The following is a 112,211-nucleotide window of genomic DNA, read 5'->3' as shown; positions in this document are numbered from 1 at the left end:
GGGATGGACGCACAGGTATCGTCGTACCAGCGACGGCCATTGTCGCGGACGCCACCGGTGAACTCAGCGTCATGGTGTTCTCTCCGGTCGGAGCGGATGACGGCACCGTCCGCCGTGTTCCGGTGACCATTGAACCCACGCAGACCGGCGATGTGCGGGTACTGACGGGCTTGTCCGATGGTGACGAAGTTGTTGTTGCCGGTGGCGCGGTACTGACAGACGGTCAGCCCGTGCGTCGGTTCACCGGCTTCGCGAACTGAGGTGCTGACAGATGAACATCGCTCGTGCTTCGATTGATCGACCGCTTTACACATGGCTGATCATCCTCATTGCCCTGTTTGGGGGCATCTGGGGGTTCATGTCGCTTGGCCGGTTGGAAGACCCGGCCTTCACGATCAAAAACGCGGTTATCGCCACGCAATACCCTGGTGCCACAGCGGAACAGGTGGCGCTGGAAGTATCTGAGCCGCTGGAATCCGCGATCCAGCAGATGGGTGAGGTGGACGTTATCACCTCGGTCAACCAGCCGGGGCAATCTCTGATCGAGGTCGAGATCAAGTCGACTTACGACGGCACTGAACTGCCCGCCATCTGGACCCGCCTGCGGGCCAAAGTGCGCGACGCAGCACGCGGCTTGCCGTCGGGCGTCAGCCAACCTTACGTGAATGACGGTTTTGGCGATGTGTTTGGTCTGTTCTATGCCGTAACCGCCGAAGGGTTCTCGGATGCCGAAAAGCACGAATTGGCCACCTTCCTGCGACGGGAGTTGCTGACCGTTGATGGTGTGGCGGATGTCGAGGCTCAGGGCCTGCCGAATGAAGCAATCTTTGTGGAGCCTGATCTGGCGATTTCGGTGAACCAGAATGTACCGCTGCAGGCGATCAACGAAGCCATCGCCAACGCGGATTCGGTGAATTCCTCGGGATCTTTGCGCTCGGAAAACGAACGCACCACCATCTTGACCGCCGAAGGGTCTGACAGTGTGTCGGCCATTGCGGGCCTGTCCGTCGGCTCGCAAGGGCAGGTGATCAACCTGTTCGACATGTCCAACGTCTATCGCGCCCGTCAGAACGATCCGGATATCATGATCCGCTACAACGGGACCGAGGCGTTCACCCTTGGCATCGCGGGCCTGGCCACGGAAAACATCGTCGAAGTCGGCAAACGGGCCGACGCCAAATTCGCGGAACTGGACGCGAATATCCCCTTCGGTGTGGAAATTCTGCCGATCTACCAGCAACATGTGGTGGTCGAGCAGGCCTCGAACGATTTCCTTGTGAACCTTGCCATGTCAGTGGCCATCGTGGTCGCCGTGCTGGGTATCTTCATGGGTTGGCGCGCAGCTATAGTCGTGGGCTCGACCCTGTTGTTGACCGTGGTTGGCACGCTCTTGTTCATGTCGCTGTTCTCGATCGAGATGGAGCGAATATCGCTGGGCGCCCTGATCATCGCTATGGGGATGCTTGTAGACAACGCCATCGTGGTGGCCGAAGGGATGCAGATCTCCATGTTGCGCGGCAAGTCCTCGCGCGATGCCGCCGAAGATGTGGCATCGAAAACCCAGATCCCGCTGTTGGGGGCCACTGTAATCGGTATCATGGCCTTTGCCGGCATTGGCCTCAGCCCCGATGCGACGGGTGAGTTTCTGTTCTCACTGTTTGCGGTGATCGGTATCTCGCTGTTGCTCAGCTGGATACTGGCCATAACTGCTACGCCGCTGTTGGGGCACTACTTCTTCAAGCAGGGCAAAGAAGGTGAGATCGACGCTTACGGAGGCATCCTGTTCCGTATCTATGGTGCAATTCTGCATTTTGCGCTCCGCTTCCGCTGGTTGGTTGTTATCGGCCTCGTTGGTGTAACAGTGGTGTGTTACGCCGGGTTCGGGCTGATGAAACAGCAGTTCTTCCCGAACTCGAACACGCCGCTGTTCTTCGTGCATTACAAGCTGCCTCAGGGCACACCGATTGCGCGTACGGCGCAGGATATGGCGGTGTTCGAGAACTGGCTGGCCGACCGCGATGACGTGGTTTCGGTCACAACCTTCGTGGGGCAGGGCGCTACCCGATTCATGCTGACCTACTCGGCGGAAAAACCGAACCCGAGCTATGGGCACATGATCATCCGCACAGAAAACCTGGATGACATTCCGGCCTTGCAGGCGGATCTGGAAGCGTTTGGATCTGTTCAGTTCCCCGAAGGTGAGTTTGGCACCAAGCGTCTGGTCTTCGGACCCGGTGGCGGTGACCCGATCCAGGCCCGGTTCTCGGGCAGTGATCCGGTGGTGCTGCGTCAGCTTGCCGACGAGGCCGTGCAGCGCATGGCTGCGGCATCGCCCAACGCGCTGCTCGTCCACCACGACTGGCGCGAGCAGGAGTTGGCGGTGCAGCCGATCTATGCCACCGAACGGGCGCAGACTGCAGGTGTAACGCGCGAGGATATTGCCGCCACGCTGCAGTTCTCGACCGACGGCATCACGGGGGGGGTGTTCCGGGAACGTGATCGTCTGATCCCGATCATCCTGCGCCGACCGGTGGACGGAGATTATTCAATCGTCGATCAGGTGGTGTACTCGGACCAGTCTGAGAAATTTGTACCAATCGAACAGATGGTTGACGGGTTCGAGTACAAGTCGCTCAATACGCTGGTGCACCGTCGTGACCGTGTTTTGACCATCACCGTCGGTGCGGACATTCCGCCTGACCTGACGGCAGCACAGGTTCATGCCGAAGTGCGGGACGCCATCGAGGCCATCGCGCTGCCCCCCGGGTACAAGATGGAGTGGGGCGGTGAGTTCGAAAACTCACGCGATGCGCAGGAAAGCCTGGGCAAGCAATTGCCGCTGAGCCTGCTGATCATGGTTCTGATCTCGGTCCTGCTGTTCAACGCAATCCGTCAGCCGATCATCATCTGGCTACTGGTGCCGATGTCGGTCAACGGCGTGGTCATTGGCTTGCTGGGAACTGGTCTGCCGTTCACCTTCACCGCGCTTCTGGGTCTGCTCAGCCTGTCCGGCATGTTGATAAAAAACGGCATCGTTCTGGTGGAGGAGATCGACCTTGTTCGCGCCACAGGAAAACCCCTGCGTGAGTCCATCGTCGAAGCCTCAGTCTCCCGTTTGCGCCCTGTTATGCTGGCGGCCATCACGACCATTCTGGGTATGGCACCGCTGTTGACGGATGCGTTCTTTGTCTCGATGGCGGTGACGATCATGGGCGGTCTGGCGTTTGCAACCGTTCTGACCATGGTCGCCGCGCCGGTGTTCTACCTGCTTTTCTTCAAGCGGGACGAAAGACGCGAGGCGCTGACCACCTGAAAACAAGCTTAGGCCGGGTCTGTTTGAAAGGCCGGGCCCGGTGAGGTCAAATCAATGGAACAAACGGCACATCACATGCAGCCAGAACGGTGAAAGTTGTGAGAACCAGAAATACCCGCATTGATTCATACTCCTTGTGCCTGAAAAAAATGCGCGCCCGTTGATGGTAGGTCAACGGGCGCGCATCTGTTTGTTCGTCAATGAGCCAATTGTGGCTCAGGCGGGTTACCCCTGCAGCGACTTCACCTCGACATCCTCTTCGGCCTGCGCCTTGATCGCCAGCGCAGCAGCGTGGCTTGCAGCGGCGGTGGTGTAGTACGGGATCTTGTCATAAAGCGCGATGGACCGGATGGCCTTGCTGTCCTCAACCGCCTGCGCGCCCTCGGTGGTGTTCATCAGCAGTTGGACCTGCCCGTCTTTCAGCATGTCGACCACGTCAGGGCGACCCTCATAGACCTTGTTGACCACGTCGCAGGGCACACCCTGTTCCGCCAGCCAGCTTTGCGTGCCGCGGGTGGCGACCAGCGTGAAGCCCTGCTCGACCAGAACTTGTGCGGCCTCAAGCATCGCTGCGCCTTTGTCGGCATCCTTGATCGAGATAAAGGCACGGCCCGAGGACGGCAGGACCATACCTGCGCCCATCTGTGCCTTGAGGAAGGCGCGCGGGAAGTCGCGGTCCCAACCCATGACCTCACCGGTCGAGCGCATTTCCGGGCCCAGGATCGTGTCAACGCCGGGGAAGCGCGCGAAGGGCAGAACGGCCTCTTTCACCGAGAACCACGGCATATCGGGATCGGCCAGCGTCATCTGATCAGCGATCTTGGTATCGTCCACGGTTTTGTAGGGCGGGCGTTGCGGGAAGTTGGCCAGCTTTTCGCCTGCCATGACGCGCGCGGCGATAGACGCAATCGCACTGTCGGTCGCCTTGGCCACGAATGGCACGGTGCGCGAGGCGCGCGGGTTCACTTCGATCAGATAAATCTCATCGTCCTTGATCGCGAACTGGACGTTCATCAAACCGACAACGTTCAATGCCTTTGCCAGTTTGAACGTCTGATCCTTGATCTGCGCGAGGATCTCTTTCGACAAGGAATAGGGTGGCAGCGAACAGGCCGAGTCGCCCGAGTGCACACCGGCCTCTTCGATATGTTGCATGATGCCTGCGACATGAACGTCGGTGCCATCGCACAGCGCATCAACGTCCAGCTCAACCGCGCCAGCAAGATAGCTGTCCAGCAGAACAGGGCTGTCGCCCGAGACCACAACGGCCTCGTTGATGTAGCGTCTCAGCTGATCCATATCGCGAACGATTTCCATCGCGCGGCCACCCAGAACGTAAGAGGGGCGGATCACCAGCGGGAAGCCGATGTCTTCGGCGATTTCAAGTGCTTGCTCGTCGGTGGAGGCGATGCCGTTATTGGGCTGCTTCAAGCCCAAATCGTTGACCAGCGCCTGAAACCGTTCACGGTCTTCAGCCAGGTCGATGGCGTCCGGGGTGGTGCCCAGGATCGGGATACCTTCGGCCTCAAGCGCATTGGCCAGTTTCAGCGGGGTCTGGCCGCCGAACTGAACGATGACCCCGTGCAGCGTGCCGTTTTCCTGTTCTTTCGTTAGGATTTCCATCACGTGTTCGAAAGTCAAAGGCTCGAAATACAGACGATCCGAGGTGTCATAGTCGGTCGACACGGTCTCGGGGTTGCAGTTGATCATGATGGTCTCATAGCCCGCTTCGGTCAGCGCGAAACAGGCGTGACAACAGCAATAGTCGAACTCGATCCCCTGACCGATCCGGTTGGGACCACCGCCCAGAATGACGACCTTTTTCCGGTCGCTCGGACGTGCTTCGCATTCGACCTCGCCCATCATCGGGGCTTCGTAGGTCGAGTACATATAGGGCGTCTGCGCCTCAAATTCGGCGGCGCAGGTGTCGATGCGTTTGAAGACGGCGGTGACGCCCAGATTGCGGCGGGCCCGGCGGACATTGTCCTCATCTCGGCCCGTCAGATTGCCCAGACGCGCATCGGTGAAACCCAGCATTTTTAGTCTGCGGATACCGTGCTCGGTGACGGGTAGCCCGTCTTTGCGAACCTGACGCTCGGCTTCAATGATCTCGCGGATACGGGCCAGGAACCAGGGGTCGAATTTGGTGACTCCGAAGATTTCGTCATCGGTCAGACCATGACGCATAGCTTGCGCAATGGTACGCAGACGGTCCGGCGTTTGCTGGCTGATCGCCTTGATGACGGCAGCTTTATCGTCGGCCTCATCCCAGAGACCCACGTTCAAGCCTGGGATTTCGATCTCATCAAAGCCGGTCAGGCCCGATTCCATCGAAGCCAGCGCCTTTTGCATCGATTCGTGGATCGTGCGGCCGATGGACATGGCTTCGCCCACCGATTTCATCGCGGTGGTCAGGTAGGGTTCCGAGCCGGGAAATTTCTCGAATGCGAATTTCGGGATTTTGGTTACGACATAGTCGATGGTCGGTTCAAACGACGCAGGTGTGACTTTGGTGATGTCGTTGTCCAGCTCATCCAGCGTGTAGCCAACCGCCAGTTTTGCGGCGATCTTGGCAATCGGGAAACCTGTTGCCTTGGAGGCCAGCGCCGAAGAGCGTGACACACGCGGGTTCATCTCGATCACGACCATGCGGCCATCGTCGGGGTTGATCGCCCATTGTACGTTCGACCCACCGGTCTCGACACCGATCTCGCGCAAAACAGCAATCGAGCCGTTGCGCATGATCTGGTATTCCTTGTCGGTCAGCGTCAGGGCAGGGGCCACGGTGATCGAGTCACCCGTGTGAACGCCCATCGGATCGATGTTTTCAATCGAACAAACGATGATGGCGTTGTCGGCAGTGTCGCGCACCACCTCCATCTCGTATTCCTTCCAGCCCAGCAAGCTTTCATCGACGAGGATCTGGTTCACCGGCGATGCATCCATACCTGAACGGCAGAAGTGGATATAGTCTTCACGGTTATAAGCCACGCCGCCGCCGGTACCGCCAAGGGTAAAGGCAGGGCGGATGATGGCCGGCAAGCCGATCTCTTCCAGCTCATCCAAAGCGATCTGTACACCCGCGTCCAAATCCGCGCTGCCGTTTGGTTTGCGTGGTGCGGTCACGATGGTGGCCTTGGGATTTTCCAGCCCCAGACGATCCATCGCCTCGCGGAACAGTTTGCGGTCTTCGGCCATCTCGATGGCGTCGCGCTTGGCGCCGATCATCTCGACACCGAACTTGTCCAGCACACCCATTTCTTCCAGTGCGAGCGACGTGTTCAGGCCGGTCTGACCACCCATGGTGGGCAGCAGGGCGTCAGGGCGTTCTTTCTCGATGATCTTGGCGACCACTTCGGGCGTGATCGGCTCGATATAAGTGGCATCCGCCAGACCGGGATCGGTCATGATCGTCGCCGGATTCGAATTCACCAGAATGACCCGGTAGCCTTCCTCGCGCAGCGCCTTGCAGGCCTGAGCGCCGGAATAGTCGAATTCGCAGGCCTGACCGATAACAATGGGGCCCGCCCCGATGATCATGATCGACTGGATGTCGGTTCTTCTCGGCATGGCCTGGTTCCTTTGATTGTCAGCGAGTCAGGGCACCGCCCAAGCGCCCAAATTGTCCTGCGTTATAGGGACCGCGCGAAAAGGTGCAAGAGGGATCGGAAACAGGGGCGAAATTGCCGCTTTCCCCTCTTTCACTTGGTGGAGTATTCTCTATACGGCCCCTCACGGCAATTGAGGATGCAAGTGCGTATTCGTTTCGATCAGGGACCGGCCGGGCGTGGAACCCGGTTCCAGCGTCCGTCCCAGATTATCCGCGCGGATGTCGCGGAAGAGGTTCCCCAGGCTCTGGCGGCGCTGGATGAGGCGCGCGCGGATGGTGCCTGGCTGGCAGGGTACGCCAGTTACGAGCTTGGTTATGCGCTGGAGCCCCGGCTGCTGAACCTGTTGCCCAACGATCGTCGCCTGCCTTTGCTGTGCTTTGGTGCTTACGACGCGCCGGATCGTGTTACCCTGCCGACCGCCGCCGGTGAAGTTAGCGAATTTCAACCTCGTTGGGATGAAGAGTGCTATACACAGGCGTTTCAGGCTGTGCACGACGCCATCGGCGCGGGCGACATCTATCAGGCCAACTTAACCTTCCCGATTGACCTGACGGTTTCGGGCGACAGCGAAACACTCTATGCCGCGTTGGCTGCGGGGCAACCAGTGGGCCATGGTGCATTGGTGCAGCAAGATGGGTTACCGGATCTGCTTAGCCGCTCACCCGAGCTGTTTTTCCGCACGGATGAGAGCGGAAAGATCGAAACGCGCCCGATGAAGGGCACCCAGCCACGCAGCGACGACCCGGAAGAGGACGATTGGCGTCGGGCTTTCCTGTCCACGGACGAAAAGAACCGGGCAGAGAACCTGATGATCGTTGACCTGCTGCGCAATGATATCAGCCGCGTCGCGTTGCCTGGGTCGGTTCATGTTCCCGAGCTGTTTCGGGTCGAAACCTATGCCACTGTGCATCAGATGGTCTCGCTGGTCCGGGCGCAATTGCATAAATGCGTCGGGCTGGGTGAGATTCTGACGGCGCTGTTCCCCTGTGGGTCGATCACCGGTGCGCCTAAGATTCGTGCAATTGAGATTCTGGCCGAGCTGGAGCCGTGGGCGCGTGACATCTATTGCGGCACCATTGGCTGGGCTGCGCCTGACGGTCGGTCCGAATTCAATGTGGCCATCCGCACCTTGATGCTTGAAGACGATCACGCCACTCTGAACGTAGGCGGTGGAGTCGTCTGGGACAGCACCGCCCCGTCAGAATATGAGGAGGCGCTATGGAAAGCCCGCTTCGCCCGCCAGCTGAGCCTGATTTCCGTCTGATCGAAACGCTGGCTTTCCGGCCTGAGCGGGGGTTCATTCGGCAGGACCGTCATCTGGCGCGTATGGCCCGCACGGCAGGGGTCGTTGATATTCCGTTTAACCCGGATCAAGCGACTGCTGTGCTGAATGAAGCTGTCGGCGATACCCCGTTACGTTGCCGCCTGACACTGGACGCATCTGGTGTGTTTGATCTGACGACTGGTGTTCTGGCTGCCAATCCATCAATCTGGCGCGTCGCTTTGTCCGATCAGCGTCTGGCTTCGAATGACCTGTGGTTGCATCACAAGACAACCCAACGATCACTCTATGACTCTGCGCGCGCAGGGTTGCCCGAAGGTGTCGATGAGCTGTTGTTCCTGAATGAGCTTGGCGAATTGTGCGAAGGCACCATATCAAACGTGTTTTTGGAAATGTCCGATGGTCGAGTTCTGACACCCGCCCTGTCCAGCGGGCTGTTGCCGGGGATACTGCGTGAAGAACTGCTGGATAAAGAAACAGTTACAGAAGCCGTACTGACCTTGACCGATCTCAAAAACGCGCAAATTGTACATATGGGCAATTCATTGCGCGGGCTGATCCGGGTGGAGCTGATAGACACGTGACCAAAGACAGCACGATGATCGGACCGCTGGTTGCACTGCCACGGCTGAGGCTGGAATTTGGCCTTTTCTATGTTGGCCTGCCTTTGCTGATCGCCGTTCTTTTCCCACCCAACTGGATGTTCCCGGCGCTGTTTGCCTTGACTGGGCTGGGTATAGTGTTGTTGCACCGGACACCAGGCTTTCAGTGGGCTGAACTGCGTTATGACTGGGCCAACTGGTCGCTGCGTGAGGTGGCACTTTTTGCCGCCATCATGACCGTCTTCTGCGTGGGGTTGATACACGTTACGCGTCCGGATGCCGCGTTTTTCTTGGTAATACACCGCCCCGAGATGCTGGCGTTCATCTGGGTCGGCTATCCATTGCTGTCTGCCCTGCCGCAAGAGCTGCTGTTCCGCCCTCTGTTCTTCCGCCGCTATCACGCGATCCTTCCTAACGGACGCGCGGCCTATCTGTTAAATGCCGCAGTATTTTCGTTCGCCCACCTGATGTACTGGAGCTGGATCGTCGCACTGATGACCTTCGCGGGCGGGCTATTGTTCACGTGGGCGTATCGACAGCGCGGCTCGTTCTTCTATGCGGTGCTGTTGCACGCAATTGCGGGCAATATCATCTTTGCGGTGGGGCTGGGTGTCTATTTCTACTCAGGCAATGTGCAAAGGCCGTTTTGACGGCGCGACCTGCCTTGACTTTCCGGGCTTGACGGGGTGTATCGGCGCGACGAATTCTGCGCCCGAAGGGATATGATCCATGCACGCCTACCGCAGCCACACCTGCGCCGCTCTGACCGCCGCCAATGTTGGTGAAACCGTCCGCCTGTCCGGTTGGGTGCATCGGGTTCGCGATCACGGTGGCGTGCTGTTCATCGACCTGCGCGACCATTTTGGTGTGACGCAGGTTCTGTGCGACGGCGACAGCGCGGCTTTTGCCGAGTTGGAAAAAGTCCGGTCCGAATGGTGCATTCGCATCGACGGCACCGTCAAAGCGCGTGACCCGGAACTGGTGAACGCAAAGCTGCCCACCGGCGAGATCGAAGTTTACGTGCGTGAACTGGAAGTGCTGGGTGCTGCCGACGAACTGCCGCTGATGGTGTTCGGCGATCAGGAATACCCTGAAGAAACCCGCCTGCGCTATCGCTACCTGGACCTGCGCCGCGAAGCGATGCAGCAGAACATGACCCTGCGCTCGGACGTTGTGTCCTCGATGCGCAAACGTATGTGGGATCAGGGTTTCCGCGAATATCAAACGCCGATCATCACTGCGTCCTCGCCCGAAGGTGCACGCGATTTCCTGGTGCCCTCGCGCCTGCATCCGGGCAAGTTCTACGCGCTGCCTCAGGCCCCTCAGCAGTTCAAACAGCTGATCATGGTGTCGGGCTTCGACAAGTATTTCCAGATTGCGCCATGCTTTCGCGACGAAGACCCGCGTGCCGACCGTTCGCCCACCGATTTCTACCAGCTTGACCTCGAGATGTCCTTTGTCGAGCAGCAGGACGTGTTCGACACGATCCAGCCTGTTCTGACCGGCGTGTTTGAAGAGTTCGGTGGAGGCCGCAAGGTCGATCAGGACTGGCCGCAAATTTCCTACAAGGACGCGGCCCTGTGGTATGGCAGCGACAAGCCCGACCTGCGGAACCCTATCAAAATGCAAGTGGTCTCTGACCACTTCCGCGGGTCTGGCTTTGCGATTTTCGCAAAGCTGTTGGAGCCGGACGGCACCGAAATCCGCGCCATCCCAGCGCCGACCGGTGGCAGCCGCAAGTTCTGTGACCGCATGAACGCCTTTGTCCAGAAAGAGGGTCTGCCCGGCATGGGCTATATCTTCTGGCGCGATCAGGGCGAAGGGATGGAGGCCGCTGGCCCGTTGGCCAAGAACATCGGCCCCGAGCGCACCGAAGCGATCCGTCAGCAACTGGGTCTGGGTGTCGGCGATGCGGCGTTCTTCCTGGGTGGTAAGCCGAAAGCCTTTGAAAAGGTTGCAGGTAAAGCGCGCGACGTGATCGGTGAAGAACTGAACCTGACCGAGAAAGACCGCTTTGCCTTTGCCTGGATCGTGGACTTCCCGATCTACGAGCAGGACGAAGAAACCGGCGCGATCGATTTTGAGCACAACCCGTTCTCGATGCCGCAGGGCGGTATGGAAGCGCTGCAAGGTAACCCGCTGGACGTGCGCGGATACCAGTACGATTTGGCCTGTAACGGGTACGAGTTGGTTTCGGGCGCGATCCGGAACCACAAGCCGGAAATCATGCTGAAAGCCTTTGAACTGGCAGGCTATGGCGAGGATGAAGTCAAATCCCGCTTTGGCGCTCTGTTCAACGCCTTCCACTATGGCGCTCCCCCGCACGGTGGGTGTGCGGCGGGCATTGACCGGATCGTGATGTTGCTGGCGGATGAGGCCAATATTCGCGAAGTGATGATGTTCCCGATGAACCAGCGCGCCGAAGATCTGATGATGGATGCACCCTCTGATCCGACCTCGGATCAGTTGATGGAGCTTGGTCTGCGCATCATTCCTCAGGACTAATGTAAAACCGCCCGGAAAATGCGGGCGGTTTTCATATGGCGATAGGAAACGTTCCGCGTATCAGTCCAGTGGGTTTTCCAGTTGATCTCGATTGACCCGAATGCTGCGCGCTGTTTGTCGCGTCTGGCGATAAGCCCAAAGGCACAGAAGCGTTGAGGTAATGAAATAGGCCGTGACCATTTTCAGATAGCCTCCCGCTGTTCCAGACGAGTCTGAACCATCCCGGCGACTTGCGCCGCCTGCATCGTAAAGGGCGCACCGTTTGCACGGGACCAAGCGAGCTTGCGCGCAGCTTCCGCAAGGGCGTTGTCTCCTGCCTCGCGTGCAACGCCCTGCAGGAACTGGGCGGCATAATCCAGTGTGCGATGATCGTTGGGTCCGGTCAGAACGTCGGCTATATGGGCCATGTCGTCCTGATAGGCCATCGGATCAGGCTCGATGACCTCATCCCGGATCGCATATAGCCCGCTTGGTCGGCGATCTTCGGGCAGACGTTCCAGAATGGATTTCTGAAAATAGGACATTGATTTTAGCGGCTTGGCCAAAAATCCATCCGCTCCGGCAGCTAGTGCCTGATTTTCGTTGGCATCATCGCCTGACAGGCCCATGATGACGCTGACACGGGGCGTTGTTTCAGCCAGTTCGGCGATCAGGTCGGCCCCGGACCCATCTGGCAGGCCCATATCGATCAGTATGACAGAGGGGCGATAGATCTGCAGGTGCCGTCGGGCCGATTTCAGACAATCCGCGCGGCGAATACGTGCGCCGCTGTGCAGGCACATCAGGCGGATCGCGTCGCAAGCGTAACGGCTGTCTTCGACAACCAGAATGGTCTGACCCAACAAGGGCCGCGTCGCGGTGGGCGTGACGGTGGTGGTGGTAAGTAGACCCGAATCGTCCATGGCAGCTCTCCTATCCAGCAGATGCCTCACGCTAGGAACTTCTGGCTAACACGACGTTAACGCGCGATTTGGCGCACTTGTCCTTTGACGGATCAGCCCCCATAACCCATGCAACGCAGGACAGCAGGAGAGAGACATGATTGGACGTCTGAACCACGTCGCCATTGCCGTGCCGGATCTTGAAGCCGCCTCAGCGCAATATCGCAATGCGCTGGGCGCCAAGGTCGGCGCACCGCAGGATGAGCCGGATCACGGCGTCACAGTTGTGTTCATCGAATTGCCCAATACCAAGATCGAGCTTCTGTATCCGCTGGGTCATGACAGCCCGATCAACGGATTCCTGGAAAAGAACCCCTCGGGCGGCATTCATCATGTGTGTTACGAGGTCGAGGACATCATCGCTGCTCGGGATCATCTGAAGGAAACCGGTGCCCGCGTTCTGGGCTCGGGCGAGCCCAAGATCGGGGCGCATGGAAAGCCGGTTTTGTTCCTGCATCCCAAAGACTTCAACGGCTGCCTGGTCGAGCTGGAGCAGGTGTAATCCCCCAACCCCGGAGGGGCTGAAATGACCATTACTGCCGCACTGGTATTGTTTGCCGTCATCTGGTTCATGACGCTGCTTGTGGTGCTGCCCATCCGCATCAAGACCCAGGGTGATCTGGGTGAGATCGTTCCGGGCACGCATGCGGGCGCGCCGGAAGTGCATCACATGAAAAAAAAGATGTGGATCACCACCGGCATTTCCGTGGTTCTGTGGGCGATCATTGCCGGGATCATTCTTTCGGGCGTGATCTCGGTGCGGGATTTCGACTGGCTGAACCAGTTGGAGCAAAGGTAAACCTTTTCAGGCGTTTTGGTCTGACAGGGCGTGATAGATATGGGTGAACGTGGCGGCCCCGATGATTGGGATCACCAGGTTCACCAGCGGCACCGAAAGTGGAATGGCCATCAATGTGCCCGCCACCCAGATCGTTGTCGAATGTTTGGAGCGTAGTTTACGAGCCCCGTCGCGCCCAATCCTACGCATCGCTGCAAGGGTGAAGTATTCCCGCCCCAGCAAGAATCCGTTCATCGCCCAGAAGATGAAAGGCGCAAGCGGGGTGAAAATCGCATAGAGGATCAGCGCCAGCAGGTTTGCGACAATCAGAACGCCAAGAAAGCTGAGGCCGTCCATTAGCGCCTCTGAGACCGGGATACGCCGTGCGGGCGGCAAAGCTGAAAAATGCTTGTCCTCAACCGCCTGTGCAACCTCGTCCAGAAAGATCGAGGTGATGGCCGATGCGACCGGCACCATCAGAAAAACGGGCAGGATCAGGACCAGTACGATCCCGGAATAGTTCAGAACGTCGTTCAGCCAGGGTACGGCACCGATGAAGGGCAGAGATATCTCACTGCCCGACAACCAGTTGATCAGCCAGATCGCCCCCGCACAAGCAACAATCAAAAGTAGGATCGTCAATCCCACACCGCGCAGCAAAACGGCGCGAAACTTAGGGTCTCCGGTCTGGCCAAGTGCGCTGAAAAAGGCGTTCAGGATGATCATTCCGTGACCCATTCCGTCAAGGCCGCCACGTCGGGTCGCGGGCGTTCCGGCGGGGCTGTTCCTTCGGTTGCGATGTGAATCAACCCAGCCACACGTTCGTTTTCTGCAAGTCCAAATGCGTCGACGCAGAAGTCGCGATCATGTGTTTGCCAGCCTGACAGCCAATTCGCGCCCCAGCCCGCTGCCAGCGCCGCGTTCAGGAGAGCCAGGCAGACCGCGCCTGCGGAATAGGTTTGTTCAATGGCAGGAATTTTATCGGACGGTTTTTGCACTTCGATGACTGCTACCGCCAGATGCCCCAAATCGAATTGGCTTCGCGCTTTGGCGATGTCTTCCGGGCTTTTTCCCAGCTTGTGCCCGCAGGCCTCCGTCAGGGTCGCCAGACGTGGCATGGAACCTTTTTCCAGAACGATAAAGCGCCAAGGCTCAAGTTTACCGTGATCGGGGCTGCGCGCGGCAGCGGTGAGCAAGGGCAGCAATTCGTCCCGTGTCGGGGCCGGTGCGATCAGTGTCTTGGCGGGCCGGGACCGGCGCAATTGCAAAAACTCCAGAGCGGCGGGGCTTTTCAGGGACATATGTTAACTTCCTTTACATCACGACTCTGTATCTTGGTCGGCAACTTGCCTGTTTCAAGTGTGTGCCGATGCATTGCGTGGATCATTTTCATTCCGACGCCTGTCATGCAAGACTTTGAAGAAAAAGGGGTGACAATGGTGAAATCCAAACTGCGCGACTTGCCCGACCTCAGCGCGCTGGCACAGGCCGGGGCTACACTGAACGTAAAGGTGACGCCCAAGGCGGCACGGGATCGGGTGATCTGTGAAGAAGATCAGATCAGGGTGTTCGTGACCGCCCCGCCCGAGAACGGCAAAGCCAATCAGGCGGTTCTGGTGTTGCTTGCCAAGTGCCTTGGTATTGCCCCCTCGACGCTAACTCTGAGACAGGGGCAGACCGCGCGGAACAAGGTCTTTGTCTATGACCCCTGAGGTCCGGTTTCGCGTATCTGATAAACGCCCTCGGGCAGGTCCAGCGCGGCGGCCAGATCGCGCACCTGTTCCGGTGACAGGGTGATCTTCTGAACTTGTTCAGTGCGCGGGTCCAATTGCTCAAGGGTAACGCATTCAGCGAAATTGTTGATCACAACGTCTTCCTGCAAAGGCTTTTCGCCTTCGTCCACAAGTGTAATGACCGTCGAGTCGAATTCATGCTCAATCGAAAACATAGGACCACAGTGCAAGCCACGGTGACGCAATGCAAGCCGTTCCTTGCCAGGTGTGATGTGGTCTCTCCGGATGGGGCGTACTATGTTGAAATGGCGGACCGATTGGCCCAAAGGATGCGACATGCGCAGATGCTTTATTTTACTGTTGTCCCTGTTGCTGGCGGCCTGTGCGCAGGATACGCTGCGGGTGCAAACATCCGAAGATTGGGTTAGGGATGAGCCAGGTTCTGGTCCTGAGATTCAGACCTTTCAGCAGGTTAGTCAGGCCATCGGAGCCGAGGCACGCAAGCAATGTCTGAAACAACCTGGACGCAAGAATTGTGAGTTCAGGGTTCTTGTCGATCTGAATCCGCGCGCCCAGGCCAACGCGTTTCAAACACTGGATGAGAACGGGCAGCCGGTGATCATTTTCACGCGGTCGATGATCCGATCTGCTCAGAACGCCGATGAGCTTGCCTTTGTCATGGGGCATGAAGCGGCGCATCACGTTTTGGGGCATATCGCCCGGCAAAGCGAGAACGCCAGCGCCAGCGCAGCAGAGTTTGGTAGACGAGAGCAGTTGCGCGGCGGTGATGCGGCCGCCATAGAAGAGGCGCAAAAGCTGGGGGCCAAGGTTGGTGTTCAAGCTTACCTGAAGGATTTTGAGCTGGAGGCAGACCAGTTGGGAACGATCATAACATACGATGCGGGATACAATCCTCTGGTTGGAGCGAAGTTCTTTGAACGGATCCCGGACCCCGGCGACAAGTTTCTGGGAACTCACCCGCCAAATGCGCAGCGCGTTCAGATTGTGATCAAAACGGCGGCACAGTTGGGCCTGACACAATGACCGGTCTTGTGCGTTTGGGGGTGATCCTGACGGATCGAGGCTCGAAATATGCGGTGTCCGGGGCCACCGTAGCGTCACGAACCGAGATTGATGCCGTGCTGGATGACCTGAAATCGGACAAAAGCTATGCCAAAGCGACCCACAACACCTGGGCCGCAAATTTGCCGACCGGCGCGTTGAAGGCCGATGACGGGGAAAGTGGGGCAGGCATGGTGATCCTGCGCATGATCGAAAGGGCGGGGTTGCAGAACCACGTGATCATTGTCACCCGCTGGTATGGCGGCAAAAAACTGGGTGGGGACCGGTTTCGCAGGGTTCAGGACGCCACCCGCGCTTATCTCGATCACATCGGTGTCGCATCTTGACCTGTGTCAATGTTTGAAGATGCAGATTCGCTACCCTTTTGACAAAGCGCGAAAGGAAAGGAACCGACATGCCCACTCGAGAGACCTTGCGGCTCCACGCCGGTTTGGTGGACGACATGGCCAGAAAGCTGGACATCGATCTTGAAGAAGCTGCCATTGGCGGCTCGGTTTCCGTGGACCAGATATCCGAGGCGGTTTTGCGATGCACGGATTGTCCGAACCCCGAGCATTGTCAGGCTCTGCTGAGTCAAACAACCGCCGTACAGGGGGCACCGGAATATTGCCGGAACCAGGAATTACTCCATAAACTTATGCCATGAATTGAAAGTATGCCATGCCACAACTGGGCAATATCATGACCCATCTGCGTCTGGTGCTGCGCATGGGTCAGGCCACCGGAACCGATTTGGCGGTGGCATATCGCAAGGGGCATCTGAACCACGAAGAATGGGCCGAGTTCGTGCAGCAATGTCGCGGTTGTGCGTGGGCTCATGACTGTCCGGAATGGCTGGAACAGCGTGATCAGATCGAACAGGCACCAAGTACCTGCCCGAACACAGAGCGATTCGCTGCTCTCAAGGCCCAGCAATTGGAGCAAGCGTGATGGCACAGATCGCGTTGGGCGAGATTGAACAGCATTTCTGGCTGACACGCTCTGTCTCGCGTTGCATGGGTATTTCCCTGACCGAGGCGATGGCAGAGGGCCGCCTGTCACCCGAAGGTTACGCCGAATTGGTCACGCGTTGTCGCGCCTCGAACTGCGAAGGGCAGTGTGCCTTGTGGCTGGCAAATCAGAAGACGTTGGCCGACAAAGCCCCGGAATTCTGCGCAAATGCCGAGACCTTGAATGGGTTGAGAACCTGATCACAGCTTGTTGTGACTGCCGTCGCATAAAGGTTGCTTGGCGCTGTGTTTGCATCCACAAAAAAAGACCTTTTTGCTGGTGTCAGCGGTGTATTTCAACGGCTCAAACCCGCTGCCTTTGTGGGATCCGTCACAAAACGGTTGCCGCGAAGACTTTCCACATGAGCACCAAAAATAGGTTTTCCCTTCGATAACCTCGACCGGAATCGGTGATTTCTGGGCAATGTTTGGCGTGTCTGACATATGGCTTCTCCGTCTTTGGCTGATGTCGAGACCACAGTTTAGATCAAAGCCGCCAAAAGAGTAGCTTTGAGGCTGCATAGGTCAGCCTTTCCCGCCCGAACTGGCATGGATTCGCCCTGAGTCACGAAGACGTGACCGATTCAGTTGCCAGATCGAAGTTCAGCCCGTATTCTGGTTATGGCCCCGAAAAGCTGGGCAATATCAGAAAAGTAATAGAGGATTGACGGACATGAAACTGAAACTCGCTGCCGTTGGCGCATTTGCTCTGATCCTGACTGCTTGCGCGCAGCAGGAAGAACCGACACCTGTTTATGTACAGCCCAGCTATGACAAAGCCGGCACACCCAGTTGCCCAGGCGGATATCAACTTGCCACAACCGAGGCTGGCCAGACGGTCTGTGACCCGATTACTCAATAAGCCTTTAGCAGGCGGTCCATGACCGGACCGCCTGCACATTGTTCGATGGACAGCCGCCTTTGAGGCGGCTTTCTATTTGTACCAAACGCACATCGTTCGGCGGTTCAGTATTTTTTGAAGCCGTATTTGTGCTTATACCTGAACGATTTGAACTTGTGCCGTTTGATCTGCCTGTAAGGCACATGTCCGATCACGCGCCGTTTCGGTGCGTGAAAGCGATGTGTATTGGGATGCTTTTTGTGGTGCACCTGCGGGCGTTCGACATGTGCCTTGGATTTTGGCGCAAGATAATATCGCTTGATCTTGAGGTGGCCGGTACTCTGAAAGCTGAAATTTTTGCCACTGACCGCGATCCAGCCGGTGGGGCCGCCCGGTGCAGTTTGCGCGGAAGAGGGCGTTGCAAGACATAACGCGGCGATCAGGAACACCACGCCGTTCAGGACAAGTTTGACGTATCGAGACATGAAACCCTCCGTAGGTGGCTTTCAGTCTAAGATCGGGTCTTTTTGTGGGTTCGACCAATAAACTTGCTTCACGCTTTGCCCATCTGCGGTGAAACGGGTGGGCGGAATAGCCTTAAGCGAGCTTGCCCCAAAGATCGTATTCTCCGGCTTCGTCCACCTCAACCGTGACGATATCTCCGGGATTAAGGGCTTCGAAACCTTCATCAATGAACAGGTTGCCGTCAATCTCGGGCGCGTCTGCCTTGGTGCGGCAGGTGGCGGCCTCGTCATCGACCTCATCCACGATCACCTGCAGGGTCTGGCCGACCTTGGCCGCCAGTTTGGCCTCGGAAATCGCCTGCGCCTTTTCCATGAAACGTTCCCAGCGCTCTTGCTTGACTTCGGCCGGGACGTGATCGGGCAGGTCGTTCGACCGCGCGCCGTCCACATTTTCGTACTGAAAGCAGCCGACGCGATCGAGCCGTGCTTCGTCCATCCAGTCCAGCAGGGTCTGGAATTCAGCTTCGGTCTCGCCGGGATAGCCGACGATAAAGGTCGATCGCAGGGTGATGTCCGGGCAGATGTCGCGCCAGGCCTGGATTTCATCCAGCGTTTTGGCCGCAGCAGCCGGCCGGGCCATACGTTTCAGAACGTCCGGGTGGGCGTGTTGGAAGGGGATATCCAGGTAAGGCAGCACATTGCACCCGGCATCGGCCATCAGCGGGATCAACTCGCGCACATGCGGGTAGGGGTAGACGTAGTGTAGGCGTATCCAGGCCTCCAGCTGCCCCAGTTCTCGTGCCAGATCGGTGATATGGCTCCGCACGTCGCGGTCTTTCCACGGGTTCACATCATATTTCCGGTCCAGCCCATAGGCCGAGGTGTCCTGCGAGATCACCAGCAGCTCACGCACGCCGTTATCGACCAGCTTTTCCGCCTCGCGCAGAACGGCGTGGGCCGGGCGGCTGGCCAGTTTACCACGCATATCGGGGATGATGCAGAACTTACATTTATGATTACAGCCTTCCGAGATCTTCAGATAGCTATAGTGGCGCGGGGTCAACTGCACGCTGCTGGCTGGCAGCAGATCGACAAACGGATCGGGCGCGGGGGGGACCGCGACATGCACCGCATCCAATACTTGCTCGTATTGATGCGGTCCGGTGACGGCCATGATGCGGGGATGATGTTCCCGGATGTAATCCGGTTCCGCTCCCAGACATCCTGTGACGATGACCTTGCCATTTTCAACCAGCGCCTCTCCGATCGCGTCCAGCGATTCCGCCTTGGCGCTATCCAGAAATCCGCAAGTGTTCACAATGACGGCATCAGCCCCGGCATAATCGGGTGAAATGCCGTATCCTTCGGCGCGAAGTCGGGTCAGGATGCGTTCGCTGTCAACCAACGCCTTTGGGCAACCCAGCGACACCATGCCGATGGTCGGCTGGTTGGAATGGGGCGTCTCGGTGATCCGGGCGGCAGGCGCCAGGTCGGGGCGGAGGTTTGGCGGGTTCGTCGTCATGCGCGGCATATAGTGGGGAACGCTTCCCCTTGCAAATGTGACGTGTGATTTGAATGATCATGGCAAAGATAAGCCAAAAGGCGGAGAGCAGATCATGAAGTGGGTGATGCGTATCCTGTTTGTTGTTGTGGCGGTGGTCGGGCTGGTCATCGGTGCGCTGCTGCTGATGCCCGGGGACAAACTGGGCGCGATCCTGGCAGAGCAGGTAAAGGCGCAAACCGGGCGTGATCTGACGTTGAGCGGTGACGTGCGCCTGTCCTTCTGGCCTGTGCTGGGTATGGAAACTGGTCCGGTGCGGTTCGGAAACGCCAGCTGGGCTGGACCCGAGCCGATGCTGAGCGCCGACAGCCTTGCCGTAGGCGTAGACGCCGCCGCGTTGTGGAACGGCGATCTGAGGATCAAACGCGTATTTGCAGACAACCCTGTCCTGCGGTTAGAGCAATCAGAGGGTCGCGTTAATTGGGAACTTGGCGCACCGGCGACTACACCGGTTGCTGGCACGGCTGGGGGCGTTGCGCCTGCTGAGCCAGCAGGTGAGGTCACCCTGGACCAACTGGAGTTGACCGACGCGCGGCTGATTTACGTAGAGAACGGTGTGACGCAGATGGATTTCTCTGGTGTGACAGTGTCTGCAAGTTGGCCCCAGGTCGCAGCCCCCATGATCATGCAGGCCACCATGGCGGTGCCCGGAGGAGCCGTCGAAGTGGATCTGAAAATTCCGGACCTTCCCGCCTTTTCCAATGGGGATGTGACCGCATTGGAACTGGCTTTGACTGCGCCGGGGGGCGAGATTGGTTTTGACGGTCGAGTTAATCTGGCCGGTGAAATGGACGGAACCACCAAGGTTGTGGCGCGGAACAGTGAGAAGATGTTCGGCGCTCTTGGTCAGACCGGTGTGCACATCCCGCCGGGGCTGGGTGCCGAGGCCAATATCGCTGCGCATATGACCTATACCAAGGATGGCCGGATTTCCTTGCGGGATATGACCGCGCAACTGGATGACAACCGATTCGTGGGAGAGGCGGATATCACTATCTCGGATCCGCCACAGATCGTGGCGCGACTGGATGCGGGTGATCTGGATCTTTCGCGGATTTCTGAAACAGAGCCTACCCAGGGCGATGCGTCGCCGCCAAGTGCACCGGCAGCGGACGGGTGGTCGCAAGAATCAATTGATGCATCCGCTTTGGCACTGGCGAACGGCAAAATCCGTTTGACGGCAAACTCGATCGCCGTTCCGGACATGACATTTGGCAAAAGTGATCTGACACTGTCGCTGGATCGATCACGCGCGGTGCTGGAAATGCACCCGGCCACGTTGTTTGCGGGTCAGCTGAGCGGGCAGGTGATTGCCAACAATCGCAACGGTCTGTCCGTGGGCGGCAACATCAAAGCTAATGGGATGGATCTGAAACAGGCGCTGACCACACTGGCCGGGGTTGAACGTCTGTCGGGCACGGCTGCGGGAAGTTTGGAGTTTCTGGGCGTTGGCCAGTCTGAGGATCAGATCATGCGCTCCCTCAGCGGCAAGGGAAATCTGGATGTCGGGACAGGTGTAATATCCGGTTTTGATCTGGACCGCCTGATGGGGCAGGGGGCCGGATCGGGCGGAACAACCGTTTTCAACAGTCTGACGGGAAGCTTCACCATGGATCAGGGTGTCTTGACAAACAACGATCTGCTCATGTCGCTGAAGAGCTACCGCGCTGATGGGGCGGGCAAGGTTGGGCTGGGCGCACGGGATATTGACTACATTTTCACACCCGTGGCGCTTCGGGCCAATTCCGGACAGGGCATTTCGGTGCCGGTACGCATCGTTGGTCCGTGGAGCAACCCGTCGATCAAGCCAGACCTGACCAAGGTCATCGAGGCGGCGGCAGATGTGAAGGTCAAGGAGCTGGAAGACGACGCCAAGCAGAAGGTCTTTGAGAAGGTCGGGAATGAATTGGATACGACCATCACCGACAGCGATCAGATCGAAGATGCGCTGAAGAACAAGCTTGAAGAAGAGGCAAAGAAAGGTCTGCTCAAGCTGTTTGGCGGCGATTGAGCAACCGATGGGCTTGGGGCGTGGAGATGCCCCAAGCCATTATCTTCAGATGGTCTGGTCGTAGTCGCCAACGCCGGGCTCGGTCCGGATAACGGCGTCGATATCGGCAAAGATCGCGCGCATCTCAGCCTCGCTTTCGCTGCTTTCACAGACAACCACCAGATTGGGGGTGTTGGACGAGGCCCGTACCAGCCCCCAACTGCCATTGTCCAGAATGACGCGTGCGCCGTTCACGGTGACAACCTCTTTGATCGAACGGCCTGCGAGGGACTCGCCCGCCTCACCTTTGGCAACCAGCTTGTCGACCAGACGCTTGAGGATATCGTATTTCTCGGTATCCGCGGCATAGGGTGACATGGTGGGGGTCGACCAGGTCTTGGGCAGCGCCTTGCGCAGGTCCGACATGCTCTGACCCGCGTTGCGGTCCATCAGCTTGCAGATCTCGACCGCCACGCGCATACCGCAGTCATATCCGCGCCCGACCGGCTCGGCCAAGAAATAGTGGCCTGACTTTTCGAACCCGGCCAGCGCGTCGATTTCCTTGACCCGCCGTTTCATGTGGCTGTGGCCAGTTTTCCAGTAATCCACCTTGACGCCCAAAGCCTGCAATTCTGGGTCGCTGGCAAACAAACCGGTGGATTTCACATCCGCGACAAAGGTCGATCCGGGGTACAGCTTGGCCAGATCGCGGGCCATGATCACGCCCACCTTGTCGGCGAAAATCTCTTCACCTTCGTCATCGACAACACCGCAGCGGTCGCCGTCCCCGTCAAACCCCAGCGCCATATCGGCGCCGCTGGATTTCACCGTGGCGGCCATGTCGTGCAACATCTCCAACGCTTCGGGGTTAGGGTTGTAATTGGGGAAGGTATAGTCCAGCCGATTGTGGCTGGGCACGACTTCGACCCCGATCCGCTCGAAAATCTCGGGCGCAAAGGCCGAGGCAGTACCATTGCCAGTGGCACAGACCACTTTCAGCGGGCGGGACATTTTGAAGTCGCCCACCAGGTCGTCGATATAGGCTTCCTTCACGCCTTCAACGAACTCATACGAGCCGCCCTCATGGGGCTGCCCTTCGCCGTTCAAAACGATGTCACGCAGTTCCGACATTTCGTCCGGGCCATGAGTCAAAGGACGGTCAAAGCCCATTTTTACACCGGTCCAGCCGTTGGGGTTGTGGCTGGCAGTGACCATGGCCACGGCGGGCACGTCCAGATGAAACTGCGCGAAATAGGCCATGGGGCTCAGCGCGGGACCAATATCTTTCACGCGGATACCGGCCTGCATCAGACCAAGGATCAGCGCGTTTTTGATTGCCAGCGAGTAATCGCGATAGTCATTGCCAACGGCGATCACGGGCTCGATCCCTCGCCTGCGCATCTGGGTGCCCAGCCCCAGGCCCAGTGCGGTCATTCCGGGCAAGTTGATCTCTTCAGGGTACTTCCAGCGAGCGTCATATTCGCGAAACCCGGTGGGTTTGATCATCGCGTCGCGCAGAAAGCTCCAGGTGTTTGGGGTCACCTCGGGGAGGGGTTTGGTCATAACGGGTCTCAATCTTTAGATCTGAATAGGATTCGCTTTGGCCAGCGCATCAAAGCGCATCAATGTGTTAACGAGTTGGGGCATCTGGTCCAACGGGATCATGTTGGGACCGTCCGAAGGCGCGGTGTCAGGGTCCTGATGCGTTTCAATGAAAACAGCGCCAATACCCAGCGAAACGGCCGCTCGGGCCATAACAGGCGCAAACTCACGTTGTCCACCGGACGAGCCACCTTTGCCACCGGGTTGCTGTACCGAATGTGTTGCATCCATGACCACAGGATAGCCGGTCTTTGCCATCTGGGGCAGGCCACGCATGTCAGCCACCAAGGTGTTATACCCAAACGAGGTGCCGCGTTCGGTCAGCAGGATGTTCTGGTTTCCGGTGCTTTCGACCTTGTCGACAATATTCGTCATCTCCCAAGGAGCAAGAAACTGGCCTTTCTTGACGTTAACGGCCTTACCGCTTTCCCCCGCAGCCAGCAACATGTCGGTCTGACGGCACAGAAACGCTGGGATCTGCAGTACATCCACAGCCTCGGCCGCGATGGCGCATTGTGCCTCGGTGTGAACATCAGTCAGAACCGGAATACCCATCGTCTTGCGGATATCATCCAGTACCTGCAAACCCGCGTCGATTCCCATGCCGCGCTTGCCAGACAGCGAGGTCCGGTTGGCCTTGTCATAAGACGCCTTGAACACATACTGCGCACCAGCCGCATCGCAGGCTTCTTTCATTTTTCCCGCAATCATTTGCGCATGGTCTGCCGTTTCCAGCTGGCAAGGGCCGGCAATGATGGTCAGCGGAAGGTCGTTGCCGACTGTAAGGTCGGAGATTTTTACATGTTTCATGGTTTTATGAGGATACCTGTTCACGAAGGACCGACGCAGTAAGCGAGATCATGAGGTAGATACCAGCAAACAACAGGAATGCCAAAATCGTATTTTCGAACTTGCGCGGATAGCTGGGTTCCTGACTGGGAATGGGGTTCACCGAGACGGTCAGATATCGCACCTGCCGGTTCGCTTCAGATCGGGTGGCTTCCATTTGCTGCATTGCGGTTTGAAGCATCATGTCACGCGTCGTCAGATCAGCCTGAGCAATCTGTATTCGCACGCTCAAGCGGGCCAGCGAGTTTTCGCCGTCTGAGGCATCCTGCATTTCGGCATTCAGCTCCTCCAGCACTTTTTCCAGCCGGGCGATGTCGGCCTGAACACCATCAACTTTGGCTTTGTTCGGACGCAGATTGTCCAGCAGGGCCGCAAGCTCAAGCTCCTTGTCCTGAACCAGCACCTCGATCTCGTTGATTCGGCTTCGCAAACTGGCGATCACGTTTTCCGGGTCCAGCACCGCGCCCTGAAGCTGAAGCTCAATCAGTTCTTCCTGCGCCTCTTTGCGTGCTTCCTGCGCGGCCTCAAAACTTTCCAATGCATCGCGCATCTGATCTTCGCGCTTCTTGCCGGACAGGGCATTCACCCGGTTCTCGGAGTAAGAGATCAAACGTTCTGAGAACTCGGTTGCGGTTTGCGCATCTGGGGCGGCGACCTCCATCCGGATGACCCCTTCTGTTGGATCATAGCCGATGGTGATCATACGTTTGAACAGCTTATAGGCGTCTTCCAGTGTTGCATCAGGTGCCAGTCTCTGGATCGGATCGATCCAGTCTTGTTTGAAGACCTCTGAAAACCCGGCATCGCGGTCCAGCAGCAACAACGCTTCTTTCGATTCCAGGAAAGACTGAACCGAAATGGAATCCTGAGTGGTCGCAAATTGTGTCCCGGCCAGCAAGCCACCGACACTGCCCGGCCCGCCATCTGCCTGCAGGATCAAAAACTCAGAATCGCTGGCATACATCGGGGTGGCGATGCGGTAGAAATAGAACCCCACGACAAAGGTCGGCAGAAAGACAAAAACGGCCAGACGGGCAAACAAGGCAAACAGTTTGCGCTGACGTCTGCGCGCAATGTCTTTCTGGATTTCCCCAATCTCTAGGTTGCGCCGTTCAGCGGGGCTGAGCTCGGGGCCCGGCAGATTGGTTTTCTTAGAACCCACGGCCTGCGGTAGTTTGATGCTGACCTTGTCGTTGGGGCCCTTGTCGTCGCTTTGAGCCGAGGGTTTGGCCGCAGCGATGTCCAGAAGATTTGTGCGCTGGAACGGGTCGATGCCTTTCTTGCGCAGCAGCCGTACGGCATCATAATCCGAGGTCGCAGCCAGCCCATGTTTCTGCGCCAGCCGTCGCGCGATGCGCAATTGCCGTCCTGTCAGGCCCTCGCGTTTGATGTCGTCCAGCTGCTTGCCGGGCTGCGCCTCATCCACGGGGGCTTGTCCCTGCGTTGCGTTGCGAATGCGCGAAATTGCATCGGCCCGCGCCTCGGCCGAACCCTCGGCCTGGTTGTTGCGGCGCCAGCTGTACTTTCTAACCTTGGGTTTCGTAGTCATATAGCTGCTTAGCCTCTTCCAAGGAGTCAAACATGTACAATTGCCCGTCCAGCAAAACGGCGGCTTGCTGAGCGAATTTCTCCAACACAGTCGGGCTGTGCGATACGATGACCAGCGTTGTGGTCCGTAATCTTTCTTTCAGGATGGACCCGGCCTTTTCGTTGAACTCGACATCCGTTGTCGCCGGCATCCCTTCGTCGATCAGATACATGTCGAAATCCAGCGCCAGCATCAAAGAAAATGTGAACCGGGATCGCATCCCCGAGGAATAGGTCGCAAGCGGCTGATCAAAATACTCGCCCAACCCGCAGAGCCATTTGCAATAGGCTTCGATATAATCCGGGTCCATTCCGTAAATCTTGGCGATGTAGCGCGCGTTCTCAAGCGCTGACAGTTTTCCCGACACGCCACCGGTGAACCCCATCGGAAAAGACACACGACACTCGCGGCGGATCACGCCTTCGTCGGCTTTTTCCAGGCCGGCCATCATGTTGATAAGTGTGGTTTTTCCGGTGCCGTTTGGGGCCAGAACCCCCAGCGATGTACCCAGCTCGACCCGGAACGAGACCTGATCCAGAATCACCTTGCGGCGCGTTCCGGTCCAGAAGGACTTGCTGACATTGTCGAACTCTAACATTCGGGGCCTGCTGCTCGTGTTCCGTGGTGTTGCCGTTCTTTCAGACGGCCTGAAAGAGTTATTTTTACCGATCCATGTTGGCTACATTATGTCGAATTATGAAACAAATGATCAATGCGTTGCGGTAAAACCTGTGACAACCTGATTGGCGGTGTGACCCTTGGACCTTATGTTCCCCATTGTGACACTTGGGCCATAAGAGGTTTTGAAATCCGGTGAACAGTCTTGCCGACGAAATTCGCACCTGTCGCCTCTGTGCTGACAGGTTCGCGCAAACCGAAACGGCGCATGAACCACGCCCGGTCGTCTGGTTTCGTGCTGGCACGCCCATTTTGATCGCAGGGCAGGCTCCGGGCGCGCGGGTGCACGAGTCGGGGCGGCCCTTTACCGACCCGTCAGGCGACAGGCTTCGGCACTGGTTGGGGATTGATGACACGATCTTTTATGATCGCGATCGCGTGTCGATTGTACCCATGGCGTTCTGCTTTCCCGGATATGATGCTCGCAACGCTGACCTTCCGCCGCCCGCCTTGTGCCGAAAGACCTGGCATGATCGCGTGATGCAGGATTTGGGTCAGGTGCCACTGACCGTGCTGGTCGGAGGTCACGCACATAAATACCACCTTGGCGCGCGTGGTTCTGTAACGAACACCGTGCAAAGCTGGCAGGACCATGCGCCGCGGGTCTTTGCCTTGCCTCATCCGTCCTGGCGCAATACGGCATGGTTGAAGAAAAACCCGTGGTTCGAAGCTGAACTGCTGCCGGTTTTGCGTGCGCGGGTCCAAGAGGTGCTGAATGACTGAAACCACAGCGTTGGACACAGCGCATGCCGCGATGCAGGCGGATCCGCAGAGTGATGCTGCCCGGCTGCGTTTCTTCGAACGGCTTGCCGACAGCGAACTGTTTCTGATGCTGACCGAAGAAGCGCGGGGCGAGAATATCTCGCCCGAACTGTTCGACGTGGCCGACGGGCGCTTTGTGCTGGTCTTCGACCGAGAAGAGCGGCTGGCGCAGTTTGCCGGACGGCCCGTGCCTTACGTCGCGCTTTCGGGGCGGGTTCTTTCAGGGATGCTGGCTGGCCAGGGGATTGGGCTGGGCCTGAATCTGGAAACGGCGCCATCTTCGATGCTGGTGCCAGCAGAGGCTTTGGGTTGGTTGGCTGAAACGCTGCAACACAGTCCGCAAGAGGTCGAGGAAAAGCTGGCTGAATTCATGCCACCCTCCGGCTTGCCCGATAACTTGCTGACCGCTTTGGATGCCAAACTGGCAACTGCAGGCGGTTTGGCCCGCGCAGCCTATTTGGTTGCTACCAAGTCAGAGGCTGGCGCGCAGGGGCATTTGTTGGGATTTGTTGATGTGATTGACGGGGCCGAGGCCGCTCTGGCCAAGGCCGCGTCCGAGGCGCTTACCTTTTCCGGGATTGAGGCGGGCGCGATGGATGTTGGTTTCTTCACCGCCAATGAGACCGCCGCCGCGCTGCTGGCCAAGGTGGGTCTTCGGTTCGACCTTCCCAAGCCGCAAGCGGTTGAGCCAGTACGGGAAGTCCCCGGCAGCAACCCGGACAATCCGCCAATTCTGAAGTAACCGACAAAACGCAAACACGCGGCGCAAGCTGCACCGCGTGTAGTTCGGCGAGGGCTGTGATTATTCTGCAGCCGCTTCCAATTTGTCCTGCGTGCGGGTTTCGAAATCGCTGGCGTCATGGCGCTCGTGAAGCTGCGTGTGCGGTTCGCCAAACGCGCGGTTGACCATACGACCACGCTGAACCGCTGGACGGGCGTCAATCTCCTTGGCCCAACGCATGACGTTCTTGTACGATTCAACGTCCAGGAACTCGGCAGCGCTGTAGAGGCGACCCAGAACCAACTGGCCATACCACGGCCAGATCGCCATATCGGCAATCGTATACTCGTCGCCTGCGATGAAGGTTTTATCCGCCAGTTCCTGATCCAGAACGTCCAGCTGTCTCTTGGCCTCCATCGCGAAGCGGTTGATCGGGTATTCCCATTTCTCGGGTGCATAGGCGTAGAAATGGCCGAACCCGCCGCCCAGGTAGGGCGCGCTGCCCATCTGCCAGAACACCCAGTTCATCACTTCGGTTCGCTCCGGACCGGATTCGGGCAGGAACGCGCCAAACTTTTCGGCCAGATGGAACAGGATCGAGGCGCTTTCAAAGACACGAACAGGTTCTTCACCCGACCGATCCAAAAGAGCGGGGATTTTTGAATTCGGGTTGGCACCAACAAAGCCCGAGCCAAACTGATCGCCCTCACCGATGTTGATCAGCCAGGCGTTGTATTCCGCTTCTTCATGGCCCAGCGCCAACAGCTCTTCCAGCATCACGGTGACTTTTACACCGTTGGGTGTTGCCAACGAATACAGCTGAAAGGGATGACGCCCGGTTGGCAGGTCCTTGTCATGGGTGGCCCCTGCGATTGGACGATTGATGTTGGCGAATTGTCCGCCACTTTCACTGTCCCAGGTCCAGACCGTTGGAGGGGTGTATGGGGATTGGTCGCTCATCTCTTGCCTTTCTTCCCTAATTTGCGGGGCCGTGCCCACGGCTGCCTTACAGCTAATGTTGCAGTCTGCAGAGTCCAACCCAGTCTATCCGGCTAATTTTGTAATAATCCACGAGCAATCTCTCACGTTTTCTCGTGCGGGGTCACAGCGCCGTTAGGTGGACTACGAACTGGGCGGGAATCGCATATTGTCGTCTCAGACCAGCCAATACGGCGTCACCGAGACAGTTGACACGAAAAGGATAGATCACATGAAACGCTTCGCAATGACCTTCGCCGCGGCCATGTTCTTGGCCATTCCGGCCTTTGCCGGCCCACAATATGTTGACGGCACTGGCTTTGCCGTCTCGGGCTATGACGTTGTCGCCTATCGCAATCTGGAACAGGTGCCTGTTGGCCAGTCGCAGCCGGAAGGCGTGCGGGGCAAAGCCGACATCACCGCGGAATACAACGGTTCAACCTGGGCTTTCGCGACCGAGGAAAACCGCGACAAATTCCTAGAAAACCCGGCCTATTATGCACCGCAATATGATGGGCACTGCGCTTATGGTGTGTCGCGCGGTGGTAAAGTTCCGGCAAACCCAAACCTGTGGCGGATTGTGGACGACAAGCTGTATCTGAACATCACCGATGTGGTTGTCGGGTTCTTCGAAGAAGACATCCCAGGCAACCTCAATCTCGCTGAAGGCAACTGGCCGGGTATCGAGCCCACGGATGCCTCGACCAGCGTGATCCCGAAATTTACTTCGGAAGGTCCGGTTTCCAACTGATCCGGTACCGAAAGATCAAAGCCCGGCTTGTTTAAGCCGGGCTTTTGCGGTTAGCCAGCAAGCCAGAACTGATCCCGAATATCCTGATCTGCGTCAAATCTGATCCGTACACTCTTGGCCCCGGGAAACTTGCGTTCACGGATGGTATCGGGAATAACCACTTCTCCGGCGCCGGTATCCTTGGACTGAAAGCTCAGAATCTCCGCCTCGGTATGCCGCGTACCGCTCAGGACCGTAGTGGGCAGGGCCACGCGATTTGCCCCGTGGTGGACCGGCGTGGTGACAAAATAGGTCAAATGCCGCCCGTAACAGCCCACTGCATCGGGAACATGATCCGAGACACGCTCTTCAGGTATGTCGCACGCATCTGCTGCGCTATGCATATGCGATAGTACCTGATCGGGACTTAGCATTGCCTTGCAGGCGGCGATATCTTCTTGCGGCAGTTCAATGATCCGCTTTTTCAAACGCGGGCGGCGTGGCTGGGGCGGACCAGCGTTGCAGCCGCCTTTTTTTACCGATCCCTCCTTGCGCAGGAAATCATAAGCGGCCTTTGCGCGGGAAAACCCTGAACTGTCACCATCCCTGTGATCGGGATGCGAATGAAAGGCAATCTGCCGCCAGGCCTCTCTGATTTCGCTGGAACTGGCAGACGGGGATAATCCCAAATCTGCAAGGGCATCGCTGCGTGCCCGCACTTTATCAACAGGTTCCATACTCAATACACTCGTTACAAACTACACGTTCTCAGTGTCGCCAAGGTCATAGTTTTGTCAAATTCCCCAGCCGGTTTGCGTGGGTGCTGACAACAATCGCAACGAGGAGATTCAATTGTCCCGTAAAGCTGTGAATTCGCGAATGCGAGTGTGAAACAGTTCACACAATATGGGGCGAAAATTGCCCCAGGTTGAACGTAACCTAAAAGAATCGTTTGGATTTTTTTGCGTCAGGCGACGTTTTCCAATTCAACACTCGGAGTGACGCCAAGCGCGAAACACACATCGCGTGTCAGTTCCGGGCGGTTCAAAGTGTAGAAATGCAGCTTGTCCACGCCGCCTTCGATCAGGTCTGAACATAGTTCGGTGCAGATCGCGGTTGCCAGCAGATCCTCGCGCTCGTCGCGCACTGCCTTTTCGAATGCCTGCTCGACCCACACAGGAATATGGGTACCGCAGCGCTTGGCGAAATTGCGAGCCCCCGCCCAGTTTTCGATCGGCAGGATGCCGGGCACAATTGGCTTGTCGATGCCAGCTTTGGCACAGGCGTCACGGAAACGGAAGAAGGTGTCGGCTTCGAAGAAAAACTGCGTCAGAGCTTCATCTGCGCCCGCATCAAGCTTGGCTTTCAGCCAGTCGACATCAGCAGCCATATCTGCGGCTTCAGGATGCGTGTCGGGATAAGCGCCGACACGGATGCTGAACATCTCGGTTTCGGCCAAGGCTTCGATCAGTTCAACCGAATTGGCAAACCCGTTGGGGTGGGGCGCGAATGTGTCCTGACCCTTTGGCGGGTCACCGCGCAAGGCGACGATGTCCTGTACACCGGCGCGTGCGAATGTATCCGCTATCTCAAGCGTTTCCTGTCGCGAAGCATCGACACAAGTCAGATGTGCAGCCACGTTCAACCCCGACGACTTATGCAGGGTCGCAACCGCGTCGCGTGTCAGTTCGCGCGTTGTACCGCCAGCGCCATAGGTGACCGAGACGAAGCGAGGGTCCAGCGGGGCCAAGGTCTGAACCGTGTCCCAAAGACGGAATGAGGCTTCCAGGGTTTTGGGTGGAAAGAACTCGAATGAAATTTCAGGTTTGGACATTGCAGCCTCGCTGGATCATCTGAGCCACTTGTGCCATGTCAGGCAATGTGAGACAAACTCATATTATTCAACAACAACATGAATGGTGTTCGAAATGCACATTGAATTCCGGCATCTGCGCACCATCAAGGCGATCCATGAATGCGGTGGACTGGCGCGTGCTGCGGACCAGTTGAATATCACCCAGTCCGCATTAAGCCATCAGATCAAGGGTTTGGAGGATCAGGCCGGGGTCGAGCTGTTTCTGCGCCGTTCCAAACCCATGAAACTGTCAGCCGCAGGGTTTCGATTGCTTCGATTGGCGGAACAGATCCTGCCGCAGGTCGAGGCAGCTCAACACGAATTTTCATCGCTGCGGGACGGGCGCACGGGGCGGATGCATATTGCGATCGAATGCCACGCCTGTTTCGAATGGTTGTTCCCCGTGCTCGAGTCCTTCAGAAAATCCTGGGGTGATGTTGATGTGGATATCCGCCCCGGCCTGGCCTTCGACGCCCTTCCGGCCTTGCAAAAGGAAGAGGTTGATCTGGTGGTCTCGTCCGACCCCGAAGACCTGCCGGGCGTCGAATTTGTTGAGTTGTTCGACTATAACGCTGTCTTTGTGGCGGCCTCGACCCATCCGCTGGCCAAGAATGAATTTATCGAGGCCGAGGATTTTCGGGGTCAAACCCTGATCACCTATCCGGTAGAGCGCACGCGTCTGGATGTGTTCAGCCAGTTGCTGATCCCCGCACGGGTTGAGCCTGCCACGATCCGGCAAGTGGAACTGACCGCAGTAATATTGCTGCTGGTGGCGTCAAACCGTGGGATCTCGGTCTTGCCGGATTGGGTCGTGCGCGAGGTCAAATACAACTCGGACTACGTCACCCGACCCCTGACGAAAGAGGGCATCACACGGCGCCTGTACGCTGCAGTCCGGTCTGAGGATCTGGAGAAACCCTATGTGCAGGAACTGGTGAAACTGGCCCGGGACGAAGCGCGCACGCTGCAATCCCAGTAACGGCGTTTGCGGCGGGTCCGTTATGCGTATCATTCCTCTTGGCAAGGACGCATTGCGGCAGTATACGCGCGGTTTGACCGGACAGGAGCCCTTTGACAATGGTTGGCAGTGCAAATCTCAACATCATGATCAAGGCCGCGCGCAAAGCGGGGCGTTCATTGGTCAAGGATTTCCGTGAAGTCGAGAATTTGCAGGTGTCGATGAAAGGCGCGGGCGACTTTGTCTCGAAAGCCGATATCGCCGCCGAAGCCATTCTGAAGGAAGAACTGCTGGGCGCGCGCCCGACCTATGGCTGGCTGGCCGAAGAAGGCGGCACGATTGACGGCGAAGACCCGACCCGCCGCTGGATTGTCGACCCGCTGGATGGTACCACCAATTTTCTGCATGGCCTGCCGCACTGGGCAATCTCCATCGCGCTGGAACATAAGGGCAAGATCGTTGCCGGTGTGATCTATGACGCTGCCAAGGACGAGATGTTCTTTGCCGAAAAAGGCGAAGGCGCATGGATGAACGATATGCGTATTCGCGCGTCAGGCCGTCACCGTATGATTGAATCGATCTTTGCGACTGGTCTGCCTTTTGGTGGGCGTTCGGACCTGCCCGCAACTCTGCAGGATCTGGCGCGTTTGATGCCTGCCTGCGCCGGTGTGCGCCGTTGGGGTGCTGCAGCGCTGGACATGGCGTATGTCGCCGCAGGCCGTTACGAAGGCTTCTGGGAACGTCGCCTCAACGCATGGGATCTGGCGGCCGGTATTATCATCGTCAAAGAAGCAGGCGGATTCGTGCAGGCACTGAACCCTGAAGGCAGTGTGCTGGAGGACGGTGAAGTGATCTGTTCGAACGAACCGATCTTTGATCAGTTCGCCAAGGTGATCCGGGCCTGACCCCCTTTTAACTTATCGACGCGGAACACGCGGTATGCGTGACTGTGACAGCTTGTACTTTGCTTCGGGGTGGGGCGGATGCCCATGGTTGCGGTCCCAGAACTGCACCCCTCCGCGCCGCAGCCATAGTGGTATGCACAGGATCAAGCCCATGGCAAACCCTCCGGTATGGGCCCAATAGGCGATGCCGCCTTCGTCCGGGTTGCTGGTGACGCTGCCAAAGAACTGTATTGCCAGCCAGACCCCCAGCATGATGAAAGCCGGAATGGTGAAGACCCTGAAATAGACGATCAGGATCAGCAGAATATCCACCCGTGCTTTTGGGAACAGCAGCAGATAGCCGCCCATCACGCCCGCAATCGCGCCCGAGGCCCCAACGGTCGGGACCTGAGAGGCCGGCCCGGTGATGATGTGAATGAGGCCCGCACCGATCCCGGCTGCCAGATAGAACAGCAGGAAGGGCAGGTGGCCCATCTCGTCTTCCAGATTGTCGCCGAAGATCCATAGAAACAGCATATTCCCGGCCAGATGCATCCAGCCGCCGTGCAGGAACATGGACGTCACCAAGGTTTCCAGTCCAAACCCGTCGCTGACCCGCGCCGGGATGATGGCGTAGTCGAAAAACAGCCTGCTGATCCTTGGCCCATCGTCCATGATACCAACATAGCTGAGGAAGATCAGGATGTTGGCGGCCAGCAGCGCGTAGACAACATAAGGCGTGCGCCCCGAAGGGTTATGGTCTCGGATCGGAAACATGGTGTGACGCTGGGCTTTTGCGCGCCCGGCGTCAAGGCAAGCTTATGCCGCACCTCCCAACAATGCAGCGTTTCCGCCCGCTGCGGTCGTGTCGACACAGACATGACGCTCGCCCAGAACGCGGGCGCGGTCGGGTTTGCCGGGGATCAGGGGCAGAATCGGGCCGTCGCGGCGCGCCAGATGCTGCTCGATCTGCCGGGCAGTTTGGTCATCTCCCCACCACAAAACGCCCGAGATACCGGTCAGGTTCTCTAACCGGTGCAGGTCAAGCATACCGGTCGCCTGAATGGCGATGCCACCCAGCGCCTGAACGGCTTCAGCCTGCGCCTGTGCGGCGATCTCTCCGGGTCCCATGCACAGCAATGGTGGGCGGGGGTATTCGCTCAAGCGGTTCGATTCCCCAGTAGGACCGGGCAATGACTGGGTTTTGACCGGCGCTGGTTGCCCTTGTGGCGCGGGCAGGTCAGCCACAGCGCTCCAAGTATCCGCCGTACTTTGACGGTCCGGCGCGCAGAACCGGGCCATGTAGTTCGGCCCACCCGCTTTGGGGCCGGTGCCCGACAACCCTTCACCACCAAAGGGCTGAGAGCCAACGATAGCTCCGATCTGGTTGCGGTTTACATAGATGTTGCCCGCATGGATCGCCTCGGTCACATGCTGCACGCGGTCGTCGATGCGGGTGTGCAGGCCAAAGGTAAGGCCGTATCCGGTAGCATTGATATCGTCGATGATTTTGTCGATCTCCTGCGCCTTGAACCGGGCCACGTGCAGTACGGGGCCGAAGATCTCGCGCTCCAGTGCGGCAATGCCAGAAACCTCGATCAGAGTGGGCGCTACAAAGATCCCTTCGGGCGGCAGCGGAAGCTCTTTCAGAACCCGTCCCTCGCCGCGCGCCTTGGCCACATGGTCTGCGATGCCTTGGCGGGCCTGTTCGTCGATCACCGGGCCGCAATCGGTTGAGATCAACCAGGGGTCTCCGATGCTCAGCGCGTCCATCGCCCCTTTGAGCATGGTCAGAACATCGTCGGCGATATCCTCCTGCAGGTACAGGCACCGCAGGGCTGAGCATCGCTGGCCCGCCGATTGGAAGGCGCTTTCAATGACCGACTGTACCGCCTGTTCAGGCAAGGCCGTGCTGTCGACGATCATGGCGTTCAGACCTCCGGTTTCTGCGATCAGAGGTGTTCCGGGACGCATAGATCCAGCCATCGCCGAACAGATCTTGAGCGCAGTGGCTGTCGACCCAGTAAAGGCCACGCCCGAGACGCGCTCATCCGACGTCAGAGCTGCGCCCACGGCAGGCCCACCCGGCAGCAGTTGCAGCGCATCTCGCGGTACGCCCGCCTCATGCATCAGCTGAATCGCGCGATGCGCAATCAAAGGCGTCTGAGGCGCAGGCTTGGCCAGAACCGCGTTTCCAGTGGCCAGCGCGGCCGAGATCTGCCCCGAGAAAATCGCCAGAGGGAAGTTCCAAGGGCTGATGCAGGTGAAAATTCCAGCAGGATTGGCCGCAGGAATGTTGGCCGCGTAATAGCGCAGGAAATCTACCGCTTCGCGAAGTTCGGAAACCGCATCCGGCAGCGATTTCCCGGCCTCGCGTGCCAGAAGGGCAAACAGTTCGCCATAATGCGCTTCATATAGATCGGCGGCGGCGTTCAGAACGCGCGCACGCTCAGCAGCGGGTGCGTCCCAGGGGTTGGCCGAGGCCAGGGCAAGCTCTGCATCTGCCGCGCTGGCCGACGCAACGGCACCGGGCCTGTCCTGCGGGTTGGCCGGATTTGTGACAGGTTCTTCGGCTTCGGGTTTGGCCTTGTCAGCCAATAGGGGTTGAGCAAACCAATGCTGCGCCCGGAACCCATCCCGCGCCGCCTCGATCTGATCCAGAGTGGGCGTGTGGTGCAGATCGAACCCTTTGGAATTGGGACGTTCGGGTTGAAACAGCTCGGGCCCTGTCGGCAGCGCGGGTGGAGGTGTCTGCACAGTGACAAACGGATCGGCTGCAACCTCTTCCGGGGGCACGTTTTCATCGACGATCTGGTTGACGAAGGACGAATTCGCCCCGTTTTCCAGAAGGCGTCGCACCAGATAGGCCAGTAGATCGCGATGCGCCCCAACCGGTGCGTAGATTCGGCAGCGGGTATTTTGTTTGTCCATCACAATCTGATGCAGGGTCTCGCCCATGCCATGCAGACGCTGGAACTCGTAGGGCTGATCCTCGGCCATATGCAGGATGGCACTGACCGTGTGGGCGTTATGGGTGGCAAATTGCGGATAAATTCGGTCTGTCATGTTCAGCAACTTGCGTGCATTGGCGATGTACGAGACATCGGTCGCTGCTTTGTGGGTGAAGACCGGAAACCCATCCACCCCCTCGACTTGCGCGCGTTTGATCTCGGTGTCCCAATAGGCACCCTTGACTAGTCGCACCATCAGCTTGCGATCGTGACGTTCGGCCATGCCATACAGCGTATCCAGAACCAGCCCGGCGCGCGGGCCGTAAGCCTGAACCACGATACCGAATCCGTGCCATCCGGCGAGGGCCGGATCAGACATCACCGCCTCGATCACCTGTAGCGACAGCGACAGGCGATCTGCTTCTTCGGCGTCGACATTCAGGCCCATTCCGGCGGCCTTGGCAAGCAGCGCCAGCGCACGCAGCCGTGGAACCAATTCGTCCATGACCCGCTGTTCCTGGGCCAGTTCATAGCGAGGATGCAGGGCCGACAGTTTTACCGAGATACCGGGATTGGCGCGGATATCGTCATGGGTGCAGGCCTCGGCAATGGCCGAAATGGCGCGCGAATAGGACAGGTGGTACCGCGCAGCATCTGCGTCTGTCCGGGCCGCTTCTCCCAGCATGTCGTAGGAATAGGTATAGCCCTTTTCCTCCATCCCGCGGGCACGCTCCATAGCGGAGTGAATGGTTTCACCCAGAACGAATTGGCGCCCCATCTCTTTCATCGCGCGGGCTACGGCGGTGCGGATCACCGGCTCGCCCAGCCGTTTGATGGCGCCGCGCAACGCTCCGACCGGAGACGCCTTGCCTTCGTCCAGTACTTTACCAGTCAGCATCAGCGCCCAAGTGGACGCGTTCACAAGGGATGACGAAGATTGCCCCAAGTGCTTGCCCCAGTCTGAAGGTGCGATCTTATCTTCGATCAACGCGTCGATTGTGTCGGCATCCGGCACCCGCAGCAGCGCTTCGGCCAGACACATCAGGGCGATGCCTTCGTCGGTGGACAGGCCGTATTCGGCCAGAAACACCTCCATCAACCCTGGTGAGGTGCTGGAACGGATGTCGCGCACCAGCTGCGCTGCCGCAGAGCTGATGGCGCTGCGATCTGCATCCGTCAGGTTCGCCTGAGTGATCAGGGTGTCAAGGACAGCCGACTGAACGGCATAGGTTGGGGTATCGATGAGTGTGCGCAGGCTGTGTGACATGGGTCCTCCGGTCTTTGTGGTAATATAGGGGCGAAAAATCGGGACAACGGACCAAGTTTTGTATAATGGAAGGTCATTGTTCTCAAATTTCCGTATGGAGCGACGCAAATGAACTTTCCTGATCTGGATCGGTTCGATCGGTCGATTCTGAGGGTTCTGGCCGAAGATGGCCGTATCTCGGTCGCAGATCTTGCCCGCGAGATTGGTTTGTCGAAATCTCCGACGCAAGCACGGCTGAAGCGTTTAGAGGCAAATGGTGTGATCAAAGGCTATCGGGCGATGCTGGACCCGATCCGTTTGGGGTTGGACCATGTGGCTTTTGTCGAGGTCCGTCTGACCGACACCCGTGAAAAAGCCTTGGCCGAGTTCAATGCCGCCGTGTGCAAGATCGCTGAGGTGGAACAGGCACATATGATCGCTTCGAACTTTGACTATCTTCTGAAGGTGCGCACCGCCACCATGTCGGAATATCGCCGGGTTCTGGCTGAAAAGGTCTCTGCGATGCCGCATGTGGCCAGCACGTCCACCTTTGTGGCGATGGAGGCGGTGAAAGAAACGGGGATGGTCGGGACCATAACTGAAGCCGGGTGAGGGGTTTGAACCTGACTTGAAGATGTCAGGGTGCGGCTGCCCAGCTGGCAAAATTAGCGCGCAATTGATAACCGACCAGTAACGGCATTGGACGGTACAGTTCCGCCTTTTTGTCTTTTACCGAGACAAAATCCGACGCTTTTCGGCCATGGCTTCGCGGCGGCGTTGCTCGATCCCGAGTCTGAATGATTCCTCGACAAAATCGATATGGTCGGTGGCTGCTTTTTCGGCACGCGCTTCGTCGCCGTCGATCACGGCGCGACCCAATTCAAGATGCTGTTGCAACAGCTTTTCCCCGGTACCGTCAATCGTGCGCAAAAAATCGCGATTGTAGAACACTCCCTTGCGGGTCAATTCGTAGATCGACGCCATCATATGTATCAGTGTTGCGTTCTGGCTGGCATCGACGATCGCAGAATGCAGTGCAAAGTCTGCCTCTTGCGAGGCCCTGGCGTCTTGCTCCTGCCACGCACGCTCGTTTTCGTCGAGGATTTCCGAGATTCTCTCTTTATCGGCCTTGGTGGCGCGATGCGCGGCAAGGCGGGCTGCAAACCCTTCCTGTTCGCGGCGATATTCCAAGTAATCGAAAAAAGCAGGCTCGTGGCGTTCATATAGCGCAAGAAGTGCGGGCATCATGGCCTGTCCGGTCAGGGCCGCAACGAATGTGCCTTCGCCATGTTGTGTTGTAACCAGACCGCGTTCTTCCAGAACCTGAAGGGCTTCACGCAGCTTTGGGCGCGATACGCGTAACATCTCGGCCAGGTCGCGTTCCGAGGGCAGTTTCCGACCCTGTTTCAGGATGCCTGAAGCGATCAGGTCTTCAACTTGCGCAACCACCGCTTCGGACAGCGATTCGTGTCCAACAGGTTCAAATATCGCCGTGGTGCTCATGATCTGATGCCCTGTGTGATGCTCGAAACTCAATTTAACTGGTAAATAAACATAACCATTTTGGTCGTAAATTCAAGCTTCCGAACATGTGCTCGCAGAACTCCTCAGGTGTCTGGTTGTGAACAAAAATTATGCGACACGCTGCCTAAATATACGAATTTTGTCGATCGCAGTTCCTTCAATCAAGCTCCCTACTTTCATCCGCGGCTATCTACAGTGGTAAATAAAGTTGTTGACTGGAAATTAATGGTAAAGTTAGTTTACCACCGGAGCGGCGCTGGAAGAGCCTGCGCCAATGATCGGGGCAAAGTCCCGACCTACCCTGGAGGAGATTTCATGAAGAAGACCCTGACGAGCCTGGCCGTGGCCGCCAGCTTTCTGGCTGCACCTGCGGTTGCCGCTGACAAACTGCTGCTGAAAACACCGATTGCCTTTTCGACCGAACTGCCGGGCCTGGGTTCGCCGATCCCACGCGTGGCTGATCAGTTGGAACTGATGTCGGGCGGAACGCTCAAGATGAAAGTGTACGAGCCGGGCAAACTGGTTCCGCCGTTCGAGATATTGGACGCAGTGTCCACCGGCAAGATCAACTCAGGCTACACCACCGCAGGCTATTGGGCGGGTAAAATCCCGGCTGCGCCTCTGTTTTCGGCCGTGCCCTTTGGCCCCGAGGCGGGTGAATACATGGCGTGGCTCTACTATGGCAACGGCATGACCCTGTATCAGGAAATGTATGATCAGGCCGGTTTCAACGTCAAAGTTCTGCCTTGCGCCATCATCGCACCGGAAACCTCGGGCTGGTTCGCGTCCGAGATCAACTCGCCCGAAGACCTGAACGGCCTGAAAATGCGCTTCTTCGGTCTGGGTGGTAAAGTGATGCAGAAACTGGGCGTGGCGACTTCTCTGCTGCCGGGTGGCGAGATTTTCCCTGCGCTGGAAAAAGGCGCGATCGACGCGACCGAATTCTCGATGCCCGCGATCGACGCGCGTCTGGGCTTCCACAAGCTGGTCAAGTTCAACTACTTCCCTGGCTGGCACCAGCAGGCGACCGTTTTCGAGCTGCTGATCAACAAGGACGTCTGGAACGAAACCAGCGATAAGCACAAGGCGATCATCGAAACTGCCTGTAAGGCATCGATGGCAGACAGCTTTGCCGAAGGTGAAGCGATTCAGCACGCGGCCTTGATCGACAATGTTGAAAACAACGGTGTCACCATCAAACAGTGGTCGCCCGAAATGCTGGATACTTTCCGCGCGACCTGGGACGAGGTCGCTGCTGAAGAAGCCGCAAACGATGCCTTCTTTGCGCAAGTTCTGGCAGATATGAACGAGTTCCGTGACGGTTACAGTCTCTGGAAGACCAACGCCTTCCTCCCTCGTCAGTAAGCTCTTTCTCACTGACGATACCGGGGCGGCCCAATCCGCCGCTCCGGTTCTTATTTCTGAACTTCGGACTTTCTAACCTTTCACTGCCCGCGCTCCGGGCTGCTGAGCGAGGAATGACCATGGCCACCCAAAACAACCTCAACGATCCGGTCGAAGCCTATGAGGGCATCCTGGAACACCCGGAAACCGACCGCCAGAAAATCGCCGTTGCAATCGACACCGGGGTCAAGACGGTAGGTCATGTGGTCATGTGGGCGAACATCCTGCTGATGGCTGCGATCTTCAGCCAGGTTTCGCTACGCTACCTGTTCAGCCAGAACTATCCCAAGCTGGACGAGGTTCAGTGGCATTTCTACGGCATCGTCACGATGATCGGCATTTCCTATGCCTTGATCACTGACAGCCATGTCCGCGTGGACGTCCTGCATATGCAGTTGTCGCGCCGCGCGCAGCGGATCATCGAGGTGATCGGCATTCTGACCCTGCTGACCCCATTCATCTATCTGATGATCGATCAAGGCTACGACTATTTTTACGAAAGTTTCCGCGTCAACGAACGTTCTGATAGCCCCACCGGCCTGCCTGCGCGCTGGGCCTTCAAGGCGGTCATTCCGATCAGTTTTATTCTTCTGGCGCTGGCCGCGCTGGCGCGGTTGATCCACGACGGCCATGCTCTGCTCTACGGACCGGCCTCGGAACGTGAAGGCGCACCGCTGCGCCGTGTCCTGCTGGTGTTGGCCGTGTTTGCTGCGGTTTGTGTTGGCCTGACCTTCCTTGTCGAAACGACCGAGGAAAAGCTGGTCATCGCAATGTTCCTGACCTTCATCGCGCTGCTCTTCACCGGATACCCGGTGGCCTGGGTGCTGGCCGGTGTCGGTGTCGCGTATTGCGGTCTTGCCTATCTGTTCGACAATGATCTGATGCTTTGGACGGGGCTTGAAAGCACTTTTACCGGGCTTGATTACCTGACGCTGGGCGCGGTTGTGAACCGGGTCTATGCGACCATGTCGAACGCGGTTCTTGTGGCCTTGCCAATGTTCATCTTCATGGGGCTGATGCTGGACGAATCCGGTGTGGCCGAGCGTTTGATGTCCTCGATGCAGCGCCTGTTCGGTACGGTGCGCGGTGGTCTGGCGATCACGGTGACTCTGATCGGTATCATTCTGGCGGCCTCTACAGGCATCATCGGTGCATCCGTCGTGCTGTTGGGTGTGCTGTCACTGCCCACGATGATGCAGCAGAAGTATCAGCCGACGCTGGCTGCGGGTGTGGTTTCTGCCTCGGGGACGCTGGGCATCCTGATCCCGCCCTCAATCATGCTGGTGATCATGGCTGACCAGATGGCCCTGTCGGTGGGCGACCTGTTCATGGCCGCTGTCTTCCCCGGTGTCATCATCGGTGGCCTGTACCTGACCTATATCTTCATTCTCGCGCTAGTGAAACGTGACGCGGCCCCGGTTCCTGAAGGTGCGAAAGCTCCCGACTGGGCTGCAGTAAAGGACGTTTTGATTGCCGTTATTCCGACGCTGATGCTGATCCTTGCCGTGCTGGGGTCGATCTTCGCCGGTCTGACCACACCGACCGAAGCCTCAGGCATTGGTGCGCTGGGGGCGACGCTGCTGGCGCTAGGATACCGTAAGCTGACCTTTGCAAAGCTGTGGAACGTGCTGGTGTCGACCTTCAACACCACCGCCTACATCTTTGCGATCTTCCTTGGCGCAACCGTCTTTTCTTACGTCCTGCGCGAACTTGGCGGAGACGAACTGATCGAGCATGTGGTGCAATCCACCGGGTTCGGGGCCAACGGCACGATCCTGTTCATCCTGTTCATCGTCTTCCTGCTGGGCTTTGTGCTGGATTGGATCGAGATCACGCTGATCGTTCTGCCCCTGATGCGCCCGATCGTAAACGGGCTGGGCATCGACATCCCCGGATTTGGCGTTCTGGATGAGCCAGCACTGGTGTGGTTCGTGATCCTGGTTGCTGTGACGCTGCAAACCAGCTTCCTGACGCCGCCTGTGGGCTTTGCATTGTTCTATCTCAAAGGTGTCTGCCCGCCAGAGATTAAACTGACGCATATCTACAAGGGCATTATCCCCTTTGTCCTGCTGCAATTGACCGGTCTGGCGCTGGTTTTCCTGTGGCCGACCCTCGCCACCTGGCTTCCGTCGGTCGCCTACTAAAGAGTTCATCCGATGCGTCTGAGCCAATGTCATAACTTCCACGACTTCCGGCGGCTGGCCAAGCAGCGGCTGCCGGGGCCAATCTTTAACTACATCGACGGTGGCGCGGATGATGAGGTGACGTATCGGGAAAACACCAACGCATTTGACCGCTGTGACCTGCTTCCGTCAGTTCTGCGTGGGGTTTCGGACGTGGATATGTCCGTCACGGTCATGGGGCAAAAGCTGGATATGCCCGTCTATTGCTCACCCACCGCCTTGCAACGTCTGTTCCACCATCAGGGAGAGCGCGCGGTTGCGTCAGCGGCGGAGAAATACGGGACGATGTTCGGTGTCTCTTCTTTGGGCACCGTGTCGCTGGAGGAATTGCGCCAGAAACACAAGAACCCGCAAGTCTACCAGTTCTACTTCCACAAGGATCGCGGGTTGAACACCGCCATGATGCAACGCGCCAAAGAGGCGGGGGTCGAAGTCATGATGCTGACTGTCGACAGTATTACCGGTGGTAACCGCGAGCGTGATCTGCGCACCGGGTTTTCGATCCCGTTCCGGCTGACGCTGGGCGGCATGATCCAGTTTGCAATCAAGCCGATGTGGGGGATCAATTATGTTAGCCACGAAAAGTTCCGCCTGCCACAGCTGGAAGAACATGTGGATATGGGCGGTGGGGCAAGCTCGATTGGTGGTTACTTTACCGACATGCTCGATCCATCGATGAACTGGGATGATGTGGCGCAGATGGTACGCGACTGGGACGGTCAGTTTTGCCTGAAGGGGGTAATGACCGTCGAAGATGCCAAACGCGCCGCCGAGATCGGTTGCACTGGTATCATTCTGTCGAACCACGGTGGCCGTCAGCTTGACGGGTCGCGCACACCGTTTGATCAACTGGCCGAGATCGTAGATGCCGTTGGTGACAAGCTGGATGTGCTGATGGACAGTGGCATCCAGCGCGGAACTCATGTGCTGAAAGCGCTGTCAATTGGGGCCAAAGCCGTGGGCGTCGGGCGGCACTACCTGTATCCGCTGGCTGCGGCAGGGCAGGCGGGGGTCGAACGTTCCCTTGGTCTGATGCGCGCCGAGATCGAACGCAACATGAAACTGATGGGCGTCACCTGCGTCGACCAACTGAGCCGGGACAATATCCGTTTTCGCAACGCCTGAACCCGAATTGGGGGCCGAGATGACCAATGACGAATTGATCAAGCACTTCCGCTCCATCGTCGGTTTGCACCACGTCCTGACCGGTGAGCGCGCGACCGAGCGGTTTCGGCGTGGGTTCCGTTCGGGCGAGGGCGAGGCGCTTTGTGTCATTCAGCCGGGTTCTCTGTTGGAGCAGTGGAAAGTGCTGCAAGCTTGCGTGGCCGCAGACAAGATCGTCATCATGCAAGCTGCCAATACCGGCCTGACCGAAGGGTCGACCCCGTCGGGCAGCTATGACCGCGATGTGGTACTGATCAATACTCGGCGGATGGACACACTGATCCCTCTGAACGATGGTGAGCAAATCGTCAGCTTTCCGGGTGCAACCTTGTTTGCGCTGGAAAAACTGCTGGCCCCAATGGGCCGCGAGCCGCATTCGGTGATCGGATCATCCTGCATCGGTGCGTCGATTGTAGGCGGGGTTTGCAATAACTCGGGCGGGTCGCTGGTGGAACGTGGCCCGGTCTATACTGAACTGTCCGTTCACGCCCGGATCTCTGAGCAGGGCGAGCTGGAACTGGTCAACCATCTGGGCATTGATCTGGGCGACACGCCCGAGGAAATCCTGGCAAGCCTCGACGCCGGGACCTTCGACCGCAACCCTGGGGCCACGAACAAACGCGCCTCGGCCAGCGATTACGCGCAGATCGTGCGCGAAGTGGATGCGGAAACACCGGCCCGCTTCAACGCGGACAAGGCCAAGCTGTTCGAATCTGCGGGTTCGGCGGGCAAGCTGGCGGTCTTTGCTGTGCGCCTTGATACCTTTCGAAAAAACGAGGCCGAAAGGGTGTTCTATATCGGGACAAACGACCCGGACGATCTGGCGGCTTTGCGCCGCCACATCCTGTCCAGGTTCAAATCACTGCCCATCTCGGCCGAATACATGCAGCGCGAAGTGTTCGACATCACCGCGAAATACGGCAAGGACACGGTTGTGATGATCGACAAACTCGGTACGGATCGCTTGCCGTTTTTCTTCGCGATGAAAGGCGCGGTTGATGCGCGGCTTCGACGCATCCCGTTTCTCGGCAATTTTACTGACCGGTTCATGCAGATGGCCGTGGCGCTTTGGCCGCGTGTTCTGCCGAGGCGGATGGTCGAATTCCGCGACAAGTATGAACACCACCTGATCCTGAAAATGAAAGATGACGGTATAGCGGAGGCTGCCGCTTGGTTGCCTGACTTCCTGAAAGACCGTGACGCGCGTTTCTTTGAATGCGATGCCCGCGAAGCCAAGATTGCTGGCTTGCACCGTTTCGCAGCTGCCGGAGCCGCCGTGCGTTACATGGCGCTGCATAACTCGGACGTAGAAGACATTATTGCGTTGGATGTCGCGCTGCGCCGTAATGATCTCGACTGGTTGGAAAAGCTTCCGCCCGAGATCGAGAACCAGCTGGTGCACAAACTCTATTACGGACACTTCATGTGCCACGTCATGCATCAGGACTATGTCGTCAAAAAGGGTGCTGATCCCAAGGCGTTGAAGGCGGCGATGCTGAGGCTGTTTGACGAACGGGGGGCGGAATACCCGGCTGAACATAATGTGGGCCATCTGTACAAAGCCAAGCCTGATCTGGCGGCGCATTACAAGTGCTGTGACCCGACCAATTCGTTCAACCCCGGCATTGGGAAAATGTCGAAGACGAAGTACTACCAGTGAGCGATATTCACGCGGTACGCTGACGTTTGTGAAAAGCATCCAACAAGCTGTTCCCGTTGTCGAAAAACGCCCCTTCACCAACCAGATCGGTTACGCCGTATCGATCCAGCTCGGTCTTAACATTCGGCTCTATAAGTGTAAAAACCAGACGAATGTCGTTTTCCTTCAAGAACCCGGCCATGCTGCGCAGGGCGTATCCGGCGGTAAAATCGATCTCATCGATGGCCGACGCATCAATGCAAAACCATTCAGGTTTGCTGTCCGAGCCTTGCACAACGGCCGTGACCTCATCCGTGAAACGCAGCACATTTGCGTAATACATGCCGTGTGAGAACCGATAGATCACAAGGCCGGGTTCAAATTGATTTGGCTCGGCCAAGTCTTTCGAATGCCAACCTCCGCTTTCAGTTTTAACTATCACTGCGTTCTTCGGGCGATACCCCCGGCGGGTGTGGTCGATCAAAGAGAAGACAACGGCAAAGATTATGCCCTGTTCAACGCCCACCAGAACAACCACGGCTGCTGTTGCGGTGGCCACCCAGAACTCGGACCGGGCTTGTTTGTAGATCGTGGCCAGACCACGTAGATCGATCAGTTTCAAGCCGATCAGGAAGACGATGGCCGAAAGGGCGGCTGTGGGCAGATAGGCAAGCGGTTTGGTAAGAAACAGGATCACCACGAGGACAATGGCCACCGTGGTCAGTTGTGCCATCTGACTGCGGCCACCGGCGCTGGCGACCATTTCGGTTTTGGTAGGGCTGCCATTGACCACAAATGTGCCGGTGAATGCCGCGCCGAAATTGGCAAGGCCCAGCCCGATCAGGTCTGTGTTCTCGCTGAACTTCTCGTCATATCGGGCTGCGTAAGCCCGCGAGGTCGCGGCGCTCTGTGCCAGAATGACCACGAATATGGACAGCGCCGTGGGCAGGAGTTGCTTGAACAGGTTCCAACTCCAATTCACGTCCGGGAGCGAGAGTGCGGGCAGGCCACTGGGAACTGCCCCCAACAGGGCAATGCCGACCGTTTCGAAAGAAAAGGCCCAGCTGCACAGGATCACCCCTACAATTGCGAACAGGGGGCCGGGGATTTTTCGCGACAGCATTGTACAGGCGACAACAACGCCGAGCACGGCGGCGGAGACAAACACAGTCGGCCAGCTGATTTGAGCCATGTTCAGATATACGTCGTTCAATCGCGCAAGCGTTCCGTGACCGCTGGACTCGATCCCCATCAAGTCGGGTATTTCGCCTGTGGCGACCTGTATGCCAACGCCGGTCAGGAATCCGACCAGTACAGTTCGCGACAGGAAGTCGGCCAGAAACCCAAGCCCGATGATGCGTGCACCGATCAAAAGTACGGCCGCCATCAGCGCCAGCAGGGACGCCAAAGCCAGATATTCCGACGAGCCCGAGACCGCCATGCCCGCCAGCGCCGAGGCCGTGATGGCTGCGGTTGCCGAATCGGCCCCGACCACCAGATGCCGGGATGATCCGAACAGGGCGAACAGGGCCATGGGAATCAGGATCGTATAGAGCCCCGTAATGACCGGTGTGCCCGCGATTTTGGTGTAGCCCATGACCTCGGGTATCGCGAGGCAGGCAAATGTCAGCCCGGCAAGCATCTCGGTTGGAAGACGCGACCGGTCAAATGGCAGCACGCCCTGCAGCACCGGCAATGGCGATGATTGGGGATTTCTGCCCGGGTTTTCCATGGGTTATCTTTTACCCGTTTTGTTATGCGTTGCGATTTTGCTTATCAAAAGAGCGTCGGGGCAAAAATTAAGCAAGGCATGATGGGTAAATCGCGAGGTTCATGCGGTCGTTTTCGAAAGTTTTTCCGGGAAATTTACGCGACTACGGGAAACCCCCAATTTCGCGCGGGGCCTATCAGGGGTAAACATGACTTACCGTACTTACCACACAAACACACGGTAATTACTTTCCCCGATGAGGGGCTGGTCATACCCCCTCGACCGGCCCCTCTTAACTTTTTGGGTTGAGAGAATCTGCACATCGAAACCGCGCCAAAATGCGAAAAGGTACTTCTGTTCGCCGTTAATCTTTGACCAATTCAGCCACTAGGGTCGGCAGATTTTGTGATGCGTCATAGGCCGCAGTGTGTGGGATTTCTTCGACAGATGTCTTTCGGTACCCTTCCGTGAACAACAGAAACGGGATGTGTGCACGCTGTGCGGTTTCAGCGTCAACTTCGCTGTCACCGACAAACAGGCGTGGCCCAGAAAACGGGAGCGCATCGAAGCTTGCAAACAGATGCCTGGGGTCCGGCTTCCGGGTCGGCAGGCTGTCGCCTCCAAGCACCGCATCGAAATGCCGGGACAAGTTCAACGCCTCAAGCACGTGCCGCGCTGGCGCTTCGGGCTTGTTGGTACAGACGCCCAGAACACACCCCATTTGTCGTAGAGCATCCAGCGCTTCGGGGATGCCGGGGTAGGGAATGGTCGTTTCACTGGCGGCGGCATTGTAATGCTTCAGCGTCAACTGTGTCAGTTCCGAATGGCGATCCAGCGGTAGTTCGCAATGGTGGATCATGCGCTCGACCAGTTTGGGTAGGCCATTGCCAACGAATCCCTTAATGACGTCATGCGGCAGTGGATCGCGCCCAACGTCGTCCAGCGTGCGGTTGGCCGCTGCGGCCAGATCGCCCAAGCTGTCCACCAGCGTTCCGTCCAGATCAAAAACAACTGCTGCGGTCATATTTTGCACGCCTTTCAATGTTCAGCCCAAGACCTAACGTGCCTTGTTTTGGGGCGCAATCTCTTGTGTTGAAACGACACTTGACAAATCTTACTAAAATAATCAGATTAAGCGTCAGGAACAGAAAGCCAGCCCTCTCGGGGTCAGCCAGATCACATGAAACGCGATAGATATGGCGCCACGCCGAAACGCTCTGGAGATGTCCCGATGAACGTACAGAACCCGACTCCAACCCAAGGTTATGCTGTCTCGATGCTTCCCGCGCATAAGGCCGAGGAGCTGACCAAGGGTGGCAACCTGGCCCATATCGAACTGGGCGACCAGCTATATACCCTGCGCATCACTCGCGCAGGAAAACTGATCCTGACGAAATGAGCGCGCCTTCCATGCGGGGCGGCGCAGCGGTTGGCCGCCTTGCCGACCTCGACCCTATCGAAGCGGGCGCGGTGATGTACCTGCGGATGTGGAGCGAGGGTGAGGGCGGTCGGACCGATGCAGCCAGTGATTTCCAGATCGCTTTGGGTGCAGATAGCGGAGAGGCCGCGATGTTGACGCTGGACCGATTGTGTTCCCTATGCGCGGCCTATGGTCGTCGCCCCCTGATCCGCCATGGGCTGAAATGCGCGTGCCTGGGTGCGGATGAGAATTGCTTTGCCCAGATGATCGCCGCCGCGTCCGAAGGTGCGCGTGAAGACGCGATGATGATGGCATCTCTGATCGTACGCCCGGATTTTGCGCCTGCGCTTGCCTCGTTATCAGAAGAGCTGGGCCTTGCTCTCAGGCGCATGACTGTTGCGTTCAGGATCCCGACAACCGGTCACCATACCACCTCGGCCGTTCTCCACTGATCCCCGGTGCAGAACGGCTTAACCCCGGCATCGCGCCGGGGTTTATTTGTTTAGCAACATCCGCATCCTGCATGGTGATGATCATGATCGCAAACCGGGGCAGGGGCGTAATCGCCCACCTCTGACAAAACGTCCCGCAGAGCCCACAAGATCATGTCCACATCCTCGGCCTCGATGGTTAGCGGCGGGCGGATTTTCAGGATGTTGTCCTTCGGTCCTTCACTGCCGATCAGAATGCGATGATCGCGCATCCGGTTTTTGACATAGCTGCAAATCTCTGTGCCTTCAGTCCCATCTGGGTTGATCAGTTCCACACCAAGGAACAGTCCCATACCCCGCACATCGCCGACACAATCGAAATCGGCTTCGATCTGGCGCAGCCCGGTCATCAGGCGCTCACCCATTCGGGCGGCATTGTCCTGCAACCCTTCGTCGTCAACGATATCCAGCACCTCTTTGCCAATCCGGCAGGACAGGGTTGATCCGCCAAAGGTCGAAAAGAACTCGATCCCGTTGTTGAAGCTGTCGGCAATTTTCTTGGTTGTCACCAGCACGCCCAAGGGGTGCCCGTTGCCGATGGGTTTGCCCATGACCACGATATCGGGCAGCGCGCCCTGATGTTCAAAGCCAAAGTAGCACTCGCCCAGACGTCCAAGGCCTGTCTGCACCTCGTCGGCAATGCATACGCCGCCGGCAGCGCGGATTTTTTCATAGACCGCAGGCAGATAACCCTTTGGCGGAATGATCTGGCCACCGACCGACGGGAAGGTTTCCGCGATGAACCCGGCCACACCTTGTCCTCGGTCCAGCAAGGCCGCAATCGCAGGATCCACAAGATCGGCAAACTTCTGCGCCCGGTCCGCATCGTCGCGCTTGAACGACCCGCGGTAGTCATCCGCAACCTCGACCAGCTCAACCCAGTCGGCTTTGCCGATGCCACCGGGTTTGTTGAACTTGTAGGCCGAAATGGCCACCGCCGCGTTGGTATTGCCATGATAACCATGATCCGGCGTCACGATCCCTTTTGCACCGGTATGGGCGCGGGCCAATCGCAGAGCCAGCTCGTTGGCCTCAGTGCCTGAGTTGACAAAGAAGCAAACCTCGAAGTGATCCGGCAGTTTGGACAGGATCTTGTCGGCAAATTCCGTTTGAGCCGGGTGCAGATAACGGGTGTTCGAGTTCATCCGCCTCAGCTGATCCGCCGCCACGGCCTGAATGCGCGGATGCGCATGGCCGACATGGGGGACGTTGTTATAGGCGTCCAGATAGGGGCGGCCCCATTCGTCGAACAGATGATGCTTCCACCCACGCACCAGCATGACCGGATCGTCATAGGTCAGCGACAGGTTGCCGCCAAAGTGATCGCGGCGCCCCTGCAGGATCACCTGCTTGTCGGTGGGTTGATAGAACACCTTGTCATCCGGCAAGTTCAGCAATGCCGCCGGGTTCGGGCAGACCGCGTTCCACAGCTCCATTTCGTCGGGATCGCCGACACCGGGCCAGTCCGCCTCCATGCCATCGGTGGTCAAAGCCAGTTGGAAATGCACATGCGGCGCCCATCCGCCATTCTGGCTGGCATCGCCTAGCCGGGCAAACGCTGCCCCTTGCGCAACCGGGTCGCCGGGTTTCAGCCGCTCACAGAATTCCGGGTCCAGATGGCCATAGAGTGTATAGAACGGATCGCCTTCGGGCGTTTCGTGGTGCAGGATGATCACACCACCGTAGTCGAGGTGGTTGTCCCGGTTCTCGACCACTTCAACCCGCCCGCTCATCGGCGCGTGCAGCACCGTTCCGGCGGGCGCAAACACATCCACCGCCAAATGCACCGTTCGCCGGTCCGAGGCTTTCCTCGGCCCCTTGCGGAACCCCGGCTCGGCATAGATCAGGCGGGGCTCGTTATAGTAACCCAGCCACAGACCCTCGCCGTATTCCTCGCCCACCCGTGCGGCCTCGGCCAAAGGCATGTGGAACGGATTCTGAGGCCAGACGCAGTTTTCAACGGACAGCGATCCCATGGGCACATCGCTCAGATCCTGACTAAACATGTCGGCAAAATGACCCCGGTGATCCTGCAGATAGGTGTGGATGCGTTCAGCCCCATCGACGACAGGCAAGCCACAGGCCGCCCGCAACCGCGCCGACATCAGCCCGCCATTGACCGAGGCGTCTTCAAGGAAACGCCACGCCGGAGCCTGAGAAATGGTCACGTAAGGATCATCCGGGTTCTCGGCCGCCATCAGGGTCGAGTTGACGACCGATACCGCAAGTCGCATCCTCAGCAACGGCCAGATCAGGTCAACTTCACTCGTGCTTAGCCGGTTGGCCGCGTGAAAGCCCTTTACCAGCGCGGCCAGCGCCAGTTCCGGTTTGGGATGGTCCAACACGATGTAAGCCCCGGCAATTGCCAGATCGCAGACGCGCGGCGCCGCGCACATGTCGCCCAAATCAATCAGGCCCGAGATCCGCCGACGCTCGCCCAATTCCCCTTCGACCAGAATGTTATAGTCATTGGCGTCGTTGTGGATGGCCTGTTTCGTCAGATCCCCCAGCATCCCCGAGATCGCTGAGAACCCTGCGAAAATCTCGTTCAACAAAGCCCGCCGGGTAGGGTCTGAAATGATATCCAGCTTGTCCGCAATCCAATCGGCCTGCGTCAGATCCCACTTGAAACCGGTCCGGTGCAATCCTTCGTGCTCGAACCCTTCCAAGGCCCGATCGGTCGCCCCGAGAACGCGCCCCAGCTTCAGGATCAGCTCTTCGGACTTCGGCGCAGTCTTCGCGTAACACTGCCCCGGCAGGCATTCCAATAGCCACACCAGTCGGGACTGCCCCTCAGAATCCGTAATCTCCGGCAGCATTGTGCCGTTCAAATCGGGGAACACCTTGGGAAATGGCAAACCCGGCGCTTCTGACGCGACATGGGCAAGCGCCTGTATCTGCAAATCCACCAGATCCGCCTCGCAGCCCGCCCGCATGACTTTCAGCACATAGTCCTGACCATTGGTGGCCTGTACCAGAAAGTTCAGGTCATATTCACCATCCAGCCGCGTCAACCTTGCGTCCAGTCCCCAGTGCTGACGCAGCGCATCCGCCCAGAACTTCACCAATTCGCTCATGTCGTTCTCCGTCCCGCTACACCCGGGATTCTTTAGTCCAATGCGCGCAGCCGTTTGAACAGCGACGACGTATCCCACCGCCCACCGCCAAGTTTCTGCACATCTTTGTAAAACTGATCGACCAGCGCGGTCACGGGCAGTGAGGCACCATTGACGTTGGCCGCATCCATGCAAATACCCAGATCCTTGCGCATCCAATCCACGGCAAACCCATAGTCAAAATGATCGTCCAGCATCGTCTCGTGGCGGTTCACCATCTGCCAGCTTCCGGCCGCGCCCTGGCTGATCACCTCAACAACTGCACGTCCGTCCAATCCCGCTTTCTCGGCAAAATGCAATGCCTCGCTGAGGGCCTGAACCAAACCGGCTATGGCGATCTGGTTACACATCTTGGTCAACTGGCCCGCTCCGCTGTCACCAATGCGGCGACAAATCTTCGAATAGACCTCCATCAACGGCTCAGCCGCATCATAGGCGGCCTGATCTCCGCCGCACATTATGGACAGAACCCCGTTTTCAGCCCCAGCCTGACCGCCCGAGATCGGGGCGTCGACAAAGGCGATCCCCTGCGCGGCTCCGGCCTCGTAAAGCTCTCGCGTGACGTCTGCCGAGACTGTTGTGTGATCGACGAAGATGGCCCCGTCGGACATGCCCTGAAACGCACCGTCCTCGGCTGAGCAGATCATGCGCAGATCGTCGTCATTTCCCACGCAGGCCATTACGAGTTCCGCGCCTTTGACCGCATCTTTCGGAGTCGCCCCCATGGCCCCACCATGCTGCGCCACCCAGGCTTCGGCCTTGGCGGTTGTGCGGTTGTAGACGGTGACGTCATGACCTGCGGCCTGCAGATGTCCGGCCATGGGATAGCCCATGACACCAAGGCCAAGGAACGCGACTTTTGCCATTTTGTGATCCTCTCCGCTGTTCGGTCGGCACGTGTGACCGAATTGTCTGGCGAAGACAAAGCAAAGCTGCACGCAAAGGGCAACCCCGTGTCAGCTTTTCCCGCCCAAATCCTGCAGGATCGGGCAATCGGGCCGGTCGTCTCCGGCGCAGGCGTCGACCAGGTGGCTTAGCGTATCACGCATGGCTTTCAGATCGGCGATCTTGGCCTCGATCTGCGCCAGATGATCCCGCGCCACCCGTTTCACATCAGCGCTGGCGCGGGTTTCATCCTCGTAAAGGGCCATTAGGGTCCGGCAGTCCTCGATGGTAAAGCCAAGCGCACGGGCGCGGCCCAGAAAGTTCAGCTTGTGCACGTCCTGATCGCGAAACCGGCGATAGCCGTTGTCATCGCGCATCGGTTTGATCAGGTTAATGTCCTCATAATACCGGATCGTCTTGGCGGGCAGGCCGGTGCGGGCAGCGACATCTCCGATATTCATGCGTGCACCTCCTTGGTGGCTGTGGCTGCGGTTTCCGGCACGCTGGCGCGAACGCGACGCAAACGCAGCGCATTCGAGACCACAAACACGCTGGACAACGCCATCGCGCCCGCCGCCAGCGCCGGGGACAGAAGATGACCGCCGAACGGGTAGAGGGCACCAGCAGCGACCGGGATCAAGAGAACGTTATAGCCAAAGGCCCATCCCAGGTTTTGCCGGATGTTCCGCATTGTCCGACGGCTGATTTCGGTTGCATTGGCAACGCCGCGCAGATCACCGGACATCAGCACAACGTCGGCCGTTTCGATAGCCACATCCGTACCCGTACCGATTGCGATGCCGATATCTGCAGATGCCAGCGCCGGAGCATCGTTGATACCGTCACCAACAAAAGCCAGTGTTCCGAATTGATCCCGCAAGGTCGTGATCGCATCTACCTTACCATCGGGCATTACTTCGGCGGTGACGTGATCTATCCCCAGCCGGTCGGCCAAAGCCTGCGCCGTGCGCGCGTTGTCTCCGGTGACCATGGCTACGGTCAGCCCCATCTGGTGAAGCCGTTCCAGCGCCTCTTCGGTGCCGGGCTTGATCGGGTCCGACACAGATAACGCAGCTGCGGCCCGCCCATCGAGGGCGACGAACAACGGCGTTGCCCCTTCGGCGGCGCGGGTCTCAGCCTCTTCCACTAAGGATCCAAGTTCGATCCCCTGTTGCTGCATCAGCCGACGCGACCCGATCAACACATCCCGTCCTTCAACCTGTCCTTGCACGCCAAGGCCGGTAAGCGACCGCACATCCGAAGCCTCTGGCAGAGTCGCGGGGCCGGCTCGGGTGATGGCCGATGCAATCGGGTGCTCCGATCGTGCCTCAAGCGCGGCGGCGAGTCGTACAACCTCATCCCGGTCAAAGCCATTCGCCGTGGTTACGCTGTCCAGTTCCGGACGGCCGAGGGTCAGAGTTCCGGTTTTATCCATCGCGATGACACGCGCCTGCTGAAGCTGTTGCAGAGCATCGCCTTTGCGGAACAGAACCCCCAACTCCGCTGCGCGTCCGGTGCCCACCATGATAGACGTGGGCGTGGCTAGTCCCATCGCGCAGGGGCAAGCGATGATCAGCACCGAAACACCTGCGACCAATGCCAGCGGTAGGGCGGGACTGGGACCGAAGATCAGCCAGATTGCGACAGTGATCACAGCAACAAGGATCACCGCAGGGACAAAGCGATAGGTGATCTGATCCACCAGACCCTGAATAGGCAGCTTGGCCCCCTGTGCCTGCTGCACCATGCGGATGACCTGCGCCAGCACCGTGTCGCCACCCACGCGCGTGGCACGTACCCGCAAGGCACCAGTGCCGTTCACAGTGCCCCCAACAACAGGCGCACCCGGAGATTTGCCGACAGGCACCGGTTCACCCGTGATCATGCTTTCATCGACGTAAGATGTGCCCTCAAGCACCTCGGCATCCACCGGCACACGTTCGCCGGGACGGATGTGCAAGATATCTTCGACAGTGATTTCGGCAATCGGGCGGTCCTGTATCTGACCGTCAACTTCGACACGTGCGGTTTTGGGCTGCAGACCTACCAGCTTCCGGATCGCCGCCCCGGTTTTGCCTTTGGCGCGTGCCTCCATCAACCGGCCCAACAAGATAAGGACCACGATCACGGCAGCGGCCTCGAAATAAACATTGGCTGTACCTTGCGGCAGCAAGCCTGGGGCGAATGTTGCCACTACGGAATAGAGGTACGCCGCCCCGGTCCCAAGCGCGACCAGCGCGTTCATATCTGGCGTGCCTTGCAGCAGGGATGGGATACCCTTGCGGTAAAACACACGGCCAGGCCCGATCAGCAGGGCTGAGGTCAGGACAAATTGTATAAGCTGGCTGGATTGCGCGCCGATGGTTGCGTGCACCCAGTGATGGAAGGCGGGGATCATATGCCCGCCCATCTCAAGAATGAAGACTGGCAGGGCGAGAACGGCCGCCAGTATCGTGGTACGGGTCAGTCTTTGAATTTCGTCCTCTTCGCGGTTTTCAGGTTCTGAAACGTCTTGAATCCGCGCGGGATATCCAATTTCGGTTATCTCCTGAGCCAGTAACTCTGGCGTTGTTGCACCCGTTGCATAGGTCACCGTGGCAGTCCGGGTTGCCAGATTGGCCCGTGCGTCGATGACACCGGGACTGGAGGTCAGCGCACGTTCGATCTTGGCTACGCAGGACGCACAGGTCATACCGTCGATGCTCAGATCGGCCTGACTGGTCTCAGCCGGATAACCTGCCGCATCAAGCGCTTCGGTCAAGGCCGACGCCGGTCCGTCAAAAACCACTTGCGCGGTTTTGGTTGCGAAATTGACTGAGGCATCTTCAACCCCCGACACGTCCCGAAGGGCCGCTTCGACACGACCGACACAGGACGCGCAGCCCATGCCGGTAACTTTAAGTTCTGTAAGTATCTCTTGCGCCATGCGACTCATCCCGCAGGTTTCTTTGCCCTCCAAATGGGGGTTCCAGTGACGGGAAGGTCAAGGGTTTATGGCAATTTTCTATTTGTCGGACCGGCGCATGTTTCGCTCCATCATACGCTGATAGAGGCGCGGCGACAGGCGATTCAGCCACCATGATATACGCGCCACACGGCCAACCGGTATCATGGGCTGCGATTTGTCCAACCCGCGCAGGATCGTTTCAGCGGCTGCATCAGGGCTCATCTCGTCCAATCCGTCCTTTGCCGATCCGGGTCGCGCAGTGCCATCCGCCTGTTCTTGCGCGTTGCCGGGGTTGGTGGCCACAAAAGACGGCGCTGCAATCTGAACCTGAACGCCATGAGGTGCCTCTTCGGAGCGGAGCGACTTGAAAAACCCTTCAAGCGCGTGTTTCGAGGCAGCATATGCCGTCCGGTGATAAAGCGGTGCGAACCCGGCCACGGACGAGATCGCCAAGTGTATCCCTTTTGATGCGCGGACCGGTTGCAATAACGCACGGGCCATTTCAACGGCTGCGAAATAGTTGATGTCGAACACCATTCGGTGACTGGCGGCGTCAGACTGATCAAACCCTCGAATTTGCGTAACCCCGGCGTTGTAGATGACCAGATTTATGCTGTCGCTGAATCTGACGGCCTTTTGCGTTGCACTGGCAAGCTGTTCGGGATCTGTCAGATCGCAGGCGATTGGCAGCTGGGTCGGTCCGGAGTCCAGGCCCGAAACATCAAGATCCAGCAACACCACCCGCCAACCGCGGACTTGCAAAGCGCGGCTCAGGGCTTGCCCCAAACCACCCGCCCCGCCTGATATGACAGCGGTTTTCATAGTCCGGCCTGCATTTGCCAAAGCGCGAACACCTCGGCGCTGGTTTTTTCGGGTGTGTAGCCGAATTCTGATTTGAGGGCTGAGTTGTCCAGAACCGGCCGATATTGCAGGAACCGCACTTGTTCCGGCCCATAGCGTGACAGGCCCAGCGGACGGGCGGCGGCCAAAGCCGCTTTTAGTGCCCAGGCGGGCAGACACAGAACCGGCTTCCCCATGGCGCGGGCCAGATCGGTGACACCCATCGCGCCGTCGCCGGCGACGTTGAAGATACCCGGTGGCCCGTCCGTGGCAGCGCGCCGCAGTATACGTGCCAAGTCGTGCGTCCAGATAAACACAAAAGGACTTTCGCTGCCGGTCACCGCCAGCAGTCGAGGTTTGTGAAACAGGGCGGTGATCTGGTTTTCGGTTCCAGCCCCCAGAACCGTTCCTACGCGCAGAACGACCTGTTCAAGATCAGGGGCAGCTCTACGGGCTTCGGCCAGCGTTTCCTCGACCTGTCGTTTGTGATCTGAATAGGGGAATTCGGGATTGCCCCGCAGCGGGTCACTCTCGCGCAGCGGAACACGGTTGTCCGCGTGATACCCATAAGCAGCACCGGACGATGTGACCACCAACCGGCGCACCCCGTTGGCGATGGCCGCGTTCACCACCTTGCGGGTCCCTTCGACGTCAACAGCGTGTGCTGCCGCGCGTCCCATTTTGGACGGGGGCGTCACGATAGAAGCCAGATGCACGATGACATCCGGCTTCACCTTGGTAATCACGCGAGCAGGCGCGTCACTTGTAACGTCCATGGGCAGAAAGGCGATGTGTTCCGGCAGTGTCTCCGGGCGTTTGAGGTCAGTGGCAAAGACCTCATGTCCCTCAAGTTCGGGCAACAGTGCTTGCCCGACCATACCGGCGGCGCCTGTGATCAGAATACGGGTCATCGCGCGGCCTCGGTTCGGGCCATGACCGACGCCAGGGCAATGCCCGAGATCGCGTGCCAGATGCCCCAGAACGCGGCAACAACGGCCATGCCGCCCAGCCCATGGAAGAAGGCGAAGATCAAGACCAACCCAAGCCCTGAGTTCTGAATGCCAGTCTCGATGGTGATCGCGCGACGGTCGAAGGGGGACAGTCGGGTCAGAGTGGCCACGACCCAACCGCCCCCCAGCGCCAAGGCGTTGTGAAGGACCACAAGCCCAGCAACAGCCCCGGCAAAACTGAGGAAGAACCCCCAGTTGGCGGCCAGGGCAAGCAGGATGAAGGCGGCAAAGATACCCATCGACAGGTATTGCAGCGGCCCGCGCAGGCGGGCGGTCAGGGCGGGTCGACGCTGATTCAGTGTGATGCCCAGAACCAGCGGCAGGATCAGCATCAGGCCAACGAGAATGGCGATTTGCACAGGGTCGATTTGTATCTGCTGCAGGATCGCGCGGGTCGGCGGATACAGCCCACCCCAAAGCGCGATATTGAAGGGCGTCATGAAAATCGCTCCGATGGTGGCGAATGCGGTCATCGACACGGACAGCGCCGCATTGCCGCCGGCCCGATGCGTGATGAAGTTCGAGATATTTCCGCCCGGGCAAGCCGCCACGAGGATCAGCCCCAGCGCAATAGACGCACGCGGTTCCGTGACCCATACCAGCGCAAAGGTCAGCGCAGGCAGAACGACGAATTGAGACAGCAGCCCGACAATCACCGGTTTCGGCGCGCGTCTCAGACGATCAAAATCCCGTGGCGTCAGATCGATCGCGATTGAAAGCATCACAATCGCCAGGATCGCGTTTAACAGGGTCAGCGACGCTGGGCTAAAATTCAGCGTGATCTCGTCGATACCACTCATGCGGCGGCTTTCCGCAGCCGTTCAATCCAGCCAGTGACAGCCTTTCTGTAGGTGGCCTTGTCGACGTAATAGGCCATGCGGGGCAGGTCGATATAGTTCATGCCTCCGGTGGCGCGCTTGTAGTCTTTTTGTTTATCGGCTTTCAGATCGGCCGCCGCCGGGCAACCGTTTTGAAGACCCTTGATATAGCGCGCCACCATCTCGGCCTGTTCGTGCCTCCCTTGCCAGCCCAGACCCGTGGCCTCGACCATGCCCAACACAAACAGATCGTCTCGTTCGGGGTGTATGGTGTTCAGGTAAAGATGCGGGGCATCGCCCCGCCAGTTCAGGAGATCCTTGCCGATGAACGGATAGTGCAGCTTGTATCCGGTTGCGGCGAGGATCATGTCATAGTCTTCGCTGGTGCCGTCCTTGAAGTGAACGGTGTGACCCTCCAGCCGTTCGATGTCGGGGCGTATGCGCAGATCACCATGGCCCGCGTGATACAGCACCAGTGAATTCACCACCGGATGGCTTTCGTAAAGCTGATAATCCGGTTTGGGAAAGCCGTATTTCTGCGGGTCACCGACAAACCAGCTGAGGATCAGGCTGTCTACTTTGCGTTTTAACCATATGGGCAGGCGGATCTTGCCGCCCATCGTGTCAGCGGGTTTTCCAAAAACGTATTTCGGGACGAAATAGTATCCGCGGCGCATCGACAGATCGCAGCGTTTTGCGTGATGGATGGCGTCTACCGCGATGTCGCAGCCGGAATTGCCCGCACCCACGACCAACACGCGTTTGCCGTCGAATTGGCTGGGGTACCGATACTGCGAGGCATGGATCAACTCGCCGTCGAACGATCCGGGAAAGCTGGGCATGTTCGGTTCCGACAGGGTGCCGTTTGCTATCATGACCCCTGCGAAGTCAGCCTGGTGGTCGCCCTCTGCATCGCGCCAGTTGATACGCCAGCCTTCTCCCGGATTGCCCAGTGGTGTGATCCGGGTGACTTCAGCGTTGAACCTGTAGTTCTTGCGCAATCCGAAATGATCCGCAAATGCACGAAAATAGTCGCGCATCGCCCTGTGAGAGGGGTACTCGGCCACCGCCTTATCCATCGGGAAATCATCGAACTCGGTCATACGCTTGGACGAGATCAGATGCGCTGTCTCATACATGGTTGATCTGGGGGCATCGATGTCCCACAGACCGCCCACGTCCGAATGCAGCTCGAACCCCTGAAATGCGATGCCCTGTTCCTTCAGCACCTTGGCCGCGGCCAATCCCATCGGTCCCGCCCCGATCAAGGCGAATGTGTCGCGCGTTTCTGTCATGAATCCTCCCAAAGCTCGCGAGGCTTAACTTGAACGATCGACCAAAATAAGGCAAGATGAAATTCATGAGTCTGAAAAACATCGAAAAACCAAGGCAAAGGGCGCCCTCCAAGCGGTCTTTGGTGACGCGCGCGCGGATCATGGATGCTGCGGAATTGGTCTTTGCCGAACGGGGATTCGAAGGTGCCTCGATCCGCGATATCGCTGCTTTGGCCGAGGTGCAGATCGGCCTTGTGCACCATCACGGCGGTGGAAAAGAGGAACTTTTCTATCGAACCGTCGCCCGCCGCGCGGATGAATTGGCGCAGCTACGAGTCGATGCGCTGAACAAAGCCAGGGCCGACGGACCGCTGACATTGCGCAGCATTCTGGACAGCTTCATCCGCCCTTATGTAGAACTGGCTGAATCTGGTGGACCGGGATGGATGGCCTATGGTCGACTAGTCGCGCATGTGTCCGTCGATCCACGGTGGAGCGACATTGCAGCAGAGTGTTTCGATCCGACGGCCCAGCGTTTCATTGCCGAGATTGCGACTCTTTATCCCGATGTCGATCCTGCCGTGTTGGCTAGTGGTCAGGTGTATTCTGTCTCGGCCATGCTGGCGCATCTCAACAGCGGCTGGCGGGTCGAGGCGCTGTCGCAGGGTGGCGATCAGCCTGACCTAGAGCCATTGGTCGCGTTCTGCGCCGCCGGAATCGCGGCGATGGTCCAAACCAGTCGGGGCTGACTGCGCTTCACTCCTGCTGCAAGTGATCAAACAGCATCGTACTGAACACGGAAGGAGACGTGCGCACAGCGCTGGGTGAGGCAAAAAATCCAAGCATCACGATCAGCAGTATCAAGGCTGCCGCCGCAATACAGGCTGCTGAGAGTTGAACGACTGAACGTACCATCGCGTAAATTCCTTTCCTTTTTGCCGAAATCCCGGCATCGCCAGCCGCGTCAGCCGAACTTGGCCAGCTCTTGCTTCAGCCGCTCATTCTCTGCCTGCAACTGGGCCAGCTGCTGTCCAAGAGTGTTCAGATGGGGGCGCAGCTCGGCTTCGGTGAAGCGCGGGGTGATGTGGCGCGGGCAGTTCCAATCCAGCGCCTCGACTCGGATTATGACAGCCCGTTCCGCCGGGGCCTCGGCCTCATCGGGATACAAACTGGCGGCGGCGGCTTCGCCTTCGGTAAACTCGACACGTCCCAGGATCTTCAGGCGGCGCTGGTTGGCGTAATCCATTAGGATCATCGCGATCCGATCATTGCCATCCAGATTCCCGCGCGAGATATACTGCTTGTTGCCTGAAAAATCCGCATAGCCGATGGTCTGCGGCCCCAGCACTTTCAAAAATCCTACGGGCCCACCGCGATACTGCACATAGGGCCAGCCGGTTTCGGATACTGTGGATTGGTAAAACCCGTCCCGTGCCTGAATGAACTCTTTCTCAGGTTCACCGATCAGATGGCCCTGCTGTGGCCCATCTTCGATGAACTTGGCATAGGTTTTTGCCGAGCCCATCCGCTCTTGATGGGCGCGGACGGCGGGGGTGAAGGCGCGTTCGGAAAAGGCACGGGGCATGGTATGTCCTTTCAAAGACTCAAATCTGACAATCCGGGATGATCTTCGGGGCGTTCGCCCTGCGGCCAGTGAAACAGGCGGTCATCCTCGGTGATCGGCAGATCATTCAGTGAAGCGTGGCGGTGTGACATGCGCCCGTCTTCCGCAAATTCCCAGTTTTCGTTGCCATAGGAGCGGAACCATTGGCCGCTGTCGTCTCGCCATTCATAAGCATAGCGCACGGCAATGCGGTTCTCGGCAAAAGCCCAGAGTTCCTTGATCAGGCGATAGTCCAGTTCCTTCTGCCATTTGCGCGTCAAAAAGGCGTGGATGTCGGTGTGACCGGACAGAAACTCGACCCGGTTTCGCCAATGACTGTCATCGGTGTAGGCCGACGTCACCCGATCAGGGTCACGACTGTTCCAGGCGTTTTCAGCCATACGAACTTTCTGAGTGGCGGTTTCAAACGTGAAAGGGGGCAGAGGCGGACGAGGCATTGGGCAGAGATCTTTCAGGTGAGTGAGGCGGCCAGAAGGGCCATGGTCAGAAGGAACGGAACGTACTGAGGTGGGAAAATACTAGCGCGACGTTTCATCGGTCAGGTCCTTTGGTGTACAGATCGGTTAACTTCTGAGTTCAAAGTGTACTGATCTGTTAACTTTTGCAAGGGCAAGTTAAAAAAAATATCACTGTGAGGTTTTTGACTTTAATTAAGGTGAATAAAAACAAAGGCTTGATCTGTTGTTATTGTACTTCGTGTTTCGGGTTAATATGTACAGAACGGTACACTAAGGAGCCGAATCATGCGCCCAAACAAACGGGACGAACTGGTGAGCAAGGCCCTAAAGGTCTTTTACCGCGATGGGTTTCACGCGACTGGCATGGATAAGCTGGTGGTGGAAACGGGTGTGTCCAAAACGTCGATGTACAAGCATTTCCGCTCAAAGGAGGAATTGATCCTCGCAGCACTGCGTCTGCGGGACGAAAACTTCCGTGAATGGTTCTTCAAACGCATCAATGAGATGGCAGATACACCGGCCGAGCAAATACTGGTCAGTTTTGATGCCCTGAAAGAATGGTTCGAAGAGGATGAATTCCGGGGCTGCATGTTCATCAAAGCAGGCGCTGAATTCCAAGACCGGGATCACCCTATCCATGTGCAGGCAGCCGAGCATAAGCAACTGCTTCTGGACCATTTCACGGCAGTCGCAGAGCAGGCAGGTGCGCGTGATCCTCAGAAATTGGCCTGTCAGATCGTGCTTTTGCAGGAGGGGGCAATTGTCTCTGCCGTTCTGCTTCAAAACTGCGATCCGGCGCAAGACGCCAAGGATGCGGCGAAAAATCTGCTGGCCACGGCGTTGGGCTAAACCTGCTTAAGCAAACAGGTTCTTATTATATCCGCAGGTCAGGAACGTTGCGTTGTTTCATTGCAGGACGCGGCGTCACATGCATTGGCGTGAATCGGGCGGAGCGCTAGGCTTTGCGTAAAGACTGACTGGAGAGCGTTCGATGCCACTTTTCACTTCCACCGCCGCGTGGGTCACCGACGAACACCGCATGTTTGCCGACATGGCGGGCCGGTTCATGGATGACGAACTGTCGCCCAATATCGAAACCTGGGTCGAAAACGGCGTCGTGGATCGCGACTTCTGGCGCAAAGCGGGTGAAACCGGTCTGATGGCAGGGGCAATCCCTGAAGAATACGGAGGTGTCGGTGGCGGTATGGGGTTCGATGCGATCACCGCCTATGAACAGGGCGCGCGCGGTGATGCTGGTTGGGGATATGGCATTCAGTCGATTGTGACGCATTACCTCACCGCCTATGGCAGCGAGGACCAAAAGCAGAAATGGCTGCCCAAACTTGCCTCGGGCGAGATGGTCGCTGCGCTGGCGATGACGGAACCCAGCACCGGATCAGACGTACAGGCTGTGCGGACGACGGCCGAGAAAGACGGCAATTCCTACCGGCTGAACGGTTCGAAAATCTTCATCACAAATGGACAGACCGCGGACCTGATCATCGTGGCGGCCAAGACCGACAAGTCCGAAGGCGCGCGTGGTGTGTCCTTGATCGTGGTTGAAACCGAAGGGGCCGACGGCTTCCGGCGGGGACGAAACCTCAAAAAACTGGGTATGAAGGGCAACGACACGGCCGAGCTGTTCTTTGAAGACGTCAAAGTGCCGATGACGAACCTGTTGGGGGCCGAAGAAGGGCAGGGCTTCTACCAGCTTATGAAACAACTGCCGTGGGAACGGCTGAACATCGCGATCATGGCGCTGGGCGCGATTGATTTCGCCATCGCTGAAACAGTCAAATACGTGCAGGAACGCAAAGCCTTCGGACAGCGGGTGATGGACTTCCAGAACACCCGGTTCAAACTGGCGGAATGCAAGACCAAGGCCGAGGTTCTGCGCAGCTTCATCAACGATTGTATCGGCAGGCTGGAAGCAGGAGAGCTGGACGCGGCCACCGCCTCGATGGCGAAATACTGGGGATCAGAGGTGCAGAACGAGATCATGCATGAATGCCTGCAACTGTTCGGCGGTTATGGCTTCATGATGGAGTATCCGATTGCACGTCTTTATGCGGATGCGCGGGTGCAGATGATCTATGGCGGCACCAATGAGGTCATGAAAGAACTGATAGCACGCTCGCTCGACGTCTGAAGCTATCCGGGACCTCCCGCCTGTCGTCATCATTCCTGACGGAATGCCTTCTCCGGTTGGGCCCGGCAAGCCCGGGCAATGCCCGCGCCTGCGAGGTCTTTTTCGTCGCAGATGCGCCTTGATGTGCCCGCTTGCAAAGGGCGGGAAACGGCATGATGATCCGGGCAAAAGATTCAGAGGCCCGATGTGAACGATCCCGAAAATGCTCTGTGGCGCAGCACTTGTACCGAGACGGTCTCAGCACCGCCATTGACCGCTGATACTGCTGTTGATCTGGTGGTCATTGGCGGAGGATACACCGGCTGCTCCGCCGCTTTGACAGCCGCCCAGGCTGGTGCGTCGGTCTGTCTGCTGGAAGCGCAAGGGATCGGTTACGGCGGATCAGGCCGTAATGTCGGTTTGGCCAATGCGGGTCTTTGGTTGCCACCGGACGAAATCCGCGCGCATGTCGGACAGGCGGCAGGGGATCGTCTGATCGACCTGCTGGCGCAGGCCCCGTCAGATGTGTTCGCATTGATTGAAAATCACGGCATCGATTGTGAACCTGTGCGCAACGGAACCCTGCATTGCGCGCATTCAGAAGCCGGATTGAAGAACCTGCAAACGCGCTATGCACAGCTGAGCACATCAGGCGCGCCGGTGGAACTGTTGTCGGCGGATCAGGTCCGCGAAAGAACCGGCAGCGAAGCGTTCCATGGGGCGTTGTTCGACCCCCGCGCAGGAACCATTCAGCCTTTGGCTTATGTGGTGGGATTGGCTCGAGCGGCTATGCAGGCCGGGGCGCAAATACACGAGCAAAGCCCGGTACAGTCCATGCGCAACGAAAACGACCAATGGGTGCTGACCACACCGGGAGGGGTGGTTCGAGCCAAGTCTGTCATTCAGGCGACCAACGCCTATCACCTGGGCTTGCCAGACACCGCGCCCGCCTACGTACCGGTCTACTACTTCCAGTACGCAACCACTCCGTTGTCGCACAATCTGCGGGCCAGCATTCTGCCGAAAGAAGAGGGGTGCTGGGATACCGGTTTGATCATGACGTCGTTCCGGTTGGATAAGGCGGGGCGGATGATTATTGGTGGTATGGGCGATCTGGGAAATGCGGGCCAAGGTGCACATTCCGGCTGGGTTCGACGCAAGCTGGCCGAGCTCTATCCTCAACTGGCCGACCAGCCGTTTGAACAGGGGTGGCACGGGCGCATCGCGATGACTTCGGACCATATTCCGAAGATCACGCAGATCGGTCCCAACGCTTTGGCTGCGCACGGGTATTCAGGACGCGGCATCGGACCGGGCACGGTGTTCGGTCGCATGATGGCCGAAAGCCTTCTGGCGGATGACCTCTCTCTCTTGCCGGTTCCTGCCGTGTCCGAGCATCACGAAAGCTGGACACGCGTGCGCCGCGCCTTTTTCGAAACCGGCGCGGCACTGACACATCTGGTAAAGGCGCGGTTCTGAGGTCAGACAGACCGGGTGATACCTCCATCCACCCGGATGTTCTGCCCGGTGATGTAGCCGCCCCCTTCGGAGGCCAGCAGGGCCACGACCGAGGCGATCTCGTCATAGCTGCGCCCATAGCGCCCCATCGGGATGCGGCTGCGGAACTCTTCTTTCTCGGGCAGGCTGTCGATGAAGCCAGGCAGGACGTTGTTCATGCGGACATTCTCGGCGGCATATTTGTCCGAGAACAGCTTGGTGAAGGCGGCCAGACCGGCCCGGAACACGCCAGAAGTTGGAAAAACCGGATCAGGTTCGAACGCCGCAAAGGTTGAGATATTGATGATCGACCCGCCACCCTGCGCCTGCATGATCGGGGTCACCAGCCGCGTCGGGCGGACCACGTTCAGGAAATAGACATCCATGCCGGTGTGCCAATCCTCAGCGGTTAACTCAAGGATCGAGGCGCGGGGGCCGTGACCTGCGGAATTGACCAATACGTCAATGCGTCCCCAATGGGCCATTGCTGCATCGACAAGCTTCTGCAAATCCTCGGTGGACTGGTTCGAGCCGGTAACACCGACGCCACCCAGCTCGTGTGCCAAAGCTTCGCCTTTGCCCGAGGCGGACAGAATGCCCACCTTGTATCCGTCCGCCGCCAGCCTCCGAGCGGAATCTGCGCCCATGCCGCTGCCGCCTGCCGTAATAAGTGCTACTTTTTCCATCTGATCTCTCCGTTTTCATTTGTTCCCAAGATGGCGATCTGAACTCGGTTTGACCAATCAGTTCTGCTGGTTCTATGCTGTAGAAAATTTACAGGATAAAACTATGGCCGCCCTTCCACCCCTGAACGCCTTGCGGGCTTTCGAAGCGTCTGCGCGTCATTTAAACTTTCGGCTGGCCGCCGAAGAACTTGGCGTGACACAAGGCGCTGTCGCGCAGCAGGTGAGGGGGCTTGAGGCTAGGTTGGACGAAGCTCTATTCGACCGTCTACCGCGTGGTTTGCGGCTGACCGAAGCCGGGCGCAGGTTTCATGCGCCTTTGCGCAGGGCCTTCCGGTTGATCGAAGAAGCTGTAGAAGAGTTATCTCCGGATCGTCGGATCATTTTGTCGGTCACGCCCAGCTTTGCCTCAAAATGGCTGGTACCGAGGCTATCGAATTTCATCGACTTACATCCGGATATCTCGGTTCAGGTGGACGCACGCGAACGTCTGGCCGATTTCAAATCGGATGGCGTGGATTTGGCAGTCAGGCAAGGCAGGGCGCCCTTTGGTTCTGAATTGGATGCGGTACCATTGTTCTCAGCCGAGTTCATTCCCGTGTGTTGCCCTGTCATCGCTGAACAAGTCAGCGATCCCTCTGACCTGCTGGGGCAAGTCCTATTGAATGACACCCACGGGCTGTGGCCCATGTTTCTTGAAAGGGTGGGCGTAAACGGAAAGCCTCGGATGATGAACTTCAGCCAGACCAGCCTGGCGATTGATGCCGCCCTTTCGGGTCAGGGGATTGCCCTGGCCGATGCGCCACTGGTGGCGGGCGGGATTGCCACGGGCCACCTTGTTCAACCACTTAACGACGTCCTGATTGAAGACCTGGGGTTTTATGTGGTTGCGCCTCGCAAGCCGCGTCAGCCGCAACTGGTTGAAGTCATGCGCAACTGGCTGCTGTCTCAGGTCTGAAGGGTGGCCGCGATGGCCTCGATCCGGGCACGCAACCAGCGATGGGCAGGATCATTTGCAGATCGCTGATGCCAGACCATGTAGATGGAAACGGGCGCGCATTCGAAAGGCAGCGGTGCGCAATCCAACGCGGCCAGCGGACCTTGCTTCATCAGCGCCGTGTCGGTTGAGATCAGGTCACTGCCCTGCACGAAAGCCGGGATTGCGTTGAAATGCGGCAGGGTAACAACCGCTGGCCTGATCTGGCTTTGATCAACGCCACGCATGACAGCGCGGGCGTTGCGGCCATCGGCAAAGCGCACCTCGACATGCTCGCTGTTGCAATAGGCCTGCCAGCTGTCCGGCGGTTTACGTTGCGCGGCGTCGTAGAAAACCATCAAGGGGCTGATCATCAGGCGTTTCTGAAAGATATCCGGCCCGTCCGGAGGTAACGGGGTCAGCATCAGCTGACACCGGTCGCTGCGCAGCAGATCGGGGTCGGGCACGCCTGACGGGATGAATTCCAATTGCAGACGCGCGCCTTCGGCGCGGAATTCGCGCAGCAAACGTGGAAAGATCAACTCGCGCGGCATGTCATTGGTGGCGATGCGTATGTCGATCTGTTCGGATAAGGGGTTGAACGGTCGACCCTGGGTCAGTGCGCGCATCCCGTCCAATACGCTTTGCACCGGGTCTTTCAGGGACAAGGCGCGTTCGGTCGGGATCAGGCCCTGACCGGAACGGACAAACAGCGGGTCGCCCAGCACCTGCCGTAGCTTGGCCAACGTATGACTGATCGCCGATTGCGTGACACCCAGTCGGTCCGCGGCTTTCGAAACAGAACTTTCCTCGAGTATGGTCAGAAATGTGCGCAGGACCTTGCCGTCGAGATCAGTGAAATCAATTTTATTCATACCGTTTATGATTAAGCATGAATGGTTTTGCTGTCCATGGCGGGTTAGAGGACAAACAGCAGCAGGAGGCATAGGATGGGAATCCGCTTTTTCTCGGATAAAAACAGGCCCGTTCACATGGGCCGTTACCCGCTGGAGCGGCTGGCCAGGATGGGCGACATCCCGGACCTGTCGCTCGTACCTTCGATGGTTGACCTGAGTTTTCACCGACCAGAGCAACCCGACAGCATCGTTAACGCGATGCGAGAGTTTCAGGCGATGATGGACGCGATCCGCGATGGGTTGGTGAACCCGGTTGCGTCAGATATCCCATCAGACCCGCTTGAGCGCGCCAACCATCTGAAAGCATTTGGGTATTTCAACGACGCGTCAATGATGGGTTGCGGACCGTTGCCGTCAGACGCATTGCTGGCGGAACCGCGCCGCAACCCGGATATCGACCGGCTCGCCCATGCGTTGCGCACCCGGCAGACCAAGACGCTGGCCTCGGGCATTGACGTCATTATGGCCGATCTGAAAGACAGTATGGAGGCTGCGCCGAAGCCGATCGACAGCCACCGTCACAGCATCGTATTTCTCTACGAACACAACCGTGACCCAGACCCGTCTGAACCCGGAGCGGACTGGATTGCAAACGCGCAGGATCATCGCGCATGTCTGCTGGCGACCGAAAACGCGGTGGTCATCGCCAACTATATCCGCCTGCTGGGCTATGACGCGCGGGCGCACAGCATGATGTCCTCTGAGGTTGATCTGGGTAAGCTGGCAGTTGCCGCTGGTTTGGCCTCGGTCGAAAACGGCAAGATCGTCGTACCTTGGCTGGGTTCGCGATTTGGATTGGCTGCTGTGACGACCGAGATGCCGATAGCCCATGATCGACCGCTTGAACCTATGGCGCAACAGCCGTGGTTTCGGACGCAAGGACCTGCCTGGTGGTTGGGAAAGGGTTTTGCCAAGAATGCGCTGAACCGTGATCCGTATTCAAAACGGCGCTACGTAGACGGGGCGCATCCCTTCGAGAAACTCAAGCGGGTCGAGACCCCAACCACTTATATAGACGAAGAAAATGTCGCCCGTGTGCCCAAACGCGCCGACATGTTTGCCCGTGCTCAATTCGGGGATATGGGCAAATCGCTGCAGGATGCGGCAAAGGGCGGCTATTACGTCCGCAAGGCCGCGCCCAGCTTTGCTCAACGCCGTGCCTTAGGTGCGTTCGTGCTGTTGCAGGATGGCGAAAGCACGGATGTGCCCAAGCCAACTGATGCCCAGCGGAATGCAGCGAATATCAAGGCGGCGACCTATTTTCTGGGGGTCGATGCGGTGGGCCTTAGCCGTTGCCCGGACTGGGCCTGGTATTCCCACGATGCGACCGGCGAAGAAATCGTGCCGCCCCATAATCAGGCCATCAGTATGATCATCGATCAGGGCTATGAGACGATGGAGGGGGCCAGCGGTGACGACTGGATCAGCGTCGCCCAATCCATGCGCGCCTATCTGCGGTTTTCGCTTCTGGGCGGAGTGATTGCACAACAGATCCGCAACCTCGGCTACAAGGCCAAGGCGCATACGGTGATGGATGGTGAGGTTCTGCAACCTCCGCTGCTGTTGCTGTCTGGTCTGGGTGAGGTGAGCCGGATCGGAGAAGTCATACTGAATCCCTACCTCGGCCCACGCCTGAAATCCGGTGCGGTGACCACAGATATGCCGATGGACCACGACAAACCCATTGATTTCGGCCTGCAAACCTTCTGCGAAAGCTGCAACAAATGCGCACGCGAGTGCCCATCTGGCGCAATAACTGCCGGGCCGAAGCTGATGTTCAACGGCTATGAAATCTGGAAGTCCGACAGCCAGAAATGCGCCACATACCGGGTCACGACACCGGGTGGCGCGATGTGCGGGCGGTGCATGAAAACCTGCCCGTGGAACCTCGAAGGTATCTTCAAGGAACGCCCTTTTCGATGGGCTGCGATGAACATCCCCTCTGCGGCGCCTGCATTGGCCAAACTGGACGATGCGGTCGGCAATGGCGGCTTGAACGACATCAAGAAATGGTGGTGGGATATCGAGCTTCAACCCGACGGAGCGTATCGTCCCACAACCCATCCGCTGAACCGGCGCGATCTGCAAAAGGATCTGGACCTGAAGTACGAGGATCAGACCCTGGCCGTTTATCCGGCCTATCTGGCCCCGCACCCTTGGCCCTATCCGTTTGCCATGGATCGTGAGGCCGGAATTGCGGCCTACGAGGCCATGGTGACAGCCGATGAATACAAGGTCCGCAGGGCCAGCGGGGATATGTCGGTTATCCACCGCTATCAGGTTGCAGGTGATGCACCGGTGATGCGGGTTGCCGTGACCAAGGTCGATAGGATGACCTCAGACGTTACGAAGTATGAATTCTCACCTCTGGACGGTGCGCCCCTGCCGGGATGGACAGCGGGCGCACATCTGGACGTGCTCGTCGCGCCGGAGTTCCTACGGCAATATTCGATGTCCGGCGACCCATCGGATCAGGGAACCTATCAGATCGGCGTCCTGCGCGAGGATGAGGGGCGTGGCGGTTCGGCCCTGCTGCACCGCATCTTTTCCGAGGGGCGCAAGGTCTTCATCTCAAAACCGATCAACCATTTTGAACTGGATGAAACGGCAACCAAAACATTCCTTATGGGCGGCGGCATCGGCATCACTCCGATGATTGCCTTTGCTCATCGCCTGCACGCTTTGGGTCGGGAGTTCGAGATGCACTACTCAGCCAGCACGCGGGACGGGGCAGGGTATCTTGAGGATCTGGCCGCGATGCCGTGGGCAGATCGCGTGCATTATCATTTCTCAGATGAAGGTACTCGCGCCGATCTGGATGTAATCTTGTCCGGCTATCAGGACGGCTGGCATGTCTACACCTGCGGGCCGGATCGTTACATGGACGGGGTGATACAAGCGGCAGAGCGGCAGGGTTTCCCCGAAGAGTCCCGGCATCTGGAATACTTCTCGGTTCCCGAACAGCCCGAATATGAGAACCATCCGTTTGAACTCAAGCTGGCCCGTTCTGGGAAAACGCTGACCGTGCCTGCAGACAAGGATGCAGCACAGGTTCTGAACGAGGCAGGCTTTCACGTGGATGTGAAATGCGCCGACGGCATCTGCGGCGTGTGTAAGTGCGGCGTGATTACGGGTGAGATCGAACACCGGGATTTCGTTTTGTCCAAGAAACAGCGTGAAGGGGCAATGATCCTGTGCCAAAGCCGCGCGGCGGAACCGGATGGGGTGATCGAGCTTGATCTCTGACCCCGGCCTAAAAGCGACATCTAGAATTTGAATTTTGGTCGTTCGGCCCATGGACGCCGGACAAGGGGTGAATTAACGTCGCCGCGAACCCAGATAACCCTGACCAACAGGTACGAGGTAGCTTCATGGATTATCACAGCCCCGCCAGCTTTGCCGAAGCTTCGGCTTTGGCCGCAAATGCGACGGGCATCACACGTTTTCTGGCAGGCGGCACCGATGTATTGGTGCAGCTGCGCTCGGAACTGGTGAAGCCTGATACGCTGATCGACATCAAGAAAATCAACGGTGTACACGACATCACCCGCAATGCTGATGGCAGCTGGACGCTGGGCGTCGCCACAACCGGTGCAGAGATGAGCGAGCACCCCGAGTTGGGCCAAGACTGGCCCGGCGTGGTTGAGGCGATGGACCTGATCGGCTCAACCCAGGTGCAGGGACGCGCAACGCTGACCGGAAACTTGTGCAACGGCTCACCGGCGGCTGATTCCGTGCCTGCCATGGTTGCAGCTGGTGTGACTGTCACGGTCACCGGACCGGATGGCACGCGTGAGGTCGCGGTCGAAGATATCCCGACCGGCCCCGGCAAGACCTCATTAACGAAGGGTGAGGTGGTCTCGGCCGTCAACATCCCCGCCCGTGGCGAGAATGCAGGCGATGCCTATTTGCGCTTCATCCCGCGCACCGAAATGGACATCGCTGTGGTTGGCGTAGGCGTAGACCTGCGACTGGACGGCGATACCATCATCGAGGCCCGCGTTTCGCTTGGCGCGGTCGCTCCGACCGTTCTGCTGGTTGAGGACTGCGCCAAGGCCATCCTTGGCAGCACTTTGGACGATGCGGCCCTGGATGCACTGGCCGCCGCCGCGTCTGCTGCCTGCAACCCGATTGACGACAAGCGCGGCACCATCGCGTTCCGCACCGAGGTCGTTGGCGTTCTGGCCAAACGCGCCGCGAAAATCGCCTATGCCCGCGCGAAGGGAGAAAACGCATGAGCAAGCTCCACGTATCCACCACCGTGAACGGAGACGCGGTCGAATACCTCTGTGACCCGCGCGAAACCCTGCTGGACTGTCTGCGCGACAAGCTGAACCTGACCGGCGCGAAAGAGGGCTGTGGTACCGGCGATTGCGGTGCCTGTTCTGTTACCGTTGATGGCCGTCTGGTCTGTTCCTGCCTGATGCTGGGGGTCGAGGCCGAGGGCAAGCAGATCGAAACCGTTGAAGGCATTGCAGACGGCGACGTTCTGCATCCGCTGCAACAGAAGATGATCGAATACGCGGCTTTGCAGTGTGGTATCTGCACCCCGGGCATTCTGGTGGCGGCCAAGTCGCTGCTCGAGAAAAACCCGAACCCGACCGAAGAGGAAACACGGTATTGGCTGGCAGGCAACCTTTGCCGCTGCACCGGCTATGACAAGATCATTCGCGCCGTGATGGATACAGCGGCTGAACTGCGGGAGGCGTCATAATGGCTCTGGACGATCGTAAATCAGACTTCACTTTTGTGGGCACCCGCCCCAACCGTCCTGACGGTCTGGACAAGGTGACAGGTCGCGCCAAGTTCGGTGCGGATATCTCGGCCCCCGGCATGTTGCATGGTGCCGTTCTGCGGTCCCCTCACGCTCATGCGCGGATCGTGAAGATCGACGCGTCAAAGGCCGAGGCGCACAAAGACGTCAAAGCCATTGTAACGCGTGCTGACTTTGCCGATGTACCCTTTAAGCCGGGGCTCGAGGGCGAGTTTTATAACGTTCTCGAAAACGTCATGGCTGGCGAAAAAGCGCTCTATGACGGTCACGCGGTGGCTGCGGTTGCGGCGACATCCGCTCTGGCCGCACGGGATGCGCTTAAGCTGATCGAGGTTGAATACGAGGTGCTGCCTCACGTCACCGATGTGGACAAGGCGATGGCCCCGGATGCACCTGTGATCCGGGAAGGGGCCGCAGATTATTCTGTGCCCGAAGGGATGCATCCAAACGTTGTTCGTTATCACGAAAGTGGCCACGGTGATGTCGAGGCTGGCTTTGCCGACGCTGATCTGGTCATTGAAGACAGCTTTGTGACTGAGGCGACCCACCAGGGTTATATCGAACCGCACGCCTGTCTGGGGATGCTGGGCAATGACGGCAAGGGTGAGCTGTGGTGCACCACCCAAGGTCACTGGATCGCACAAAAGACCTGTGCGGCCCTGCTGGGGATCGAAACCTCGCAACTGCGTGTCACCGCATCCGAGATCGGTGGAGGTTTCGGCGGTAAGACGACGGTGTTTATCGAACCCGTCGCGCTTGCGCTCAGCCGTAAGGCCAACCGTCCGGTCAAGGTCGTCATGACGCGGTCGGAAGTGTTCCGTGCCACTGGACCAACTTCTTCCGCATCAATGGATGTGAAGATCGGCATGAAGAAGGACGGCACGATCTCGGCAGCACAAGGAGTGTTCCGTTTGCAAGGCGGGGCCTTCCCGGGTGCTCCGGGCGATATGACTGCCATGTGCGCCTTTGCGCCGTACAACCTGAACAACGTCAAGCAGATCGGTTACGACGTGATGTCGAACCGCCCGAAACAGGCGGCCTACCGCGCGCCCGGCGCGCCTATGGGTGCCTTCGCCGTAGAGTCGGTTATTGATGAGCTGTGCAACAAGCTGGGCCTCGATCCGGTCGACGTGCGCCTGAAAAACGCCGCGCATGAGGGCACCAAGGCCAGCTATGGCCCGACCTACGAGCGTATCGGTCTGGTTGAAACACTCGAAGCTGCCAAGGCGCATCCGCACTATGCGGCCCCCCTGAAACCGGGGCAGGGGCGCGGGATTTCCTGTGGCTTCTGGTTCAACCATGGTGGTGAGACTTCGGTGTCTTTGGCGTTGTCCGAGGATGGCTCGGCGCAGTTGATGGTGGGGACACCTGACATTGGCGGGTCGCGGGCATCCATGGCGCTGATGGCCGCCGAGGTTCTGGGCATCGCCTATGAGAACATCCGTGTGACCGTCGCCGATACAGCGACACTTGGTTACAACGACGTGAGCCACGGTTCACGTGTGACTTACGCGTCAGGCCTGGCCACGATCAAGGCCGCAAAACACGCGGTCGAGAAACTGTGTGAACGCGCGGCGGCCAAATGGGACATCCCGGTGGATGCGGTGAAATGGGAGAACGGCTGCGCCGTGCCCTCGGGTCCCAATGCGGGCGATTTCGATCCGATGCCACTGGCTGATATCACCGCTGATATGGGGTCTACCGGTGGTCCGATCTCAGGCCATTTCGAGGCGACCCCTGAAGGTGCTGGCGTGTCCTTTGGCACCCATATCGTCGATGCCGAGGTCGATCCAGAAACCGGTAAGACCAGCGTCACCCGCTATACGGTCATTCAGGATGCCGGTAAGGCGATCCACCCGACCTATGTCGAGGGTCAGTTCCAAGGCGGTGCGGCACAGGGTATAGGCTGGGCGCTGAACGAGGAATATGTCTATGGCGAGGATGGCCGGTTGCAGAACTCGATCTTCCTCGACTATCGCATCCCCGTTGCCAGCGACCTGCCGATGATCGACACTGTGATTGTCGAAGTGCCCAACCCCGGCCACCCGTTTGGTGTGCGCGGTGTTGGCGAGACAGGCATCGTGCCGCCTTTGGCCGCAATCGCCAACGCGGTGTCCAATGCGGCGGGTGTTCGGATGAAGCAACTGCCGATGTCCCCCCCGCGCATTCTGGCTGCGCTCAAGGACAATGGTTGAGGTCCATCTCTGGTCCGGCCTCCGGTCATTGACCGGGGGCCATCATGTGGTCGAGGTCGAGGCCAAAACCACCGGAGAGCTTCTGGTGGCGTTGGTCCAGGCGCATCCGCAATTACAGGCACCAATTGATGCGGGCGTCTCCATCGCAATCAACGGGCGCGTTATTGCCACCGGGCTGACGGAACCAATCCCCGAGGGCAGCGAAGTCTATCTGATGCAACGCCTCAGGGGCGGTTAAGCATCAGGCGACCATGGCTCGCGCCCGACCATCCGGTCGGCTTCGGCTGTGATGTCGTTCATATGTTTCTCAAGGCTCAGGCGCAGGGCTTCAAGTTCTTCTTCGCTGGCCTTGCGAGGCACCGTATCGGTCCATTCACGGCACAAGAACACCCCTTCATTACGCCAGGGGCGTGGCATCAGTAGGCGATCCCATGTACCGGCCTCGCGCCCATGTTTCGCAGAAAAGGTGATGCCGAACACCCGTTTGCCCGAGGTGCGCGCCCAAACTAGGGGCACAGTCGACAGCACCCGTTCTGGCCCGCGTGGTCCATCGGCAGCAATACCGATGGAAATACCTTGCTTCATCTTTCCAAGCACTTCGCGCGACAGGGCCACATGCCGCTTGTGGCTGGACATGGCGATTGTGTCCATGCCGAACTGCTCCTGCACCCGACCGACCATGCTGCCGGCGCGGGCAGCGGACGTGATCGAACAGATCCTGCCTTTGTCTAGTGGGAAGAAATACGGGGACTGCGCCAGTCGCTGGTGCCACAGCACAACGATAACCGGCTCACCCTGTTCGGCCAATTGGTCCAACTCGTCATACCCGATACGCTGCCAGCGCGTGTTTCGATTAACCAATCGAATATAGCTGGCAATCCGACGTGCCACCCAGTTCAGCACAACTTCGCTGTCAGCGATCTTCTTGCGGAGGTTCACGCGGGCTTCCTTTTACTGGCCGGACCTTGTCTTATCGCACTGCACGTTTTGCGCAACTTGTTTGTCGGATCAGATAGTGGTGTGGAATCTAAAAAAGCCTCTTGAGTCCGCCGCGCGGCTGGCATATCTGGGGCTCACCACAGGGGTATAGCTCAGTTGGTAGAGCGACGGTCTCCAAAACCGTAGGTCGCGGGTTCGAACCCTGCTGCCCCTGCCATTTTCCTTTCTTTGCGGTGAGTGGTCGTTGATCTGAGGATTGCGTGTATCGAAACCTCCCAGAATTGATCCTGACATGGGTGTCTGGGTCTCAACCACGACAAACAGTATTAATAAGAGTACACCCGTAAGTCGTCGAGAGTTCGGTTTGCACCGCAGGAAAGCAATGCCTGACGATCAGCGTGAGAAATATACCAATCTTCTTCACGAAGCTGGCAAGGGATGGAAGCGCCGAGACATCCTCACTTCGGAGATGGTCGGCGAGATCTGGAGACGTTTGACCTTGGTAATACAGTTCTGCATCCGATCACGCTCATGAACTCGGAAGAAACCGAACGCACCACATCTGAGCCCTACTACCAGCGGAATGTCGGCAACACGCGCGCGATGGGGAATTACGAAGCCTTGGGGACGGAAGGCGACAACAGGGCACCACTTGGCAATATAGGCGGCGGAGTACTTTACCGGCCTCGTAGTGGTCAGGAGTCAGAACTTGTTATTGTTCCCGACGCCTTGGGTGGACCTGATATCTGGCTTGACCCGAAGGTTCCGGAAAAACTGTTCCTGTCCGATGCGTTGGCACAAGGCCTCAAGGACGCGGGTGTCGATGACGGCTGGCGTTTGGTGCGCTGTGCGGTGGGTTACCTCTGATCCCCTTCATCTGGAATTCCGCGCATTGCGGTTCCTTCTTCCACACGAATGCCCTAGTGTCCGCTGCAAATGAACACACGCACGAGGGCCCATGTCGCGTTTTGATGGATATTTCCTGCGGCAATTGCTGATTCTGTTTGGCTTTTTCACCCTTGTGCTGGTCGGCGTGTTCTGGATCACCCGGTCTGTCAGCTTGTTTGACCGCGTGATCAGTGGTGGTCAGTCGGCACTGGTGTTTCTTGAATTCACCGCGCTGACCCTGCCAACCCTGATCCGCACGGTCATGCCCATGGCGGTGTTCGCTGCGGCCGTCTACGCCACCAACCGCCTCAGCCGCGAAAGTGAGCTGACGGTGATGTTGGCCACAGGCTCAAGCCCCCGCAGGCTGGCCCGCGCCGTTGTTCTTTTTGGGGCGATTACCGGGCTGATGATGGCGTCCATCAGTGTTTTCCTGCGCCCTGCTTCGGTCGAGCAGCTGGAAATCCGGCAAGCTGAGGTTGCAGGGGATGTGACCGCTCAGCTGCTGAACGAAGGCGAGTTTCTGCACCCCGCAGAAGGTGTCACCGTATATATCGGCCGGATCGATCTGGATGGGACGCTGCATGAGGTGTTCGTCTCGGATCGGCGCGACCCTGAAAACGCCGTCAGCTATTCCAGCGCGACCGCATATCTGGTTAACAACGACACCGGCATTCACCTTGTCATGGTCGACGGCGTAGCGCTGCGCTTGACCAAAGAGGGCAGGCGGTTGTCCTCGACCCTGTTTCAGGATGCGTCGTACGACATTTCGGAGTTGACCAGCACAAGCCCTATGGCCCAACGCAGCCTGGAGGCCATCCCAACCATCGAGCTGGTCCAAAACCGGGATAAGATTTTTGCCACCGAAGGGTATAGCGAGGGCAAACTGGTCGAAGAACTGCACCAGCGGTTTTCTTGGATCGCTATCTGCATCGCTGTTGCTCTGGCCGGGTATTCAACACTGATGCTGGGCAGCTTTTCCCGGTTTGGACTCTGGCCTCAAATCCTGGGGGCCTTCACCATTCTGGTGCTGCTCGAAGGTGTACGCGGGTTTGTTTCCCCTGTTGTGATCGATGATCCTAAGCTTTGGATCCTGCTCTATTTGCCCGCCATCATGGGTGTGCTGATTTCGGGCGTCTTCCTGCTGATCGCGGGCCGCCCGATCCTGCGCAAACGGGCGCGACCGGACAAGGTGGCGCCCGCACCTGCCTAGCTGCGCAGATCGACCAAACAGCTGCGAAGGTTATCGAATTCCGGCTGGTCGCTGCGGGCGACCAGAAACATAGGCAAGGGCAGGGCGATGCTGTCTACAACCCGTTCCAGATCACCTGAGATCAGGTGGTCCGAAATGACGTAATCGGGAAAGTAGCCGCATCCGCCCCTATTTAGAACATAGCGCAATGCCATCATGCAGTTGCCCAGAAACAGGGTTTGACCGGACGCTCGCCGCGCAGCGGATCTGACATGGTCCTGATAGATTTCGCCCAACTCAAGATTGACGAAAACCAAGTCATCGTCAGTGATTTCCTCCTGTGGTGTCTGCACCAATGACAAAACTTCGGGGTCCAACTCGCACCATGTGACGCGTCGGTCCGTGGGCTTTTCATGGGTAATCGCTGCATCCAGAACATGGGTCGCCACTGCCTCGACCATGTTCAGATCGTGATCGTAGTTCAGCGTCAGCAGCAGCTTGTCAAAGCGTTGTTCAAAGCGCACGGCGAGATCCACCAACAATGGGTCCCATATGCTGAGTTGACCGCCCAGGCGCAGCGCCGGGCGGTTTTGGGTCTGCTCAGGTAAATCGCGCGAGGCAAAGGTCCAGAGGGATAGCATCTGTTCGGCATAGGGTTTGAATTGCCGCCCGAAATCGGTCAGCGTCGTGCCCCCGGCGCCGCGTGTAAACAGGGGCCTGCCGGTTTCCTCTTCGATCAGGCGAATACGTGCGCTGACGGCTGTCTGGGTCACGTTCAGCTTTCGGGCCGCCGCGTGGAAACCACCCGTTTCGGCAACACACAGAAAGGTTTCAAGAGCTTTGGTTTGCATATCGACAGTATTTTTTGATCGATCTGATAAAATCAATTCATTTTTTTGAGCAACAGAGTTGCGGTATCCTACAGATCAGGAAACACGCCAAAGGATCAGTCATGCTAGACAAAAGCCACAAACCCACCTGGACCAGTTTTGAAGAGGCGACCAAGGCCGACTGGGACGCCGTTTTGGAGTATGAGGAAGCGTATAATGCTGCCCTGCCCGACCGTATCCTCGACGCTATTCGGTCATTGGATGAAGAGTGGACACCCTACCCGGTGAACCGCTACCAGCATAGCCTGCAGGCTGCGACCCGTGCTTATGAGGACGGTGCGGACGAAGAACTGGTTGTCGCTGCCCTGATCCATGACACTGGGGATATCCTGTCGCCTTACAACCACGGCGAGCTGTCAGCGGCAATGATGAAGCCCTATGTCAGCGAGAAAACCTATTGGATTCTCAAGCATCACTGCGTGTTTCAGGGGTACTACTACAACCACCACCTTGGCGGTGACCGCAACGCTCGCGACAAGTACCGCGACAGCCCTTATTGGGAGGACTGCCGCTATTTCTGCCACGAATACGATCAGAAAGCGTTCGACCCGGACTATCCGACCAAACCGCTGGAGTTCTTCGAGCCCATGCTGCGCCGTGTATTGAACAAAGGCGAGGGCCACATGGAACTGAACGAAACCTCTGACGCTTAACAGGCAGCCATCAGGCGATAGACGATCTGCGCGGCGGTGAAGTCCCAGGCGGCATTGCCGTCCGGGGCCAGCTCGACCACGTCGAAGCCCACACATTTGCGGCCTTTCAGGGCATGTTCGACCAGACGCAGGGCCTGATAGTAGCCCAGCCCGCCGGGGACGGGTGTACCGGTGGCAGGCATTAGTGACGGGTCCAGGCCGTCGACGTCAAAACTGACATAGACCAGCTCGGGGAAATCTTCGGGCAGGTCGACCGCGTGGGTATTGCCGGTGACGAGCTCCTCGGCATCCACGTGAAAGACATGGTTTTTCAAACGGCTTTTGGCTTCTTCCGTTGAAAAGGCTCTGACGCCGAACTGAGCCAGACGGATGCCTTCCTCGGACAGCAAGTGCATGACCGAGGCGTGAGAGTGTTTCTCGCCCTGATAGGCGTTGCGCAGGTCGGCATGGGCGTCGATCTGGACGATACCGATGGGTTGGTTCAGGGCCCGTGATACGCCCAATACCGCGCCATAGCTGAGCGAGTGCTCTCCGCCCAAGATCACGGGCACTTTGCCTTCACGGGCGGCAGCTTCGGTGCGTTGGGCGAGGCGTTCCATGATGTCAGACAGGGCGGCGTCGCAATCCAGGGCCTCTTCGGTGAAAATGCCTTCCACGCAGGGCTCCGCGTGGCCGGTGATGCGTTCCAGCTCATTGCTGGCCTCAATAATCGCCTCCGGGCCCTTTGCAGTGCCTGATCCGTATGAAACGGTGCGCTCCAGCGGGACGGGGATGACGCGGAACCGGGCATCCTCAGTGCGTTCGGATGCGGTCAGTTCACTGTCGAGGAAAATGCTCATGAGAGTCTGTCCTTAAAGTCGTCATAGCCGAACTGTTTGATGATCTTCAAATCGTCCGTTTCGCTGTTCCAAAGCGCGATTGTTGGCAGGGGAACACCGTTGAACGTGTTGGTTTTGACCATCGAATAATGCGCCTGATCGAGGAACGCAAAACGCTGGCCTATTCCCAGTGGTTTTTCCCATGTGTAATCGCCGATCACGTCACCGGCCAGACAGGACGGGCCGCCAAGACGGTAGGTGTGTCCGGCCACGGCCTCATCCACCAGGGCGGGGCGATAAGGGGCCTCGATCACGTCAGGCATGTGGCATGTGGCCGAAATGTCAGTGATTGCGAGGTTCATGCCATTGGTCGGCAGGTCAAGGATTTCTCCGACCAGAATGCCCGCATCCAGTGCGACGGCCTCACCGGGTTCGAGGTAGACGTCTATGTCATAGGTCTCGCGGATGTATTTGATGAAAGTCACCAGCCCGTCGCGGTCATAGTCGTCGCGGGTGATGTGATGCCCGCCTCCGAAGTTCAGCCATTTAAGTTGGCCGATATAGGGGGTAAGTTTGGGTTCCACTGCGGCCCATGTGCGTTGCAGCGGCTCGAAGCCCTGCTCGCAGAGCGTATGCATGTGCAGGCCGTCAACACCGACTAAGGCATGGTCGGTCAGATGGCTGACCGGCGTGCCGAGACGTGAACACGGTGCGCAGGGATCGTATTTTGGAATCTCGCCCTCGGAATGTTCCGGGTTGATGCGCAGTCCGACTTGCACGTCCGCATCCTGAGCCTTTGCAAGAAACCGGTCCTTTTGCACCGGAGAGTTGAAGATGATGTGGTCCGACAGAGACAGGATTTCATCGATGTCGGCGTCTTTGTATCCGGCGCAAAAGGTTGCGACCTCGCCACCGTATTCCTCACGGCCCAGACGCGCTTCATATATGCCGCTGGCACAGGTGCCGCCGAGGTGCTGGCGCACCAGCGGAGCGAGTGAGAACATTGAGAACGCTTTCAGAGCACTCAGAACATGCGCACCCGAGCGTGTACCAACATCCGCGAGGATGCGCAGATTGCGTTCAACAGCTTTTTCGTCGACCACGAAGCAAGGGGTGGGAACGCGATTGAGGTCGAAGTTGCGGAAAGCTCCGGCGTCACCGGCCTGCGTGGTCATCATGTCGGACATACCGGCGTCTCCGTTTTTGGAGAGGCCGGAGGGCGTTGCCCCCCGGACCCCCGAGGTATTTTAAATCAGATGAAGCTAAATCGGATCAGAATTCGACAGGGCCGTCGAGTTCATGGACCTGCCAAGGAAGGCCGTGATTGTTCAGCATGTCCATGAAGTCGTCCGGGTCGAGCTGTTCCATGTTCCACACACCGGGCTCGCGCCAGTTGCCCTTCAGCAGCTGTGCTGCACCGATCATGGCGGGGACGCCGGTGGTGTAGCTGACCGCCTGCGATCCGACCTCGGCATAGCATTCCTCGTGGTCGCAGATGTTGTAGATGTAATAGGTCTTCTCACCCGAACCGTCTTTGGCCTGGCCTGTGGCGATGTCACCGATGCAGGCTTTGCCCTTGGTCTCTGCGCCCAGATCGCCGGGATCGGGCAGCAGGGTTTTCAGGAACTGGATCGGGATGATCTCCTTGCCGTCATGCATCACCGGGTCGATGCGGGTCATACCCACATTCTCCAGCACCTTGGCATGGGTGATGTAGGCGTCGCCGAAGGTCATCCAGAAGCGAGCGCGCTCGATCTCGGGGAAATGGGTCGAAAGTGACTCCAGTTCCTCGTGATACATCAGGTACATGTTCTTGGGGCCGATGGCGGGGAAGTCGTATTCGACCTTATGGGTCATGGCGGGCGAGTGTTTCCATTCGCCGTTTTCCCAGTGACGCACTTCAGCCAGCACTTCGCGCAGGTTGATCTCAGGGTTGAAGTTGGTGGCAAACTCCTGATCGTTGGACCCGCCATTGGCGTCCAGAACGTCGATCTGACGGATGGTATCCAGCTTGTGTTTCTTCAACCACTTGGCAAAGACGCTGGTCACACCCGGATCGAAGCCCGAGCCGAGGATGGCGGTCAGGCCCGCCTCTTTAAACCGCTCCTGATAGGCCCATTGCCAGTGATACTCGAACTTGGCCTCATCCTCGGGCTCATAGTTCGCGGTGTCGAGATAGTGGATACCGGCCTCGAGGCAGGCGTCCATCAACACCAGATCCTGATAGGGCAGGGCGAGGTTTACAAGGATTTCCGCTCCGGTTTCCTTGATCAGCTTAACCGTGTCTTCGACCTTGTAGGCGTCCAGCTCGGCGGTCGCGATATCAACGCCTACACGCTCTTTCACCGCTTTGGCGATGGCGTCGCATTTCGACTTGGTGCGGCTGGCCAGGGTGATCTCGGTAAAGATGTCCGAATTCATCGCCATCTTGTGCACGGCGGCGTGCGATACGCCGCCTGCGCCGACAACCAGTGTTTTGCCCATGGGGTGATCTCCTCTCACAGGGGGTTATTCGTAATAGGTGTAGCCGTTGATCGAGTCGCGATAAGCGCTCATCAGGGTTTTGCGGTCCTTGGCTTTAAGAGTCCCGGTCGAGATCGCCTCGTCCACCATTTTGCGGAAGGCGGCGACGCAATCCTGCGGATCGAACTCGACATAAGACAGGACCTGGCTGATCGTGTCGCCCTCTTGTTCGTGCAGCAGGTCAAAGCCGCCGTCTGCACGCAGGTCGATGGTAACGACATTGGTGTCACCGAACAGGTTGTGTAGATCGCCTAGCGTTTCCTGATAGGCGCCGACGAAAAACACTCCCATCAGGTATTCTTGATCCTCGGGCAGGGAATGCACCGGCAGGCTGGGTGAAACGCCGTCGGCCAGAATGAACCGGTCGATCTTGCCATCGCTGTCGCAGGTGATGTCGGACAGAACTGCGCGACGGTCCGGGGCTTGGTTCAGGCCTTGCAGCGGCACAATCGGATGCAATTGGTCAATGGCCCAGACGTCAGGCAGCGATTGGAATAGCGAGAAATTGCAGTGATAGATATCGGCCACTTTCTCAAGCTGGTCGTCCACGTCTGTGTCCAGATCATCACTGGCAGCAAGGGCTTTGACCCTAGCCATAAGAGACAGATAGATCCGTTCCGCCCGCGCCATCTGGCGCAGATCGACATAGCCGCGACGGAACAGCGCGCGCAGCTCGTTGCGGTAAAAGTTTGCGTCGTTCCAGCATTCTTGCAGGCGATCACTGCTGAGATAGTCATGCACGGCCACAAGATCCGAAACCAAGTGGTGGTCATCTGCTTCAACCTCGGGACCGTTGGGGGCATCGTACAGGGTACTTTCCAGCACGTTGAACACCAGCATGGACGAGGTTGCGACCACAGCCCGCCCGCTTTCCGTCACCAGCGTCGGGTGGTCCACCTCGGCCTCGTCCATCGCATAGGCCACGGTTTCGACCACGTTTGCGCAATATTCCTCGACCGTGTAGTTGATCGAGTTCTCAGCGGCCTTCTTTTCACCGGTATAATCCACACCCATGCCGCCGCCGAGGTCCAGATGGGTCAACGGTACACCTTCGCGGGTCAGTTCGGTGTAATACCGGCAGGCCTCACCCACAGCGCGGCGCACGTCGTTGACGTCCTGTACCTGAGAGCCCAGATGCGAATGCTGCAACTTAAGGCAATGCAGCAGACCGGCCACTTTCAACTTGTCCACCGTGGCCACCAATTGATCGGTGTTCATGCCAAAGGCGGATCGGTCCCCCGAGCTTTCTTCCCACTTGCCGCTAATCTGGTTGGTCAATTTCACGCGCACGCCGATCAAGGGTTCGATACCCAGTTCGTTATACACCTCGATCACCGTGTCCGCCTCTTTCGGGCTTTCCAGAACGATGACAGTGTTGAACCCGATCTTGCGACTGAGGATCGCCAGTTGGATGAACTCGGCGTCTTTTACACCGTTGCACACGATCAGTGCCTCGGGGGCCAGACGATGGGCTAATGCCAACACCAGTTCGGGTTTTGATCCGGCCTCAAGCCCATAGTTGTATTTCTTCCCGAATTCGACGATTCGGTCGACCACCTGCGCCTGCTGGTTCACCTTGATCGGGAAGACACCGCGATATGGACCCTTGTACCCCACACGCGCGATAGCCTCGCGGAAGCTTTCGTTCAGATGCGCGATCTCGTGTTCCAGATAAGAGGCAACACGCAAAACCATGGGGGCCTTGATGCCCCGGTCATCCAGATCGCTGAGAATACCCGGCAGGCTGATCGCCGCCGCCTCGAGCGCCATAGGGTTGCGCAGACCGATCTCGCCCTGATCCGTCACCTCGATGAGGCCTTTGCCCCATTTTTCAACTCCGTAGATGGAATGCGGTGCGTCGGGCGTCTGTTTCAATCAAGTCGGTCCTTAACTTAGGGTGCCAGTTTTGCGCCCGCCAATACGGCAGCAGTTTGATTCTTCCAAGTGTAAACTATGTGACGACGAAATCCGAGTTTTACGCAGGGCGGCGGACCGGGATCAGATGGTTGTCCCACTGGCACTTTGCACGGGTGCGGATCGCAGTGGAAGCGCCTGTCAACGCGCCAAACAGACCGGTTCCGGTGGTAAAAACCAGCCCGTCTGTCCCGGCACCCAGGCCGCAGACATCCTCCAATACAAAGGCCTTCGTAATGCTCCCGCTGGCGACGTCGAACTGATGCAGTGCATTACCGCGCGGGCAGGTGATGGCGATGGCCCCTCCGTCTGCCGAAAAGGCGACACTGCCCGCATAGCCCTGCAACGTGCTTTGATCCTTGTCGGGGGCTGACAGCAGACGCGGGTCTTCGCACCGACGGTGCAGGCCCAGCAGAGGCGGATGTTCCGACGTGCTTCCCTGCCACTGCATGGCAAAACCCACCAGCCCGTCCAGCCGCACGGCCAGATGCCGGATTGAGTTCTTGTGCAGGTCGTGCGGCAACGAAACCTGATCCTGAACCGTGCCCGAAATGCTCAGATAGGTCAGATTAGGGTCCATTACCGGCAGGTTCAGCTTGGTGCGTCCGGTTTCGGGATGCGTTTCGATCCCGCCATTGGCAATCACCAGCGTTTGCTCGTCGGGCATCAGGCGCATGTCATGCGGTCCGACGCCGCCCGAAGAAAACTCTCCTGTCCGTGCAAAGTTCTGCGCGTCCCAGACGCTGATGACGCCGGTCCCGGCCTCATAGTCATTCTCGGTCGCGAAGAAAGTCGCACCATCCGCCGAGAACGTGCCATGGCCATAGAAATGGCGACCGTCAGGGGCAGTGAGTTGCGCAATCTGCGCGCCGGTGGCGCAGTCAACGACAACGGCAAATGTACCGGGGCGGCGGGCAAAAGCGACGGCCTGTGCTTTGAACGGATGCGCTGCGGCGGCATGTCCACGAGCGGGCAAGGGCACCGAGAACAGGGTTTCGCCTTTTTCATCCAGCCCCGCCAGCCGGTGTGAGCCATCGGGAAACAGCCCCGCCGCCAGAAAGTCAGGTGCACCAACTGAAGCCCATCCGCGGATTGGTGAGAGGGTGGCAGCGGCTAGACCGGCAAGGAAGTGGCGGCGCGACGGCATGGATCAATCCCCGTCCAGCGAATTAAAGCCCGCGCTGATCCCCAGTGTCGGGCCAAGCTCGGTTGAGGCAATGGCGCGGATGTCTTGTACAGATTGCTGCAAGGCTTCAATGCGGAACCGTGCTTGGGGATCTGTAACTCCGGCCAATGCCGGGTCGTCAATGGATTGGGCGTTCTCGATGGCGCGGGCAAAGGCAGCGTCCAGATCAGCGGCAATTTCGGGATGGTCAAAAGACAACCGCGCCGCCAGATCACGCAGGGCGATCAGCGAAAGTTCCACATGCCGCAACGATCGCCCGGACCGACGTGTTTCGGCCCGGTTTGGGCGGGGGCGATCGAAGGTGCCCAAAGGGCGTCCCAACCGGGTGTCGGCGGTGAACTCAAGACCCGTGGTCAGGGCTTTGAACAGCTCCTGCATCGCCTCATCCTGTGTTCGGTAGCGGCTGTCCTCTCCGGGTCGGGTCAGGCTTGGGGCATAGCTCTGCCAGTCTTCGGCCATCGCTTGCGCGCTGGCATCGATATCCGCCGTAATCGCCTGAACCAGTGCGCAGCGATATTCAGCATTGCCCTGCTCTGCAATAACGGGGTCGAACAGCATCCGCTCGAGCGCAAAGAACCCACGCCCTGCAATGGACGTTTCGGAGTAAGCCTCGGGGCTTTGCACGGCGTCATCTTCAATCGCGATATGCTGGGAAAGGGCCTTAGAGGTGAACCCTTTCGTGTCGGGCCAGAACGCCATGGCGAAAGCGCGATCATCGACCTCGGTCGGCCCAAACCGCAGATGGCTGGCGGAAATCCAGCTGTCAAAAGCGTCATCATATGCTGCACGCAACGCAGGCGAGGTCGGGGTGCAATCCACCAGCGCCGCGCTGACCAGCGCTCCGGTCGTTTCCGGCAGCTTTGCGAACCGGGGCAGGATATGCGTCTCAGCCACATCCATCAGGATCGGCGCACGATCTTGTGCCGGTGAAGCGACGGGCATTATCAACGCGGCGATTAGGGGCAGGTAACGCATGGGTCAAAGGCTCTCCAGAAAACGGATCAGGGCGTCGCGGTCCGTCTTGGGCAGCGACACAACGGTGTCCCGCGCCGCCTGTGCCTCACCGCCATGCCACAGGATCGCCTCTAGCAGATTGCGCGCCCGTCCGTCATGCAGGAATTGTGTGTGGCCCGATACACGCTCTGTCAGACCAATACCCCACAAGGGCGGTGTGCGCCATTCACGGCCCGTCGCGCGGGCCTCGGGGCGATGGTCGGCCAAACCGTCGCCCATGTCGTGAAGCAGCAGGTCGGTATAGGGCCAAATCAGCTGAAAACTGTGTTCGGGGCGATCTTCCATGCGGTGGGTGACATGCGACGGCGTATGACAGGATGCGCAGCCGGTCGTGTGAAACACCTCTTTCCCGCGCAGCACCTCGGGATCGCCTACGTTACGGCGACCGGGCACACCCAGATTGCGACTGTAGAAGTCCACCAGATCCATGCCCAACTGATCGATCTCGAACCCGCGCACGTCATTGTCGCCATGCGGGGCCTCAACGCAGTTCACCTGCAAATCGGTGCAATCGCCGTGCGAAGCCGGATAAAGCGGGTTGGAAATGCCGATATCCCCGGCAAAGGCCGCAGCCGATTGCTCCATAATCGTCGGCATCCCGGCCTTGTACCCAAACCGACCAATCATCGGCGCGCCGTATTCCACGGACCAGACGATGTTTGGACGGCCCGAAATGCCATCCCCATCCGCATCGTCAGGATCTGCTTTGACCAACAGATCCTCGACCGGGATCGCCTCTAGCAGGCCAAGCCCGATCATCTGAGGCGCGACCCGTGGGCTGAGCATTGCGTCCGGGTGCAGCGGGCCGTAGCCCAGATCGGCCGCCTGATAGGTCGGACTCCGCAACGTTGCGGTTTCGCCATCTGACAACTCTATCTGGATTTCCTCGTGCGAAATATCCAGTCGATATTCTGCCTGATGCCCTGTCAGTGCAAAATCCTGCATCTGTCCGCCATAATTGGGCTCGTGTAGGGTGGCGATGTAATCTGCGATCTCGGCATAGCCATCTTCCGGCGTGCCGGGAATCGAGACCCGAAGGAACATCGAAATCGCGTTATCATCGTGCCCGTTCGGCGTATGCCCGCGCCCGTCCTTGATATGGCAACGCTGGCACGAGCGTGCGTTATAAAGCGGCCCCAATCCGTCAGAGGCCAGCGTTGATGACGGGGACGAGACCCAGATTTTCTTGAACAGCCCGTTGCCGACCTTGAAATCCAGCTCCTGATCGAAACTCAGATTGCCCGAGGGTTGCGAAAACGCATCGGCGTCATTGCGCACCCGGACTGTCGCGGCCCCGGCAGAGAGGTCTTCGAACGACTGCGGCGCGCTGAAATACTGCGGTGGCGCCGTCACAACGGCAATTCGAGCGCGCTCATCATCGGTGCGGGGGGTGATGTTCAAATGCAGATCCTGTAGCTCGGCTGACAGGGAAGGGGTGGCCGCAAGGGCGGCCACCGACAGGGCAAAAAGGCTACTCGCCTTCGTCCATTTTCGATGCGTTAAGTTGCGCATAATTGGCTTCGCCGATCCTTTCGTACAGGTCGAGCTGCGTTTCGAGGAAGTCGATATGCCCCTCTTCATCGGACATCAATTGCTCGAACAGCGACATTGAGACATAGTCGCCGGCCTCCCGACAATATTCGCGCGCTTCCTTGTACAAGGCCCTTGCATCGATCTCGGCCGCAAGGTCGCATTCCAGCGTTTCCTTGGGCGTCTGCCCGATCCGCAGCGGGTCCAGTTTCTGAAGGTTGGGGTGACCTTCCAAAAAGATGATCCGTTCGATCAGCTTGTCCGCGTGGCCCATCTCTTCGATGCTTTCCTCACGGCTTTTCTTGGCCATGTGGCCAAGGCCCCAGTCTTCCTGCAACCGGTAGTGCAACCAGTACTGACTGACTGCAGTCAGTTCATGCCGCAGAGATTTGTTGAGATATTCGATGACCTTTGGATCGCCCTTCATCTGCTTTCTCCTGTGATGCTCCGGCGCGTAAGGCGCGGAGCTGCATCGGTACTTCCAGATTATCGCTTGCCCGCATTGTGTCTAGGAAAAGAGGCATACACCCGCCACAATCCGCCGACTTTCCAAGAGCATGGTAGATTTTGCCGGGGGTGATGATTGTCCGCGGATCCGCTGTGCGCATCCAGTCGATGGCCGCGCGGATGTCGTGATCTGATATGTTTGTGCAGTGGCAGACAATCATTGTTGTTGGCTCTGTCTCGCGCCCCGATAGGCGATCAGGAGGGTTTGAAGGGACCGGAGAGTCGCTCTCCCCGGCCCGGTCGGAGATTACTGGAAGACGGCGTTGGGGTTATCCAGGCTGTCCGAACCTTCGAACGCGATCCCGTCCAGTTCCAGCGCTGACACGATGCGTTCGATTGTCTTGGTCTGATCCACCAGACCTTTGACACCACCCATGATCAGGGCCTCGCCACCTTCGTTGCCACGCTCCAGCATCTGGTCATAAGCAAAACCTGCCTCGGCGGTCGATTTGATGTTGCCCAGGGCCTGCATGGTGGCGCCCAGCTTCGCTTTCATCTCGGCATCCAGCGCCGGATCGGTCGCGATAACCAGATCGGCTAGCGATGCGCCCGAAACCGGAGTGCCATCGATGCGGGTATAGCTGCCCAGATAGACGTTCTGGATGCCCAGACCGTCATAGTAATGGCTGTTATGGGTGTTGTCCGAGAAGCAGTCATGCTCTTCCTCGGGGTCATTCAGCATCAGGCCCAGACGCATCCGTTCACCGGCCTGCTCACCATAAGACAGTGACCCCATGCCGGTCAGGATCGCACTGACACCTGCTGCTTCGTTCTCCATCAGTGCTGTGCGGGCCGCACCGCCTTCTTTCCACTGCTCCGCCATCCAGGCCAGATCGCTAACCAGCAGTTCGGTGGCGGCACTCAGATATTGACCGCGACGGTCACAATGGCCGCCAGTACAGTCGTCACCCGGCGCATAATCGGTGGTCGGTCGGTTGCCTGCGCCTGCGTCGTGGCCGTTCATGTCCTGACCCCACAGCAGGAACTCAATCGCGTGATAGCCGGTCGCCACGTTGGCTTCGATGCCATCGGCCTCGTGCAGCGTGTCGCTCAGCAGCTCGGGAGTAATTTCGCTGGCGTCGATGGTCTCACCTGACAGCTCGAAGCTGGGGTTGGCGATGACGTTTAAAACGGCGAATTCGTTTTCGTCAGTGGCGCCGCCATAGGCGGCATGCACATAATCAATCAGTCCTTCGTCCAGCGGCCAGGCATTCACTTTTCCTTCCCAGTCATCAACGATGGCATTGCCGAAACGGTAAACCTCGGTCTGCTGATAGGGCACGCGCGCCGCGATCCAGGCTGCTCGGGCTGCGTTCAGCGTGGCGTCTGTCGGATCAGCGATCAGTGTATTGACTGCTGCTTGCAAACGTTGCGCTGCAATCAGGCTGTCTTCAAATTTGGCCTCGGCAATATTGGTATATGTGTCCAGAACGTTGGCCTTCGACGGGACATCTTTGGCAAATGCGGTGGTTGTTGCGCAAAGAGCCAGAGTGCTGGCCGCTGCAAAAAACTTGGTCATGGAAGGTGGTACTTTCCTGTCTGATCGTGCGGGAATGTCCCGCTTTTGTTGTGGCGAAATATCTGAGTGAAAAAGTCGACAATGTCAACCTGAGTTTTATTGTCAGGTTAAGGGTGAAGCAAAGAGCGGCCGACCTCCCCATATCTGGCGGGGTCGAAACAGGTTGTTGAGATTGCGCGGCAGTTGATTCGCGCTAGAATCAACAACGTGATTCTGTTTGTGGTGTTCGGTTAATGAAGTGTGCAGTTTTGGCCATGTCCCTGTTTCCTGCAGTTCTTGCGGCGCAAGCGACGCAGATTGTTACGCCTCATAACCATGGTTCGGGCCAGTTGGATTTCGTGCTGTCTGAAACCGGGTTTTCTCTGACGCTCAAGGTCCCAAGCATGGATATCGTAGGGTTTGAGGCTCCGGCCGCCAGCGATGACGAGCGCACGCAAGTTGCTATTGCGATTTCCGAGCTGTCCAAGCCCTTGAACCTGTTCGTCGTGCCGTCCGAAGCGATGTGCTTCACCACGTCCGCCAATGTGATTCTAACTCATGAGATAACAGATCAAGGCACAGCTGGTGATGCCTCCAAAGGCGTGTCTGACGAAAGTCACGCAGAGTTTCAGGCAAACTACGTCATTCAGTGTCAGGACCTCAGCGCGGCGAACAGCTTGGATCTTGCCTATTTCGAGCGTTTCAGCGGAACGGAAAAGCTGACTGTCCGCATTGCATCCAATGGGACAACACAATTCCATGAGACCACGCGCGCCACACCTCGTTTATCCTTACCGTAAACGTAAAGACCGCCGCTCCCGGTATCGAAGTGTTTCAATGGTTAGGAAGCGAGGCATTTTCGTAGATGATCGAGTGCAGAGACAGAAGTACCTCGGAGTTGCGGGTCACGATCATCGCTTGGTGAAACCCTCAGTCATTTCGCGCGTGTAGGTTTCGCAGTTTATCGTTTTCCTAAGGTGGGTGACTGCGCATACCTGTCGAAGACGTTGGCGACATGGTCGTGCCAATCTCTAATCTGGAAGAAACGGTGGGGATACGGATTGCAGATGGACAGCGAAGTACCCTTGCAAACCGCAACAATAAAGCATGCGGACGGGATAAGCATCGTGATCCGCGATGCCATCAAGCAGATCAATGCTAAAGATTATCCGCCATCTGAAGTTGATCCTTTGAGGCTGAATTTCCGAGTGACAAAGTCTTGGAGCTAATGGGCAAAAGGCAGACCTTGGTGGCAATGTCGGATGGCATTGTTATTGGGACTGGAGCCCTCCATGACTCCGAAGTGAAATCGGTTTTCGTTTCTCCAGATTGGAAGGGTAAAGGCATTGGCACTGCTTTGATGAAAGAGCTGGAAGAGCGTGCTGTTTGTTTCGTTCGCGCCGTTCAGTAAATCAAGTTGAGCATCAGCAAGGAAACCACCAAGAACAGAACTGTCATGACGCCTCCGGAACGCACAAAATCCATTACCTTATAACCCGCCGGCCCCATAACGAGCGCGTTTACCTGATGGGTCGGGATGATGAAGCTGTTCGAGGTCGAGATTGCCACTGTTAGCGCAAAGGCGGCTGGGTTTCCGCCGGCGGCTACGGCAATTGAAACGGCAAGGGGCACGAGCAGTACAGTGGCCCCGACATTTGACATAACCAGTGAAAACGCAGTGGCCAATATCGCGACACCGGCTTGAAGCGCCCAAATCGGCCAACCGTTCAAAATGAACATGATTTGCTGGGCGATCCAAGCTGCGGTGCCGGTGTTTTGCACTGCTTGTCCGAGAGGTATGAGGCATGCCAGCAGAAACACTGTGTTCCATCCGACCGCTCGATACGCCTCATCGACACTGAGTACACGCGTGAGCATCATTCCGGCTGCGCCTGTCAAAAGGCAAAGGGACAAGCGAACGTCGGTGAACAGTATCAGTGCCAACGAAATAGCGAAAAAGGCTAAAGCCCACCCGACCTTCTGAGGCCGTAATTCATCTTGTGGAAAATCCGTTGTCACGACCACAAAGTCAGGATCGCGTTTGATCCGCATCAGGTTGTCCCACCTTGTATGTGCAACAAGCATGTCACCCGCGTGAAATTCTTCGAGCCCGATTTGAGTGGACTGGTGCGTTTCAGTCTCGACATGGCTGAGCGTTTCTTCACCGCGATGAATAGCAAGCAGCGACATGCCGTATGTCTTGCGAAACAAAAGCTCGCGGGGGCATTTACCGATCAGCTTGCTGTCAGGTGTCACGACGACTTCGGCTATTCCGGCATTGGTTGGTGCAAACTCTTCTACGAAGATATCCAGTTCAGGAAGAACAGTCAGACCGAATTTCTCTGCAAACTGTTCGGCAACCAAGCGATTTCCTATGATGGCAAGCCTGCAAGGAGCAGCAATCTCGGCTGTCAGGACCTGTACCATAGACGTTTTTCCGCGATAAAACGTGGATATAATGTAGAGATGGTTTTCGTGGTTTATGTCAGCCAGAATCTGCCCAACCAGTGGGCTTTTTTCTGGCACGATCACCTCGAAAACATCCGCCTGCAACCCGTAAACCCGTCGCAGGTATTCCTGCGTACCTTGCCCTGTGCCAAGATTGTCAGACCCGGTATCTCGAGGCAGAACCCAGCGCCCAAGTAGAAGAAAATACCCGATCCCGGTTAGGATCAAGACCGCACCGATTGGCGTCACCGAGAACAGACCGAAAGGTTCAATTTTCTGACCTTCAGGCAGCCCTTCGTTTGCAGTTTGGACCAGGTCATTCAGCAAGATCAGCGGAGATGAGCCGACCATAGTCATCGTGCCGCCGAGAATGGCGCAAAATCCCATGGGCATCAGTAGGCGGGACAGGGGAATTCCGGATCTTGAGGAAATGCGGCTGACGACCGGCAGAAACAATGCAGCTGCCCCGACATTTTGCATGAATGATGAAATAACCCCGACCGTCCCTGAAACGATCGGCAACACCCGGTTTTCGGCCGTGCCACCATATTTGAGAATAACCGCAGCAACTTTGTTCATGATGCCAGTTTTGTCCAAACCGGCACCGACGATCATGACTGCGATGATAGAAATAACGGCATTCGACGCGAACCCATCGAATAGGTGCGTGACATCTGCCAGGTTCTCAAGCCCCGGTGCGTAGCTGAGAAGGCCAACGAGGACCAGAACCAATATGGCGGAGAGGTCAATTCTGACAATTTCTGAAACGAATAGAAAGACGGTGAAGGCCAACAAAGCGCAAACCACTCCCATCTCAAACGTAAAGGTAACTTGTTCCACGGAGTTCACCGAGACTTTGTTTTTTGTTTAAAGTAAACACTTAGACTATCGCGCTTACCCTGTCATGATGTTTCGATTTTCATTGAGACAGCGCAACAAAGTTTCAAGGCATGTCAAGCAAAGGCTCTGCGGTAAAGTTGTTATCGATCTCAAAATTGACGGCGCAATTTCAAAGAAATGCGATCCGACGCCTGTGCCGCGCGAAACTTGATTTACGCGAATTGAACGCGGATTTATGTCTCCAACCGGGTGTGATTTCACTGTTCACAACGACCCGCTAGACTCATCTTTAGACGCCTCCATTCAGGTAGTTGGCTAACCCACAATAGCACATCGAGACCAGTGGGGGCGTCTACACCTTCTGAACCGTTTGAATCTTTCACGCATAGATATCGGACACGGTAAAGCTGTCTTTGATTAGTCATTTGCGAACGCCTGCTTTGTCCCGCTCAGCCGACCTTGATGCGGTCAGAACCGACTCTATGACCTATTGAAACCGTCAGATGACCGGTCTGAGCCTATTGGCGACATTTTTTCGCCTCGCGTTCCTGACGCTCAAACAGCTTTGCGGTTGGATGATGGACGGCTAAAGTGGAGTTACGGACGAGGGAGAAGTCCAATGCAGACAGTTCATACAGAACGTCACCGCGATTATCTTGGCCCGGTCACGAATACCGACATTTGGGATGAATTTCAGCTGCGGCCCAACGACGTGATTGTTTGCACGCCCCCAAAATGCGGCACGACATGGACGTTGAATATCGTCATGATGCTGATACATGGCAGGGTCGTTCCGGATGCCGGCAACAGAGAAGAAGCACCTTGGCTCGATTGTGGATTTCGCGACCGAAAAGCAATCGCCGCAAAGCAAGCCAGCTTGACGCGTCGGCGCTGCCTCAAAAGCCATACACCCATGGACGGCATCTCATATGGTTTAGAGCCAACCTATATCGTTGTGTATCGTCATCCGATCGATGCCCATTTCTCCTTTCGGAGCCACGTTGAGAACATGAAAGACGCTGGTCCCCTTTTAGAGATGTTCCCTGATGATATCCGGGCAGGCTTCAACAGATTTGTTGGGGGACCAGTGACCGATACGGGCACAGATGATCTTACAGTGCACTCCATTATACATCACTACCAGCAGGCCAGAGTGCGTGAGGGCAAGGGGAACGTGCATTTCTTCCATTACGCCGATCTGAGCAAAGACCTGCATGGACAGATTGCTCGGCTTGCTCGAATTTTGGAAATCGATCTGCCACCGGAAACTTTGACTGCGCTGACAGAGGCAAATACGTTTGCCAATATGCGCAAGGTAGTCGAAGCCAGCGAAAGACGCTTTCACAAAGATTCGCCCTTCGTGGACCAAGCGAAGTTCTTTGCTTCCGGCACATCCAACAAGTGGGAAGGCCGCCTTAGTGACAATGAACTCGCACGCTACCATGAACGTTGCGCTTCGCTCCTGTCGCCCGAGGACGCTGCCTGGTTGAACTGGGGGGATCAGCGAGAACCGTGAGGCTGTCGTCATTTGCTTTGACGCCTCGGTTATACACAAACGCTTAACAGAAACTTCGTCCCGCTCAGCATTGTTATGAAACGCGGCCAGCGAATGGCAGCTCCGTCCGCGTAGCCACTGTCTAATACTACAAAGTGCTGCCCTTTGAGCCAAGTCCGCTTCCTGTGCATTGCCTCAGTCATTGAGGCTCAGTGCTGCATTCTTATCGAAGGTCTGCATTGTGGCGTGCAGACCGGATATTGAATCAGATTACAGCCAATAGTCGCGCTGCTGTCTGCCAATAGACGCACCGCGCCATACCCGCCGATGCAATTGTGAATGTGAGATTAAATGGTACAGGTATAGTACCGGTAGCTTTCTAGAGGATGCGCGCGCACGAACGGGATCGTCTAGGCCTATATTTTATGGATTTAATGGTAGCGGAGGTCCGTCTTGGATACAAACCCCACACATTAACACTCTGTAAAATATGGGTGCCGTGACCTTCAAGGGGTAAGCCGAAAGGTCAATTGTCGTAGCGGTGCCCTGACTGGCGAATTCGATCAAAAGAAATTGGCCTTCACCGGGGTGCTCTGCGTTGAAGGTTGTCGCTATTGCGGCAAGGGGAACGTCTTACATAGCCTCCAAGGTATGCTGGAGGCCATTTCGAATGTGATCTTCCAACAGCCTCTTCGCCGTGTCGGCGTCTCTGGCCAGCGCGGCATCGAACATGCCCTTGTGCTCCTTGACCGCCTCTTCGCCGCGATAGGTCAGCACAAGCATCTGATACCGCAGGTACTTGTCGTATATGATAGAGTGCAGAGACAGAAGGTTCTTAGAGTGGCAGGCCGCGATCATCGCCTGGTGAAACTCCCAATCATATCGTTTCCAGGTTTCTTTCTCGGATTCGTCGCCCTTGAGAAGCTGTTGTTCCATCAGGTGCAGTTTGTGGTGTGCGGCAACCAGATTGCCTTCCCAATCCGTGTCGCCGTTCGCAATGGACAACTCCAACGCGTGGCATTCCAACAGGACTCGCAGTTCTGCAATCTCGGTCAGGTCTTCGTGGGAGACCGGCGTAACCAGAAATCCCCGTTGCTCGGGAGCTTCGACAAATCCGTCGCTGGCAAGCCTGTTCAGAGTTTCACGAAGTGTCGAAAGGCTCGCCGAGTAGCGTTCCTTCAAGGCGTCGAGCTTCAGTTTGGAACCGGGCTGCAACTCTCCGAAGATGATATCCCGCTTGATGTGCTGATAGGTGCTTGCACCTATCGTAGACGGCTGTTTCGCCATACGTTTCACCCGATATTCTCAGTTTCCTCATTCAATTAGCATTTTTCAGAGACATCAGCAATCCAGATCGATGTATGGTAAAAATAAAAATACCATACATTATTGCGGAATCGCGAAAACCCCAATACGGTCATGGCCAAGTTGGGCAAAGCAGCCCGATCGCAATCATCGGTTTCGGGATTTTCCGGACCCTCCGGAAGGAAGCAAAGTGTCTAAGAACTTTCGCATTGCCATCGTTGGCATTGGCCTTGTTGGACGCCGCCACGCAGACGCTATCCGAGCGTTGCGCCATGTTGATCTTGTTGCAGTAGTTGATCCCAGCGATGAAGGCCGTGCATATGCCGTTGAGCACGGGGTCGCACGTTACGAGACCCTCGAGGAAATGTTTGCAAATCAGACACCGGACGGAGCTGTGCTTGCGACCCCAACGACGCTTCATGTCGAACAGGGCCTCACGTGTGTTCGGCATAGTTGTCCCGTACTCGTCGAAAAACCGATCGCTGTAGAAGCCACCGCTGCACTGGAGCTTGTTCAAGAAGCGGAGAGGGCCAATGTGCCACTGATGGTCGGACATCATCGTCGGCACAATCCTCTGATCAAGTCAGCCAAAGAAGCCATTGTTGATGGGAAGATTGGAGATGTTCGCGCTGTCCATGCCAACTGCTGGTTCTATAAGCCAAACGAATACTTTGATGCTGCGCCCTGGCGAAAGAAACCTGGTGCAGGGCCCATCTCAGTCAATCTTGTCCATGATGTGGATCTTTTGCGGTATCTGGCCGGAGAGGTCGAGACTGTACAAGCGCAGTCGGCTGCATCGCAGCGGGGTTACGACAACGAAGATGTTGCTGGTGCGCTGTTGACGTTTGAAAGCGGGGCGATTGGGACCATAAGTGTGTCCGACAGTATCGTCGCCCCGTGGAGCTGGGAGATGACGTCTCAGGAATATCCAATCTATCCGTCGACCACTGAGAGTAGCTACATGATAGGTGGCTCTCATGGGTCGTTGTCCGTCCCCGATCTTCGACTATGGAGCTACCAGAGTGAGCAAAGGGATTGGTGGGTTCCAATCTCGTCAACCGCGCTGAAGAAGGGTGCATCTGACCCGCTGGTAAATCAACTCAGGCACTTTGTTGAAGTTGCTCGGCACGAAGTAGATCCGATTGTGTCCGGATGGGAAGGCTTCAGAACACTTCAAGTTATTGAAGCCATTCAGAATTCCTGCAGGACTGGTGAGACTGTTAGAATAAGAAACCTTCAAGAAATGCAGCAACAGAGATTGCAGACAATAAAAAATATCTGATATTTTGTAAAAAATCTTGCAAAATGTCCAAAATAGGTCAAAACTCAGAATCGGAAAAATGCATCATGATGTCTCAGGGAGGAGCAAAGTGATTACCAAATTTACCCGACGGGCTGCTGTATCAGCCATGGTCGCAACCGGTGTTTTGTTTAGCGCAACAAATGGAGTGTTGGCGGAAGACAAAGTGCAACTTCGCCTCGCAACATCAGGATCGGATACCGATCAGCGTTCGGTCGCAATGGCCGAAGTTTTTGCCCCCATGGTTGCTGATTTTGCAAGCTATGAACCCAGCTATAACGGTACAATCTTCGCCCAAGGTACCGAGTTGGACGCCCTCAGCCGTGGCAACCTGGAGATGTCGATCACTTCGGCACAGGAACTTGCACAGTTCTTCCCCGAGTTTTCGATCTTTACGGCAGGCTATGTCCACCAGGACGCCGCGCATCAGGTGGCTGTCTTCAACGATCCCTTGATGGATGCCTTCAAGCAAAAGGCCGAAGAAGAACTTGGCGTCAAACTGCTGTCGGTCATGTATCTTGGGCGTCGTCAGGTGAACCTGCGCCAGCCCAAGGATGAACTGACCGTCAGCACTCCGGCTGATCTGGAGGGTGTGAACCTGCGGATGCCGGGCACAGATGCGTGGCAGTTCCTTGGCAAAGCGCTGGGTGCTGCCCCAACGCCAATGGCGTTCTCAGAGGTTTACACGGCTCTGTCGACCGGTGCCGTTGACGGTCAGGACAACCCACTGCCGACCGTCGTGGACGCAAAGTTCTACGAAGTGACCAATCAGATCGTTTTGACGTCTCATTTGGTTGACCTGAACTACATCGCTATCGGCAAAGAGGTCTGGGACGGACTGACACCGGAACAGCAAGCCAAGGTTCAGGAAGCAGCAGATGCAGCCGCTGAATCTGGTCGTCAGAAGCAGCTTCAGAAAGAAGAGGACCTTGTCAGCTTCCTGAAAGAACAGGGAATGGAGATCTACGAGCCCGATCTCGCAGCGTTCCGCGATCAGGTACAGTCTATGTATCTGGATAGCGAATTCGCTGGTTCATGGCCCGAAGGCGTTCTGGATCAGATCAACGCTTTGGGCAACCGAGCCCAGTAAGACAAGGGAGGGAGAACCATAATGAAAGCCTTTATAAAGGGGTTCTCCCGACTGACCGAAGCGATTGCCGGCGGGATGCTGGCGGCAATCTTCCTGATCTTCCTGCTGCAAATACTCTTGCGCTACTTCTTCACCCCCGCCGGATGGACGCTTGAACTCATCGGCATCCTCTGGGTCTGGGTGATCTTCTTCAGTTGCGCCTTCGTCGTGCGCGAACGGGATCACGTGAAGTTCGACATCATCTATCTGTCGGTGCCGATGCGGGTGCGTCAGGTTTTTGCGATGCTTGCAGCCGCGGCAATTGTGGTGGGAATGCTCTACAGTTTCCTTCCGACGTGGGACTACATCGACTGGATGAAAATCCGCAAGACATCGACTGTCCGCAATCCGTTCTCGGGTGAGAAGATACCGCTGCGCACCGTGTTCTCAATTTATGCGGTGTTCATGCTGGTCGTCGCAGCGCGGTATGGGTGGCTGTTCTTTGACATCCTGCGAAATGGCCCACCTAAAACCGAGCTGGAACTGGTCGTTGGGTACAACGTGGTTGACGATCATCCCCGCGTCGACGGTGAAGACGACGAGGAAGCAGGCAAATGAGCTTTGAACTTCTTTCCTGCCTGCTCGCGCTCTTTCTTCTGGCAGGCATCGGGACACCTATCGGCTATTCCATCCTTTTAGCCTCATTGGTGTATCTGGGCACGGCCGGATTGGACGTCGCCCTCGCAGGTGAGAAGATCCTGCAAGGCTTCTACAAAAGCACGATCCTGCTTGCCGTACCGTTGTTCATTGTCGCTGCGAATATCATGAACGCTGGGTCGATCACGGACCGTCTGCTGAACTTCTGCGTCGCTGCTGTCGGGCGGTTCAAGGGCGGCCTCGGGCACGTCAACGTGGTTGCGTCGTTGATTTTCTCCGGCATGTCCGGCTCTGCCGTCGCGGACGCTGCCGGGATCGGCAAGATCATCATTGAGATGATGACCAAGGATGGCCGCTACAGCCGAGGCTACGCAGCTGCAATCACGGCGGCGTCGGCAACGATTGGCCCGATCATTCCGCCCTCGATCCCTATGGTTTTGTACGCGCTCGTTTCCAAGGCCTCTATCGGGTCTCTGTTCTTGGCCGGTATTCTGCCGGGCCTGATCATGGGCGTCGTCCTCATGGCGATGAACTACTATCTGGCCGGAAAGCGGAACTTTGCATTGGAAGAACCAGTTCCACTGCGCGAGTTGCCGGCTAAAACCGCCAACGCGTTCCCGGCACTGCTGATGCCCGCAATCCTGCTGTACGGCATATATGGCGGCGTTACCACTCCGACCGAAGCCGCCGCAGTTGCTGCATTCTACGCTTTGCTACTGGCAGCGTTGTTCTACCGCGCGCTGACCTTCCGTGGACTTTATCAAGTGTTCGTTGACAGCGCGCGCTCTTCCGCAGCCGTCGGGGTGGTCATTGGTGGCGCGTTCATTCTGAATTTCATCGTCATTCAGGAGCAAATTCCTCAGTCGATCTCGGCACTGCTGGAGGGTTCTGATGTAAGCCCGATTGTGTTCCTGATCCTCGTAAACCTGCTGATCCTCGCGCTGGGATGCGTGTTAGACGCAACAACGATCATCCTGGTGATTGTGCCCCTGTTCATCCCGACTTGCGAAGCGCTCGGGATTGATCTGGTACATTTCGGGGTGTTGGTCGTCGTGAACTCGATGATCGGTCTGATCACGCCGCCCTATGGCATTCTACTCTTTGTGATCAACGCCGTGACGGACATCCCACTGCGTGAAATCATTTCGGAAATCTGGGCCTTCCTGGCGGTGCTCATCTTCGCCCTGGTGATCATGATGCTGATGCCTGATCTGGTCCTGTGGTTGCCGCGTATGTTTGGGTATCAGGGATAATGTGCCTCTCGGTTTCGACAACGTCGATCCCTGGTGATCTGGCCGAAAAACTGAGTGCTATCGCTGAAGCGGGCTTCGGGGGCGTCGAATTACACGAACCGGATTTGACCGCTTTTGACGGGCCGCCATCGCAAATTCGGGATATAGCATCAGATCTCGACCTGAAGATTTGCCTGTTACAACCCTTCCATAACCTTGAAGGGCAGTCCGACTCCGGACGGGAGAGCGCCTTTGATCGGCTGAAGCGCAAACTCGACCTGATGAGCGAGTTGGGAACGGAATTGCTGCTCATCGGGTCTGCCTTCGAGGTTGATGCCGCTGCAACCAAAGAACAGGTCATCGCAGACCTTGGCGAGGCGACCAAGATCGCGAAAGAGATGGGGTTGCGTCTGGCATATATGGGCTTGCCATGGTCGGATCTTGTTCACTCGGACGAGCAGGCGCTAAGCGTCGTTGAAGCCATCGATAGCCCTAATCTGGGGTTGGCTTTGAATTCCTTCTTCTCGCTTGCCGACGGATCCAAACCAGCCCGCCTTCGGGACATTCCCGGGGAGCGGCTGTTCCATGTGCAACTGTCCGATGCACCCCGGCTTGAGATGGATATACGTCGGCTCAAGCGGCACTTTGGGCTTCTGCCGGGGCTTGGGTCGCTGAACCTTGCAGGCTTCGTTCGCGTGTTGTCCCGCGCCGGATACAAAGGGCCTTGGTCGGTTGCACGCGTCAACGAAGCAGCTCCTCAACCCGGTGGCCGAACACTGGCCCGAGACAGCTACAGGTCGCTGGTGAACCTCCTGGATGAGGTATCCCGGACCGAGCCGGGAACCGATTTCGGCATCCCGGACCTGCCGGAACGCGTCTATGCGTCAGGCTTCGAATTCGTCGAATTTACAGCCGACGAAACAAGCGGCGCGCAGCTGGCAGATATGTTGTCAGCAATGTGTTTTCGAATGGAGCGAAAACACGTATCCAAGTCCGTCGAGCTGTGGCGGCAGGGCGCGATAAACATCGTTGTGAATACCGAAAAGGAAGGATTTGCCCATTCGGCGTTCCTGGGTCACGGCCCCTCCGTTTGTGACATGGGGTTGCGTGTCAAAGATGCGGATCAGACGGTTCAGCGGGCGACCGCGTTGGGCGCGCCGAATTTCTCACAACCGGTGGGAACAGGGGAACTGGATATCCCGGCCATTCGGGGCGTTGGTGGCAACGTCGTTCATTTCATCGATGAGAAATCCGATCTCCATCGGGTATGGGACATTGAGTTCGAGCCGGTTGCGAAAACCAAAGCCACCCAACCTGCCGGTCTGCGTCGTATCGACCATCTGGCCCAGACGATGCGTCACGATGAGATGCAAAGCTGGCTACTCTACTACATTTCGACTTTCGAGATGGCAAAATCCCCTATCGTTAACGTCGCCGACCCGTCCGGTGTCGTGCAAAGCCAGGCTATCGAAAGCCCCGAAGGCGAAGTGCGCTTAAACCTGAACGGGGCAGTTGGGCGCCGAACTTTGGCGGCCTCATTCCTTGAAGATGGCTTTGGGGCCGGTGTTCAGCACATCGCCTTCCAGTCGGATGATATTTTTGAAACTTCGGATCAACTGCGCAAGTCCGGCTTTCCCAGCCTGACGATTCCAGAAAACTACTACGCTGATCTGCAAGCGAATTTCGGATTGGATGACGATTTGATCGCCAAACTGCGCCGAGGCAACATTCTCTACGATTGGGCAGCGGGTGCCGAGTATTTCCAGATATACAGCCGCCCCATCTTTAACGGCTTCTTCTTCGAAATTGTGCAACGCCGCATGGGCTATGCCGGTTACGGTGCGCGCAATGCACCCATTCGCCTCGCCGCGCAAAGCAAAACCCAGACGCTCAAAGAGGTGCAGACTCAATGACCGTGCTGGATGAAAACATGACAATGGATGAGCGGGCTGTTCGCCAATGGTGGCGAACCTCCATCATCGACATGAAGCCCGGCCAGATCGCTTTTCGCGGCAACGCCATAGAAAACCTGATCGGGAACGTATCTTTCCCGCAGATGATCTGGCTAATGGTGCGGGGCGATCTGCCCAGCGACGCACAAGCGAGCCTGTTCGAAGCAGCTTTGGTCGCAGGCGTGGATCATGGCCCACAGGCCCCCTCGATCGCGGCTGCGCGTATGGCCGCCACCTGCGGGGTAGGTCTCAATAATGCGATGGCGACTGCGGTTAACATGCTGGGCGACGTGCATGGTGGGGCAGGAGAGCAGTGTGCAGAGCTGTACTATGATATTGCGGGCCGAATGGATGCGGGAGCATCGTTGAATGACGCTGTTCGGGATGGCTTGGACAGCTGGCGCGAGACCTACGGCAAGATCGTATCGGGCTTTGGTCACAGGTTTCACAAGCCTGTGGACCCACGCGCACCACGATTGATGCAACTTGTTCGTGATGCCGCGGCAGAAGGCACAGTTTCTGGCCGGTTTGCCGATATCGGAGAAGAGGTTCAGGCCGAACTCGGCCGTCAACGCGGAGGTCGGCCCATCGCCATGAATATCGATGGCGCGACAGCTGTGATCTTCTGCGAACTTGGCTTTCCTGCACCCTTGTCGCGAGGGCTGTTCTGCCTGTCCCGTTCGGTCGGAATACTCGCCCACGCCTGGGAGCAGATGGGGCAGGGCGGTCGGAACAAAGGGCCCATGCCACCGAATTACTTACCCCTTTACGAAGACAGGAATGATGACACGTGAGACATCGAAATCCTTCCGGGTCGGCCTTATTGGTTGTGGTCGTATCAGCGACATCTATCTAAAAACACTATCCAATTTTTCGAGCGTCGAGGTTGTGGCCTGCGCAAGCCTCGATCCTTTAGAAAGCCGCGCCAAGGCGGATCAATACGGCATCGTCAAGGCCTGCACGCCGGATGACGTGTTTGACGACCCGGCGATTGATTGCGTTCTGAACCTGACAATTCCGGCGGCGCATGCCGAAATCAGCCTGCGCGCGTTAGAGGCGGGCAAGCACGTCTATTCCGAAAAGCCACTGGTCATGAACCGATCGGATGGAAAGGCGATCCTGCACACGGCCTCTGAAAAGGGGCGACTGGTTGGTTGCGCGCCCGACACGTTTCTGGGCGGTCGTTGGCAGACCGTTCGGCGTTTGATCGATGAAGGCGCTATCGGGAAGCCAACAGGGGTTTTTGCCCATGTTGGCACCCACGGCACGGAACGCCATCACCCCAACCCGGATTTCTACTATCAGGCGGGTGGAGGACCTTTGCTGGACCTTGGGCCATATTATCTGACCGCCATGATCTGCTGTCTTGGGCCTGTTGACCGTGTCGCCGGAATGGCGCGGCGAACATTTGACCAGCGGATGATCGAAAACGGTCCGCGCAACGGAGAGTGGATGGATGTCGAGGTCAACACGCACTCCCTAAGCCTACTGCAGTTCTCGTCCGGCGCCATCGGGTCAATGACAATGAGTTTTGATGTCTGGGACAGCGAAACGCCCCGTTTCGAGATCTATGGCGAAGACGGAACTATAAGCATCCCTGACCCTGACCCGGTTCATGGCGCCAATATCTTTCAAGGGGATGTCTGGTTGAAAACGCGGGAGACCTCGCGCTGGTCTCATCAACCTCGTCCAACCGGTCGTGGGGACTGGCAGGTGGTCGAAAACAAACATGGGTTTAACGAAGACAGCCGTGGCCTCGGCTTATTGGACCTGGCCCTGGCGGCACAAGAAGGCCGCCAACCCCGCGCGAGTGGAGCGCTTGCCTACCATGTGTTTGAGGTCATGGACGCGATTGAACGGGCGCCGAAATTTGGTGCTTACCAGACAATAGAAAGCCGTTGCGCAGCACCGAAACCTCTGCCGGTCGATTTCCTGAACGAAGAGAGGAAGGAGTTGGCGCATGCCGATTGAGACACTCGACTTTGCCCAGCCATTCTTTCGCGTCCAGCACATAACTGACGAAGACAGAATATCTGTCGAGGGTCGTGCAATTGTTCTGAACCTTGGGGGACGAGACCTTTCAGTCGTGGATCAGACCGTTGCACCGCTTTCGTCCGTTATCGTGCAAGATAGCACGCTTAACGGCGTGGAACATGCAGTCATTGTCCACGGTTTCGACGCCCATGCCGATGAGAACGAGTTATTTGAATGGGTGAAAGATACGTGGCCATCTGCTTTTGATATCCGCCAAGAGGAGCGTCTGCGCGGTGTCAGCCATTACATGTCGCCAAAGGTCTTTGTGGGTAACGTTGGATTGACTATGTACCACTCGGGCTCGGTTCCACTGAATGTTGGATTGCACAAGGAACATCCGTTCTGTCCGGTGCCGGGGTTCCGCGAAGTGCATACGCAAATTGTGGGCTTTGGTAAAATGCAGCAATGCCGCGAATGGGACGTTGAAACCCTTTACCTCGAAGAATTCATGGCCCCCGGCATGACGCACAAGCCGATGTATGACGCCGACGGCAACTATCCCTGGCATCAATACGAGACGATTACCCCCAGCATCTTCATGGCTGTCGAAATACTGCCAGAAGGCGCGCAGGTTCCTGAGATGGAGGTTCAGAATGGCTGAGAGACTTTTACCCGAAAATCTGAACTTTGACGGACCTTTCCCCCGCCTGTCTCGCCGTTTGCGGCTGGGTGTTGTTGGCGGCGGACGTATCTCTGTCACGCAGGCAACGGCCGCGCGGATGACCGACCGGTGGGAGGTCGTCGCAGGAGCGCTCAGTTCTGACGCCATGCGAAGCAAGGCGCGCGGGGCCGAGTGGTTCCTGCCGGCCTACCGGTGCTATGCGTCCTTCGACGAGATGGCAAAGGCCGAGGCGGCACGCCCGGATGGCGTAGATGCCGTCATGATCACCACCCCGAACCACGTTCATTTCGAAGCGGCCAAAACCTTTCTGGAGGCGGGCATTGATGTACTGTGCGACAAGCCCCTGACCAACAAAGTTGCCGAGGCCGAGGGGCTTGAGAAGATCGCCGCGCGCACGGGACAGGTCTTTGCCGTCGGATATGCGATGTCGTGCTTTCCGGTCATCCGTCAGGCCAAACAAATCGTGGCGGAAGGCGGCATCGGTAAAATCAACCAAATCCACGTCGAGTTCATGCAAGACTGGATGACGCCCGATGATGTGGCTGATGCGCCCCATGTCAAATGGCGGCTGGACCCAAAGATTTCTGGTCCGACCAGCTGTGTCGGCGATATCGGAACCCATGCCGCGCATCTGGCCAGTTTTGTCTCGGGCCTGCCCTTGACCAACCTACGGGCCGAGTTTCATGTCTGCGGCGCGCCAAAGCCTTTGGAAGACACAGCATTCATGTTCACCCGCTATCAAAACGAGGTTCCGGGAACCCTGATGGCGACACGCCTTGCCCCCGGGAATCGGGGAGGGTTGCGGTTGCGGATATATGGGAACGAGGGAGGTCTCGAGTGGGACCTGGAGAATTCGGAACAGCTGAAGTTCAATCGGTTTGGTGAGCCGGATCGTATCATTAGCCGAGGTCACGGGCACGGCATCGGACCTGGTGCGGAGCGTCTGATCCGTACGGCGCGCGGCTTTCCCGAAGGGATTATCGAAGCCTGGGCCAACCTCTATACGGAATTTGCCATGGCCGTAGCCGCGCGTCGGGATGGCGTTACCGTTCCGGCCGATTGGCTTGCTTATCCCAGTGTTGAACAAGGTGCAGACGGTGTCCGATTCATTGAAGCCTCTGTGCGCTCTCACCAGTCCGGTGGGGAATGGGTCACTCTCTAAGGCTCTGCCAACACGAATGTAAAACACGCCCGGGCAGTTGCCCGGGCGCTTTCATTTCCTGCTCAGCATTAAAAGTTGATATTTTAAAAAATATCAGATATTTTTTACTACGTGTGATGAAATTGAGATTCGCAGACACGTGGAGCTGTCGTTCATGGCGAAACCCGAAGAGGCTGGCGCAAGCCCCTCTCTTTACTCCTTGGCGCATCTGACGCTGATCGGCTGTACGCCGCCCGAGCTGGTCTATATCGCCGCGCGGGCCGGTTACGATGCCGTCAGCCCCCGGTTTATCCCGATGCATGTACCCGGTGAGTTCACTCAATCTCCAATCGACAAGGCACAGGTGCAAGCCACCAAAACTGCTCTCTCTACCACTGGCTTGAAAGTCCTCGATGTCGAACTTGCGCGCATCACAGAAGATGTCGATCCGCGCAGTTTTGAGCCTTCTCTTGAGATTGGCGGGGAACTGGGCGCCAAGCGCATGATCATGAGTGCGTGGACCAACACCCGCGATGATCGTGACTTTCTGATCGACGTCTATTCCGAGACCTGCGAGTTGGCAGCGACCTATGGGCTGACAGTCGATTTGGAGTTTCCAAGCTTCTCTCGCTTGCGCACTCTGGATGAGGCATTGGATATTGTCCGTGCCTCCGACCAGTCGAATGGCGGTATTCTGGTCGATACGCTTTATCTGCACCTCAGCCGCGTTGATCTCGGAGAGCTTTTGCACGTCCCCTCGGATCTGTTTCATTTCTTGCATATCTCTGATTGCCTGCCCGGCATTGCCGATACGCGCGAGGGCATGATCCAGCTGGCCCGTGATGCAAGGTTGTACCCCGGCGAAGGCTGGATCGATTTCACCGGCATCATCGAACGGATGCCGCCCGTCGACTATTCCATCGAACTGCCCAACCAAAGCCGCGTTGCCGAGTTGGGATATGAAGAACACGCGCGTCGCTGTCTCAGCCACGCCAAGCGAACATTCGGCCAGGCGCGGTCACAGCGTCGTATGTCCGATGCTGCAATTCCAAAACACCAAGAGGATCATCATGGGCAAAGAGCTCACTGAAAACGACCGACAACTCGCGGCCGATATGCTGGCACGCGCACGCGCTGCAATGGCCGAAATCGAGGATTGGGATCAGGACAGGCTGGACCGCCTGTCTCAGGCCATTGCGTGGTATGCGGGGAACGAGAAAACCTTCACGCGTCTGGCTCAGCAAGGCGTGGATGAAAGCGGTATCGGAGATCGCGAAGGACGCCCTGCGAAGCGTTTCAAGGTTCACATGGTATTGCGTGATGTCTTGCGCACTCCATCGACCGGTATCGTCGAGGTGGATGAGGAAAAAGGTCTGGTGAAATATGCCAAACCTGCCGGGGTGATCGCATCCTTGATCCCAATGACCAACCCGGCGATGACACCACCAGTGACCGGTGTTTCCGCCGCCAACGCGCGAAATGCGGTCATCTTCAGCCCGCACCCGCGAACCGCCCATACCACCTATGAAATGGTCGAGGTCATGCGTGCAGCTTGTCGTGCCGCCGGTGCCCCCGAGGACTTGTTTCAATCCATTCGCAAACCGTCGATCCCATTGACGCAACATCTGATGGAGATCTGCGACCTCACCTTGGCGACGGGCGGCAAGCCCATGGTCAAAGCGGCGTACAGTTCAGGGCGTCCAGCCTATGGTGTCGGCGCGGGCAATTCATCCATTGTCATCGATGAGACAGCCGACTTGGACATCGCCGCTCAGAACACACGTATTTCGAAGACGTCCGACTTTGGCTCGGGTTGCTCGGCTGACGGCAACATCATCATCCAGCGTTCGGTCTACGACGATATGATCAAGGCGCTTCAAGCCGAGGGCGGGTACCTGTGTTCGGACGAAGAGAAGGCCATGCTCGAAGCGGCCATGTGGGATGAGAAGGGAAACCGTACGTTCCCGACCATCGCCTGTCCGCCTCAGCAAACGGCCCAAGTCGCCGGTTTTAGCATCCCCGAAGATCGCAAGTTTCTGATGGTTGAAAATCAGGGACAAATCGGGTCGCAGCACAAGTTCTCCAAGGAAAAACTGACCACGCTGATGGCTCTATATCACTTCGATACGTTCGATGACGCGCTGGAAACGGTTAGCCAGATCTACAACACCGGAGGTAAGGGCCATTCCTGCGGCATCTACAGCCACAATGACAATCACATCGACCGGTTGGCGCGTCTTGCTCCGGTCAGCCGCATGATGGTTCGACAGCCTCAGTCCAAGGCCAATGCGGGTGCCTGGACCAATGGCATGCCTATGACCAGCAGCCTGGGCTGCGGCATCTGGGGCGGCAACATCACCAACGAAAACGTCACCATGAAACACATGATGAACTACACCTGGGTCAGCCGTCCGATCCCCGAGGATCGCCCCTCGGAGCCGGACCTGTTCGGTGAGTTCTACGGACAGGAGGTCGCGTGATGGACGCAAGCAAACTGGACGGCAAAACCGTTGCTGAGCATATCGTTGATTTTCTCGAACGCCGTGAGGTCAAGCATGTATTTGGCCTGTGCGGGCACACGAACATCGCGGTTCTGACTGCGCTGGCGGAAAGTCCCATCGATTTCGTCACCGTGCGGCACGAACAAATCGCCAGCCACGCGGCGGATGCATATGCCCGCGTGACGGGCAAGGCCTCGGTGGTGTTGTCGCACCTCTCCCCAGGTTTGACAAACTGCGCCACCGGGGTCGCCAACGCCGCACTGGACTGTATCCCGATGGTCGTGATCGCGGGCGATATTCCTACGCACTACTACGGCAAGCATCCACATCAAGAGGTGAACCTGCACGCGGACGCTGCCCAGTGGGAGATTTATCGCCCGTTTGTCAAACGTGCATGGCGCGTAGATCGGGCAGACCTGATGGCCGAGATTCTGGAAAAGGCGTTTCACCTCGCGGAAAGCGGTCAGCCTGGCCCTGTGTTGGTCAATGTGCCGATGGACATCTTCTCGGAAGTCATCCCGCCGGACAGCTTTGATCGTATTCTCGGTAACACGAACGCGCTCAAGAAACCGTCGATCGACGACGAAACCGCGCGGGAGATTGTCGAGGCACTGGCGAAGGCTGAAAATTCGGTGGCTTATGTCGGAGGCGGTATCCTTCTGGCACAGGCCAGCGAGGAGCTGCGCACCTTTGTGGAACATATGGGCTTGCCGGTTGCGCATTCTCTGATGGGCAAGGGCGCATTGCGGGACGACCATCCGCTTGTGCTGGGAATGACCGGGTTTTGGGGCACCGAATTGGTCAACCAGTCCTGCTTGAATGCGGACTACATCTTTGCCGTGGGCACTCGGTTCAAAGAAGCTGATTGTTCAAGTTGGTATCCTGGCTACACGTTCAACATTCCAGGCTCGAAGGTCATTCATATCGACATCGAACCGCAGGAGATCGGCCGGAATTATCCCACCGAGATCGGTGTCGTTGCGGACGCCAAGGCCGCGTTGCGCGTCCTCAACCGGGTTGCCCGCGAGATGTATCCGGGCGGTTTCAAACGCCCCGCGCTTGAACAGAAAATTGCTGAATTCCGGACCAACTTCAAAGAGCGCAACGTGGAAATGGCGACTTCATCGGCCTTTCCGATGATGCCCGAGCGTATTCTGGCAGATACCCGCAAGGCACTGCCTGAGGATGCCATCATCACCACGGACGTTGGGTGGAACAAGAACGGTGTCGGACAGCAATTCGATATCCTGACACCCGGTTCAATACTGACGCCGGGCGGGTTCGCCACGATGGGTTTTGGCCCTCCGGGCGCGATCGGCGCAAAGCTGGCAGCACCTGATCGTGTGGTGATCAGCCTGGTTGGTGATGGTGGTTTCGGCCAAAACCCGTCAATGCTTGCAACGGCCGTCGAACTTGATCTGGGCATCATCTGGCTGGTTATGAACAACAACGCCTTCGGAACCATCGCGGGTTTGCAAAAGGCTCACTACGGTCTGACATACGGGACGACGTTCCCCGGATCAGCCGCCGCACCCGCAAACGGACCGGGCTATGCCGACATAGCGCGAGCCTACGGCGCGGAAGGGCACAGACTCGGCGCTGCTGACGAGTTGTTGCCTGCATTGGAAGCGGCAATCGCCAGCGGCAAACCAACCGTGCTGGATGTGCCAATGATCAACAACCCGACACCAACGACCGGTCATTGGAACATCCTGGACATTTATTCGCCGGACAAGGATGTTTCTCACGTCGCGACCTGACGATACTGAGCGCGGTAAGCCGCGCCAGTTTTTTTCTTTCAATAGGCCCAAGTCAGCCAACCCTTCTGAGAGCGGGCAGTGCCTCAAGAAGATCTAACTGGGTTTACAGCCCTAACAGCTCTCGATCTGAGTCGCGTGAGATACGTTCGTGCAGAAGCTTGAGCAACCGATCAGCTTTGTCTCTCTCAATTTCCTCGAGAAGCTTCAAAACAGCGGCGCCATAGATAATCTTTTTGCGCGTTTCATTACGTCGTCGTTGTTTGCTCGCCCGTGCCTGCAGGTCCCTGAGTCTCGCGCGCGCCTGTTCGATTTGTTGATCCAGATCCGCCATTTCGTTCTCCCTTGATCGTGGTGGTCGAACAGGAAATGCGGCCTGGACCCCGGCTTCGCCACCCGGGCGCTAAAATGTGGCTTCGCCAGGCCGCTTGTGAGCGACCGTCCGCATGCCCGTTGGGCAATGCGCGCAGTTACGCAAACTTGGGGTTTGCCTGCGCGCCTGCCCCGGGCTTTTTTGTGCGGAGATCGGGTTGGGGCCCGATGTCCTTTACATGATACACCCCGCCAGCAGACTCGAAGTCATCCTGCATTCTCGTGCCGACGGTCGCTCCGCCGTCAAATCCGCCGCTTACACCGCGCGCACCACCTTCCGGGATGCGCGGGTTGGACGACGGTTTTCGCCGGGCAGAAAGGGTGGCCTACTGTCTCATGAATTGATCAACTGGACAGGAAACGCCGAGGAGCTCTGGAACGCTGCCGAGCGTTCGGAACGCCGAAAGAATGCAAGAGTCATCCGCGAACTGCGCCCATCCCTGCCGCGCGAGCTACCGCTTCCCGAGCAGGTCCGGCTTGTCCGCAGCTTCTGCCTCTGGCTTCGCGATAAATACGGCGTTGCCGTTCAAGCCGACATTCACGCGCCGCGTTTCTTGTGCCCTGAGGAAGAGAAACGGCACAGCGCGGGCAAACTCGAACTGACGCGAGAAGACTACGAGCGGAGGCTCTTCAATCCATCGAAGACCAACCTGAATTTCCACGCCCACATGCGCTGCTGGATCGCACTGGACCTGTCACGGTTTGATGCCGCTCCTTTGATAGCATTTACTGCACCAAAGGAGATTAACTATGGGACTGAAACG

At 57.7% G+C, this 112,211-nt stretch carries 105 protein-coding genes and 1 tRNA gene (1 of these 106 running past the window's edge); 58 read left to right on the top strand and 48 right to left on the bottom strand.

All coding sequences use genetic code 11. The features are described from left to right. Together AC2FJZ_RS09590 and AC2FJZ_RS09585 are read left to right on the top strand one after the other, a co-directional pair. A protein-coding gene (locus AC2FJZ_RS09590) for an efflux RND transporter periplasmic adaptor subunit (protein WP_496777276.1) crosses the window boundary here: on the top strand, positions 1-260 show its 3' portion. 778 nt of this gene lie to the left of the window's left edge; the window shows 260 of its 1,038 coding nt (coding positions 779-1,038); its start codon lies off the left edge, out of view; the stop codon is at positions 258-260. Positions 261-271: 11 nt separating this feature from the next. Further along, positions 272-3,313 carry an efflux RND transporter permease subunit gene (locus tag AC2FJZ_RS09585; protein ID WP_496777274.1) on the top strand — a complete coding sequence of 1,014 codons (3,042 nt, stop codon included), beginning with the start codon at positions 272-274 and terminating at the stop codon, positions 3,311-3,313. A 225-nt stretch (positions 3,314-3,538) separates the two neighbouring features. Here the strand turns inward: AC2FJZ_RS09585 and carB are convergent, their stop codons facing one another. After that, on the bottom strand, positions 3,539-6,883 hold the full coding sequence (gene carB / locus AC2FJZ_RS09580) for a carbamoyl-phosphate synthase large subunit (protein ID WP_050604784.1): 3,345 nt from the start codon (positions 6,881-6,883) through the stop codon (positions 3,539-3,541). Between the two features lie 177 nt (positions 6,884-7,060). On the opposite strand from carB, the gene AC2FJZ_RS09575 reads away from it, so the two are divergent. From AC2FJZ_RS09575 to aspS, 4 genes are all read left to right on the top strand, one after another. Beyond that, positions 7,061-8,188 carry an aminodeoxychorismate synthase component I gene (locus tag AC2FJZ_RS09575; RefSeq protein WP_496777273.1) on the top strand — a complete coding sequence of 376 codons (1,128 nt, stop codon included), beginning with the start codon at positions 7,061-7,063 and terminating at the stop codon, positions 8,186-8,188. Continuing rightward, on the top strand, positions 8,143-8,790 hold the full coding sequence (locus tag AC2FJZ_RS09570) for an aminotransferase class IV family protein (RefSeq protein WP_496777271.1): 648 nt from the start codon (positions 8,143-8,145) through the stop codon (positions 8,788-8,790). The genes AC2FJZ_RS09575 and AC2FJZ_RS09570 overlap by 46 nt, the downstream gene beginning before the upstream one ends. A gap of 14 nt (positions 8,791-8,804) precedes the next feature. Further along, positions 8,805-9,458: a CPBP family intramembrane glutamic endopeptidase gene (locus tag AC2FJZ_RS09565; RefSeq protein ID WP_496669665.1), complete on the top strand. Its 654-nt coding sequence runs from the start codon at positions 8,805-8,807 to the stop codon at positions 9,456-9,458. A gap of 79 nt (positions 9,459-9,537) precedes the next feature. Next, entirely contained in the window at positions 9,538-11,313 is a 1,776-nt protein-coding gene (aspS, locus tag AC2FJZ_RS09560; RefSeq protein ID WP_496777270.1) for an aspartate--tRNA ligase, read from the top strand. 182 nt (positions 11,314-11,495) lie between these two features. On the opposite strand, the gene AC2FJZ_RS09555 is transcribed toward aspS, so the two are convergent. After that, positions 11,496-12,215, bottom strand: coding sequence for a response regulator (locus AC2FJZ_RS09555; RefSeq protein ID WP_496777267.1), 720 nt, complete (start codon positions 12,213-12,215; stop codon positions 11,496-11,498). A 136-nt stretch (positions 12,216-12,351) separates the two neighbouring features. Here AC2FJZ_RS09555 and mce point away from each other — a divergent pair, with 136 nt between their 5' ends. Both mce and AC2FJZ_RS09545 read left to right on the top strand, forming a co-directional pair. Continuing rightward, the gene (gene mce / locus AC2FJZ_RS09550) at positions 12,352-12,756 is read left to right on the top strand and encodes a methylmalonyl-CoA epimerase (RefSeq protein ID WP_496777265.1); all 405 of its coding nucleotides are present in this window, start codon (positions 12,352-12,354) and stop codon (positions 12,754-12,756) included. Between the two features lie 24 nt (positions 12,757-12,780). Next, positions 12,781-13,053 carry a DUF1467 family protein gene (locus tag AC2FJZ_RS09545; protein WP_050604777.1) on the top strand — a complete coding sequence of 91 codons (273 nt, stop codon included), beginning with the start codon at positions 12,781-12,783 and terminating at the stop codon, positions 13,051-13,053. A 6-nt stretch (positions 13,054-13,059) separates the two neighbouring features. Here the strand turns inward: AC2FJZ_RS09545 and AC2FJZ_RS09540 are convergent, their stop codons facing one another. Together AC2FJZ_RS09540 and AC2FJZ_RS09535 are read right to left on the bottom strand one after the other, a co-directional pair. After that, complete coding sequence (locus AC2FJZ_RS09540; protein ID WP_496669482.1) at positions 13,060-13,758, bottom strand: EI24 domain-containing protein; 699 nt, start codon at positions 13,756-13,758, stop codon at positions 13,060-13,062. Next, positions 13,755-14,333, bottom strand: coding sequence for a nitroreductase family protein (locus tag AC2FJZ_RS09535; RefSeq protein ID WP_496777263.1), 579 nt, complete (start codon positions 14,331-14,333; stop codon positions 13,755-13,757). The genes AC2FJZ_RS09540 and AC2FJZ_RS09535 overlap by 4 nt, the downstream gene beginning before the upstream one ends. A 135-nt stretch (positions 14,334-14,468) precedes the next feature. Between AC2FJZ_RS09535 and AC2FJZ_RS09530 the strand changes: the two genes are divergently transcribed. Continuing rightward, positions 14,469-14,744, top strand: a complete 276-nt coding sequence (locus AC2FJZ_RS09530) for a DUF167 domain-containing protein (protein WP_496777392.1) — start codon at positions 14,469-14,471, stop codon at positions 14,742-14,744. Here AC2FJZ_RS09530 and AC2FJZ_RS09525 read toward each other — a convergent pair. Next, positions 14,732-14,980, bottom strand: coding sequence for a DUF8831 family protein (locus AC2FJZ_RS09525; protein WP_050604775.1), 249 nt, complete (start codon positions 14,978-14,980; stop codon positions 14,732-14,734). The genes AC2FJZ_RS09530 and AC2FJZ_RS09525 overlap by 13 nt on opposite strands. Before the next feature lie 121 nt (positions 14,981-15,101). Between AC2FJZ_RS09525 and AC2FJZ_RS09520 the strand changes: the two genes are divergently transcribed. The 5 genes from AC2FJZ_RS09520 (at position 15,102) to AC2FJZ_RS09500 (ending at position 17,038) form a co-directional block, all read left to right on the top strand. After that, a complete protein-coding gene (locus AC2FJZ_RS09520) occupies positions 15,102-15,809 on the top strand; it encodes a M48 family metallopeptidase (RefSeq protein WP_050604875.1) in 708 nt (235 codons plus the stop codon). Next, positions 15,806-16,174 (top strand): YigZ family protein, encoded by a 369-nt coding sequence (locus tag AC2FJZ_RS09515; protein ID WP_050604774.1) that lies wholly within the window; start codon positions 15,806-15,808, stop codon positions 16,172-16,174. Before AC2FJZ_RS09520 ends, AC2FJZ_RS09515 begins: the two co-directional genes overlap by 4 nt. A gap of 68 nt (positions 16,175-16,242) precedes the next feature. After that, on the top strand, positions 16,243-16,494 hold the full coding sequence (locus tag AC2FJZ_RS09510) for a DUF6455 family protein (protein WP_496777261.1): 252 nt from the start codon (positions 16,243-16,245) through the stop codon (positions 16,492-16,494). Positions 16,495-16,508: 14 nt separating this feature from the next. Continuing rightward, complete coding sequence (locus AC2FJZ_RS09505) at positions 16,509-16,778, top strand: DUF6455 family protein (RefSeq protein ID WP_496777259.1); 270 nt, start codon at positions 16,509-16,511, stop codon at positions 16,776-16,778. Then, positions 16,778-17,038: a DUF6455 family protein gene (locus AC2FJZ_RS09500; RefSeq protein ID WP_496777258.1), complete on the top strand. Its 261-nt coding sequence runs from the start codon at positions 16,778-16,780 to the stop codon at positions 17,036-17,038. Before AC2FJZ_RS09505 ends, AC2FJZ_RS09500 begins: the two co-directional genes overlap by 1 nt. Here the strand turns inward: AC2FJZ_RS09500 and AC2FJZ_RS09495 are convergent, their stop codons facing one another. Next, the gene (locus AC2FJZ_RS09495) at positions 17,039-17,281 is read right to left on the bottom strand and encodes a CDGSH iron-sulfur domain-containing protein (RefSeq protein ID WP_496669667.1); all 243 of its coding nucleotides are present in this window, start codon (positions 17,279-17,281) and stop codon (positions 17,039-17,041) included. A gap of 229 nt (positions 17,282-17,510) precedes the next feature. On the opposite strand from AC2FJZ_RS09495, the gene AC2FJZ_RS09490 reads away from it, so the two are divergent. Further along, complete coding sequence (locus AC2FJZ_RS09490) at positions 17,511-17,699, top strand: hypothetical protein (RefSeq protein WP_050604769.1); 189 nt, start codon at positions 17,511-17,513, stop codon at positions 17,697-17,699. Between the two features lie 104 nt (positions 17,700-17,803). On the opposite strand, the gene AC2FJZ_RS09485 is transcribed toward AC2FJZ_RS09490, so the two are convergent. Further along, complete coding sequence (locus AC2FJZ_RS09485; protein WP_496777256.1) at positions 17,804-18,163, bottom strand: hypothetical protein; 360 nt, start codon at positions 18,161-18,163, stop codon at positions 17,804-17,806. Positions 18,164-18,275: 112 nt separating this feature from the next. Further along, positions 18,276-19,664 carry a 30S ribosomal protein S12 methylthiotransferase RimO gene (gene rimO / locus AC2FJZ_RS09480; RefSeq protein WP_050604874.1) on the bottom strand — a complete coding sequence of 463 codons (1,389 nt, stop codon included), beginning with the start codon at positions 19,662-19,664 and terminating at the stop codon, positions 18,276-18,278. Between the two features lie 94 nt (positions 19,665-19,758). Here rimO and AC2FJZ_RS09475 point away from each other — a divergent pair, with 94 nt between their 5' ends. Then, a complete protein-coding gene (locus tag AC2FJZ_RS09475; RefSeq protein WP_496777254.1) occupies positions 19,759-21,714 on the top strand; it encodes an AsmA family protein in 1,956 nt (651 codons plus the stop codon). Between the two features lie 45 nt (positions 21,715-21,759). On the opposite strand, the gene AC2FJZ_RS09470 is transcribed toward AC2FJZ_RS09475, so the two are convergent. Genes AC2FJZ_RS09470 through AC2FJZ_RS09455 form a run of 4 tightly spaced genes read right to left on the bottom strand, consistent with a single transcriptional unit; the run spans position 21,760 to position 26,330 of the window. Further along, positions 21,760-23,256, bottom strand: a complete 1,497-nt coding sequence (locus AC2FJZ_RS09470) for a phosphomannomutase/phosphoglucomutase (protein WP_050604767.1) — start codon at positions 23,254-23,256, stop codon at positions 21,760-21,762. 15 nt (positions 23,257-23,271) lie between these two features. Next, positions 23,272-24,105: a 3-deoxy-8-phosphooctulonate synthase gene (gene kdsA, locus AC2FJZ_RS09465; RefSeq protein ID WP_496669501.1), complete on the bottom strand. Its 834-nt coding sequence runs from the start codon at positions 24,103-24,105 to the stop codon at positions 23,272-23,274. Positions 24,106-24,109: 4 nt separating this feature from the next. Then, positions 24,110-25,693, bottom strand: coding sequence for a KpsE/RkpR family capsule polysaccharide export protein (locus AC2FJZ_RS09460; protein ID WP_496777252.1), 1,584 nt, complete (start codon positions 25,691-25,693; stop codon positions 24,110-24,112). Then, positions 25,671-26,330 (bottom strand): ABC transporter ATP-binding protein, encoded by a 660-nt coding sequence (locus AC2FJZ_RS09455; RefSeq protein WP_050604764.1) that lies wholly within the window; start codon positions 26,328-26,330, stop codon positions 25,671-25,673. The genes AC2FJZ_RS09460 and AC2FJZ_RS09455 overlap by 23 nt, the downstream gene beginning before the upstream one ends. A gap of 215 nt (positions 26,331-26,545) precedes the next feature. Between AC2FJZ_RS09455 and AC2FJZ_RS09450 the strand changes: the two genes are divergently transcribed. After that, on the top strand, positions 26,546-27,133 hold the full coding sequence (locus tag AC2FJZ_RS09450; RefSeq protein ID WP_050604763.1) for a uracil-DNA glycosylase family protein: 588 nt from the start codon (positions 26,546-26,548) through the stop codon (positions 27,131-27,133). After that, positions 27,126-27,914 (top strand): SseB family protein, encoded by a 789-nt coding sequence (locus tag AC2FJZ_RS09445; RefSeq protein ID WP_496777249.1) that lies wholly within the window; start codon positions 27,126-27,128, stop codon positions 27,912-27,914. The genes AC2FJZ_RS09450 and AC2FJZ_RS09445 overlap by 8 nt, the downstream gene beginning before the upstream one ends. A 60-nt stretch (positions 27,915-27,974) precedes the next feature. Here the strand turns inward: AC2FJZ_RS09445 and yghU are convergent, their stop codons facing one another. Beyond that, positions 27,975-28,853, bottom strand: a complete 879-nt coding sequence (gene yghU / locus AC2FJZ_RS09440; RefSeq protein ID WP_496777247.1) for a glutathione-dependent disulfide-bond oxidoreductase — start codon at positions 28,851-28,853, stop codon at positions 27,975-27,977. A gap of 250 nt (positions 28,854-29,103) precedes the next feature. Here yghU and AC2FJZ_RS09435 point away from each other — a divergent pair, with 250 nt between their 5' ends. Next, complete coding sequence (locus AC2FJZ_RS09435; protein ID WP_496777245.1) at positions 29,104-29,622, top strand: YHS domain-containing (seleno)protein; 519 nt, start codon at positions 29,104-29,106, stop codon at positions 29,620-29,622. 50 nt (positions 29,623-29,672) lie between these two features. On the opposite strand, the gene AC2FJZ_RS09430 is transcribed toward AC2FJZ_RS09435, so the two are convergent. Further along, positions 29,673-30,338, bottom strand: a complete 666-nt coding sequence (locus AC2FJZ_RS09430; protein ID WP_050604759.1) for a J domain-containing protein — start codon at positions 30,336-30,338, stop codon at positions 29,673-29,675. A 230-nt stretch (positions 30,339-30,568) separates the two neighbouring features. Then, a complete protein-coding gene (metF, locus tag AC2FJZ_RS09425) occupies positions 30,569-31,435 on the bottom strand; it encodes a methylenetetrahydrofolate reductase [NAD(P)H] (RefSeq protein WP_496777242.1) in 867 nt (288 codons plus the stop codon). A 94-nt stretch (positions 31,436-31,529) separates the two neighbouring features. On the opposite strand from metF, the gene AC2FJZ_RS09420 reads away from it, so the two are divergent. Further along, complete coding sequence (locus AC2FJZ_RS09420; RefSeq protein WP_496777240.1) at positions 31,530-32,435, top strand: LysR family transcriptional regulator; 906 nt, start codon at positions 31,530-31,532, stop codon at positions 32,433-32,435. A gap of 98 nt (positions 32,436-32,533) precedes the next feature. Further along, on the top strand, positions 32,534-33,319 hold the full coding sequence (locus AC2FJZ_RS09415; RefSeq protein ID WP_496777238.1) for an inositol monophosphatase family protein: 786 nt from the start codon (positions 32,534-32,536) through the stop codon (positions 33,317-33,319). Positions 33,320-33,331: 12 nt separating this feature from the next. On the opposite strand, the gene AC2FJZ_RS09410 is transcribed toward AC2FJZ_RS09415, so the two are convergent. Both AC2FJZ_RS09410 and putA read right to left on the bottom strand, forming a co-directional pair. Beyond that, positions 33,332-34,075: a rhomboid family intramembrane serine protease gene (locus AC2FJZ_RS09410; RefSeq protein WP_496669517.1), complete on the bottom strand. Its 744-nt coding sequence runs from the start codon at positions 34,073-34,075 to the stop codon at positions 33,332-33,334. A gap of 42 nt (positions 34,076-34,117) precedes the next feature. Continuing rightward, positions 34,118-37,516, bottom strand: a complete 3,399-nt coding sequence (gene putA / locus AC2FJZ_RS09405) for a bifunctional proline dehydrogenase/L-glutamate gamma-semialdehyde dehydrogenase PutA (protein ID WP_496777237.1) — start codon at positions 37,514-37,516, stop codon at positions 34,118-34,120. A 108-nt stretch (positions 37,517-37,624) separates the two neighbouring features. Here putA and AC2FJZ_RS09400 point away from each other — a divergent pair, with 108 nt between their 5' ends. Further along, positions 37,625-38,107: an Lrp/AsnC family transcriptional regulator gene (locus AC2FJZ_RS09400; protein ID WP_496777235.1), complete on the top strand. Its 483-nt coding sequence runs from the start codon at positions 37,625-37,627 to the stop codon at positions 38,105-38,107. Positions 38,108-38,224: 117 nt separating this feature from the next. Here the strand turns inward: AC2FJZ_RS09400 and AC2FJZ_RS09395 are convergent, their stop codons facing one another. Next, complete coding sequence (locus AC2FJZ_RS09395; protein WP_172677897.1) at positions 38,225-38,998, bottom strand: FadR/GntR family transcriptional regulator; 774 nt, start codon at positions 38,996-38,998, stop codon at positions 38,225-38,227. A gap of 336 nt (positions 38,999-39,334) precedes the next feature. Between AC2FJZ_RS09395 and AC2FJZ_RS09390 the strand changes: the two genes are divergently transcribed. The 4 genes from AC2FJZ_RS09390 (at position 39,335) to dld (ending at position 45,430) form a co-directional block, all read left to right on the top strand. Beyond that, positions 39,335-40,384 (top strand): TRAP transporter substrate-binding protein, encoded by a 1,050-nt coding sequence (locus AC2FJZ_RS09390; RefSeq protein ID WP_496777232.1) that lies wholly within the window; start codon positions 39,335-39,337, stop codon positions 40,382-40,384. 119 nt (positions 40,385-40,503) lie between these two features. After that, positions 40,504-42,567, top strand: coding sequence for a TRAP transporter large permease subunit (locus AC2FJZ_RS09385; RefSeq protein WP_496777228.1), 2,064 nt, complete (start codon positions 40,504-40,506; stop codon positions 42,565-42,567). Positions 42,568-42,579: 12 nt separating this feature from the next. Further along, positions 42,580-43,731 carry an alpha-hydroxy acid oxidase gene (locus AC2FJZ_RS09380; protein WP_496777226.1) on the top strand — a complete coding sequence of 384 codons (1,152 nt, stop codon included), beginning with the start codon at positions 42,580-42,582 and terminating at the stop codon, positions 43,729-43,731. Positions 43,732-43,750: 19 nt separating this feature from the next. Beyond that, entirely contained in the window at positions 43,751-45,430 is a 1,680-nt protein-coding gene (gene dld / locus AC2FJZ_RS09375; RefSeq protein WP_496777224.1) for a D-lactate dehydrogenase, read from the top strand. A gap of 7 nt (positions 45,431-45,437) precedes the next feature. Here the strand turns inward: dld and AC2FJZ_RS09370 are convergent, their stop codons facing one another. Both AC2FJZ_RS09370 and gph read right to left on the bottom strand, forming a co-directional pair. Beyond that, the gene (locus AC2FJZ_RS09370) at positions 45,438-47,141 is read right to left on the bottom strand and encodes a SulP family inorganic anion transporter (protein ID WP_496777222.1); all 1,704 of its coding nucleotides are present in this window, start codon (positions 47,139-47,141) and stop codon (positions 45,438-45,440) included. Positions 47,142-47,484: 343 nt separating this feature from the next. After that, entirely contained in the window at positions 47,485-48,144 is a 660-nt protein-coding gene (gene gph, locus AC2FJZ_RS09365) for a phosphoglycolate phosphatase (protein ID WP_496777220.1), read from the bottom strand. Between the two features lie 207 nt (positions 48,145-48,351). Between gph and hemP the strand changes: the two genes are divergently transcribed. Both hemP and AC2FJZ_RS09355 read left to right on the top strand, forming a co-directional pair. Next, positions 48,352-48,519 (top strand): hemin uptake protein HemP, encoded by a 168-nt coding sequence (gene hemP, locus AC2FJZ_RS09360; protein WP_480628758.1) that lies wholly within the window; start codon positions 48,352-48,354, stop codon positions 48,517-48,519. After that, a complete protein-coding gene (locus AC2FJZ_RS09355; RefSeq protein WP_496777218.1) occupies positions 48,516-48,992 on the top strand; it encodes a hypothetical protein in 477 nt (158 codons plus the stop codon). The genes hemP and AC2FJZ_RS09355 overlap by 4 nt, the downstream gene beginning before the upstream one ends. A gap of 50 nt (positions 48,993-49,042) precedes the next feature. Here the strand turns inward: AC2FJZ_RS09355 and AC2FJZ_RS09350 are convergent, their stop codons facing one another. From AC2FJZ_RS09350 to AC2FJZ_RS09315, 8 genes are all read right to left on the bottom strand, one after another. Beyond that, complete coding sequence (locus AC2FJZ_RS09350) at positions 49,043-52,108, bottom strand: aminotransferase class III-fold pyridoxal phosphate-dependent enzyme (RefSeq protein ID WP_496777216.1); 3,066 nt, start codon at positions 52,106-52,108, stop codon at positions 49,043-49,045. A gap of 32 nt (positions 52,109-52,140) precedes the next feature. Further along, entirely contained in the window at positions 52,141-53,085 is a 945-nt protein-coding gene (locus AC2FJZ_RS09345; RefSeq protein ID WP_496777214.1) for an NAD(P)-dependent oxidoreductase, read from the bottom strand. A gap of 18 nt (positions 53,086-53,103) precedes the next feature. Further along, positions 53,104-53,493 carry a Cu(I)-responsive transcriptional regulator gene (gene cueR / locus AC2FJZ_RS09340; protein ID WP_496777212.1) on the bottom strand — a complete coding sequence of 130 codons (390 nt, stop codon included), beginning with the start codon at positions 53,491-53,493 and terminating at the stop codon, positions 53,104-53,106. Beyond that, positions 53,490-55,958, bottom strand: coding sequence for a heavy metal translocating P-type ATPase (locus tag AC2FJZ_RS09335; protein ID WP_496777210.1), 2,469 nt, complete (start codon positions 55,956-55,958; stop codon positions 53,490-53,492). The genes cueR and AC2FJZ_RS09335 overlap by 4 nt, the downstream gene beginning before the upstream one ends. 78 nt (positions 55,959-56,036) lie before the next feature. Then, complete coding sequence (locus tag AC2FJZ_RS09330; RefSeq protein WP_496777206.1) at positions 56,037-56,801, bottom strand: SDR family NAD(P)-dependent oxidoreductase; 765 nt, start codon at positions 56,799-56,801, stop codon at positions 56,037-56,039. Next, positions 56,798-57,730, bottom strand: a complete 933-nt coding sequence (locus tag AC2FJZ_RS09325; RefSeq protein WP_496777204.1) for an SDR family oxidoreductase — start codon at positions 57,728-57,730, stop codon at positions 56,798-56,800. The genes AC2FJZ_RS09330 and AC2FJZ_RS09325 overlap by 4 nt, the downstream gene beginning before the upstream one ends. Beyond that, positions 57,727-58,629 carry a bile acid:sodium symporter family protein gene (locus tag AC2FJZ_RS09320; protein WP_496777202.1) on the bottom strand — a complete coding sequence of 301 codons (903 nt, stop codon included), beginning with the start codon at positions 58,627-58,629 and terminating at the stop codon, positions 57,727-57,729. The genes AC2FJZ_RS09325 and AC2FJZ_RS09320 overlap by 4 nt, the downstream gene beginning before the upstream one ends. Then, entirely contained in the window at positions 58,626-59,942 is a 1,317-nt protein-coding gene (locus tag AC2FJZ_RS09315) for a flavin-containing monooxygenase (protein ID WP_496777200.1), read from the bottom strand. The genes AC2FJZ_RS09320 and AC2FJZ_RS09315 overlap by 4 nt, the downstream gene beginning before the upstream one ends. A 65-nt stretch (positions 59,943-60,007) precedes the next feature. On the opposite strand from AC2FJZ_RS09315, the gene AC2FJZ_RS09310 reads away from it, so the two are divergent. Then, positions 60,008-60,670: a TetR/AcrR family transcriptional regulator gene (locus AC2FJZ_RS09310; protein ID WP_496777197.1), complete on the top strand. Its 663-nt coding sequence runs from the start codon at positions 60,008-60,010 to the stop codon at positions 60,668-60,670. Between the two features lie 7 nt (positions 60,671-60,677). Here AC2FJZ_RS09310 and AC2FJZ_RS09305 read toward each other — a convergent pair whose 3' ends face one another. Genes AC2FJZ_RS09305 through AC2FJZ_RS09295 form a run of 3 tightly spaced genes read right to left on the bottom strand, consistent with a single transcriptional unit; the run spans position 60,678 to position 61,982 of the window. Next, positions 60,678-60,836 (bottom strand): hypothetical protein, encoded by a 159-nt coding sequence (locus tag AC2FJZ_RS09305; protein WP_157054215.1) that lies wholly within the window; start codon positions 60,834-60,836, stop codon positions 60,678-60,680. Between the two features lie 49 nt (positions 60,837-60,885). Further along, positions 60,886-61,506 carry a pyridoxamine 5'-phosphate oxidase family protein gene (locus AC2FJZ_RS09300; RefSeq protein ID WP_050604737.1) on the bottom strand — a complete coding sequence of 207 codons (621 nt, stop codon included), beginning with the start codon at positions 61,504-61,506 and terminating at the stop codon, positions 60,886-60,888. 11 nt (positions 61,507-61,517) lie between these two features. Further along, the gene (locus AC2FJZ_RS09295; RefSeq protein ID WP_496777195.1) at positions 61,518-61,982 is read right to left on the bottom strand and encodes a nuclear transport factor 2 family protein; all 465 of its coding nucleotides are present in this window, start codon (positions 61,980-61,982) and stop codon (positions 61,518-61,520) included. 306 nt (positions 61,983-62,288) lie between these two features. Here AC2FJZ_RS09295 and AC2FJZ_RS09290 point away from each other — a divergent pair, with 306 nt between their 5' ends. The 3 genes from AC2FJZ_RS09290 (at position 62,289) to AC2FJZ_RS09280 (ending at position 65,610) form a co-directional block, all read left to right on the top strand. Continuing rightward, a complete protein-coding gene (locus AC2FJZ_RS09290; RefSeq protein ID WP_496777194.1) occupies positions 62,289-62,852 on the top strand; it encodes a TetR/AcrR family transcriptional regulator in 564 nt (187 codons plus the stop codon). 142 nt (positions 62,853-62,994) lie between these two features. Beyond that, a complete protein-coding gene (locus tag AC2FJZ_RS09285; protein ID WP_496669544.1) occupies positions 62,995-64,152 on the top strand; it encodes an acyl-CoA dehydrogenase family protein in 1,158 nt (385 codons plus the stop codon). A gap of 186 nt (positions 64,153-64,338) precedes the next feature. Then, a complete protein-coding gene (locus tag AC2FJZ_RS09280; RefSeq protein ID WP_496777192.1) occupies positions 64,339-65,610 on the top strand; it encodes an NAD(P)/FAD-dependent oxidoreductase in 1,272 nt (423 codons plus the stop codon). A 2-nt stretch (positions 65,611-65,612) separates the two neighbouring features. Here AC2FJZ_RS09280 and AC2FJZ_RS09275 read toward each other — a convergent pair whose 3' ends face one another. Then, positions 65,613-66,314, bottom strand: a complete 702-nt coding sequence (locus AC2FJZ_RS09275; protein WP_496777188.1) for an SDR family oxidoreductase — start codon at positions 66,312-66,314, stop codon at positions 65,613-65,615. 103 nt (positions 66,315-66,417) lie between these two features. Here AC2FJZ_RS09275 and AC2FJZ_RS09270 point away from each other — a divergent pair, with 103 nt between their 5' ends. Then, positions 66,418-67,269, top strand: a complete 852-nt coding sequence (locus tag AC2FJZ_RS09270; protein ID WP_496777185.1) for a LysR substrate-binding domain-containing protein — start codon at positions 66,418-66,420, stop codon at positions 67,267-67,269. On the opposite strand, the gene AC2FJZ_RS09265 is transcribed toward AC2FJZ_RS09270, so the two are convergent. After that, a complete protein-coding gene (locus AC2FJZ_RS09265) occupies positions 67,260-68,162 on the bottom strand; it encodes a LysR family transcriptional regulator (protein ID WP_496777183.1) in 903 nt (300 codons plus the stop codon). The genes AC2FJZ_RS09270 and AC2FJZ_RS09265 overlap by 10 nt on opposite strands. Positions 68,163-68,237: 75 nt before the next feature. Between AC2FJZ_RS09265 and AC2FJZ_RS09260 the strand changes: the two genes are divergently transcribed. The 5 genes from AC2FJZ_RS09260 (at position 68,238) to AC2FJZ_RS09240 (ending at position 75,411) form a co-directional block, all read left to right on the top strand. After that, entirely contained in the window at positions 68,238-71,450 is a 3,213-nt protein-coding gene (locus AC2FJZ_RS09260) for a reductive dehalogenase (protein ID WP_496777181.1), read from the top strand. Positions 71,451-71,575: 125 nt separating this feature from the next. Beyond that, entirely contained in the window at positions 71,576-72,442 is an 867-nt protein-coding gene (locus tag AC2FJZ_RS09255; protein WP_496777179.1) for an FAD binding domain-containing protein, read from the top strand. Beyond that, a complete protein-coding gene (locus AC2FJZ_RS09250; RefSeq protein WP_050604727.1) occupies positions 72,439-72,918 on the top strand; it encodes a (2Fe-2S)-binding protein in 480 nt (159 codons plus the stop codon). The genes AC2FJZ_RS09255 and AC2FJZ_RS09250 overlap by 4 nt, the downstream gene beginning before the upstream one ends. Beyond that, positions 72,918-75,173 carry a xanthine dehydrogenase family protein molybdopterin-binding subunit gene (locus AC2FJZ_RS09245; protein ID WP_496777177.1) on the top strand — a complete coding sequence of 752 codons (2,256 nt, stop codon included), beginning with the start codon at positions 72,918-72,920 and terminating at the stop codon, positions 75,171-75,173. Before AC2FJZ_RS09250 ends, AC2FJZ_RS09245 begins: the two co-directional genes overlap by 1 nt. After that, positions 75,166-75,411 carry a MoaD/ThiS family protein gene (locus AC2FJZ_RS09240; RefSeq protein WP_496669558.1) on the top strand — a complete coding sequence of 82 codons (246 nt, stop codon included), beginning with the start codon at positions 75,166-75,168 and terminating at the stop codon, positions 75,409-75,411. The genes AC2FJZ_RS09245 and AC2FJZ_RS09240 overlap by 8 nt, the downstream gene beginning before the upstream one ends. On the opposite strand, the gene AC2FJZ_RS09235 is transcribed toward AC2FJZ_RS09240, so the two are convergent. Further along, entirely contained in the window at positions 75,408-76,112 is a 705-nt protein-coding gene (locus AC2FJZ_RS09235; RefSeq protein WP_496777176.1) for a lysophospholipid acyltransferase family protein, read from the bottom strand. The genes AC2FJZ_RS09240 and AC2FJZ_RS09235 overlap by 4 nt on opposite strands. A 141-nt stretch (positions 76,113-76,253) precedes the next feature. Here AC2FJZ_RS09235 and AC2FJZ_RS09230 point away from each other — a divergent pair. The 3 genes from AC2FJZ_RS09230 to lptF all read left to right on the top strand — a co-directional run bounded on the left by AC2FJZ_RS09230 (position 76,254) and on the right by lptF (position 78,210). Then, positions 76,254-76,329: transfer RNA gene (locus tag AC2FJZ_RS09230), tRNA-Trp, on the top strand. 221 nt (positions 76,330-76,550) lie between these two features. Beyond that, the gene (locus AC2FJZ_RS09225) at positions 76,551-76,979 is read left to right on the top strand and encodes a hypothetical protein (protein ID WP_496777173.1); all 429 of its coding nucleotides are present in this window, start codon (positions 76,551-76,553) and stop codon (positions 76,977-76,979) included. A 91-nt stretch (positions 76,980-77,070) separates the two neighbouring features. Beyond that, complete coding sequence (lptF, locus tag AC2FJZ_RS09220; RefSeq protein WP_496777171.1) at positions 77,071-78,210, top strand: LPS export ABC transporter permease LptF; 1,140 nt, start codon at positions 77,071-77,073, stop codon at positions 78,208-78,210. Here lptF and AC2FJZ_RS09215 read toward each other — a convergent pair. Then, positions 78,207-79,040: a LysR family transcriptional regulator gene (locus tag AC2FJZ_RS09215; RefSeq protein WP_496777168.1), complete on the bottom strand. Its 834-nt coding sequence runs from the start codon at positions 79,038-79,040 to the stop codon at positions 78,207-78,209. The genes lptF and AC2FJZ_RS09215 overlap by 4 nt on opposite strands. A gap of 101 nt (positions 79,041-79,141) precedes the next feature. Here AC2FJZ_RS09215 and AC2FJZ_RS09210 point away from each other — a divergent pair, with 101 nt between their 5' ends. Beyond that, on the top strand, positions 79,142-79,732 hold the full coding sequence (locus AC2FJZ_RS09210; RefSeq protein WP_050604869.1) for an HD domain-containing protein: 591 nt from the start codon (positions 79,142-79,144) through the stop codon (positions 79,730-79,732). Here the strand turns inward: AC2FJZ_RS09210 and speB are convergent. The 10 genes from speB to AC2FJZ_RS09160 all read right to left on the bottom strand — a co-directional run bounded on the left by speB (position 79,729) and on the right by AC2FJZ_RS09160 (position 90,743). After that, entirely contained in the window at positions 79,729-80,571 is an 843-nt protein-coding gene (gene speB, locus AC2FJZ_RS09205) for an agmatinase (protein WP_496669569.1), read from the bottom strand. The two genes, AC2FJZ_RS09210 and speB, sit on opposite strands and share 4 nt — an antisense overlap. After that, the gene (gene nspC, locus AC2FJZ_RS09200) at positions 80,568-81,737 is read right to left on the bottom strand and encodes a carboxynorspermidine decarboxylase (RefSeq protein ID WP_496777166.1); all 1,170 of its coding nucleotides are present in this window, start codon (positions 81,735-81,737) and stop codon (positions 80,568-80,570) included. The genes speB and nspC overlap by 4 nt, the downstream gene beginning before the upstream one ends. Before the next feature lie 85 nt (positions 81,738-81,822). Beyond that, on the bottom strand, positions 81,823-83,034 hold the full coding sequence (locus AC2FJZ_RS09195) for a saccharopine dehydrogenase family protein (protein WP_050604718.1): 1,212 nt from the start codon (positions 83,032-83,034) through the stop codon (positions 81,823-81,825). A 24-nt stretch (positions 83,035-83,058) separates the two neighbouring features. After that, on the bottom strand, positions 83,059-84,948 hold the full coding sequence (gene speA / locus AC2FJZ_RS09190) for a biosynthetic arginine decarboxylase (protein WP_496777164.1): 1,890 nt from the start codon (positions 84,946-84,948) through the stop codon (positions 83,059-83,061). Between the two features lie 100 nt (positions 84,949-85,048). Beyond that, positions 85,049-86,134: a DUF1513 domain-containing protein gene (locus tag AC2FJZ_RS09185; protein ID WP_496777163.1), complete on the bottom strand. Its 1,086-nt coding sequence runs from the start codon at positions 86,132-86,134 to the stop codon at positions 85,049-85,051. A 3-nt stretch (positions 86,135-86,137) separates the two neighbouring features. Further along, positions 86,138-87,148, bottom strand: coding sequence for an imelysin family protein (locus tag AC2FJZ_RS09180; protein WP_496777161.1), 1,011 nt, complete (start codon positions 87,146-87,148; stop codon positions 86,138-86,140). 3 nt (positions 87,149-87,151) lie between these two features. Beyond that, positions 87,152-88,699, bottom strand: coding sequence for a di-heme oxidoreductase family protein (locus tag AC2FJZ_RS09175; protein WP_496777159.1), 1,548 nt, complete (start codon positions 88,697-88,699; stop codon positions 87,152-87,154). Beyond that, positions 88,659-89,144, bottom strand: a complete 486-nt coding sequence (gene bfr, locus AC2FJZ_RS09170) for a bacterioferritin (protein WP_050604713.1) — start codon at positions 89,142-89,144, stop codon at positions 88,659-88,661. Before bfr ends, AC2FJZ_RS09175 begins: the two co-directional genes overlap by 41 nt. Continuing rightward, the gene (locus AC2FJZ_RS09165; RefSeq protein WP_496669584.1) at positions 89,092-89,385 is read right to left on the bottom strand and encodes a (2Fe-2S)-binding protein; all 294 of its coding nucleotides are present in this window, start codon (positions 89,383-89,385) and stop codon (positions 89,092-89,094) included. Before AC2FJZ_RS09165 ends, bfr begins: the two co-directional genes overlap by 53 nt. A gap of 86 nt (positions 89,386-89,471) precedes the next feature. Then, positions 89,472-90,743: an imelysin family protein gene (locus AC2FJZ_RS09160; RefSeq protein WP_496777157.1), complete on the bottom strand. Its 1,272-nt coding sequence runs from the start codon at positions 90,741-90,743 to the stop codon at positions 89,472-89,474. 254 nt (positions 90,744-90,997) lie between these two features. Here AC2FJZ_RS09160 and AC2FJZ_RS09155 point away from each other — a divergent pair, with 254 nt between their 5' ends. Then, on the top strand, positions 90,998-91,522 hold the full coding sequence (locus tag AC2FJZ_RS09155; protein ID WP_496777155.1) for a ZrgA family zinc uptake protein: 525 nt from the start codon (positions 90,998-91,000) through the stop codon (positions 91,520-91,522). A 428-nt stretch (positions 91,523-91,950) separates the two neighbouring features. Further along, positions 91,951-92,133: a GNAT family N-acetyltransferase gene (locus AC2FJZ_RS09150; protein ID WP_496777390.1), complete on the top strand. Its 183-nt coding sequence runs from the start codon at positions 91,951-91,953 to the stop codon at positions 92,131-92,133. On the opposite strand, the gene AC2FJZ_RS09145 is transcribed toward AC2FJZ_RS09150, so the two are convergent. Then, positions 92,127-94,010, bottom strand: coding sequence for an SLC13 family permease (locus AC2FJZ_RS09145; RefSeq protein ID WP_496777153.1), 1,884 nt, complete (start codon positions 94,008-94,010; stop codon positions 92,127-92,129). The two genes, AC2FJZ_RS09150 and AC2FJZ_RS09145, sit on opposite strands and share 7 nt — an antisense overlap. Before the next feature lie 619 nt (positions 94,011-94,629). Here AC2FJZ_RS09145 and AC2FJZ_RS09140 point away from each other — a divergent pair. Next, the gene (locus tag AC2FJZ_RS09140; RefSeq protein WP_496777152.1) at positions 94,630-95,526 is read left to right on the top strand and encodes a sulfotransferase domain-containing protein; all 897 of its coding nucleotides are present in this window, start codon (positions 94,630-94,632) and stop codon (positions 95,524-95,526) included. 612 nt (positions 95,527-96,138) lie between these two features. On the opposite strand, the gene AC2FJZ_RS09135 is transcribed toward AC2FJZ_RS09140, so the two are convergent. Further along, positions 96,139-96,792, bottom strand: a complete 654-nt coding sequence (locus AC2FJZ_RS09135) for a GntR family transcriptional regulator (RefSeq protein ID WP_496777151.1) — start codon at positions 96,790-96,792, stop codon at positions 96,139-96,141. 208 nt (positions 96,793-97,000) lie between these two features. Between AC2FJZ_RS09135 and AC2FJZ_RS09130 the strand changes: the two genes are divergently transcribed. The 12 genes from AC2FJZ_RS09130 to AC2FJZ_RS09075 all read left to right on the top strand — a co-directional run bounded on the left by AC2FJZ_RS09130 (position 97,001) and on the right by AC2FJZ_RS09075 (position 111,078). Next, on the top strand, positions 97,001-98,092 hold the full coding sequence (locus AC2FJZ_RS09130) for a Gfo/Idh/MocA family protein (RefSeq protein WP_496777149.1): 1,092 nt from the start codon (positions 97,001-97,003) through the stop codon (positions 98,090-98,092). Between the two features lie 88 nt (positions 98,093-98,180). Next, on the top strand, positions 98,181-99,200 hold the full coding sequence (locus AC2FJZ_RS09125) for a sialic acid TRAP transporter substrate-binding protein SiaP (RefSeq protein ID WP_496777147.1): 1,020 nt from the start codon (positions 98,181-98,183) through the stop codon (positions 99,198-99,200). Positions 99,201-99,221: 21 nt separating this feature from the next. Next, the gene (locus AC2FJZ_RS09120; protein ID WP_496777145.1) at positions 99,222-99,797 is read left to right on the top strand and encodes a TRAP transporter small permease; all 576 of its coding nucleotides are present in this window, start codon (positions 99,222-99,224) and stop codon (positions 99,795-99,797) included. Continuing rightward, entirely contained in the window at positions 99,794-101,089 is a 1,296-nt protein-coding gene (locus AC2FJZ_RS09115) for a TRAP transporter large permease (protein ID WP_170328647.1), read from the top strand. Before AC2FJZ_RS09120 ends, AC2FJZ_RS09115 begins: the two co-directional genes overlap by 4 nt. Continuing rightward, positions 101,089-102,981 carry a bifunctional sugar phosphate isomerase/epimerase/4-hydroxyphenylpyruvate dioxygenase family protein gene (locus tag AC2FJZ_RS09110; RefSeq protein ID WP_496777142.1) on the top strand — a complete coding sequence of 631 codons (1,893 nt, stop codon included), beginning with the start codon at positions 101,089-101,091 and terminating at the stop codon, positions 102,979-102,981. The genes AC2FJZ_RS09115 and AC2FJZ_RS09110 overlap by 1 nt, the downstream gene beginning before the upstream one ends. After that, positions 102,978-103,814 carry a citryl-CoA lyase gene (locus AC2FJZ_RS09105; RefSeq protein WP_496777140.1) on the top strand — a complete coding sequence of 279 codons (837 nt, stop codon included), beginning with the start codon at positions 102,978-102,980 and terminating at the stop codon, positions 103,812-103,814. Before AC2FJZ_RS09110 ends, AC2FJZ_RS09105 begins: the two co-directional genes overlap by 4 nt. Continuing rightward, positions 103,804-104,991, top strand: coding sequence for a Gfo/Idh/MocA family protein (locus AC2FJZ_RS09100; protein WP_496777139.1), 1,188 nt, complete (start codon positions 103,804-103,806; stop codon positions 104,989-104,991). Before AC2FJZ_RS09105 ends, AC2FJZ_RS09100 begins: the two co-directional genes overlap by 11 nt. Then, on the top strand, positions 104,981-105,655 hold the full coding sequence (locus AC2FJZ_RS09095; RefSeq protein WP_496777137.1) for a hypothetical protein: 675 nt from the start codon (positions 104,981-104,983) through the stop codon (positions 105,653-105,655). The genes AC2FJZ_RS09100 and AC2FJZ_RS09095 overlap by 11 nt, the downstream gene beginning before the upstream one ends. Continuing rightward, the gene (locus tag AC2FJZ_RS09090; RefSeq protein WP_496777135.1) at positions 105,648-106,838 is read left to right on the top strand and encodes a Gfo/Idh/MocA family protein; all 1,191 of its coding nucleotides are present in this window, start codon (positions 105,648-105,650) and stop codon (positions 106,836-106,838) included. Before AC2FJZ_RS09095 ends, AC2FJZ_RS09090 begins: the two co-directional genes overlap by 8 nt. Before the next feature lie 154 nt (positions 106,839-106,992). Then, positions 106,993-107,907: a sugar phosphate isomerase/epimerase family protein gene (locus tag AC2FJZ_RS09085; protein WP_496669605.1), complete on the top strand. Its 915-nt coding sequence runs from the start codon at positions 106,993-106,995 to the stop codon at positions 107,905-107,907. Then, positions 107,888-109,297 carry an aldehyde dehydrogenase family protein gene (locus AC2FJZ_RS09080; RefSeq protein ID WP_496777133.1) on the top strand — a complete coding sequence of 470 codons (1,410 nt, stop codon included), beginning with the start codon at positions 107,888-107,890 and terminating at the stop codon, positions 109,295-109,297. The genes AC2FJZ_RS09085 and AC2FJZ_RS09080 overlap by 20 nt, the downstream gene beginning before the upstream one ends. Continuing rightward, a complete protein-coding gene (locus AC2FJZ_RS09075; RefSeq protein ID WP_496777131.1) occupies positions 109,297-111,078 on the top strand; it encodes a thiamine pyrophosphate-binding protein in 1,782 nt (593 codons plus the stop codon). The genes AC2FJZ_RS09080 and AC2FJZ_RS09075 overlap by 1 nt, the downstream gene beginning before the upstream one ends. Before the next feature lie 103 nt (positions 111,079-111,181). On the opposite strand, the gene AC2FJZ_RS09070 is transcribed toward AC2FJZ_RS09075, so the two are convergent. Next, entirely contained in the window at positions 111,182-111,409 is a 228-nt protein-coding gene (locus tag AC2FJZ_RS09070) for a hypothetical protein (protein ID WP_496669611.1), read from the bottom strand. Between the two features lie 196 nt (positions 111,410-111,605). Between AC2FJZ_RS09070 and AC2FJZ_RS09065 the strand changes: the two genes are divergently transcribed. Further along, positions 111,606-112,211: MobA/MobL family protein (locus tag AC2FJZ_RS09065; protein ID WP_496777130.1), on the top strand; the 606-nt coding region annotated here is incomplete at its 3' end.

It is taken from the genome of Ruegeria sp. CDSA079 (assembly GCF_059612245.1).
This window is presented reverse-complemented; position numbering and strand designations above follow the sequence as displayed.

What these genes read in the sequence shown, in the direction of transcription:
- AC2FJZ_RS09245 (WP_496777177.1), top strand. Translation starts at nt 72,918, where the DNA reads ATGGCTCTGGACGATCGTAAATCAGACTTCACTTTTGTGGGCACCCGC.
- putA (WP_496777237.1), bottom strand. Translation starts at nt 37,516, where the DNA reads ATGTCACACAGCCTGCGCACACTCATCGATACCCCAACCTATGCCGTT.
- AC2FJZ_RS09435 (WP_496777245.1), top strand. Translation starts at nt 29,104, where the DNA reads ATGAAACGCTTCGCAATGACCTTCGCCGCGGCCATGTTCTTGGCCATT.
- AC2FJZ_RS09195 (WP_050604718.1), bottom strand. Translation starts at nt 83,034, where the DNA reads ATGGGCAAAACACTGGTTGTCGGCGCAGGCGGCGTATCGCACGCCGCC.
- AC2FJZ_RS09475 (WP_496777254.1), top strand. Translation starts at nt 19,759, where the DNA reads ATGAAGTGGGTGATGCGTATCCTGTTTGTTGTTGTGGCGGTGGTCGGG.
- dld (WP_496777224.1), top strand. Translation starts at nt 43,751, where the DNA reads ATGACCAATGACGAATTGATCAAGCACTTCCGCTCCATCGTCGGTTTG.
- AC2FJZ_RS09540 (WP_496669482.1), bottom strand. Translation starts at nt 13,758, where the DNA reads ATGATCATCCTGAACGCCTTTTTCAGCGCACTTGGCCAGACCGGAGAC.
- AC2FJZ_RS09325 (WP_496777204.1), bottom strand. Translation starts at nt 57,730, where the DNA reads ATGACCCGTATTCTGATCACAGGCGCCGCCGGTATGGTCGGGCAAGCA.
- AC2FJZ_RS09320 (WP_496777202.1), bottom strand. Translation starts at nt 58,629, where the DNA reads ATGAGTGGTATCGACGAGATCACGCTGAATTTTAGCCCAGCGTCGCTG.
- AC2FJZ_RS09140 (WP_496777152.1), top strand. Translation starts at nt 94,630, where the DNA reads ATGCAGACAGTTCATACAGAACGTCACCGCGATTATCTTGGCCCGGTC.
- AC2FJZ_RS09485 (WP_496777256.1), bottom strand. Translation starts at nt 18,163, where the DNA reads ATGTCTCGATACGTCAAACTTGTCCTGAACGGCGTGGTGTTCCTGATC.
- AC2FJZ_RS09510 (WP_496777261.1), top strand. Translation starts at nt 16,243, where the DNA reads ATGCCCACTCGAGAGACCTTGCGGCTCCACGCCGGTTTGGTGGACGAC.
- AC2FJZ_RS09215 (WP_496777168.1), bottom strand. Translation starts at nt 79,040, where the DNA reads ATGCAAACCAAAGCTCTTGAAACCTTTCTGTGTGTTGCCGAAACGGGT.
- AC2FJZ_RS09075 (WP_496777131.1), top strand. Translation starts at nt 109,297, where the DNA reads ATGGACGCAAGCAAACTGGACGGCAAAACCGTTGCTGAGCATATCGTT.
- AC2FJZ_RS09295 (WP_496777195.1), bottom strand. Translation starts at nt 61,982, where the DNA reads ATGCCTCGTCCGCCTCTGCCCCCTTTCACGTTTGAAACCGCCACTCAG.
- AC2FJZ_RS09355 (WP_496777218.1), top strand. Translation starts at nt 48,516, where the DNA reads ATGAGCGCGCCTTCCATGCGGGGCGGCGCAGCGGTTGGCCGCCTTGCC.
- yghU (WP_496777247.1), bottom strand. Translation starts at nt 28,853, where the DNA reads ATGAGCGACCAATCCCCATACACCCCTCCAACGGTCTGGACCTGGGAC.
- AC2FJZ_RS09120 (WP_496777145.1), top strand. Translation starts at nt 99,222, where the DNA reads ATGAAAGCCTTTATAAAGGGGTTCTCCCGACTGACCGAAGCGATTGCC.
- AC2FJZ_RS09430 (WP_050604759.1), bottom strand. Translation starts at nt 30,338, where the DNA reads ATGGAACCTGTTGATAAAGTGCGGGCACGCAGCGATGCCCTTGCAGAT.
- AC2FJZ_RS09505 (WP_496777259.1), top strand. Translation starts at nt 16,509, where the DNA reads ATGCCACAACTGGGCAATATCATGACCCATCTGCGTCTGGTGCTGCGC.
- kdsA (WP_496669501.1), bottom strand. Translation starts at nt 24,105, where the DNA reads ATGAAACATGTAAAAATCTCCGACCTTACAGTCGGCAACGACCTTCCG.
- AC2FJZ_RS09500 (WP_496777258.1), top strand. Translation starts at nt 16,778, where the DNA reads ATGGCACAGATCGCGTTGGGCGAGATTGAACAGCATTTCTGGCTGACA.
- AC2FJZ_RS09410 (WP_496669517.1), bottom strand. Translation starts at nt 34,075, where the DNA reads ATGTTTCCGATCCGAGACCATAACCCTTCGGGGCGCACGCCTTATGTT.
- AC2FJZ_RS09460 (WP_496777252.1), bottom strand. Translation starts at nt 25,693, where the DNA reads ATGACTACGAAACCCAAGGTTAGAAAGTACAGCTGGCGCCGCAACAAC.
- AC2FJZ_RS09385 (WP_496777228.1), top strand. Translation starts at nt 40,504, where the DNA reads ATGGCCACCCAAAACAACCTCAACGATCCGGTCGAAGCCTATGAGGGC.
- cueR (WP_496777212.1), bottom strand. Translation starts at nt 53,493, where the DNA reads ATGAATATCGGAGATGTCGCTGCCCGCACCGGCCTGCCCGCCAAGACG.
- AC2FJZ_RS09350 (WP_496777216.1), bottom strand. Translation starts at nt 52,108, where the DNA reads ATGAGCGAATTGGTGAAGTTCTGGGCGGATGCGCTGCGTCAGCACTGG.
- AC2FJZ_RS09210 (WP_050604869.1), top strand. Translation starts at nt 79,142, where the DNA reads ATGCTAGACAAAAGCCACAAACCCACCTGGACCAGTTTTGAAGAGGCG.
- AC2FJZ_RS09515 (WP_050604774.1), top strand. Translation starts at nt 15,806, where the DNA reads ATGACCGGTCTTGTGCGTTTGGGGGTGATCCTGACGGATCGAGGCTCG.
- AC2FJZ_RS09110 (WP_496777142.1), top strand. Translation starts at nt 101,089, where the DNA reads ATGTGCCTCTCGGTTTCGACAACGTCGATCCCTGGTGATCTGGCCGAA.
- AC2FJZ_RS09225 (WP_496777173.1), top strand. Translation starts at nt 76,551, where the DNA reads ATGGAAGCGCCGAGACATCCTCACTTCGGAGATGGTCGGCGAGATCTG.
- AC2FJZ_RS09070 (WP_496669611.1), bottom strand. Translation starts at nt 111,409, where the DNA reads ATGGCGGATCTGGATCAACAAATCGAACAGGCGCGCGCGAGACTCAGG.
- aspS (WP_496777270.1), top strand. Translation starts at nt 9,538, where the DNA reads ATGCACGCCTACCGCAGCCACACCTGCGCCGCTCTGACCGCCGCCAAT.
- AC2FJZ_RS09335 (WP_496777210.1), bottom strand. Translation starts at nt 55,958, where the DNA reads ATGGCGCAAGAGATACTTACAGAACTTAAAGTTACCGGCATGGGCTGC.
- AC2FJZ_RS09445 (WP_496777249.1), top strand. Translation starts at nt 27,126, where the DNA reads ATGACTGAAACCACAGCGTTGGACACAGCGCATGCCGCGATGCAGGCG.
- AC2FJZ_RS09420 (WP_496777240.1), top strand. Translation starts at nt 31,530, where the DNA reads ATGCACATTGAATTCCGGCATCTGCGCACCATCAAGGCGATCCATGAA.
- hemP (WP_480628758.1), top strand. Translation starts at nt 48,352, where the DNA reads ATGAACGTACAGAACCCGACTCCAACCCAAGGTTATGCTGTCTCGATG.
- AC2FJZ_RS09115 (WP_170328647.1), top strand. Translation starts at nt 99,794, where the DNA reads ATGAGCTTTGAACTTCTTTCCTGCCTGCTCGCGCTCTTTCTTCTGGCA.
- AC2FJZ_RS09085 (WP_496669605.1), top strand. Translation starts at nt 106,993, where the DNA reads ATGGCGAAACCCGAAGAGGCTGGCGCAAGCCCCTCTCTTTACTCCTTG.
- rimO (WP_050604874.1), bottom strand. Translation starts at nt 19,664, where the DNA reads ATGACGACGAACCCGCCAAACCTCCGCCCCGACCTGGCGCCTGCCGCC.
- nspC (WP_496777166.1), bottom strand. Translation starts at nt 81,737, where the DNA reads ATGTCCGACATGATGACCACGCAGGCCGGTGACGCCGGAGCTTTCCGC.
- AC2FJZ_RS09390 (WP_496777232.1), top strand. Translation starts at nt 39,335, where the DNA reads ATGAAGAAGACCCTGACGAGCCTGGCCGTGGCCGCCAGCTTTCTGGCT.
- AC2FJZ_RS09300 (WP_050604737.1), bottom strand. Translation starts at nt 61,506, where the DNA reads ATGCCCCGTGCCTTTTCCGAACGCGCCTTCACCCCCGCCGTCCGCGCC.
- AC2FJZ_RS09285 (WP_496669544.1), top strand. Translation starts at nt 62,995, where the DNA reads ATGCCACTTTTCACTTCCACCGCCGCGTGGGTCACCGACGAACACCGC.
- AC2FJZ_RS09400 (WP_496777235.1), top strand. Translation starts at nt 37,625, where the DNA reads ATGAACTTTCCTGATCTGGATCGGTTCGATCGGTCGATTCTGAGGGTT.
- AC2FJZ_RS09275 (WP_496777188.1), bottom strand. Translation starts at nt 66,314, where the DNA reads ATGGAAAAAGTAGCACTTATTACGGCAGGCGGCAGCGGCATGGGCGCA.
- AC2FJZ_RS09565 (WP_496669665.1), top strand. Translation starts at nt 8,805, where the DNA reads ATGATCGGACCGCTGGTTGCACTGCCACGGCTGAGGCTGGAATTTGGC.
- AC2FJZ_RS09415 (WP_496777238.1), top strand. Translation starts at nt 32,534, where the DNA reads ATGGTTGGCAGTGCAAATCTCAACATCATGATCAAGGCCGCGCGCAAA.
- metF (WP_496777242.1), bottom strand. Translation starts at nt 31,435, where the DNA reads ATGTCCAAACCTGAAATTTCATTCGAGTTCTTTCCACCCAAAACCCTG.
- AC2FJZ_RS09165 (WP_496669584.1), bottom strand. Translation starts at nt 89,385, where the DNA reads ATGATTGTCTGCCACTGCACAAACATATCAGATCACGACATCCGCGCG.
- AC2FJZ_RS09330 (WP_496777206.1), bottom strand. Translation starts at nt 56,801, where the DNA reads ATGAAAACCGCTGTCATATCAGGCGGGGCGGGTGGTTTGGGGCAAGCC.
- AC2FJZ_RS09315 (WP_496777200.1), bottom strand. Translation starts at nt 59,942, where the DNA reads ATGACAGAAACGCGCGACACATTCGCCTTGATCGGGGCGGGACCGATG.
- AC2FJZ_RS09305 (WP_157054215.1), bottom strand. Translation starts at nt 60,836, where the DNA reads ATGGTACGTTCAGTCGTTCAACTCTCAGCAGCCTGTATTGCGGCGGCA.
- AC2FJZ_RS09155 (WP_496777155.1), top strand. Translation starts at nt 90,998, where the DNA reads ATGTCCCTGTTTCCTGCAGTTCTTGCGGCGCAAGCGACGCAGATTGTT.
- AC2FJZ_RS09185 (WP_496777163.1), bottom strand. Translation starts at nt 86,134, where the DNA reads ATGCCGTCGCGCCGCCACTTCCTTGCCGGTCTAGCCGCTGCCACCCTC.
- AC2FJZ_RS09585 (WP_496777274.1), top strand. Translation starts at nt 272, where the DNA reads ATGAACATCGCTCGTGCTTCGATTGATCGACCGCTTTACACATGGCTG.
- AC2FJZ_RS09470 (WP_050604767.1), bottom strand. Translation starts at nt 23,256, where the DNA reads ATGACCAAACCCCTCCCCGAGGTGACCCCAAACACCTGGAGCTTTCTG.
- AC2FJZ_RS09265 (WP_496777183.1), bottom strand. Translation starts at nt 68,162, where the DNA reads ATGAATAAAATTGATTTCACTGATCTCGACGGCAAGGTCCTGCGCACA.
- AC2FJZ_RS09530 (WP_496777392.1), top strand. Translation starts at nt 14,469, where the DNA reads ATGGTGAAATCCAAACTGCGCGACTTGCCCGACCTCAGCGCGCTGGCA.
- AC2FJZ_RS09570 (WP_496777271.1), top strand. Translation starts at nt 8,143, where the DNA reads ATGGAAAGCCCGCTTCGCCCGCCAGCTGAGCCTGATTTCCGTCTGATC.
- AC2FJZ_RS09575 (WP_496777273.1), top strand. Translation starts at nt 7,061, where the DNA reads ATGCAAGTGCGTATTCGTTTCGATCAGGGACCGGCCGGGCGTGGAACC.
- AC2FJZ_RS09290 (WP_496777194.1), top strand. Translation starts at nt 62,289, where the DNA reads ATGCGCCCAAACAAACGGGACGAACTGGTGAGCAAGGCCCTAAAGGTC.
- AC2FJZ_RS09380 (WP_496777226.1), top strand. Translation starts at nt 42,580, where the DNA reads ATGCGTCTGAGCCAATGTCATAACTTCCACGACTTCCGGCGGCTGGCC.
- AC2FJZ_RS09555 (WP_496777267.1), bottom strand. Translation starts at nt 12,215, where the DNA reads ATGGACGATTCGGGTCTACTTACCACCACCACCGTCACGCCCACCGCG.
- AC2FJZ_RS09135 (WP_496777151.1), bottom strand. Translation starts at nt 96,792, where the DNA reads ATGGCGAAACAGCCGTCTACGATAGGTGCAAGCACCTATCAGCACATC.
- gph (WP_496777220.1), bottom strand. Translation starts at nt 48,144, where the DNA reads ATGACCGCAGCAGTTGTTTTTGATCTGGACGGAACGCTGGTGGACAGC.
- AC2FJZ_RS09095 (WP_496777137.1), top strand. Translation starts at nt 104,981, where the DNA reads ATGCCGATTGAGACACTCGACTTTGCCCAGCCATTCTTTCGCGTCCAG.
- AC2FJZ_RS09080 (WP_496777133.1), top strand. Translation starts at nt 107,888, where the DNA reads ATGGGCAAAGAGCTCACTGAAAACGACCGACAACTCGCGGCCGATATG.
- AC2FJZ_RS09495 (WP_496669667.1), bottom strand. Translation starts at nt 17,281, where the DNA reads ATGTCAGACACGCCAAACATTGCCCAGAAATCACCGATTCCGGTCGAG.
- bfr (WP_050604713.1), bottom strand. Translation starts at nt 89,144, where the DNA reads ATGAAGGGCGATCCAAAGGTCATCGAATATCTCAACAAATCTCTGCGG.
- AC2FJZ_RS09370 (WP_496777222.1), bottom strand. Translation starts at nt 47,141, where the DNA reads ATGGAAAACCCGGGCAGAAATCCCCAATCATCGCCATTGCCGGTGCTG.
- AC2FJZ_RS09520 (WP_050604875.1), top strand. Translation starts at nt 15,102, where the DNA reads ATGCGCAGATGCTTTATTTTACTGTTGTCCCTGTTGCTGGCGGCCTGT.
- AC2FJZ_RS09490 (WP_050604769.1), top strand. Translation starts at nt 17,511, where the DNA reads ATGAAACTGAAACTCGCTGCCGTTGGCGCATTTGCTCTGATCCTGACT.
- carB (WP_050604784.1), bottom strand. Translation starts at nt 6,883, where the DNA reads ATGCCGAGAAGAACCGACATCCAGTCGATCATGATCATCGGGGCGGGC.
- lptF (WP_496777171.1), top strand. Translation starts at nt 77,071, where the DNA reads ATGTCGCGTTTTGATGGATATTTCCTGCGGCAATTGCTGATTCTGTTT.
- speB (WP_496669569.1), bottom strand. Translation starts at nt 80,571, where the DNA reads ATGAGCATTTTCCTCGACAGTGAACTGACCGCATCCGAACGCACTGAG.
- AC2FJZ_RS09250 (WP_050604727.1), top strand. Translation starts at nt 72,439, where the DNA reads ATGAGCAAGCTCCACGTATCCACCACCGTGAACGGAGACGCGGTCGAA.
- AC2FJZ_RS09150 (WP_496777390.1), top strand. Translation starts at nt 91,951, where the DNA reads ATGGGCAAAAGGCAGACCTTGGTGGCAATGTCGGATGGCATTGTTATT.
- AC2FJZ_RS09090 (WP_496777135.1), top strand. Translation starts at nt 105,648, where the DNA reads ATGGCTGAGAGACTTTTACCCGAAAATCTGAACTTTGACGGACCTTTC.
- mce (WP_496777265.1), top strand. Translation starts at nt 12,352, where the DNA reads ATGATTGGACGTCTGAACCACGTCGCCATTGCCGTGCCGGATCTTGAA.
- AC2FJZ_RS09160 (WP_496777157.1), bottom strand. Translation starts at nt 90,743, where the DNA reads ATGACCAAGTTTTTTGCAGCGGCCAGCACTCTGGCTCTTTGCGCAACA.
- AC2FJZ_RS09270 (WP_496777185.1), top strand. Translation starts at nt 66,418, where the DNA reads ATGGCCGCCCTTCCACCCCTGAACGCCTTGCGGGCTTTCGAAGCGTCT.
- AC2FJZ_RS09535 (WP_496777263.1), bottom strand. Translation starts at nt 14,333, where the DNA reads ATGTCCCTGAAAAGCCCCGCCGCTCTGGAGTTTTTGCAATTGCGCCGG.
- AC2FJZ_RS09395 (WP_172677897.1), bottom strand. Translation starts at nt 38,998, where the DNA reads ATGAGCACCACGGCGATATTTGAACCTGTTGGACACGAATCGCTGTCC.
- AC2FJZ_RS09175 (WP_496777159.1), bottom strand. Translation starts at nt 88,699, where the DNA reads ATGCGCAACTTAACGCATCGAAAATGGACGAAGGCGAGTAGCCTTTTT.
- AC2FJZ_RS09455 (WP_050604764.1), bottom strand. Translation starts at nt 26,330, where the DNA reads ATGTTAGAGTTCGACAATGTCAGCAAGTCCTTCTGGACCGGAACGCGC.
- AC2FJZ_RS09260 (WP_496777181.1), top strand. Translation starts at nt 68,238, where the DNA reads ATGGGAATCCGCTTTTTCTCGGATAAAAACAGGCCCGTTCACATGGGC.
- AC2FJZ_RS09100 (WP_496777139.1), top strand. Translation starts at nt 103,804, where the DNA reads ATGACACGTGAGACATCGAAATCCTTCCGGGTCGGCCTTATTGGTTGT.
- AC2FJZ_RS09525 (WP_050604775.1), bottom strand. Translation starts at nt 14,980, where the DNA reads ATGTTTTCGATTGAGCATGAATTCGACTCGACGGTCATTACACTTGTG.
- AC2FJZ_RS09545 (WP_050604777.1), top strand. Translation starts at nt 12,781, where the DNA reads ATGACCATTACTGCCGCACTGGTATTGTTTGCCGTCATCTGGTTCATG.
- AC2FJZ_RS09105 (WP_496777140.1), top strand. Translation starts at nt 102,978, where the DNA reads ATGACCGTGCTGGATGAAAACATGACAATGGATGAGCGGGCTGTTCGC.
- AC2FJZ_RS09255 (WP_496777179.1), top strand. Translation starts at nt 71,576, where the DNA reads ATGGATTATCACAGCCCCGCCAGCTTTGCCGAAGCTTCGGCTTTGGCC.
- AC2FJZ_RS09310 (WP_496777197.1), top strand. Translation starts at nt 60,008, where the DNA reads ATGAGTCTGAAAAACATCGAAAAACCAAGGCAAAGGGCGCCCTCCAAG.
- AC2FJZ_RS09180 (WP_496777161.1), bottom strand. Translation starts at nt 87,148, where the DNA reads ATGCGTTACCTGCCCCTAATCGCCGCGTTGATAATGCCCGTCGCTTCA.
- AC2FJZ_RS09240 (WP_496669558.1), top strand. Translation starts at nt 75,166, where the DNA reads ATGGTTGAGGTCCATCTCTGGTCCGGCCTCCGGTCATTGACCGGGGGC.